This is a genomic window from Paraburkholderia sp. MM5477-R1 (assembly GCF_050436385.1).
Classification (GTDB): domain Bacteria; phylum Pseudomonadota; class Gammaproteobacteria; order Burkholderiales; family Burkholderiaceae; genus Paraburkholderia; species Paraburkholderia tuberum.
Genome location: NZ_JBNDMC010000001.1, coordinates 344569 through 459911, shown reverse-complemented (window position 1 = coordinate 459911; position 115343 = coordinate 344569). Strand labels below are relative to the sequence as shown.

Genomic DNA, 115343 nt, shown 5'->3' with positions numbered 1-115343 from the left:
TAAAACGGCCGCCACATGTCCATCACGACAAGCCGGATGCCGCGGGCCTTTTTCTCGCCCAGCCAGTCATAGAACTGATGCATGCTGGCCTCCTTTCGATCTTTGCCACCGAACCAGATCGCACGGCCCCGTATCAGGTCGCTCACAACAATGCGGTACGTCTGTCCCTTGCCAATCGAAATCTCGTGGATGCCGATGACCTTCGGCCCGGGCGTGCCGAACCGCTCCACTTGTGCCCGCATGTACTGCATCTCGAGGTCCTTGACCGTATGCCAGTGCAATTTCAGTTCGTCAGCCACGTCCTTGATCGTGCTGTCGCGACAGCGACGACCGACGTACCACGCGAAGCGCTTCGTGTAGTGAGGGTTGTCCGCCAGAAAGCTCAGTCGTTCGCCTTTCACGCTGCCATCGCATCGACAGCGGACCCGACGAGCCTCGAGTTCCAGGTAAATCCGTATATCGCCGTTCGGCAGATCTCGAACGCGACGCACCCTGCGATCGTGGATCGAGCACCGTCGACCACATCCCTTGCAGGCCGTTTTTTTGAGCGCCGAACCAGCGTGATGACGCGTGCCATGCGATCGCCGAAGACACCGCGCAGCGCTTCGCAAGGACGGAATCCGTCGAACCGGTATGCGTCGGAAAGACGCTTGAGTTTGCGTGAAGTAGCCATCGCAAAATCATGCCCGATTTCGCGAGGCCATCAAGACGCGCAAACCCTTGCCCAGATTGGCTCTCCGACGTTTTCATCGTGAAAAACCATCACACTTTTCCGCGAAGACCCGTATTAACGACGAGGCAACAGCGACCGTGCCGGTATGACGACGGCTGCGTACATATGCACCTTTCATAAAAGATGAGTTGGGTAAAAAATGTGCTTGTAATGTACGTGATCTGGTCTAGCCTAGCCTATATCTATCCATCTTGCCCAAGGTAATGCGGCGCGGCATGCAGGCTGCTTGCGTAGCAAATAAAACCCTATTTCTGCACGCTTCGAGTGATGCAACTGATGGCCAGCCAATTTCAGCGTGCTTGCCAAAGGTTTCATTCACTCTCGACCGTTAATCGGCCAGGAAAAATAAACCTGAACCGTAGTTAGGCATCCTGTACAGCTGCCGATAAAACTCGACCCGGCAAGATGAACGTAACTCGGACTTCCTCTCCGGACGAGCGTCACCAGAGTCAGTCCGAGCAGTATCTGTTAACGAAAGCAAGCGGACGATGACTCGTGGTGTGCATGGGGAGTAGCCAAATGACAACAGCCTCTGAGCAGTATCGTGGGTTGCCCGAAGCGTCTGGAGAAGGCGCGGGGCGAATCCTGATCGTGAGCCCCGTTCGCCTGTTGCGCGACGAGTTATCGTCCATTCTTGAGCGGCGGCTGAGCGTTCGCAGCGTCCTGGCCGTCGCGAATGCGGAGGCCGCCCTGCTGGCGCTGAGCCATTTCGAGCCGACCCTGATTTTGCTCGACGTAGCTACCGAAGATGGGTTGCTGGCCGCACGCCGCCTCGCCGACGCGGCGCATGGCTTGCAAATTCTTGGCTTCGCTGCGCGTGTGCAGGATCATGACGTGCTGGCCTACGCGCGGGCCGGCGTCACGAGCTTTGTCCCGTGCGAGGCCTCGACCCAGGATCTGTTCGATGCGATCGAGCACACGGGGCGGGGTGAACTTCTGTGCTCGCCACGCGTCGCGGCGGCTTTATTCCGACATCTCGCGGCGCTGACTCGGGTACCGAAAGCAGAACCAGATTCCGAAAAGCTCACTGTTCGAGAGCGCGAAATCGTTGGCTTCATCGACGAGGGCAAGTCCAACAAGGAAATCGCTCGCCACCTCAGTATCGAGGTTTCCACGGTGAAGAATCACGTGCACAACATCCTTGAAAAGCTGCAGGTCGCGCGGCGCGACCAAGCCGCCGCTCGTGCGCGCCAAGTCCGCCCGAAGCATGATGGATCTGCCCTCCCCGGTATGTGAAGAACTAGATCGCTTTCTAGATCCTGCTTCCGGACCAGGCGGTTTCCGTTGCCATCTGTAAGGACGGCTGCACAGGTCAAACCGCTTGGCCGCCTGTACTTCACGAAGCCGATAGTCGGCAGGAGGTAGCAGAAATGACCTGCTGTGGCCGGAAACATTCGACTTTGCATGCCGCTCCACCGCAGCGCGCGCGTCAAATCGCCACAACCGTTCCGAAGGAACGGTCACCAGCATCGCCGGTGCAATCAGGTGGGACGGTGGCCGTTCGATCCGTCGTGAACAGCGCGATCGTGGTACGCGGTTCTGCCACGGGAAGACACTATGCATTCACCACGGCGGCGCCGGTTCAGCTCGTGGAAGCGCGGGACGCCGCAACTCTTTTGCGCACGCGCTGGTTCCACCGCGCGTGAACTTACCGCAATGGCTTGTGCAAGATGACGACCGCTTCTCAAGGAAGCGAATCCCCATCCAGGATCCATCACTTGCCCTGAACCTTCGTTAGATCCTCTCCGCGCGATTCGCGCCTGCAGATCCCTGCGATACTGAATGTATTGCGGAATTGGAACGACAAAAACTCACTGGCTGAGCGTTGCCAATTAAAGTCTGGCTGTTTTCGATTCCTTGATATTCTGGACGAGAGCGCTGAATGTTTACTCACATCCGTGCGGCCAGCCTGACACTGCAATCGGTGTTACAGCGACGCTTTCGCGCCGATCCGGGTCTCGCACAGATGTTCGATCCGATGATGGGCGGCACGGCGATCATATCGTTGGCGACGCCCGACGGCATGGAGACGGCAGGCGACACAGGTCTTTCCATGTGGCTCTATCGTCTGATCCGCGACGAACAGTTACTCAACGAGCCGCCGCGCCGCATCCCGACGAACCTTGTCCGACGCCAGCCGCTTCCTGTGCGCGCGCATTATCTGATGACGCCCATCATTACCGGCAACGCGAAGATGCCCGCGCCGGAAGCCGAACAATTGATTATCGGCAGCGTGCTCCAGACCTTCCACGACGAGCCGCTCATCTCCGGCTCGGACCTCGCTGGCTCGTACGAGGGCACGGCCATCGAACTCGCGGTTCGTCTGGAAACGCTGGGACTCGACGAGACGAGCCGCATCTGGGAGGGACTGGAGCGCTCGTACCAGCTTTCGATCTCATATGAAGTTGCTGTTGTGGTAATCGGGTCGGCGCTTCAGCCAATCTCTGCGCCTACCGTCAAGGTCGTGATGCCGCAAGTCGCGATTGGCGCACCGGGAGCGCAGCCATGACCCTCCCGGTGCTGGATACCGTGTCTGGCTGGCGGCTCGCTGCTGAACCTGCACCGCCAGCCGCCAGTTGGCTTCAAGCGATGTTATGGCTGTCGATAAGCGATGAAATCACCGGACAGCCGCCGCGAGTCACTCCGATGGCCAGCACCCCCACTCCCGGTTTGCAAGCTCGAGCGAGCGGCGATCTCGCTGGACTCGTCGGTCAGCCAGTGCATGCGTTTCTGCCTGGATTCATCACCGGCGCGCCGTTGCAACTTACGCTGTCTGGCGCGGGGTTCCTGCCTGTGACTTTCAACGCGACGATGGGGGCCGAAGCGGGCTATCCCGACACTTTCACGCCGATCGACCTCGGAACGTTCGCCTTGCATCGCGAGCCGGTCACAATCAGCGGCCGCACCGTGTCGCGCACGGGCGTCGTTCGTGCGGGCGCAGCCGTCAGCGTCGTGGGCATCTGGCTGACATTGGCGGATTTGGTCAATCCAGCCACGGCGCCGAATCTGATCACACTCGCGTCGCCCCTCTATGCCGATCGCGGCACGGCCGCTACGTTCGCGGCGCAGCCGCTGACGCCAGCGCCACCATCCCAGACCAAGCAGCTTTTGCAGCCCGCGAATATCGGTGATACGACGGTACGCCTCTCCAATCAGGTCGGTCTCACGATCGGCAGCATCATCGCAATCGATCCGGAAGATGCCGCCCGTGCGGAATATCTCGAAGTGACGGCGATTGCCGCTCTGGGCGCGGGTCCCACTTTCCCTTCGGTGATCACGCTGGCCTTCGCGCTGACACGCCAACACGCGGCAGGCGCGACCGTGCAACCGATGCTTCCCGGCGCGACGGGCGCAGCCAATGTTTTATCGATAGCGGCCAAGGTCGGTGACACGACGCTGCTGCCCTCGACGATGATCGGTATGTCGGCCGCCAGCATGCCCATCGTGATCACGGGTTCCGGTTCGGCCGCCGAATATCACGTCGCAAGCCTGATGAACAGTGACAGCGATGCCAACGGCTACATGACGCTACCGCCCGTGCATCGGGTTGCACAACTCGAGCTAAACGTGCACCACGCTGCCGAACCCGTCGATCTCGTGTGCAACGTCATGCTGCCGCTGGGCGTCGGCAACCTGACGGTCGATTTTGTCTTCCCATGATGCGCACCTCTTCTCGTCAGCCGGAGCGCTACGATGTCTGACACAAACTACCTGTCGCCTGGCGTGTACATCCAGGAACTCGAAGGGCCGGCGCCGATCGTGGGCGTCAGCACGTCGATCGCTGCGTTCATCGGCATGGCCGAGCGCGGCCCGGTCAATGTGCCGATTCTTTGCTCGAGTCAGGGCGACTACACGCGCGCTTTCGGCGGCCTGATGGTGCCCGACGAGTTTGCGGATCCCGTCGATCTCAAGCGTTTTCATTGCTATCTGCCTTATTCGGTGGCGGGTTTCTTCAACAACCAGGGACAGCTGGCCTACGTGATTCGCGTACTGCCCGACGAGGCCACCGCCGCATTTGAATCGCTCTACGACCGCAGCGGCATTTCTCCGAACGACAGCATCCTGGTTCGCAACGCAGCCGTGGGCGACGGCACCGGCAATAGCGCTGCGACGGGCGCGCTAATCATGCTCGACCCTACCCCGCCGAAGAGCGTCGCCGGGACGCCTTCCTTCATCCGCGTAGGTAGCGGAAGCGACAGCGAATATCTGCAAGTAACGGGCGTCAGTGCTCTCGGGGATGCCTACCCGCTCGATTTGCCGCTTCAGCTAAGCCACTCCGCGGGCGCGAATTTCCTGATCTACCCGCGCGCGGTCGAAGCGAGCGGCGCTTCTTATTCGCTGGCAGGCGATGCCGCTGCGGGAGACACCGTCATTTTGCTGAGCAGCACCGCAACGGTTGCCATCCTCTCGGCGAGTTTGCTGGAGTTCGCTGCGAACGGCGTTGCCGTTGTGGTCGTTCCGGCCCCGACCGGCGTCACGCAGACGGGACCCACGACTTTCACGATCACGCTGACACAGCCGCTGACACTATCGTTTTCCTCCGCTACGGGCGCCACGTCTGTGACGGCCCTGACACCTAACACAACCCCCGCGCCCGCCAATCAACTCGACGTCGCGGCCTCTGGCGGCGACCTGATTGTCTACGCCACGGGCGCGGGACTGACATACGGCGACTTCATCGACGTCGAGCCAACCACCCCCGCCAACCGCGAGGTGCGCACCATCGGCCTGCTGACGAAGCTCGAATTCGTGCAGCCGTCCACGATCGACCTGCCGCCCATGACCCAGCTTGCGCAGGTCCAGGCCGTCGCCAACTCACTGAGCGCCACGCCCGCGACCAATCCAGGCACGCTTACGTTAGCGCTGACCAGCCGTGTCGGCATCTACGCCGGCAGCACCCTGTCGATCGGTCCGAGCGGATCGCAGGAGACCGTCACGGTCCAGAATGTGGTCCTGCCGCATGTACCCGGTCTCGATGGGGGCAACGTCACGTTGACGAGCGCAACCAAGACGCCGCATAACTCCGGCGATCCCGTCACGATCGTCTCGACGCTGAGCGGCGCCGCGCTGTCCGCCTCAACGTTGCTGTCGCTGACCGGCAGGGTCGGCATTGACTCGGGCAGTGTGCTGTTGATAGGCACCGCGCCAGCACAGGAATATGCGGTGGTGGCAGCGGTGCAAGGCACCCGCGCGGTGGGCGCCGACCCCGGTCCCGTCGCGTTGGAGGCGCCGCTGGTGAATGGCTACATCAAGAACGCATCCGTGGCACTCGTTTCGTTTACCGTACAACCGGCAGCGTTGCCGCCTGGCCCGGGCACCAATCGCGCGACCCAACTCCTGCTTGACACCCCGGCAGGCAGCAGTGTCGCCTATACCACGTGGTCGGCTGGCTGGAACGGGGGGGATACGGTCCAGATCACGCTGTCCGACGGCACCATCGTCTACAACACGGTCGGTTCTACGACGGCCCCACAGAAACTCAGCGCAATCACCGTCGCCCCGCCCTTGCAGCGCACGCATCAGGCAGGTTCGCCTGTCGTGTCGCGCAGCCCATTGATCGAGGTACAGGCGCTGGACAGGGGCGCGTGGGGCCGCCGTGTTGCGTTGGCCGTGCAGGACGAATCACCCGGTCTGGTGTCGAGCACACAGGTGGCGGCACTGATCGGGCCAACGCAACTGAAGCTCTCATCGCTCACCGGCATTCAGCCGGGTTCCTATCTGGAACTGCTCAATCCCGACGGCACGCTGGTCGATGCGTCCGCGCCGCTGAAAGTGGCGTCCGTCAATCTCGCGACGACGACGATCACGCTCGATACTGCGCTGAGCGGCCTGCAACAGACGGCGATCAACGCGCCTGGCTCGCAGATCACGATACGGTCGCGCGAATTCCGCTTGACGGTCTACCTGTATCGTCATCCCGATCCGGCCGTGCCGTCGAGAAATAGCCAGGTGATCCTGACTGAGACGTTTCGCAATCTGTCGATGGACTCTCGCAGCGCCCTGTATTTCCAGTCGGTGATCGGCGCTATCGATGGCCCATTGCGGCTGTCTGATCGCCGGCCGGAAGGCTCGTCCTCCCTGATCCGCGTCCAGGATACCGCGACCACCCAGGCGCAGCTGTGGTCGCCACGTCTGGGACCGGAGCCGCTGGTCGATGTGCTGCCGAACGGATTGATCAAGCCCGCGCAACACAAGCTGGACATTGGCGGCGACGACTCGCTCGCGACCGTGGACGACAGCATGTACATCGGCGCCGACGCCGTCGAGCCTGCGGATCGCACCGGCATCTATGCGATCAGGAACGCGCCACAGGTCAGCCTCGTTGCCATTCCCGGCCAGGGCTCTCCCGCGATCCAGGCGAAGCTGATCGATTTCTGCGAGACGTTGGCATCGATCTTCGCCGTGCTCGATCCGCAATATCCGGATGCGGCAATCGCCGACATTCAGGCGCAGCGCCAGGCGTTCGATACCAAATACGCGGCGATCTATTATCCGTGGCTGACGATCCCGTCCCCGATGCCGAGCAATCTGTCCGTGGTGCCGGATTTCCCGTTGCCGCCGTCCGGATACGTAGTCGGCATCTATGCACGGGTCGATGTCGCGCGCGGAGTCTTCAAGGCGCCAGCCAACGAGGTCGTGCAAGGCATTACCGGACTCACGCGCACCGTGACCGCGGGAGATCAGGATGTGCTCAATCCTGCGCCTTTCAATATCAACGCGATTCGCGACTTCCGCCCGCAGGGACGTGGCATCCGTGTGTGGGGCGCGCGCGTCATCACGTCGGACGACAACTACAAATACGTGCCCGTGCGGCGCCTGCTGATCTTCATCGAACAATCGCTGATCGTCGGACTGCAGGACGTGGTGTTCGAGCCGAATACGCCGCAACTGTGGGCGACGATGGAGCGGCTGATCGACAACTTCCTGTACACCGTATTTACATCGGGCGCCTTTGCCGGCGCGACGCCGGAGACCTCGTATTTCGTGCGTTGCGATCAGACGACCATGACGCCGGACGATATAGATGCCGGACGACTGATCGCTCTGGTCGGCGTGGCGCCCGCCAAGCCCGCGGAATTCGTGATCATCCAGATCGCATTGACGGTTGCCACCAGCAGCCAGTAACAGGAGCGCGACATGGCACAGACAGCGGTGAGAACCGATCCCTTTCGCAGCTTCAACTTCCGCATCGAGATCGACAATACGAACGTCGCTTCGTTTTAGCGAAGTGAGTGGACTGACGGCCGACGGCGACTCAGTCGACTACCGCGAAGGCAAAGATACGGCGAACAGCGTGCGCAAGCTGGTCGGGCTGCGCAAATATAGCGTCATCACGCTCAAGCGCGGATACACGAAGGACACCACGCTGTGGGACTGGTACTCGGCTGTGGCGACGGGCGCAGCCAATGCACGCCGCAGCGGCAGCATCGTCCTGCGCGACGAAACCCAGAAGGACGTGATCTATTTTCTTTTCACGGGCGGCATCCTCAACAAGATCCATGGTACGGACTTCAAGGCGGCAGGCAACGAGGTCGCCATAGAAACCGCCGAACTCGTGGTGGAAAGCCTCACGATCAAGCTGGCGAAATGACCCTGTCGATCCAACATCCAGCCGCGCCGGGCGCTTATTTGCAACGCAACGACCGGCCGCCCACCGAGGTCGCGCTGCGCACGGATATCGCCGGCTTCGTCGGGATCGCCGAGCGCGGTCCGCTCGGCGTGGCGGTCGCGATCGAGAACATGCGGCAGTTCCAGGCGGTGTTCGGCGGATATATCGGCGGGGGCTTTCTCGCCTATAGCGTGCGGGCCTTTTTCGAGAACGGCGGCCGGCGCGCGCGCGTCGTACGCGTCGCTTCCGACGATCCCGGGCAAGGAACGGCGGCAGCCTCATCAGAGGTACCCGTGCTGGGGGGAGGCGAGCCGTGGATCGTCGCCGCTTCGAGCGCCGGCGCTTGGGGCAATGGGGTCAGCGTCGCTCTGGTCGAACGCACCCCCGGACAGGTACTCGTGGATCAGAGCCGCTCGCTGCCGAGCTATGCCGCCGTCGCGTCTACGTCGGGCTTCGCTGCCCAGTCACTGGTGCGGCTGACTCAAGCCGGCGCGCCGGCGCAGATTCGCGTGCTGGCGGGCGTCGATGCGGCGCTCAAGCGTCTGTATTGGCTCGATCCCGATCCGGCCCAACGCGGCCTGCGCCAATATCCGGTGACGGGGTTCGATCCCGCGCGTGCCGCTGCTCGCGGAAAGTCTCACTTATGACCTCGTGGTGTATAGCCTCGGCAGCGTCGCGACGCTGAATCAGGGACTGTCGCTGGTGCCGGAGGCACAGACCTACGCTGGCGTCCTGCTCGCGCCGATAGACTATTCGAAATTCGACACGCCGCCAGGCGCGTTGTCACTGGTGACGATGATTCCCCCCGCAATCGGGGCAAGCGATGTGCCGTCGCCGGTCTCGGTCGTCTCCGGTGCAGTCATCCCACTCGACGGGGGACGTGACGGCGTCGCCGTGCTGACGCAAGACGACTTCATCGGCGGGTCGCCTGGTGGTCCGGTGGACGTGACGGGCGAACCGGCGCCGCGCGGCCTGGCCGCGCTCGCCTGTGCCTGCGACGTGGCGATGCTGGCCGCGCCCGATATTCTGATCCGTCCAGTGGAACCCCCGGTGTTCATCCGGCAGCCGGTGTCCGTCGACCCTTGCCCGCTATGCCCCCGGGCGCCGGTGCGCGCCATCCCCGTCGTGCCCATCGTTCCCGAAGAGCTGCCGCCGCTGTTTCCCGATTCGGCGATTCTCGCCGTGCAGGCCGCGATGCTCGCTCAATGCGAAGCGCTAGGCGATCGCGTCGCGTTGCTCGATCCGCCATGGGATGCCGCCTCGGACGCGAGCGTCGGCGTCGCGCCGATACAGGCCTGGCGCGACAACTTCGACAGCGAATACGGCGGCCTGTACTTCCCGTGGCTCGCCGCGCCCGACCCGTTGCGGCTGGCACCGACGCGTGCGTTGCCGCCTTCCGGGCACGTCGCCGGTCTTTTCGCGTCCACGGATATCGCGATCGGCGTGCACAAAGCGCCCGCCAACGCCGCTCTCGCGTGGGCGCAGGACGTCACCGTTCCCGTCGATTTATCGACCCACGGCGTGCTGAATACGCTCGGCGTCAATGTCATTCGCAGCGACATGGGAAGGCCCATGCGCGTGATGGGTGCGCGAACCGTCTCATCGGATCCGACTTTCCGGTTCATCAACGTTCGCCGCCTGATCTGCATGATCCGCGCCGCGCTGCAACGGTCGATGCGCTGGGTGGTGTTCGAGCCGAATACTCCGCAAACACGTTCGACGGTCTCCTCAGGGATCGGCCACTTCCTCCAACAGCTGTATACGCAGGGGGCGCTCGTCGGGCCCACGGCGGCCGCTGCTTTCGCGGTCATTTGCGATGACACCAACAACACACCGATGACGCAGTCGGCTGGGCAGCTGATCGCGCATATCGCGCTCGCGCCGTCGACGCCGTTCGAGTTCGTCCTACTGCGCCTGGGCCTGAGCGACGATTCCCTCGACATTCAGGAACGCGGCGTAGTCATCGCTGGGAGCGGCTGATGCCAGACCTTTCGCAACTGTTCGGATTCGATCCGGAACGCACCGACCCGTTGCTCGGATTCAATTTCCAGGTATCGATCTCCGACAGCCAGCCGGCCGCCAGCAGCGCGCTCGCCGGAATCTCGGTCAGTCTCACGGGTGCGCAGGCAACCGCCGGATTCTCGGAGATATCCGGTCTGGAAGCGAGCATGGATGTTGAAAACTACGACGCCGGTGGCGTCAACGGCGGCACGCTCCGATTTCCCGGCCGCGTCAAATGGTCGAACCTCGTGTTCAAGCGAGGCATGGTCGCGCAACGGCCGATCTCCGATACCTCGGACGTGTGGACCTGGCTGCAACAGTTTCTCGATGGCCAGTGTGTCCGCAAGGACGGGGTCATCACGCTGATGGACGAGTCGGGCGCGCCAGCCCTCGCGTGGAGCTGGCGGCGCGGCCTGCCGATCAAATGGACGGGCGCGTCGCTGAACGCGCAGCAAAGTCAGGTCGCCATCGAGCAGCTCGAAATCGCGCATGAGGGGCTGACGATGGTGACGGGCGGCTCGCTCGGCATTGCAATCGTGGGCGCGGCGGCGGCGCTCGGCTCACTTCTTTAGGAGGCCGGTCATGCCCGTCACAGACGTCATCGTCGAAGAAATCGTCGCGACGGTCCGCACCGTGGACAGCGCTTCGTTGCTCGACCCGAAACTCGTGCGTCACCTCGTGCAGGCGGTGCTGGCGGGGACCGACGAACGACGCGATCGCGAACGCCGCAGGCGCGACGACGCTCGGATCGGCGACGCGCCCGCAGACAACGGACAGGCGGGGTGGTGACATGCCCGGTGCTGGCCAAGCCTCTCTGAAGATCGACTGGGGACCGGGCAGACGGGACACCGTGGCGCTCCAGTACAACCCGACTGAGATCGTTCTCGAGAAGAACGTCCATCTTGCCGAGATCGCCATTCCGGGACTGACCGCGCCCCTGCAGCAGTTCGTGCGCGGCGAGGCGGAAACGCTGAAGCTCGAACTCTTCTTCGATACCTCCGATCAGGGCATGGGCGCGACGGCCGTCAGCGTTGCGACACTGACGGACACGATCTACGCGCTGTCGCGCATCGTGCCCGATCAGCACGCGCCGCCTATCGTCACCTTCGTCTGGGGCAGCGATTTCCCTGGCAACGAATTGCCGCCCGCGCTGGGCAACCAGCGCCGGACCAGCTTCAAGGGCGTCGTGACCAACATCCGGCAGACCTTCACGCTGTGGAGCAGCGGCGGTGTGCCCGTGCGGGCGAAGATCTCGCTCTCGCTGCGGGAATATGCGTCGTTGCAGGACCAGCTCAAGGCGCTGAATCTCGCGTCACCGAACAAGACCCACAGCTACGTTCTCGCTCGCGGCGACACGCTCGCCCTAGTCGCGTCGAACTTCTACTTCGATCCGACCAACTGGCGGCCGATTGCTCTCGCCAACGGCATCGACGATCCGCGCCGCCTCAAACCCGGTACGGAATTGACCATCCCTTCATTGCCCGCGAGTTGAGCCGATGCCTGCCTTCATGAGCCTCTACGACGAGAGCGTCATTTCGACGAACGGGAATTTCTATGCGCCCGGTTTCGAGCTCAGGATCGATGGTGTCGGCTTGCCCAAGGGCGTACTGCGCGACGTCATGGAGGTCACCTATCACGACGACATCAACGAGATCGATGGATTCGAGCTGACCGTCAACAACTGGGACGACTCGGCGCGTTGTTGCAAATACATCGGCTCGGAGACGGCGGCGCAACTGAGCGGCGGCTCGAATTCGACGCAGCTTTTCACGCTGTTCGATCCTGGCGGCAAAAGCGCGGAACTCGCACTCGGCTACTCGGGCCATTTTCAAAGCATGGTGCGCGCGGGCTTCACGACCATGGAGCCGAACTTTCCCGAGAGCGGACCTCCCGTGCTGACCGTGCGCGGCTTCAACATTCTGAAGGGGCTGCGCTCGAAGCAGTTCACAACTTCGTGGACCAACCACACACCCAGCGCCATCGCGCTCAATTTCAACACGTTGCGCAACGGCGGCCAGCCAAGACTGCCGCCCCCATGGAAAGTCGTCACGAACGATCAGGCTGCGAAAGCGGAATCGCCGATCGACTATGTTGCACAGGACAATCAGTACGACGTCGATTTCCTGCTTCAGCTTGCGCATGGCCAGGGCTATACGCTCGAGGCCGACGAAGATGCGCAGGAGCTCTCCTTTGGCCCGAGCCAGAGTTCGACGCCCACCAATTACCTGCTCGAATGGGGCAAGGGGCTGATGTCGTTCAAGCCGTCGCTTGCGACCGCCAACCAATGGAAATCCGTGACCGTGCGCGGCTGGGACCGGCAGACCCAGAAGCCGATCGTCGTGACAGTCAACCAGAACGATCCGCAGGTGAAGAAGCTGAACAGCGGCCTGCTAAGTCTCGTGCCGGACCGGCAGGAGCAGAAGGTCGACTTGCCCGTCTTCACCGCGGCCGAGGCCAAACAGCGCGCGCTCGCGATCATGCTCGAACGGTCGAAAGAAATCGTGACGGCGCACGGCAAAACAGTCGGCCTGCCGAAGCTCAGGGCGGGGACGCTCGTCAACATCCAGGGAATCGGCGCGCGGCTGTCCGGCACTTACTTCGTGACGAAGACGACACATACGTTGGGCGAGAGCGGCTATGTCACCGAATTCGACTGCCGCCGCGAAGATCTCGGTGCCGCAGGAGGCTCACCATGACGCAAAACCGTATGCAGGGCATCGTGATCGGCAAGGTGGTCAACGTGAAGGATGGGCAGAATCAGGGCCGCGTCCAGGTGTCTTTTCCCTGGCTCGACGACACGCTGCAAAGCACCTGGGCCTCGATGGTCGCGCCTTACGCGGGGAACGGCCGGGGCCTGTACTTCATGCCGGAAATCGGCGACGAGGTCGTGGTCGCTTTCGAGCACGGACATTTCGAACATGCGTATGTGCTGGGCGCGATGTGGAACGGCGTCGCCGCGCCGCCGTCGCCGGACCCGCGCCAGCGCATGATCTGCTCGACGAACGGGCACAAGATCCGCTTCGTCGATTCGACTCCGAATGGCGGCAACCTGGGCGCGGTCATCATCGAGGATGCGCATGGCAATCGCATCGTCATGACCAACGGTGTGATGCGCGTGACCGCGCAGTCGACGCTGATGATCGAAGCCGACAACATTGTCCTCACCGGCCGTCCGGTCGACGGTGTGCCGCCGTGGATCCGTCCCGTCACCCCGTCGAACAATCCGATCTGAGGCACGGCACATGGCTACGATCGACATCGTTCTTCCCGATGAGCTGACCCAGGCGCTCACGCCGCCGGAGTGCATCGACCTGTCGTTGCCGACCCTCAGCGCGATGCCGAACGTGACTTTGCCGATGGGCGAAACCATCCAGGGTATGGCCGACTTCACGCGCGGCATCCCCACCGACTGCTCGATGAATTTCAGCCTGATGCTGCAACTCGCGCCGCTGATGGGAAGCATGGAATGCCTGCTGCGCGTTCTCAAGTTCATCGGGGTCGTGGTCAATATACTCAAGAACCTCACATCCCCGACCCAGCTCCTGACGGCTGTCTCCCAGATCACGAAAGCGGCGGAAGACCTGCTGCAGTGTCTGAACATCGCGATCCCCGGCCTTCCGATCTGCACCTTCGTCAAAGATCTCCTGCTGCTGATCTCGACCATGCTGCTGTGCGTTGTCCAGGAACTGGAAAGCCTCCTGAAAATTTTGGGCGGCCTGCAACTGCAGATTTCCATCGCCGAAGCATCCGGCAACCGCGACCTGCTCGCAGCGTTGCAATGCGCACAGCAGAATGCCACGACCTCGGCCGAAGGCGCGATGCAGTCCCTTCAGCCCGTCATGGTGCTGCTCTCGCTCGCTTCGCCATTCATGGAGATCGGCAACATCAACCTCGACGTCACGATCCCTTCAGCCGTCCCCGCCAGCGATCTGCAGGCAATGCAGACGCTCCTCGATGATCTCGGGACCGCGGCAACGGTGATCAAGCAAGTTGCGCAGGCGCTGCCATGCTGATCCAGCTGCCGAGCGCGCCCGACCCGCGTGCGTTTCGCGGAATAGGCCTCGCCTTTCCGCTTGCCGTGACCCCGCAGGGGGCGCTCGCCATCGCATCCGACAACGCGAAAATCGAGCAATCGGTCTGGCTCATCGTGTCGACCGCGAACAAGGAGCGCGTGATGCGGCCGCAATACGGCTGCGGCATCCACGACCTCGTGTTCTCGCCCGCTTCGCCGCAAAGCATCGGCCAAATCGTCGACGAGCTTCGCCGCGCGCTCGTTGCGCAAGAACCGCGGATCGACGTGCTGGGCGTGTCCGGCGAAATCCCGGCCGGCGAGAGCAACCTGCTGCTGTTGCGCATCGACTACCAGATTCGCGCCAATAATGCGTTGGCGAACGTGGTTTATCCGTTCTTCATCACGGAAGGAAGCTGAACCATGCCGCTCTCTGCGCAACTGCCGGTGATCGACAACCGCACGTTCGACGACATCGTCGCCGAGGCGCAAACACGCATTCCGCGCTACACGCAGGAATGGACCGATTTCAACGCCGGCGATGCCGGCTTCGCGCTGGTCGAACTGTTCGCATGGATGACCGAGCTGATGATCTACCGGCTCGGCCAAATGCCGCAGCTCAACTACATCAAGTTTCTTCAATTGATCGGTATCGAGCTGACCCCCGCCAAGCCTGCACAGACCGTGCTGGTGTTTCCGATGCAAAGCGGCTTCGCACAAACGAGCGTGCCCGTGTCGATGGGAACGCAGGTGAGCGCGGCGGCGCCCAGCGGCGGGGCGCCGATCGTCTTCGAGACGCAGGCCGCCATCACAGCGCTGAAGGCGCCGCTCGATGCCGTGCTCGCGTTCGACGGCACTTACTACACGGACGTGACGGCCGACAACGTCACATCCGCCGACGGCTTCCAGCCGTTCGGTCCGTTCGCCGCTGCGGGCTCGGCCTTGCTGCTCGGCTTCAATCCGAAGCAGCCCTTGCCCGCAGGGGTCGCGGTGTCCTTCGCCATCTGGCCGTCCACGAGTCGCGGTGTACCGTCGCCGTCGCCCTGCGGCGGCGACGCTTCGCCCGTCTATGCGCCCGCGCGGATCGGATGGGAATTCTGGGCGGGCACCGCCTGGCAATCGCTGAAGGTACTGTCGGACACTACCGTCGCTTTCACGCTCCCGGGCTTCGTGCAGGTGATGCTGCCCGCGGCAGGGCAAATCGTGCTTTCGACGATGCCAGGCAAGGTCGACGCACCCCGCGCGTGGCTGCGGGCACGCCTCGTCGAGGCCTTTTACGAATCGGCACCGGCCTTGTCTCTCGTGAGCGCGAATGCCGTTGGCGCGATCGCGGCGCAAACCGTGCAGAACGAAGTCGTCGGCGGGAGCGACGGGACGCCCAATCAGACCTTCACGCTGTCGAGCACGCCAGTACTCGATGGAACGCTCGATCTGCAGATCGACGAAGGCAGCGGTCCCGAACCGTGGACACAGGTCGACGACTTCTCCGCCAGCGGCTCGAACGACAACGTCTATCTGCTGGACCCGACCACGGGCACGATCACCCTCGGGGACGGCGTGCAGGGCCACATTCCCGTCGCCAATCTCAATGATCCGTCCGGCAGCATCGTCGCCGTCAGCTACCAGTTCGGCGGCGGCGCTAACACCAATCTGCAGGCAGGCGCCACGTTGACGTTGATGACCAGCATTCCCGGCATCGACGCCGGCAACATCGGCATGCCTTTCGACGCATACGGCGGCAGCGACGAGGAGACCTTGCAGAGCGCGATGAATCGCGCGCCGGAGGCGTTGAAGAGCCAGGACCGTGCCGTGACGCTGGAAGACTACGAGATGCTGGCGCGGCAGGCCGGCCCCATCGCCCGCGCAAAGGCGTTGCCGCTCTTTCATCCCGACTTTCCGGGCATGCAGGTGCCCGGCGTTGTCAGCGTCGTCGTCGTGCCAGACGTCGTCTCGCCCGCGCCGATGCCAAGCCCAGGCCTGCTTCGCACCGTCTGCGCGTATCTCGATCAGCGCCGCCTGATTGCCACCGAGTTGTACGTCATCGCGCCGACCTATGTGCCCGTGTCGATCACGCTGCAGGTGCTGGCCCAGCCGGACGCCGACACGGCCGCCGTCGAGCAGGCCGTGGAGTCCGCGCTGAGCGCGTATCTCGATCCGCTTGCGGGTGGATCGGTGGACGCGGCGACGCCCGGCACTGGCTGGCCGTTCGGCGGACCGATCTACTTCGTCGATGTGCTTCGCGTCGCCGCGCAGGTTGCCGACGTGATCCGCATCGCGGACCTCGCGATCACGCTGAACGGCGCACTGGCGCCCGCCTGCACCGATGTGGCCGTACCGGCAGGCGCGCTGTTGTCGGTGCAATCCGTCGTTGCGACCGTCACCACGGATGCGACTGCAATGGGAGCGATCGCATGACCAACACCGCACCGTTTCACAATCCTCCGCCGGGTCTGCCAGACGACCCGACGTGGATGATCCTGCGCGGCCGGGATGGCTGGCCGCTGGCCACGCCCTGGAGCGACGTCGATGTCTCGCCGGTGGATTGCGCGCTCGTGCTACGCAACGTGCCGGGCGGTCCCGCGGCGCTCACGGACCCGTCCGGCCGCTTTGGCGGTCTGACGCCACCGCCCAATGTCGCACTGGCGTCGGATGGCACTGTATGGCTGCTGGATGTCGCACGCGGAACGCTGCGCCGCTTCGACGATTGCACCTGCTCGTTCGTCGACATCCGCTGCTGCACGGCCGGCCTGGGACACGGCGCCCGGCAACTGCTCGCGCCCGTCGCGATTGCGCTACGCGGAAGCGACATCCTGCTGCTGGACTCCGGCGCCGGCTCGGCCCCCGGACGCGTGCTCGTGTTCACGAGCCATGGCTTTGCCTTGCGCAGCGTGTGGCTGCCGCCGCTGGGCGCGCTCGCTCAGCCGTGGCGTCCGTCGGCGGTGGCCGTCGCGCCGGACGGACGGACCTTCGTCGCCGATGTCGCGAACGGCGCAATCCATGTGTTCGACCGCGGTGGAACATGGCGCGCGGCATGGCCAGGATTTGGGGCCGTCACGGCGATGGCGGTGGACCGCTTCGGCCGCATTTATACCTACGTCAACGGCGACACCGCCGTGCGCATCTCCAACGACAAAGGTGAAGAGATCGCGCAAGCCCGTGAGGTCGACGAGGTGCGCGACTGCTTCGCGCCCATTCCGGGTTTCATCAGCAACGCAGCAGGCGATATCAATCTCAGCGGCCGCTGCCCGGCAGCGGGATGGTTCGACGCCACCGGCAAGCCGGCCGCGGCCGCGGCCATGCCTGCGGCATCGCCCGCGTTTGCGGCCTCCGGCGTCTGGCTGTCGACGGCGCTCGACAGCCGCATCGGGCGCTGCCAATGGCATCGCGTCGTGCCGGAAATCCGGTTGCCGCGAGGGACCTCGCTCACACTGCAAACCTATTCCTCGGAAGTCGAGCAACCCATCGACCTGATCGCGGCGCTGCCGCAGACGTCGTGGAGCACGGTTCCGTCAGGCACGGGTCATCCACGGGAGGCATTGATCCTGAGCGGGCCGGGCCGTTTCCTCTGGCTCCGTGCGACGCTCGCGGGCAACCAGCAGGCAACGCCGCGCGTCGAAGAACTCAGGATCGAATATCCGCGCATCAGCCTGCGCCGCTATCTGCCCGCCGCCTTCGCCCCCGATGCTGTTTCCGCCGACTTCACCGACCGGCTTCTCGCGATATTCGATCGCGGTTTCCGCTCGATCGAGTCACAGATCGATCGACAGGCCGACCTGTTCGATCCGCGCTCGGCCCCCGCCGAGCCCAAAGCGGCCGGCGCGCCGGACATGCTGAGCTGGCTTGCCGGCTGGATCGGCGTCACATTCGACCGTACCTGGCCGACGCCCAGGCGCCGGCAATATCTGATGCAGGCAGCGAAACTCTATCCCTGCGGCGGCACTTTGCCGGGCATACGAAGCGCGCTGCTTCTTTACCTTGGACTCGATTCGCTGAAGCTTGCGCGCCGCCCGGCGCCATGCGCGCCGCGCTGCGCCCCGCCGCCGCCCCTGTGGCGCCCGCCGCCGCTGATCCTCGAACACTGGAAGATTCGCCGTTGGTTATTCCTCAGCGCTGGACGTCTCGGCGACGCCGCCGTGCTGTGGGGCGAGACGATCATGGGCCGCAGCCAGCTCGGCAACACGGCGCAACTCGGTGCGACACGGCTGGACACGTCGCGCGCCGCCGTCACGGACCCGTTCAACGCCGAAGCCTATGCGTTCACCGTATTCGTGCCGGGGACGCTTGCCCGTAGCACGGCAGCCAAGGCATCGGTGCAGCGGTTCATCGATCAGCAAAAGCCCGCATGGTCGCAGGCGCAACTGCGGTTTGTACTGCCAAGGATGCGCATCGGCATTCAGGCCAGCATCGGTTTCGACAGCGTGGTCGGCTGCTGGCCGGAGGCCACGCTGCTCGACAGCGCCCGTCTCGGGCGCGCCACCGTTCTGGGCCGTGCCGCCAACTCCGACCCTGGGCCGCGCGTCGGCGAGAGCCGGCTTCGCAACGCAACGCGTGCCGCATGAGGGGAGAACACAATGAGCACGAATCACCAGACGTACGCTTCCTGCGGTTGCGAGGAATGCAAGCCCCGTGCGCTCGCCCGTAACCACTACTTCACCGGGAAGCTGTTGGTCGAACGCGATTTCTCGGATGAGCAGTGGTTCTTTCGCGAGAAGATCCGGTTGCATCACCAGCGCCTGCATGGCACCGGCATCGTCTGCGGGTTGTCGATCAGCGAGCATCCGAACGCGAATTGCCAGGACCATCTTGTCATCGTCGAGCCGGGCTCGGCGATCGATTGCTGCGGTCACGACATACTCGTCGCCGAAAAAGAGACCTGGGATTTCACGTCCGCGCCCGAGGTGAAGGCACTGATTCAGGCGAAGGATACGGACGAGCACGTGCTGGAGTTCTGCATTGCGTGGCGTGAATGCCCGACCGAGGAAATCCCCGTCCTCTACGATGAATGCGGCTGCAACGACCTGCAATGCGCGCCGAACCGTATCCTCGAATCGTATGCGCTCGAGGTGCGTGTCCATCCTCCCGGCTACGCGCCGCCCATCCATTCATACGGTGCGAGGTTCGAGTGGGGTGCGCGAAGCATCGACATTGCGCACGCCACCGCGGTGGCGCTCGACGAGAACGGGCAAAGAGTTTTCGTCGCTGCGGGAACGCCAGCGGAAACGCTCTATCAGGTGGGCACACAGCATCTGCTGACCGAGGCGAGCGTGCCGACCGGTCGAGCGGTGCTCGATCTCGCGCTCTCGCCCGACGGCCACACGCTCTATGCGGCTGTCGCACCGGATCCCGCCACGTCCACCGACCCGCCCGAGCTATGGATCTTCACGCCCGATGCCGGAACGGGCATCGTTGCTGGTCCTGCGCGTTACGCGCCGCTCGGCGCGGCGGCGGAGCCAGGCATCGCCCTCACCGTCGCGGGCGATGGCCGCCTGCTGGTGGTAGCGACCGCCAGCGGTCATATCTGGCTTTTTCCGGCCGGCGTTGCCGACCCTTCGACCCCGTCGGCAACCGGAACGCTCGGCGGCGCGCGAAGTCCCGCCGTCTTTTCATCGGATGGCAACACGGCATGGCTTGGCCAATCCACAGCCGCTTTCGTCGACACGGTCGACCTCACGCAGGCGACGCTGAACGCAACACCCGTTGCCATCGCCGGCATTTCGGCCGACGGCGTGGCGCTCGTTTCGACCGGCTCCGGTGCCGACCGGCTGGCGATCATCGACCGCACGAACAATTCGCTCCATCTGGTCGACCCGGCCAATCCGGCGCAAGTTCAAAGCGCGCCGCTCACGAGTTCGCCGCTGTTTGCGGTCATCGACTCAGGCCGAGGCACGGCGATCGTCGCCAGTGCGAAAGCTTTGCAGGCGGTGAACCTTGTTGTGCTGGCAAGCGGAACATCGAACGCCGTGAGCGCCGAATATCCGATCGAAGCAAACATTGGACGCGCCGCGCTGACGAATTCCGGGCGTCGGCTCTTCGTGCCATTCAGTGGCGATCCCTCCGTCGCCGAGTCAGGCGGCGTTGCGGTGGTGGACATCGGCAGCGCCGACTGCCGTGACGCATTGCGCGGACAGGCGTGCCCGGCTTGCGGTGTGCCCGATTGCCTGACGCTGGCGCTGGTGCGCGGCTGGTCCTTGGGCCGCAAGCTCGAGGACGTGCAGGATCCGCCGACGGATCCCACCAAGGACGCCGCGAACGGCATCGCACGCATCGACAACAGCGCGCGCACCGTGCTCGCTTCGACACAGGCGATCACGCAGGCGCTCACGTGCATCATGGATCACGCCGGTGTTGGAGGCACGGGGCCACAGGTCCCCGCGGTGCCATCGGGCATACGCACCGACCTGACAGGCATTAGCGCACTGAACTGGACACATGGCGGCTCGCTGTCGACGCAGGATCTGATGCGCTCCGGCCTCGTCATCTCGTTCAGCGCTCCCGTGCAGACGTCGGATCTGCACGATCAGTCAATCATGCTTCTGGTGCCCCAAGTGAGCAAGCGAGTCGCCGACCTTCCGGTAACTTGCTGGTGCCAACTTGCAGTGCCGATCACCGCGTTGAACCTTGTGACGCCGCCGACAACGCCGCCAACGTGCAATGCCGTGGGCATGAAGTTGAACGACAGCCAGGTGAACGCGCTCATGGAGAAGTCGAAAAGCCTTGCGCTGCGCGTGCAGGTCCACGGCGATCTCATCCGTGACAAAAACAACCTTGGACTGGACGCTAATCACCTGCCACCCTGGCTGCCGCCCCCACCAAAAACAGGAAAAACAGGTGATGGCATCCCGGGCGGCCTGTTCGAAAGCTGGTTCACACTCACACTTTCACCCTGAAGCGACAGAGGAGACCGCGATGCCACAGGACTCGGTCAACGCGCCCTACACTGCCTACACACGAGGCCGGGCATGGTCAAGCGCGTCAAGCGCCTCTTCCGCAGCACAGGCTAGCAGCCTTTACCCGGCTGGACCGGGCTGCCAGCCCTGTCCCGATTGCGGTGGCCTCGAATGCCTGTGCAGACCACGCTTCTTCGCCGGACAGTTGCTGACGGAACAGGACCTGAACCGGCTGGACGAGTACATCGTCGCGAAGAACCGCTTGCACAATCGCTATCTGGTCGGCCATGGCGTCGTATGCGGGCTGGAGGTCGTGTGCAGCCCGTGTCAGAACACCGTCACCGTCTCGCCGGGCTATGCGATCGACCCTTGCGGCAGCGACATCATCGTGTGCGCACAGAACACGGTCGATATCTGCAAGCTGATCAATGCCTGCATGCCCTCGACGTCGCCCGATTGCTCGCCCTATCGGGATACGTCGTTCTGCAAGGATCTGGAGCAGGAGTGGATACTCGCGATCCGCTATCAGGAAGCGCCATCGCGCGGCACTACACCGCTGACGGGTTCCTCGCAATGCGCTTGCGGCAGTGGGGCAAGCGCGTGCATCTGTGGCGGCGCGGCCGGATCCTGCGGCTGCGGCGGCAAGCAGTCGGCCGCAAGCTGCTGCGGGCAGACCGTCGCCAATACGCCGCCGGTCAGCGCCAACGGACCGCGACGGGGAGCGCCGCCCGAATGCGAGCCGACCGTGACCTGTGAGGCGTACCGTTATGAGGTGTTCCTAGCCCCGCAGACCACACCGCCGCCCGAAGGCACCGTACGCGGCATTGCGGGACTTGCGGGCACGCTCGGCGGCGATCTGTTCGCGCGGATGCGTTGCTGTTTTCAGACGCTCGCGAAGATGCTCCCTACCGCCCCGGCGAACCCGCCCGGCCAGGACCAGGCCGGCTGGTCTGCATACTGCTGCAACTTGCGGCTCGCGCTCATCACCTATCTGACCATGCAGGGCGGCACGGACTGTGAGGCCATTGCGAAGCTGCAGGCCGTGAACTGTCCCAAACCCGACAGCGATACCTTTACAGCTGATCTCAAAGTCGCGTACGAGACTGAACTGCTCGTGATGATCGAAATCCTGCTCGGATGCTTTTGCCTGGCAGCGCTGCCCGCGTGTCTGCCGCCAGGGGATCCCCGTGTGCCGCTCGCCCGTGTCCGCGTGAGGAGCAGCGATTGCACGATCGTGTCGGTGTGCGACTGGACGCCGCTGCGCAAGCACGTCGTCACGACGAAGACGCTGGGATACTGGCTCGGCTGGCTGCCCTTCGTGCCGATGATCCGGCAACTGATGCAGGAGATCTGCTGCGCCGTGTTCGGGCTTCCCAGGCAACTCGGATTTCGCACGAACCTGTCTGCCGCCGGCGGCACCGCGGAGGATGTCCAACGCGCCGACATTCAGCGCGGCGATCAGACGTTCGATGAGCCGATCAGCTTTGCCGGGCGCAGCTATCAGGCGAGCAACCCGATCTCGGAAGCCATCGTGGCCAATCTGGCGCGCGGCGCGACCCCGCTCACATTCGCCGACCTGGCACAAGCGCTGCTCGATCCCGTCGATCCAGGCACCTCCGGCCAGCAGGGCAGCGCCGAGCGTCTGGCGCAGACGCCGCACGCCAAGTTACTAGCGGAAATCGCGCGCCCCCTGGTGGACAGCTTCGGCCCGCTGCTGAGCGCCGCCAGAGGTCTGAAGGATTCCGAAACAGTAGCTTCGATGCAAGCCGAACTCGATTCGCTGCGCGCCACGGTGGCAGCGCATCAAAGCGCGCTCGATGCGCTACGCAAGCCCGAGGATCGCTAAAACGGTCGGGAGACACCAACCATGTCCGATACGCTGCCGCAGCGCCCTACTTTCTCGAACGGCCAATATATTGGCGCCGACGACCTCAACGCCGCCGTAACCTACGATCGCGACAAGACTGCACGCCAGGCGCTGTCCGGGCGCACCTGGGGCATCGCGAGCGGACTCGCGCTGGTCGAGATCACCGACGCCACGGGCGCGACTCAGATGTATATCGAACCCGGCATCGCTTGGGACGGGTATGGCCGTCCCATCGTCGTGATTTCCCCTGCGCCCGTCACCCTCGATCTGTTCGCGGGCCTGCCTCCCGGAAATCAGCCCGTCTGGCTCAAATACAGCGCGCTCGACACCCAGAGGATTTCGCCCGGCTTCCAGACCTGTGGCACAGGCGATCCGGTGACCCGCATCGCCGATAGTTACGCGATCGTCACGGGAGCGCAAAACGTCACGCAGCAAACCGGTGGCGTCGTGCTGAACGGCGTGACGGTGGCCGATCCACGCGACATGCTGATCGCCTTCGACGCGGCGGCCGCCGTTGTGCTCGACGGATCGGCACCGCATCAGCTTTTTCCCGACGACAGCGCCGCCTGGCTGGTACCCGTCGGCATCGTCAGCTATGTCGCGGGGTCGCCCGGCAGCTTCAACCCGCGAACGGAAGCGCAGCTCGCGTTGAGCCGGGTGGCGCGACGCTATGCCAACTGCGTGGCGGAAAGCGTGCTCGCCGCAGACGGCGTGCTCAGGCTGCGCGACCGGCAGACCGATCAGCAGAGCGGCCTCACGGATGACGATCTTGCTGCGAAAAACAGCATCCAGGCCTCCGATGTCCAGAGCGATCCCAACAATGCGACCCGCCTCGTCGGCAACGAGCTGGTGTGGGTCGAGGGCAATATGCGCGTCCTCGGCGATGCGCGCCTGTGGGGCGGCATGCTCAGTCTGCGCGTGGCCGACGGCACCGAGCCGGCGGGTTCGCTATTCCTGCGCCGCAATGCCGACACGACCACACCGACGGTTCAGAACCTCGAAGTGTCGATTGGACAAGCGCCCGCGGGCGGACTGGTGAACCGGCTGCTGGTCGCGGCGTCGCAACCGGCAACGGCAAACACCCCGGCGACGCTGCTTGCTCCGCCGGCGCTGTCGGTCGGGACCGACTCACGGGTCGGCATCGGCGTCGCCGTGCCGGGAGCGGGGCTCACGCTCGATGTGAATGGCGACTTCGGTCACGACGGCGACCCGACGACCCTTCATCTGAACGGCTGCACGATCGGCGGGGAAAATGACGGCAGTCTGCTGCTGACGGCACGCGACGGCACGATCGAGCTCGGCCCCGACATCGAGCTCAACCCCGGCAGTGGCCTCACGCACGTCGGGATCGGCACCGCGTCGCCGCAGCCCGACACCGCGCTCGACGTGCGCGGCGGCGGGATTGCCGTCAATACGGGGAATGCATTCCTGCGGCTGCTTGGCTCAGCATTGATCGATCAGGGCGACGGCACCCTGCGCATTCGCAGCGGCGGCAATATCGTGACTTTCGATGGCAACGACAACGTCGGCATCGGCACGACGAATCCCGTGCGGCTGCTCGACGTCAACGGCGATGCGAACGTGGCGGGCAGCCTGAACCTCGGCGGTGGCATCACCATCACGAACACGGGCGCCGCCTTCGTTCAGATGCTCGGCTCGAAAGTATTCGACGACAACAACGGTAAGCTGCACCTCCAGAGCGGCGGAAGCATCGTGGCGTTTGACGGTCCGAATAACGACAACGTGGGGATTGGCACGGCAACGCCGGCCGCGCGGCTCGACGTCAACGGCAACACGGTCGTCCGTGGCGATGCGACCGTCACGGGCAGCATGACTGTCGGTGGCGTGTTCTATCCTAGCGATGCTCGGCTTAAGCGCGACATCGCGCCTCTCGGGGACGCACTAGGGAAGCTGCTCGCGTTGCGCGGCGTTGAATTCGAATGGGCCCGCGAGGATCTGGCCCAGCTTCGGCCAGGGCGTCAAACGGGGCTGATCGCCGACGAAGTCGAAGCGGTGTTTCCCGGCTGGGTTCGCCAAGATCCTAGCAGCGACACGAAGCTGCTCACGCTGCAAGGCTTCGAGGCGGTGGTGATCGAAGCGCTGCGTCAGCTCACCGAACGCGTCGAGGCGCTGGAAGACGAGAACGCGCGCCTCAGCCGGATGCTGGAGGCTTGCGGCGGCGGTACGGCGGCTCCAAGCCCTCCGTCCGGCGGCGCCTGAATCCATGTCGACTAGCATCATCATCAGGCGCCTGCGGATCCGTGGCTTCGCGCCGCGCGACTATCCCGGGCCGACCGAACTGGAGCAGCGGCTCATCGACGCGGCCCGCAGCTATTTGCCGCAAGCGCTGGAGCACGCGATGAGCGCATGGTCCAGCGATGCCGTGCTGCGGATACGCCGCTTGGATCTGGATATCACACTCGACACTGCGTTCGATCCGCAGGCTTTCGGGGCGTCGCTCGCGCGTGCGATAACGCGTGAGTTGCATCGGGCCGAGGCAAGCGGAGGTTCTGGCGGCAGTAGCAGCGGCATCGTTTGCTACGCGAGCCGTCAGATCTATCTGGCTGCGCTGCTGGAGGCGCTGGCGGCGAAATCCGCGGCGGATCATTGGTGGCTGGGCGACGCAGACGGCTTGCGCTTTCTTTCGCAGCCCCAAGCGATCCGGACGACGCTTCTTGCCGAAGCAAGGCTCGGGCTGGAAGCGCTCGCCAGCCTATCGCCGCTCAGACGAGCGGTCGTATTGCGCACCCTCACGCCGCTCGAGGCCGACCGGGTTCTGGACGGCTTCGCTCGCGCAGGTGCGCCCGCAGCCAGCCTCGCGGACTGCGTTAGCACGATTGCCACCGCCGTCGCGGTACTGCCTGAAGGTGCATCCGCGCCAGAGCTATTCGTCGGCGGGTTCGCACAGCGCCCCGGTTTGGCGGGCCCCGCGCTGGCCGCTGCGGCACGCCTGTGGGCCAGGCTGGATGAAGCGAGGCACGATGCAGTGAAGCGCGGCAAGCTGGACGAACTTCCCGACGAGCTGGTCCGCAGCCTGTTGACATTGGTCGCCGAGACGGCGACCCGCTCGATTTCACTTGCCGACGCGCGCCGCGCTCTGGCGCCTGTACTCTCGGCAAGCCGCCCGACCGAGGCCGCCAACGCGTATTACTTCAGTCGGTTCGGCGGTCTGCTATTGCTGCTGCCGGACCTCGGAATGACCGACATCGGAAACATCACAGCCGGTTGGCCGGACGCGCAGCAAGATGCTGCAGAGCTGATCGGTTATGCGGCGCTTGGCTTATGCGCTGGGCGCGAACGTTTCGCTGACTGGCTCGACGATTTGCTCTGGCGTCAGTTGTTTGGCCTCGACCTGGGCGCTCCTGCGGCCGCATTGACGGCGCGCCTTGGCGCTATCTCGGAGGATGCGTGGGCGAGCCTGGCACCGCTTCTCGCGCCGTTGGACCATCCGTGCAATATCCGCTTCCTGTTGGCGCAGCGTACCCTGACGGGTTCCCGGGCAGCCGCGCGGACCCTGGCCGGCCTTGCCCGCGCAGCGTTGAAACGATTCGCACGGCGCTTGCCGGGGTTCGGCGATCCCTCGGCACCCTTCCTTTGGGACCAGCTGCTCGGCATCACGGCCGCGTTCGAGCGTGGCCCTCGCGGGTGGAGCGCGCAACTCAGCCGACCGCCGCTCGACGTGCTGCTGTCTCTCGCGCGGGTCGCTGAAGGCAGCGTGCCAACCCCGTCCGGCGCGCGCATCGCGATCAGCAGGATATCGCCGTGACCTCCATTCGCAAGCACCTTCCGCTGCGCAGGCTCGACGTGGCGCTCGCCCGCGAGATCGTGCGGCTGCGGGCGCGCTATCAGTTGTCGCTCGATGAGTTCCGCGGCCTGTTCATCAGCGACGAGCAGGTGGATGCGCTGCTCGCTCGACACGGCACGGCGTCATCCGACTGGGCGAGCTTGCCGGTCCGTGAACCACACTCGGCCATCGACGCCATCGCCGCGCGTTTCCGTCTCGACGCGATCGCTATCGATGTGCTGCTGTTCGCGCTTGCGCCTGACGTCGATCCGTCTTACGCGCGGATCTATGCGTACCTGAATGACGACGTACGCAGGCGGTGGCCCACCATCGATCTCGCGCACCGTGTGTTCGGCGACACGGCGCACGCCGCGCTCGCCGCGAACGGACCCTTGTTCCGGCCAGCGCTGCTGCTGCCGCTGGCCACTGAAGAGTCGCGCGCGCCGCTGCCGCTCCGGGAGTTCGCCGCCAACCCTGCACTTTGTGCGCATCTGTTCGGAGCGATGGTCGTGAGCAGGCGGGGCCTCGCACTTGAACCGCCAGCGACAGCAGATGACTGCGGACCGCTTGCGTCGCTGGGCGCGTTGATCTCATCAGGCGAAGCTCCCGTTGTGGCGATGACAGGGACGCAACCGGACACCGGCTTCGCCGCCGTCGGTGCGCTTGCACGTCGGCTCGATCGTGCCGTCGTGCGGCTGACCATAACGGCCGATGACGACCCATCGGCGCTGCTCCGGGATGGCGCGCTCACGGCGCGGCTTGCCGACGCGCTGCTGTTGATCGAAGCCGATTCCATCGCATTGCAGATGCTCGCCCCGGCGCTGCGCGACATCCCGGTTCCCGTGTTTTTGCCGGTGCCGGTTGACGCGGCATGGCGTCACCACCTGGCCCGTATGCCGCTGATTGAAGTCGGGTTCGCGGCGCCTGATGGTCCGGCGAGACAAGGCTTGTGGGCTTCCACTTTGCAAAAAGCCGGACTACTGACGGACTCCGCCGCGCTGACCGATGTGGCGCAGCGTTTCCGTCTATCTGCCCGGCAAATCGAGGTGGCAGCCCAGAGCCTGCGCTTGAGCCTCGGCTTGCGGCCCGACGAACGCGGGAGCGCCAGCGCCAGCGCACTGCTCGAATCGGCGCGATGTCAGGCCTCGGTCGAATTTGGCGGCCTCGCGCAACGCGTGAAGCAGACGCGCGGCTGGGAGAATCTGGTGTTGCCGCCCACGACCTTGAATCAGCTGCGTCGGCTGAGCGGTGCGATCCGTTATCGCGAGCGAGTTTTCTGCGAGTGGGGTTTCGACGGCGGCCCAGGCATTACGGCGTTGTTCAGCGGAAGTCCCGGCACGGGCAAATCGATGAGCGCAGAGGCTCTGGCGCGCGAAGCGGGGCTCGACCTTTGGCGGATCGATCTCTCGTCGATGGTCAGCAAATACATCGGCGAGACGGAGAAACATCTCGACCGGGTCTTCGCCCTCGCCCGCGATGGTAATGCGATCCTGTTCTTCGACGAAGCCGACGCGTTGTTCGGCAAGCGCAGCGAAGTCAAAGACGCTCACGACCGCTACGCCAACATCGAAGTCGCCTATCTTCTTCAGCGCCTCGAAGCATTCGAGGGCGTCGTGATCCTCGCATCGAACCTGGCAAGCAACGTCGACCCTGCATTCAGCCGGCGGATGCACTTCGTGATCGAGTTCCCGCTGCCGGACGCGTCCTTGCGCGAACGACTGTGGCGCGCGGCGATTCCATGCGGCGCGCGTGTGGCGGGCGACGTGGATTTCGCGTTTCTTGCGCGGCAGTTTGCGCTCGCCGGCGGCGACATTCGCGTGGCGGTGCTGGATGCGACGTTCGCGGCGGTGGCCGATGAGGCGCCGATCGACATGGCAAGGCTCTGCCAGGCGGTCTCACGCCAATTGCTGAAGCAAGGCAAGGTGCCCCTCGAAGGCGACTTCCGGCAGTACCAGGGGCTGCTAGCTGCAACTCAGCCCAGGATGGCGGCGCAATGAAAGCGCAACTCAAAGCTGCGTCGAAACGCGTTGCGGCAGAGCTCCCGAAAAGGACGGATTCCGTTTTGCCACGCGGGGCGCATGCGTCCAGCGGGCGCGCGTCCGAATTACAGCCTGAACTCGGCAACCAGGCGATTCAGGCGCTCATGAGGTCGACCGGTCTCCATGCAAAGCTTGCCGTCGGCAGGCCGGACGACCCGCTCGAAGAGGAAGCCGATAGAGTCGCCGACCGGGTTATGCGCATGCCAGGGCCGGGCTTGCAGGGAAAGTGTGCATGCGCCGCCGCGGGTGGCGCGAGTGGCGAATGCGACGAATGCCGGAACAAGCGGATCGAGGAAGCGGGTGAACAGTCCGTCGTCAGGCGACGCCTTGCCAGGTCTTCCGGCGGCTTCGAGGCACCTTCGATCGTCCATCAGGCACTAGGTAGCGCAGGCCGGCCGCTCGACTCTGCGACCCGCTCCGACATGGAAGGACGCTTCGATTACGACTTCAGCGCGGTCCGCATTCATACCGACGGGCAGGCCGCAAATTCTGCCAGATCCATTGGTGCGCTGGCTTATACCGTTGGTAACGATATTGCCTTCGGCGAAGGGCAATACACGCCCCATTCAGACGCGGGCCGGCGACTTCTTGCGCACGAACTGGCGCATGTGACGAAGAGCGGCAGTTTGCGAGGCATCCGCGAGCCGCTCGAATTGCGCCGACAGTCAGACCCGTCGCCGACGCCTCCCCCGTCTGCCGAACAACCGCTGCCCGACGCAGGCCTTGGGCCGGCAGCACCGACGACGGCGCCTGCCGACACCCCGGGAGCCACGCCAACGGCAACTCAAGGGGATCTGCCTTTCGTCCCGGCCTACAGGGGCAAGACGCTTTCCGCTGATCCGATACAAATGCGAAGTGTGCTTGAAGGCGTGGCTGCACAAGGCGGGCTCGGGGCCGCAATGCAGTTTGTCAATGAACTCTCCAATCCTCCCGCGGACAGCCATGAGCCGTTCGTCGCCTTCATGCTCGCTGGCGGCGGCTTCAGCAATATGGCTCAGACCATCATCGAAACAGCGGAGACGCAATATCTGGCGTTGGCCGGTGATTGGCACCAATTCGTCCGGACGTTCGACGAGGCGGCGGTCGGACAAACCGGTGACATCTTGCTGCAGAGCGAAGCCCGCATTCGAGCCGAACAGCTTCGCTACGGCATCGTCAGCAAGCGCGACGCAGTCCAGGGTTTTGCGCCCTTCGCCGATCCTGCTGCCCAGAAGGGGCTTGCTAATGCCGCCGGAGCGCTTGCTGCAAAGCGACGAATGCTCGACGACCTGATTGTCCAGCAGCAAGGCTTGATGCGAGAGGTAGTGGTCGACCTTGAGTTCGGCACAACCATTACCGAGGTACCACAAGAAAACCAGGCGCAATATGACTCGATCGGCGAACAGATTAAAGCCGCTCGCGTCGAAGTCGACCATGTGCGAGCCGAAAACGAAGGCAATTTTCCGATCCTTGCAGCCTACGCGGCGGAGGGTAAGGCGAATACGGCAGCGCTCGCTGCAATCGCTGCCAACCCTATAGGGGGAGAAGGAGCCGCCTCGCTCACGCGAGCCGTAGACGACCGGCTCGACAATATCGCCGCAGTTCGAAACGGGCTCGATAATGACCGCGTCGATGTATGGAGAAGTCCCGTCATCGTCGGTGGTACGAAGAGAAAGTTGGGTGTCGAACCAGGCAGTTGGCAAGATCGCGCAGTCGAGGACCGGCGCAACGAAGGAAAGCCGTTCGGGCTTGAGGATGCACTGTTCACCGCAGTTGCAATCGGTCTCGGGCTGATCGCCGCCATCCCGACGGCAGGGGCAAGTTTCGGCGTCGCAGTCGCGGTGGCGACCGCAGAGGCGGCTACCGTCGGAATCAGCGCCTATGGCGTCGCTAGCGCTCTGCAGGAGTACCAGCTCGAAAAGGCGCAAACCGGCACGGACTTCGATAAGGCGCAGGCGATATCGCAGCAGGATCCATCCCTGCTGTGGCTAGGAGTTTCAATTGTGGGTCTGGCGCTCGACGTCAAGGATTCCGCTCGCATTTTCAGCGAAGTTGCGCCGATTATCCGGCGCACACTGGCGGCCGAAACCGAACAGGCGTTCAAGCAAGGACTCGAGCAACTGGCCAGCGACCCTGCGGCAAAGCAGATTCCCGACGTCATCGAACGGGTGAAGACCCGTTACGGCTCTGCGGAGGAAGTGGCTGAGCGCGAAAAAGGTGCAGCCGCGCGCGTTGCCCAGAAAGAGGCGCTGACCGAAGTGGAAAGCCACGTTCTGGCCGAAGCGCTCGGAGAGTCTGGACATACCATCAAGGTCACCGCGGGCGGCTGGCTTGTGCGGTGCTCAGAATGCGCGATGTTGCGACTTTATTACGCCGAGGAACTGGTGGGCTCCCCGGAATTCCGAGGCAGGTTGCAGGCAGCCGAAGATCTGGCCGCCCGCGCCTCGGCTGCCGCAAAGCAGACTGGCGGAGAAGCCGAAGCAAAAAGTCTTGCAGAGCAGTCTCGACAAATGGCTGACGCTCTCGCCGCCGACATCGACAAGTCGCGGCGTGCACGTATCGTTGAACAACCGCGGCTGCGTACGAGACGCGACAAGGTCAAATTGACCCTGGACAGCACGGAGTTGTCCAGTGCCCTGAAAAAAGTCGAATCAACATTGGGCAAGACAGGTCTGGAGCCTGACGCCATTACGAGAATTCTCCAGAAGTCGCCCAACGTCAACCAGATGCGTGGTCAGCTGGTAGAGGAGTTACACGCCGGCGCGGTTAAGAAGGCACTTGCCACGCCGGCTGGCCGGAAGACGTTGCTAGGAAAAACGGTATCGGGGGATCTCCAATTCATTGATGGATATCGGATTCACGCTGCCGACAGTCACAAGCGGCTGATCACCGACGGCGTAGTGGGCATTCTGGACCGTGAGAACGGAACCCTGCACATCGTGGCGATATCAGAAGCCAAAGCAGGCCGAATGTCCGCAGAGGGGCTGACCACAAGGCTTTCCCGCATCAGTAAAGCTGAAAGGGAAGAGTTGCGCCGAATCGCCATCGAGGACGTGGCCGACGGCACAGCGCCTGCAGGCATGAGCGTGGACGATTACTTCGCGGAACTCCAAAAGGACTATGTTCAAGCTGAAAGCGGCGGCCAGCCGCGATCGGTGCTTGAGCGATTGACCGGAGTTGAGGTCAACGGGACCAATGAGTTGAGTCCTGAAGAGTTGGCTCCTGAACTGATCGTCGACGGCCAGCGTGTTCGGGTGCAAATGGAGAAGCCCCGGTTCCTGATTGCGACGCCATCCAATGTCGATGTGGCGTCCGTACCCGATGTGCTCAAGGCCCAAGGCATCACGGCAAAGCTTAGGCCCGTTGATATGACGGAGGAGGATGTGACCACCATATTCGAGCCTGTTGACACGCTCGTCGATGAGGCGCTGAATGCCGCGAAAGCCACGCCGTAGCGCTAACCTGAGGGTCGGCCGGGATTCGTGAATATCTGAAGCTTTCCATGAACCTCCCGCGTCGATGGTTTTATGCCGTTGCGCGATCAACGGTCGTTAGCGTTAGCGGAACGAGTTTGCGTCCCAGTTCCTTTGCAAGCCACTTCAGAGCGCGTTCCTTGCTCTTGCGAACCTGTTCTTCATTGCGCGCGAGTCCTTTTTAAACATAGTCATCGCCCTTGACCATTACGCGCCAGAACCAGCCAGCCAGCTTGCGGGCGAGCGCCTTGGTGGCGACCAGACCGCCGCGGTGCGCCGCGAGTCGACGGTAAAAACCGCCCAGCGCGATATCCTTGCTGCGGATCAGGCCCTGGGCCATCATGCAAAAGAGTTGCCCGGTCCGATTGCGGCCGCGACTAACCCGTCTTTTGCGTTTGCCACTATCGCTGCTGCCCGGTGCGAGTCCCGCCCATGAGGTGAAGTGCTTTTTCCGTGGGCCAGACGCTCAGGTCGGTACCGACTTCGCCGATCAGTTGCAGCACGCCATAGTCGGACAGTGCAGGCAGCGTCGTGAGATCGCGTCCGCCACACATCTGTGTGAGTATCTCGCGCAACCTGGCAATTTCGGGGGCGTTGACGCTGCTTCGTCGGGTGGACCTGGGCAGCGGGGGCTGTGTGGCATCGTGCGGTGGGAGCACCGCAGTGAGACGCTGGTCGCAATCGGCGATGAGTTTCTGGTAGTGGTCCCAGGATTGCAGTGCCTGGCCCAGCGCAAAAATGTGGTGGTCCGCCCAGGTGCCACGCAGGGATTCGATCACCGCCTGTTCTTTTTTTCGCCGGATCTGCACGGCGCACAGTGCTACCAGGGCCTCGGGCGAGCGCTCGCCAGCGATGATCGCACGGACCACCGCGATGCCGCTGACGCCGGCCAGTGAGGATATGACGTCCTGCAGCTTGATATTCATGCGCTCGAGCGCCTTCTGCATCAGTTGCACACAGCTGGCTGCGGCCGCGACATGATCGACGCGCAGACGCAGGTAGTCCTGCAACCGGCGGATGTCAGCGGGCGGTACGAAGCCGGCGTGCAGCAGGCCATGCATGTGCAGCGTGGCGCCCCACCGGCTGTCGGCCATATCGGTTTTCCTGCCCGGCAGGTTGCGTGTCTGCCGGCCATTGGCCATGCGCACTTCGAGACCGGCGTTTTCGAGTACACCGTACAACGGCAACCAGTAAACGGTCGCTTCCATCGCAACCGAACGCACACCCTGCGCGATCAGCCAGTCGCGCAACGCGTGCAGCTGGGACGTCACGGTACCGAACACTTCCGGCCTGTTGCCGCCCACTGAAACATGCATGTGTTCGCTGCCCACGTCGACGAACGCGGCGAGCGGATCCAGCGTCGGGAGTTCCTGTGACATGCTGACCTCCGCATGGGGATATCACAATGCGCGCGGTGGCCCCGGCCCGGTCACGCCATATGAAAAACAAATCTTTCCAGCGGGAAGCAACGCTCACCAGAATGTGCGACTGATCATGACCGGAGCCATGCTTTAGGCAATCCGGCAGTTGCCGGATGCACCAGATGTCGTTCAGCTACGCTGCCAGAAACCACGACGCGTGATCTGACAATAGCTGATACCCGGTTCATGGTCCGTGTGCGGTTTTTGCTAAAAACTGGCCGCTTTAGTTGTGTGAACGGCCGCAGGTTCACGTTTCTCCGGAAAATTTGAGACGTAACACTGCTATTGAGATAAGTTTTCTTATGTGCGACGTGAGGTCGCTTCGTTCGTTGTTTTACCGTCGATGTCTGGCGGGAGGAAACCGGGCGTTCCGTCGCCCGTAGTCTATTGGTGCATGCGGGGCTGGTAACGGCGCCGTGTGAAGCCACCGAGACAATGTAGCCCGGCGCAAGCTAAGCCGTGGTCGTGAGACGACGGTGCCCCTGCGAGTGTCAATGCGGAGGGGGCGCTAGACTGGATGGCATGGTTAAAGTATTTGAACTGCTGATAAACATCGTTAACTTAGACGGGCCAAAGACACTGATAGGCCCCACCCAAAACGGGAACGTAGCAGGTCTGCCCTTTATAAGATGGGGCAGCGCGGACATGGTGCTACCGGTGGAGAAGCAGAGCCTAAACCATTCCTGCGAACGATGCGGAACACGGAAACCCCGTATCTCTGCCCAGTCGGGCAAGCCGACCGTGAGGAAAGCTGTTGGAGGTGCGGGAACAGGAGTGCGGAGAAAGCGAACGCCGTCCTGTAATCAGACGGATAGGGATTGCGCCGCAAGGCAACATCATCCTACGCGAAAGCGGGCAGACTTCCGCATGGTCTTTCGTCACGAAAGAGTCTGACGAACCTTCAAAGGAGGAGAAGCAAATGACAGTGCAGCAAGCCGGCACCGGTGCGTCCTCCGATCGCGCAATGCATTGGAACGATGTCGATTGGGCCCGATGCTATCGTGAGATTCGAAGGCTGCAGGCTCGCATCGTGAAGGCGACACAGGACGGCAAGTACGGCAAGGTGAAGGCTTTGCAGTGGTTGCTGACCCACTCGTTCAGCGGCAAGGCACTCGCCGTCAGACGGGTGACTGAGAATCAGGGTAGACGGACTCCCGGCGTAGACGGCCTCACATGGTCTACGCCGAGGTCCCGACTCCAGGCAGTGAAGTCTCTAAAGCGGCGGGGCTACCGCCCTCTGCCGCTGAGACGAATATATATCCCGAAAGCCGACGGGAAACGGCTGAGACCTCTTGGAATTCCCTGCATGGTCGACAGAGCGCAACAGGCGCTTCATCTGCTTGCACTCGAACCTGTTGCAGAAACCATGGCGGATCCGAACTCTTATGGGTTCAGAGCCGCCCGCTCCACGGCCGACGCGATAGAACAGTGCTTTATCTCACTGGCCAGCAGCAATCGCGCGCAGTGGATTCTGGAGGCCGACATCCGGAGCTGCTTTGATGAAATTTCGCATGATTGGTTGGTCGCCCACATCCCAACGGACAAAGCGATACTGCGAAAGTGGTTGAAGGCTGGCTACCTTCACAACAGTGTCTTTCACTCGACGGAAGCGGGTACGCCTCAGGGCGGTATTATCTCGCCCACGTTGATGAACATGACTCTCGATGGGTTAGAACGAACACTTCTTGCGAAGTTCTGCAGAGGCGGCCGGAATCCGTCGAAGGTTAACGTCGTTCGATATGCAGATGACTTTGTTATCACTGGCGCGACGCGAGAAGTGCTGGAGGATGAAGTCATGCCGCTGGTCGTGCAGTTTCTTGCACAGCGGGGATTATCGCTGTCACGGGAGAAGACCCGGATCACGCATATCAACGATGGGTTCGATTTCCTGGGCATGAACGTTCGCAAGTACGACGGCAAGTTGTTGATCAAGCCGGCCAAAACGAGCGTTCAGCGCTTCATGCGGAAGCTTCGGGACGTCGTGAAAGGCAATGCAACGCTAAGACACGATCGTCTGATCCGCCTGCTCAACCCAAAGATTCGCGGTTGGGCGGATTATTATCGGCATGTCGTGGCGAAGCGCACCTTTAACAAGGTTGCTCATGCGATTTGGCAATGTCTATGGCGTTGGGCGAAGCGCCGACACCCGCAGAAGAACTCGCACTGGGTACGTCGGAAGTACTTTCGAACCGTTGGCGCCCGCCAATGGGTCTTTGGTACGGCGACGGACAAAGTGCTCAGCAATGGAAAGCGTGAACTTCTGACGCTGTACGACATTGTCGGCACGCCGATCCGGCGGCACCGCAAGATCAAGGGTGCCGCAAACCCGTTCGACCCGCAGTGGGAAAGTTATTTCGAAGAGCGGTTGGGCTTCGCGATGATGGACTCGCTCAAGGGCCGGATGCGGCTGATCCGGTTGTGGCTCGATCAGCAGAGGTCCTGTCCGGTCTGTCGTCAAATGATCACGAAATCCAGTGGCTGGCGGCTGTACCACCTGGAGCGAAAGATCGATGGCGGTAAGGACACGATCAGCAACCTGACGATGCTTCACCCGGATTGCCATCGGGCCGCGCGTGCCCTCGGACTCTCAGTAGTGAAACCGGCCTCGGCAATGGGGCTTTGAAAGGCTTGAGCCGTGTGCTGGGAAACTCGCATGCACGGTTCTTAGGGGGCAGCGGTGCAGTAATGCACCGCTGCTACCCGACCTAAAGGCACCTGTTTTCAGGCTAAACTCCGGGGTATGAAAAGGCGCCTCACCCTGCCCTCCGCGCCCGCTGCTGACGCTGAATCTTCCGGATCCGGTTTTCCCGATGCCGACGAGCTTGCCGTGCTGCGCGCGTGGTACGCCGGCGTGTCCGTGCGGCAGGCCGTGGCGCGTTACCTGCCCTCCGCACTCGGTGACGGGAAATCGGCGCGCGGCGTCCTCGGGCGCATCCGGCGCAGGCTGGTGGACATCGCGCGCGCGGCCCATCGCGACGACCTTGTCGCACTCCTCACTCATCCGGCGGCAGGACGTCAACAGCATGCGAAAGGTGCCGCGCTGGCGATCGACGCTTTGCGCACCGCACGCCCGCGGGAACCGCAGATCGCCGACGACATCGCGCAGTGGTTTTCCCCGCGCGCGGTGCGCGTACTGCACGCGTACGGCATCACGACGCTCGCCGATCTCACCGTGCGCATTCCGCGCCGGCGCCAGTGGTGGAAGGCCGTGCCGGGGCTCGGCACGGCGAGCGCCCGTTCGATCGAGGCGTTCTTCGCCGCCTGGCCCGCGCTCACGGACAGGGCGCGTGGGCTGGTGGTCGCGAGCCAGCGCGGCGACATCGTGCCGTGGGAAACCCTCAAACTGCCGCACGAGGTCGATGGCTCCGCCGGCACGTTCCGCGCACCGCCCGCCACCCTGCACGCTCGACGCGTCCAACGACTACGAGGCCGTGCAAACGTGGCTGTCCCTGCACGAGTCGCCCGCCACGCAGCGGACCTACCGCAAGGAAGCCGAGCGGCTGATCCTCTGGGCCATCGTCGAACGCGACCGCGCGCTGTCGTCGCTCACGACCGACGATGCGATCGCGTACCGGACGTTCCTGCGCCATCCGGCGCCGCGGAGACGCTGGATCGGCCCGGTGCGCCCCCGCACGTCACCGGACTGGCGGCCGTTTAACGGCACCCTCTCGGCGCGCTCGGTCGCGCACGCGCTGTCGATTCTCGGCGCCCTGTTCCGCTGGCTGGTCGAACAGCGCTACGTGCTGGCCAATCCGTTTGCCGGCATCAAGGTGCGCGGCGGCAAGACGGCATCGACGCTCGACGCGTCGCGCGCCTTTACCGACGGGGAATGGGCGCTGGTGCGTACGATGGCCGAGGGGCTGGAATGGTCTCACGGCTGGACGGTTCCGGCCGCGCAGCGCTTACGGTTCCTGCTCGATTTCGGCTTTGCGACGGGTTTGCGCGCGAGTGAGCTGGTCGGCGCGACGCTCGGCCACGTCGAGACGGACGCACGCGGCGAGCACTGGCTGCGCGTCACCGGCAAAGGCGGCAAGATCGCACGGGTGGCGCTGCCGCCGCTCGCGTGGGACGCCCTCGCCCGCTATCTGGCCGGGCGCCAGTTGCCGACTACTACGGCGCGCTGGCGGCCGGACACACCGATCATCGGCAGCCTGGAAGCAGACAGTGACACGGCCATCAGCAGTGTGCGGCTGTGGAGCGTGCTTGAGCGCTTTCTCGTCCTTGCCGCCAGTGCCATCGAAACCGATCACCCACCGCTCGCGGAGAAGCTGCGCCGCGCGAGCCCCCACTGGTTGCGGCACACCCACGCTACCCACGCGCTCGGCCACGGCGCCGAACTCACCACGGTGCGCGACAACCTGCGGCACGCTTCCGTCTCCACGACCTCGATTTACCTGCACAGCGACGAAGTGAAGCGCGCGCGGCAGATCGGCGAGGCTTTTACAACCCGGAACTGAGAGTACCACCTCGCTTCGCGAACGCGCCTGCCAGGAGCCGCCCGTTATGCCCGCCTGCGCGCGTCACGATGCCCCGCAGCCTGTACCCTGATGCCGGCGGCAATCGCCAACCTCATCAGACCGATACGCATACCGCTTTACCCGCATAAACGACAACGCCCTGAAACCCGTCATGGAAAAACCTGAATTCGAGCCGCAGATTCTGGCAAGCCGCCAAGGCGTGTCATTCCGCCTCGTCAGAGGGCAAACCCTCGTCGAATGCGTCATCACGACCGCAGCGCTCGAGGCTCATTTCTGGCTTGAAGACCGGGCCGACGACCTGCGGATCCTCAGGACCTTCCGCGACGGATATAGCCGCATCCGCGCGATCGCTGAACGCAAGCTGCTCGCGCACCCGGGCGCACGCGTCGAACTGACACCTGACGATTTCGGGCGCCACTGATCAAAGCGAGCACGGCAGGTGACGCCACATCGTTGTCCGCCAGGAAATCACGGGTTGCTCAACCCGCATGCCCTTTTCGGACGGACCAGGGTCGTGGCCCGCTATCCCATCCTGCTGCCAGACGGGGTGGCGGCGAAGCCAGGCCGGAGGGCGCCAGCGCTTGACAGTTAGTTGCGTCACGAGCATCGGACGTGAGTACGCACGGGCTGCTGCGCTGTCTCTGGCGCGTAGCCGAAACGGAAAAGCCGACGGACGTTGCGACTGGGCCTTGTACTGAGCCATTCGCCTGCGACGATAGGCTGCCGGGAAAAAGGTCCCTTGCGGGGCCTATGAGCCTGGGAGCGACGCGCGGCGATGCGTCGCGTTCGCATGGCGTCGACTGGAGATCTGCGTCTGCCCGTCAGTGCCTTCCTGCCGTTCGAATCTGCACTACCGCGGATGCCGTGTTCTCTATCGGCGGATGCGCACTACCGACCCATCTCGGCCTCTCGCGTTCTCGCGCATCGAAATGTCAGTTCCGGAGTACAGCGGTCATCGACATCGCAAGAATGTCCGGCGGGCTATCGGCCATTCGCGCTGGTGGAATTACGGCGACGGCCGTCCCGGCAACGAGCGGATGGATGTAGGTGCGGAACCGCAAGCTGGAAGTTGGATTCCTGTTCATGCAAAGCTCGTTGGCGTTTGTATGGCATAAATGCCCTGCCGATGGCTCTTGCCGCCTCTTGAATGTGATGGCCCCACTGCGAGCGGACCCCCGTTTGGCTGATTCATACCTGCAATCACACGCGGAGAGCTGGGGAGACCTCATACATGCATTGCGGCCAGCACCGCTGCTCCTGCCAGCAGCGCCACGCCAAGCGGTGCGCTGAGTTGCCGTCCCCAATTTACGTTTTTCTCGATAGCCATGACCGCGGCGAGCAACAGCATCCAGCCGAGGCTGCCGGCACCCACGACGAACATCAGCAGCATCAGTGCTCAACAGCAGCCCACGCAGAACAGCCCATGGCGCAGGCCCAGCATGAAGGCGTGCCGCTCGGGTGCACGGCCGCGCCAACGGCTGATCACGAAGCTCAGCGGCGTGCGGCACTTGTCGAGGCAGCGATACTTGAGTTCGCTGAACTGAAACGCACCGGCACCGGCGAGCGTGGCCACCCCGATCAGCCAGCCATGCCATGCCAGCGCCGGCACCCGCGCGATGCCCGCGAGGAGCAGCGCGTGCAGTGCGTGCGCCAGCAGTCCAAATGCGCTCCACGTTGCAACGTAGCCGAGGCCGAGAAGGAACAGCAGGCGTGCGCGGTCCGGCCGGACCGCGACGACACGGTCGAATGTATTAAACAGCGACACCGTGGTGGGGAGCATCATTGCCAGGATCATCAGCGTCCACGACAGCGCGTAGAGTACGGCCGGCACGATCAGCGAGCCGCCGGGGACAGCACGGCACAGCGGTGCTGCAGGCCCGGATGTCGTCCAGTCGCCGTGGTCAAGGTAGCGTCCGTAAGGGCTGCGTGTCCAAAGCCACAGGGTGAGCCAGGCGAACGTCACCAGGCAGGCAAGTACCACCCGGAAGACGCGTTGATGACGCGATAAGGGGGGCATGATCGGCTCGGGCGCTGGGCGATGCGAGGGCGCGGAGCGGCGCAGCCGGCGGCGCGATCAGACGTCGAACACGAAGGTGCTCTGCAGGGCGTTATGGTCCTTGAGGTTGAGATCGATGCCTAGCGCAGCATTCTTCGAGTGGTAGACCGGTGCCTTGCTGACGAACACCGGCGCGCCAGGAACCGTCGAGAAAACGGTGTCCGACAATGTAGTCTTGGCGCCGCTGGGACCAAGGTAAGGCTCGAGTTCTGCGTGGTAGTCCGCGCCGATCTGGAGCGTTCCCTTGCCACCGATGACATCAAAGGTGATGGGCGCGCGCTCGACTGAAACGACGGTGCCGAACAACTGCGCCAGGTCGGCGACGGGACCGCCGGCCTGGCCGGTGTAGACCTTGATCAGCGCTTCCTCCTGCGCCTTCGAGGCGTGGTCGCTGATGTAGATGGCCACTTTCCAGTTGCCCTTCAGCACATTGCCTGGGATGTTGCACACCGTTGCAACCGTATTGCCGGCTACATCGACGCCTTCGACCGTGCCCTGGTCGATGTGCCAGGCATTGATCGATTGGCAGGTTTCGAAATCCGGATCTTCGCCGATCCAGCAAGGGCACAGGACACGGCAGTTGCAGACCTCGAGCAGACGACCTTCAAGGTGGTAGTTCATCGTTTCCTCCCCTGGACACAGTCGACGAAAACTGCGCGCCACCTCGTCGGAATCGGTCGACACCGGGTACTTCGCCCCAACAGGGCTACGGAAAGAGCAGATTGCCGGCCGATGGCAAGCAGAACAAGCAACTCCGGACAGCGGCGCGCCATTCTTCAAAGTGTAGTGGCCCGATAACCTAAATGACAGGAACCCATTAACGCGAACAGGATCAACGTGTCCGAATGATCGAACGCCTTGAGAGGCAACAGCCACTCGTGGCCACGCGCCGTCAGGCAGTACACGGGCTCATGGTTTGCGACGTTGGTCGCATACCGTCACAGCGCTAAGCCCGCTCGGTGAGCGCATCTCGCGAATCGCGTGACGATTCGTTGAGCTACGGAGTTTGAGCGACGCAAGACTTCGGGGGAGCGCGCAGACTGCTGTGGGGCGAACCCCCGTTTCGGACCGGAAATCCGTCGCATTGGACTGCTTTGCGGCACAGACCTGACGATCGGATGTCAGCGCTGGAACACGAGCGAACGGCGCTTGTTGGCCGATAACACCAGTTCGATGAACGTTATACAGAGCGGCCGCTCGAAGCTCCGACGACCGCACTCCGGCGGTTATCGTGAATGCGTACTGTCGGCCAACTACGGCCGTTCGGCCACGCCCGCAGGCGGACATTCGAACGCCGGCTCCGCCCCAAACAGCGGACCTTCACCGCCTACGCTGGCTCGTAGCGTTGTCGGCCATCAAGGTCATTCGGATCTCGGCGAGTACGACCTACCGCGAATGGCCGGTCTAGAACACATGCAAAGCGACGCACGAAGGCATCACTGACCTACCGACGTAGAAAGAGTCTGCGAGCCGTTCAATTGCTGCTTGGCCAAACCCGCGTCGAACGCACCGTTGGACATCTGGGTAAATCGACCATGCACTGGAAACGTTCGAACAGGCCAATGTATGACGTACAAAGTAGCGATCGGCTGGGGAGGTCCCTGGCCTAGGGCCAGCTTCGGACGCGGGCCTGCACGTCAAGACGGGCATTAGAACCTCGGCTTCGCGCCGATCGTGTGAGGAGCCCCGCATCGATACTCGCAAGGTCGCCACGTGGCGCATGTTCGATGCTCTTACTTAAGTGATACCGCCGCACGCGCCTAACGTTCCCGTCGCCTAATCAGGCAATCGTTGGAATGCGCGCGAAGTGCATGGACAAGTAGCGTTACCTCGCCGATCATAGTCTTGGACGGTATGCCAGAGATCCAGCGATGACCGACGACATGACAACGTGGCTGGTGCAGATTGGCCTCGGTGGACACGCTGCGAAGTTCGCCTCGGAAGGGATCGATTGGGATGTGCTCGGCGACCTTTCCGATGACGAGTTGAAGGAGCTTGGCCTGACGCTCGGTGACCGAAAGCGGCTGGCGAAAGGGCTCACTGCACTAACCGACGCCCACGCGCGATCGCTCGGATACGCGAAGGAACGAGGAGAGCGGCCTTCGGTGTCTACGTCCGCAGCCGTCGAGGCCGAGAGACGGCAGCTCACCGTGATGTTCGTCGACCTGATTGATTCGACGGGGCTCGCGGAGCGATTCGATCCCGAGGACATGCGGCGCCTGCTAGGTTTCTATCATCAAGCCTGCGCAAGCGCGATCGAAGCTCATGAAGGTCACATCGCGCTTTACCTCGGTGACGGGCTGCTCGTTTATTTCGGCTATCCAAACGCGCACGAAGACGATGCCGTGCGCGCAGTACTTTCCGCTCTCGCCGTCGTCGCGGCGCTTCGCGAGGCCAACGATCGCATCGAAATTGAGCACGGCGTACGCCTGCAGTTGCGTATCGGTATCGAGACGGGACTTGTCGTCGTCGGGGCAATTGGCGCTGGAGCCACGCTCGATCACCAGGCGATCGTCGGAGAGGCCCCAATCGTCGCCGCAAGGCTGCAGTCGCTCGCCCCGCCCGACGCAATCGTCGTGGGCCCGGCCATTCAACGCCTGATCGAAGGTTCGTTCCTGCTCGAAAATCTCGGGTGGCAAGAACTGAAAGGGATTTCGGGTCCGGTTCAGGTCCAGCGCGTGCTGGCACAAACGGATGCGATCGACCGCTTTGGAGTCAGGGCGGGCCATCGCATGACGCCGCTGATCGGACGGGCCGCGGAACTCGAAATGATCCGGCAGCGCTGGAAGCAGAGCGTTGACGGCGAGATGCGCTGCGTGCTGTTGATCGGCGAGCCGGGAATCGGAAAATCCCGCGTGTTGCGAGCATTCGACGATAGCATCAGTGGAGACACCCATGCGGTCATTTCGCTCCAATGTTCCGCGTACCATCGCAACAGCCCTTTTTGGCCGGTATTACGCTGGATACGGCGCGTCTTTGGCCTGGCACCCGACGCGCACGGCGCTTCGGATCCCGAACGGCTTGAGGCTGGAATCGCAAGCCTTGGAGTCGATGTCGACGAAGCGGTTCTCGTACTCACAACGTTGCTGGAAATTCCAGCTACTGTGCGCCATCCTGCGATCGACACCTCATCGCCTTCATTTAAACGACGGACGCTGGACGTGCTCGTCGCCATCATCGAAAGCTCGACGCGCATTCAGCCGGTGCTCGTCGTTGTAGAGGACGCGCACTGGATCGATCCGTCTTCGCAGGAGTTCGTTCGGCTGCTGCTCGAGCGACTGGCGGCCGCCCCGCTGTTTGTACTGCTCACGGCGCGGCCCGATTTCGAACCAGGATGGACTTACCCTCATCAGGTAAAGGTCAATCTCGATCGGCTTTCTCGCCGTGATTGCATCGCGATGATCGAACGGCTGACCGATGGAAAGCGGCTTCCGGATCTCGTACTCGATCAGATCGTCTCCAAAACGGACGGCGTGCCGCTTTTCGTCGAAGAGCTTACGAAGACCGTCCTGCAGGGCGATTTGTTGCAGGATGCTGGCATCAGCTACGAGTTGAAAGGAAGGCTGCAGACAATTGCGATTCCGGACACGCTGCAGGGCTCGTTGCTATCGCAGCTCGACCGGCTGGAGCCAACCGTCAAGGAAACAGCCCAGATCGCGGCCACAGTGGGGCGGGAGTTCGGCAGAAAGCTGCTTGGCCTGATTGCCTCGAAGCCAGAGGACGAACTGCAGGAAACGCTTGACCGCCTGGTCGCAGCCGAAATTATCGTTCCCTCTTCCGGTACGCCAGCGGAGAGAGACGTGTATCTGTTCCGGCACGCGCTGATCCAGGAGATCGCGTACCAATCCCTGTTGCTTGCGCGTCGCCGCCAATACCATGGGCTGATCGCCGCCGCCCTGGAGGACAATTATCCGGAAGTCGCGGAGCGGCAACCCGAACTGATTGCTCAGAATTTCACTGGAGCCGACCTGCCGGATCGTGCAATCGCCTACTGGCAGCGTGCGGGAGAACGGGCGCTTTCGGGCGCGGCCTATGAGGAGGCTATCGCTCACGCGCGGCATGGGCTTGAACTGATAAACCGCTGTTCCTACCGTGATCAGGACCGGGCAGCCCACATGGTGCGTCTGCTGCTGACAAGAGGCGGAGCGGAGCTCAGATTGGCCCGCCGCGAGGCGATAGAGTCCTTCCGGCAGGCGGCACAAATTGCACGCGAGCAGAACCTCCCGTCGTTTCTTGTGCAGGCGGCGTTGGGGTTCGACACCGCCGAGACGTTCCTCGAAGGCTCCGGCAAAGCCTCGCTCTCCTTGCTCGAAGAGGCGCTCGCCTTGATCGGCACCGAAGAGTCGGTCGAACGCTGTCGGCTGTTGAGTCGACTGGTCCGCACCGTTCACATGACCGGTGCACGTGAACAAGCTGACGAACTGGTTTTGGAGGCTGTTGCTCTAGCCAGACGCCTGAACGACCTGCCGAGCTTATTCGACGCATTGGTGTGCGACATGATGCATATCGGGGCCCGCCCTTTGCCTGCGGACAAGTTCGCGGAGCGTGAAGGCGTGTTGCAGGAGTTGAGACAGATTGCAGAAGCTCTCGGTGACGCACACACCATAGGTCACGCATGCGCTCGATGTCTCGCCGGCTACCTGGAGATCGGCGAGGTGGAGCGCTTCGAGAGCGCGCTCGAAAGGTATCGGCAGATTGCCACCAGTGGGCAGCATTTCGTCGACAAGTGGTGTGTGACGGGTGCGCAGGCGATGCGGGCCATACTCGTCGGGGACTTCGCCGTGGCGGAGCACAAGGCGCGAGAGTCGTTGCAGATGGCGCAGACCGTCGACGCGACACTGGCAACGGGCGTCTACGGCATGCAGATGTTCACGATACGCCGCGAGCAAGGCCGGCTTGCCGAGGTAGCGCCGCTCTTCAAGCGGTTCGTCGACGAGCATTCCGAAAACGCTGCGTGGCGGCCCGGGCTCATGTTGATCTGCAGCGATCTCGGCTTCGAATCACAGGCCCGCGACAATCTCGATCGGCTCGCGGAATCGGAATCCAGCATCCCCATCGACAGTAAGCGGCTCGTTACGTTGACGTATCTGGCGGAAGTTGCTGCGCGACTCCGGGACATTGAGCATGCCGAACAGGTTTATGAACTTCTCCTGCCGTTCAGGGATCAGGTCGTCACCGTTCCTGTTTTTACGCTGTGCTGCGGATCTGCGGCACGGTATCTCGGCATGCTCGCCGGCGCTCTGGGCGAATGGTCCGCCGCCGAAGAGCATTTCGAATACGCGCTGCGCATGGATGAGCGCTTGCGAGCGTCGCCCTGGCTGGCGCATAGCCGGCACGAATTCGCGCTCATGCTGGCAGCACGCAATCGCATCGAAGATAGAGCACGAGCGCAAGACCTGCTCGCCACGGCGGCCACCGCAGCCAACGAACTGAAGATGTTCGCTCTCGTAGAGCGCATCGGTGGCGCTCGGACAAGCACAGGGCACAGAAACTAGCACACGGCTGCATGTTTCGAAGCGCAGCGATGCAGCCACTACTCAAGGAGGACCCCATGCCACGTTTTATGATTGAACGAAACTTTGCGGAACAGCTGGAGGTCACCGGCGAAAGTGCGGGTGCCGTGAAACGGATCAACGACGAGGAGGGCGTCGAGTGGCTCTTTTCGTTTCTCAGCGCGGACAAGAAGAAGACTTATTGCCTATATGAGGCGCCCAACGCCGAAGCCATCCGCGCTGCGGCACGTCGGGCGAACCTGCCGGCCGATGTGATCATTGAGGTGAGCGACTTGCGGCCAGAAATGTTCAGTTAGAGGGCTAGGCGCGAATAGCACCGGTGTGTCGCGAGGACGATGCAACGACAGGAGCGCCGCCCGCGTCATCGGGCAACAGCAACAACGCTGGACCGAGTGACCCGATCCATAACAAGACAGCCCTGACAATTTGCCTTAATGCCCGAAACCGCCGAGTTGAGCCCTCGCGGACCAGGCACCGAAGGGCGGAAAAGGCCTGGGACACGGCCGCGGTTAAGGAGGCGCGGATGGCCGTTGTACGTTTGGAAGCCGCCACTGATAAGGAGCTTCGTCCGGTGGCCGATCTGGGTCGAGCTGAGACAGTTGACCGGGTGCCACCGACCCGCTGGCCTAGCCGAGTTCGCCGCCTTGCTCGAACTCCACGATGCGCCGGCCAATCTCCCGGTAGGTCGCCGTCATCAACGCGTTGACGCGGCGGGCGGCGGCCGCGCGCGCGGACTCCACCACGTCGGCGATTTCACGCTGCAGGCCCGCGTAGATGGCCGGTGCGATGCCGGTCTTCGTCACCGTGCGTTCACCGCGTCTTTGAACGCCTTCCCGGCAGTGAACTTCACCGTCTTTGCCGCGGCAACCTGGATTTCAGCGCCCGTCGACAGATTGCGGCCGGTGCGTGCCGCACGCTGTCCCGTCGGGAACGAGCCGAAACCGACCAGTTGCACGGTGTCGCCAGCGGTCACCGCGCGCGTGATGGCGCCTGGCACTGCATCGATGACTTCGCCGGTGGCGGCCCTGGTGTCGCCGGTGCGGGCTGCGACCGCGTCAATCAGTTCCTGTTTATTCATGTTCGATCGGTTGTTGTTGGCCAGACCCGCAACGTACGGCAACGGGCGGTCCGAACGCAAACGCGCACGCACGTGCCCAAGGTAGCGCCCGCCCCCTCCGTTTTCCCGGCCAGCGCGGGCTGCCGGAGCGTGACAGACGGAAAATCGTCCAGCGGCCAGCAGCGCTGTCGCGGCACTGCGGTAAAAGTCGGTGTGTGCGGCTCCGTCATTGCGAAACGGTCTCGACGTTGGAGGGGCGGCCCAGGCGAACATGATGGTTAGTTGCGTCATCCGGTATTAAATGAACCGGTAAGGCGAGCTTTTGCAGGAGCGCGGACACTGGAACGTTGAGGCTTTCCTCCTGCAGCCCGTCGTGACATCGCTAACCGCATCGGGCGCCTTGGCGATGCGGTGGCACGTAATGGCGCCGGGCAAATCGTTTGCGCCTTTGCGCCGGAGGTCCTATGAGGTCACACGCGGATCTGCCATCGGGACGGCAGGAATTCGCCCTTATGAGAGCGTCGAACGCACATGTCAGGGTCGAATCGATACTCGAACCTCCAGATTTCAGTCTGCGTAACGAGCGAAGCCGAATGTGGTCGGTCGAGGAGGATGCCATGTGGAACCGATCGGCGATGATGACAAGATCACCGTTCGGCAGACCAGGCTGCCCCTGGTAGCGCCCCCGTTTGCCGAGTAGGACAAGCAGCGCTAAACCCGGGTCATCAACGCGCCCATGCTCGTGGCAGCCTCTTCGCATCCTTCCCGGTTTGGGCTGCGCAAGGCGGCAGGAGGCGGCAGCAGGAAGGAACAGTTAGAGTACCCCACGCGCCGGCGCATCACCTAAACTGTAGGCATGTTTGCGACTCGACAGGAGGTCGCCATGGCCGAATCAATTTCGGGAATCATGCTGGGAGTGATCGTTCTGATCATGGCTGCCATCCTCGTGACGGAGCACTACCGACGTGAACATCACAGGAGCCGGCAACTCCGCTGGCTGGACACCCATCCGATGCGGGACTGGTTGCACCGCAGGCCTTGAAGCACAGCAGACACCTGCCTTGTTGACTGTCCACCCATTGCGGGCAATTCCGGCAGCGCAAGCGACAGGGGCCAGCCGTTTGCGCTCCACTCCGGACGAGCTGTGCTCCGGGATTTTGCCAGCGTCGGCATGACCCGGCCCGTCCCGGGTAACGCTCGCTTCCCGGGCCCGAGCATGGTGCGGCGGCACCACCGCACAGGCACGCGTAGTACCGACACAGGTCACCATCAAGTGGCTCGTCCGTCTCCAGTCGGTAATCGATAAAGAGTTCGCCGCCAGCCGTAATGTCCCGGATCGCGTGGTTGAACACGCGCCCCGCCTCCTCAACTGCCTCGCAGTTCGCCGAGCAGCAGTGATCAGCCAGCGCGCGCTGTTGCCCCCGCGGCTGCCGTCGATCACCCGGCCGTCCTCCAGCCCGAAAAAGAACCTGTGTCCCTCGATGCCGTCTCGCCGGTGCTGCGCGGGCGGCCCGTCGCCAGGAAATCACCTCACCCCTGTATTCCAACACGCGCTCCCCCGCTTTCAGCGTCCGCAGCGCGAACACTCCTTTCCCATGCACCGGCGATCGCTGTCATCGGCGATCTGAAAGTCGTCAAAAACTGACAGTGTGAAACTCACTGCGTGGAACCAACTTTTCTTGGTTCATTTTCTTCGGGGCCCGGTTTATCTAGAGCCTCATTCTTCTTTATTTTTCCTCGCTCCATTCTCCTGCTTCCCGTGTGGTTGCCGCATTCTCAGCGGATTAGCCACTGAGGTCAGCCGCGGTCGCAGAGCCAGCTTGACTATTTATCCCGCCCCTACCGCATCGCACAGCTCTCGGGCGAACGCAATGTAGGCTTGGGGCGTGACGGCGGATGTCATCTGCCATGCCGTGCGTTGAAATAGCAGCAGGCCCCCACGTTCACCCAGCCTCCTGAAACATCCCGTCCGCAAGTTCCGAAAGGCTGCCCGATTTGACTACGCTGCGCAACATCGCACACGGGGTTTCCTCTCATGCTTCGGCCTGATCCGGCAGCACTTCGCGCCGCCTCGACATCTGATGAATGCAGATCGACACCGGGCAGAATTGAAGGATCGCCTGGCGGCCCGGCGTCAATGGACAATGGCAGAATCTGGCGTCCGCATTTTTTGATTTGCAATCCTACTCTTTGTCAAAAATTTCACCTTTCCTCGACCAACTTGAGAAGGCCGTCCTCTCATATCAGCTTGCCACATCCGCCGTACCACGTAACGGATCTGCGCTCACGAGAACGTCGAAGGTTGTTGTAGGGAAAGAAAACTATAATGGCCCGGCCCATTCACTTCCGGATCGGCCGCATGATGTGTCCCTCTCATGCAGCGCAAGAGCATTGGGTGTCGTGGCCATCTGGCGCCGGCCCCCTTCTCCGCTCGAGCCGGTCCAACCTGTTCAGCCATGCATACCCCGTTCCGCTTTTCCTCCGCGGCTTTCGTGCTTGCGCTTGCGAGCGCACTGTCTGCGTGCTCGACACCGAAGCCGCTTTACCAGCAAGAACAGTTCGACGCAGGCGATAGCCCTTATATGCACAATTTCGCCGGGAAGGCAGAGCTCGCCTGCGAAGCCGCCCGCCGTGCGTTGCTCAGCCAGGGATATATCGCCAGTTCGACGAGGCCCGATTCGGTCGACGGCTCGAAAAATTTCCAGCCCACCGGCGATACGCATGCGGTGATTGAAATCCATGTGGTCTGTACAACCGACGACCCCAAAAGCAACAGCAGTATCGCGTACGTGAACGCAGTTCAGGATCGCTATGCGCTGAAGAAGAGCAACACGTCGGCGAGCGTCGGACTGAGCGTGTTCGGATCGCTGTCGCTGCCGATCGGCTCAAGCGATGACTCGATGGTGAAAGTTGCGAGCGAGACGATTCCTGCCGGCGTTTTCTATCAGCGTTTCTTTGCGCTAGTCGACCACTACCTGAAGGCCGACTCCGCCCAGCCGGACGCCGTCGCCGCCGCGGCAGCGCCGAAGGAGACGCTGCCGTCAATGAACGACGCCGTGCCGCCGATCGGGACAGCCCGGACAGGTAATGGTTCGGAGAAAGCGACGAGCGCCAGGTAAGGCGTCGACGGTATGGCGCGCCCGGACGTGTGCTCGAGCCGCGTTTGGTCCGCCCGCTTTCCCGGCCAGCATGCAGCGACGAAGAGGCGAACAGCCTGACGTGCCATGTTGCCGTGTACGGACCCGCCTGGCAGCACACGCGAGCCGCCGCGGTCGTCAGCCCGGTCGTAAACTTCGGCGCATAAACGGCGTCATGCTCGCGCTGTCCTAGCGCAGATCGGGCGGCCCTCGAAGTTGGGCCGCGGCAAGTGTCCGGAACAACGCTCAAGCCTGCATCATATTGGCTTGCGGGCTCATAGGGTGCGACATCTCAGTGACGGCGTGCGAAGGCCCGAAGAAGGGAATCTCCGTCCTGCGTAATTCGAGGCCGCACCGTACCGCCGGCAAGCTGCTCCATGGCGACGAGCTGGCGTTCGAGCAACGTGTCAAGTTCCTGCCGCTCGGCAATATGGTCGGCCGAGTCCCTGACGAGCATCAATGTCGCAAATTCATGGGCGCTGAGCATTCCTGTCTCCTGGTCGTTCGAGTAGGTGCCGTAGGGGATTGCGCCGGCTACTGGCCTGTGGGCCGTGCCTGCCCGGCTAAGGTCGCTGTCGGCGACGCATTACCGATGGCGCGTCTGGCTGCGATGGGCAGCGGGGAGTTGATGATAGAAGCAGGCTCGGGAGCGGAGCAATCCGGGTCGTCCCGCATATTGGACATATTGGAGGTCTTCCGCGCATGAAATAGCGTCACCCAGCTTCAACGCCGGCTGCCCCGTGCACAGTCGCGAGAGCACCCAACCGGCCTCACCTGATCAACCCGCCGCTCCACCGGTCACGGTCGCTCCAGAACGGACACCGCGGACAGGTTTCGCCGTCCGGATAGTCGATGCCTTCCTCATGCGGGCACCCGATGATGCGATCGACGGCGACGACCGAACGCGCACCATGCTGTTCAATGAACCGGACGACTGCTTCGGTGATTTCCGGATCGGTTCTCGCATCGGACGTTTCACAGAACCACCGCTCAACAGGATCAGCATTGGCGCCTTCGTACGCGACGATGCCGACGGCAACCTTCGTCGCCCGCCTGTCATCGGGCCCATAGCAGGCCACCGTTGCGACCGGGTAGCCGCAGAAGCCCTTGCGGCTTTTTTTCGCGAGCCTGTCCCGGTACCACTGCGCTTTCAATGTCATGTCGCCTCCGTACCTCCGCGCGACTTGCCGATGCGACTACGGCATCAGCGGTGATCGTGGCCGCCGATCGCCATACTCACCGGTGCTGCACTTTCCGTGTGGCCATGTACACGTCGAACAGGCCGGCATGCAGGCGACTGAGCGCCTGACGCAGACTGACGAGTTCGTGCTGGTCGCCGTCATGCTCCCGGCGCAGGATCTCGCCCAGCAGGACCGTGGCCCGCGATGCCGCAACCTCACGTTGCACCCGGGCGTCACCCAGCCGGCCTGCGAGCGCCGGCTTGACCACCAGCAGCCAGGCCGGGAACCACGCGTAATCGTCGATCTCGCCCGTGCCGGGGAACTCCGCATCAAAGCGCTGGCGCAGCGCGTCGAGCGACGCGTCGCCCAGTCCGGGCAGCAACGCCGCGAACCGTGCGGGCGCGAGCCACGCCAGTCCAGCGAGCAGTGGCCACGCGGCATCCAGACCATCAGCCCGGTAGCGCGCCTCCGTCATCCACGCGAAGGGTGCCGGGATGCGCCACCAGGACTCAATGCCCTCGACCGCTGCACGTGCAGCCGCCCAGTCGCCGGCCAGCAGCCAGAGCGGTGCGGCGTGGCTGTCGGCATGGTTCCCGGCACCGGCGCCGCGAAAGGCCAGCGGCGCGGCCCGCTGGGCGAGCGCTCGCCAGCATGGTGCGAGCCACGGCTGGACGCTCTGCGCGGGCAGCACGCGCCGGGCGGCGGGCACCACCCCGTCCTCCAGGTGACGGTGGGCGATGTCCAGCGCCGCATGGTCAGCAAAGGGCGCGGTCGATCCATTCCCGAGTTCGCGGACCAGCACGGTCATCGCGGGCAGCGCACCGTCGTCCGGGTATTCGCCGGCGAGCTGCGCCAGTGCCGTCCGCGCGGCCGCCACATCGCGCCTCTGCAACGGCGCCAGCACGTCGTTGCGCAACATCACGTCACGGCTGTCGGCGAAGATGTCGAGCTGCTGCATGGTCTGGGTCATCCCGTTCAGAAGAGCTGATCGTGAAGAGCGGTCAGACTAGCCCATTTCACCGCGCTGCGGAAGGTGCGGCCGTCCTCGTCCACCGATTCGATGATCACGCGCTGGCCGCTGGCTTCGGCGACCACCCGCACGATCCGCTCGCCGTAGCGCATCAGTGCGCTGATCGGCGGGCAAGCCGGGGCGTTGCGCCTTTTTCCCTGGCGGCTGTTTTTCTCCACCTCGCCTACCCCCGCCTGCGGCGCACCGTGGTCTTGCTGGCCGTCGCCGGTTCCGCCGGTGCGGCCGTTGCCTGACGCGACGTGCGTGTCACCGCCGCGCGGCCCGCAGTCGGGCGTGCAGGCGCGGCCTTCGGGCGGGCCGGGCGCGTATCCGCCTGACGAAGTGCCGCCAGCTGTTGCTGCAGCGTGACGTTCGTAGCCAGCACGGCATCGAGCCGTCCCTGCAACACGCCCGCCTGGTGACGCGCGTCCCCGAGCTGCGCCTGCAGCGCCTCGACCGCCCGATGATGGTCCGCCTCGCATCGGTCGGCCCGCTTCACCGCGGCATCGAGGTCCTTCTGCCGCTTCGCGGCCGTACCCCGCTCGCGGTCGATCTCCAGCAGCGCGCGCTTTTCCGACGCTCGCAGGCGCTCTTCGGCGCGCTCCGCGCTCTCGCGCAGTTTTTCCAGTTCCCGCGAGAAGCCTTCCCGCACCTTTGTGAGTTCGCGGTCGCGCGCGACCACCTCTTCCTTGAGCCGTCCGATCTCGGCCTCGAACGCCTGCCGTGCCGCGTGCCCCTCGGCCTGTGTCTTTTCCAGCCCGCGGACCTCGACCTGGGCGGCGAGCAGCGCGGCCGTACGCTGCTCAAGCGCCGTTTCGGTGCGTTCAAGTTCGCCGCGCGCCGCCGCGACGCGCTGCTCCGCGTCCGCGCGCTGCCCCTCCACTTCCGCGCGCAGCGCTTCGAGCTCCGCCTGCGCGGACGCGCTCGCCCGCGTCCAGAGCGTCGCGACCAGTTCGCCGACGGCCGCACCGAGATCGGCGGGCAGGTCCGGGTGGTCGATGCGCACGCGGCTTTTCTCGCGCAGTTCGGCCCAGAACTCGCCGAGCACCTGGGTCGGCGTGCTCATGCTGCCCCGCTTCACCAGCTGGTACAGCCGGTTCGCGGTCGGCGTGATGCCGAAGCGGAAGAATAGCAGCGCGCAGACCTCGCGGTACAGCTCGCGGGTCTTCGGGAATTCGGCCTTCAGGCGGTCAATTTCGGCGGCCAGGCGGGTTTCATCGGGCAGGGCGTCGGACATGGAAACGGTTTGCTTCTCGGGGCGCGAGGTGATGGCGGAATTCCGCCGGTCTCGCGTGGGCAGCCGCCCTGAAACCCAGCCGCAACGCGCCTCGCAGACAAATTCGACGATCTCAAAAAACCCGCAACCAGTTGAAGCACATCGTCGATCTGCCTGAGCCATTGGATGTCGCTGCTGTCGAGCAGGTTGTGAGGCCAGAAGCGCAGCGCAAGAATCAGGAACGACACGAACATCACGACGCCGACGAACGGATGCAGGATACGCGTCCACTGGCTACCCCCCGAAGAGCGCGGTGAGCCAGAACATCGACGGATGAAACAGCGCGAGCCCGGACAACGCGAGCAGCACGAAACTGATCGTGGTGATTCAGTGGTTCGTGCGCTCGTTAGCGGAATAACGCAGGATCCGGTTCGCGTCTGCCGTATTCTGGTCAGCTTTCATCGGAACTCTCCTTCGAGCGGTGCGCTTCGTCACGGGCGGCCGTTTCATCTTCTTCCGTGACTTCGTTTGGGCCGACGCGCGTGTAATGGAAGAACCCGGCAAGCGCCGCCAGCGCCATCGCACCCAATGCAAACGGCTTCGCCGCGCCCTTCCAGATGCCGACCAACGGACTGATGTGCGGATCGTCCGGCAGGCCGTGATACAGCGACGGCTGGTCGGCGTGATGCAGCACGTACATCACATGCGTGCCGCCGACGCCGGGCGGATCGTACAATCCGGCATGCTCGAAGCCGCGTTCCTTCAGGTCCTCGATGCGTTCCGCCGCGTGCTGCTTCATGTCTTCCTTGGTGCCGAACACGATCGCACCGGTCGGGCATGTCTTCACGCACGCCGGCTCCTGGCCCACCGCGACACGATCGGAACACAGCGTGCATTTATACACACGATGATCCCGCTTCGAAATGCGCGGAATGTTGAACGGACAGCCGGTGATGCAATAGCCACAGCCAATACAGTTTTCCTGATGGAAATCGACGATGCCGTTCGTGTACTGGACGATCGCACCCGGCGAAGGACACGCCTTCAGGCAGCCGGGATCGTCGCAATGCATGCAGCCGTCCTTGCGGATCAGCCATTCGAGGTTGCCATCCGGGGTTTCATATTCGGCGAAGCGCATCACCGTCCACGAGTGCTCCGTCAGGTCGGGCGGGTTGTCATAGACGCCGACGTTCGTGCCGATTTCGTCGCGCAGGTCGTTCCACTCCATGCATGCCGTCTGACATGCCTTGCAGCCGATGCACTTCGTGACGTCGATCAGCTTCGCAACGCTGCCCGTAGCCGGCTCGCGCACTGTCGGCGGCTGCACCGTGGTGGCCGACACGCGCCTGATATCGAGCGATTGCAGTGCCACCGTGTTCTCCTTTCGCGTATTCAGGCTTTCTCGACTTTCACGAGGAAAGACTTGAATTCCGGCGTCTGCGTATTGCCGTCGCCAACCACTGGCGTGAGCGTATTGATCAGATAGCCCGGCTTCGCGAGTCCCTTGAAGCCCCAATGCAACGGAATGCCGACGGTCTGCACCTTCTTCCCGTCAATCATCAGAGGTTTGATGCGTTTGGTGACCACGGCAACCGCAACGATGTGTCCGCGATTAGACGACACCTTCACGCGGTCGCCCGCCACCACACCGACCTCCTTCGCGAGATCCTCGCCGATCTCGACGAACTGCTCCGGCTGGATGATCGCGTTCAGCCGCACGTGCTTGGTCCAGTAGTGAAAATGCTCGGTGAGCCGATAGCTCGTCGCCGTGTGCGGGAAGTCCGCCGCCTTGCCGAACGCCGCGCGATCGTTCGGGAACACACGGGCGGCCGGGTTGCTCGTTGCCTGGGCATTTTGGGGATGCAGCGGGTTGTAGCCGAGCGGCGTCTCGAACGGCTCGTAGTGCTCAGGGAACGGACCTTCGGCCATGGCGTCACGCGCAAAAAAGCGCGCGACGCCTTCCGGGTTCATGATGAACGGCCCCATGCCGGTTTCGGGCGGCTCGTCCGCCTTGTAGTCCGGCACGTCGGCGCCGCTCCACGTCTTGCCGTTCCAGCCGATCAGCTTGCGCGTCGGATCGAACGGCTTGCCGTTGACGTCGCACGATGCGCGGTTGTACAGGATGCGCCGGTTCGCCGGCCACGCCCACGCCCAGCCACGCGTCTGGCCGATGCCCGTCGGGTCTGCATTGTCCCGTCGCGCCATCAGGTTGCCAGCCTGCGTCCATGCTCCGCAGAAGATCCAGCAGCCGCTCGCCGTGCTGCCGTCGTCCTTCAGTTGCGCGAAGCCCGCGAGCTGCTCGCCCCTCTTCACGAGCACCTTGGTCGCGTCCTTCGGGTCCGTCAGGTCTGCCAAAGCCTTGCCGCTGAATTCCATCGCCATTTCTTCCGGCGTCGGTGCCGACGGAGCCGCATAGGGCCAGCTGAGATTGACCACCGGGTCCGGGAATTTGCCGCCCTGATCCTGGTACAGCCTGCGGATCCGCACAAACAGGCTCCCCATGATCTCCAGATCCGTCTTCGCCTCGCCCGGCGGCTCGGCACCCCGCCAGTGCCATTGCAGCACGCGCCCGGAGTTGACGAGCGAGCCGTTCTCTTCGGCAAAGCAGCTTGTCGGCAGCCGGAACACTTCGGTCTGGATCTTCAACGCATCAACGTCGTTGAACTCGCCATGGTTCTTCCAGAACTCCGACGTCTCGGTCGCGAGCGGGTCCATGATGACGAGCCACTTCAGCTTCGAAAACGCGACGGTCATCTTCGCCTTGTTCGGCGCAGCGGCAAGCGGGTTGAAGCCCTGAGCGATGTAGCCGTTCATCTTGCCCTGAGACATCAGTTCGAACACCTGCAACATGTCGTACGGCTTGTCGAGCTTGGGCAGATAGTCGAAACCCCAGTTGTTCTCGGCGGTCGCCGCTTCGCCCCACCACGCTTTCATCAGACTAACGAAGAAGCCCCGATAGTTTTTCCAGTAGCTCAACTGGTTCGGCCGCAACGGCTGCGCTGCGCGCTTTGCGACGTAGGCGTCGTAATCCTGCTCGGCTTGCAACGGCAGCGTCATGTAGCCCGGCAGCAGGTTCGACAGCAGGCCGAGATCGGTCAGCCCCTGGATGTTCGAGTGGCCGCGCAACGCGTTCATGCCGCCGCCCGCAATGCCGATATTACCCAGCAGCAGCTGTACCATCGCGCCCGTGCGGATCATCTGCGAACCGACCGAGTGCTGGGTCCAGCCAAGCGCATACATGATGGTAGCGGCGCGCGTCGGCGACGCGGTCGAGGCGAGCATTCCGCACACCTTCAGGAACTTGTCCTTAGGTGTACCGCAGGTCTTCTCGACCATCTCCGGCGTGTAGCGCGAGTAGTGCTGCTTCAGCAGGTTGTAGACGCAACGAGGGTGTTGCAGCGTCGTGTCGACCTTCACGAAGCCGTCGTCGCCCAACTCGTAGTCCCACGTCGATTTGTCCGGATAGCCGTGCTTCCCGGCGTCGTAGCCGGAAAAGATGCCGTCGTTGAACGCGAAATCCTCGCGCACGATGAACGGCAGGTCCGTGTAGTTCTTCACATACTCGTGCTGGATCTTGTCGTTCGTCAGCAGGTAATTGATGATCCCGCCGAGGAACACGATGTCGGTGCCGGTGCGAATCGGCGCGTAGTAGTCAGCGACAGATGCTGTACGCGTAAAGCGCGGATCGACCACGATCAGGCGCGCCTTGCGGTGTGCCTTCGCTTCGGTGACCCATTTGAAACCGCATGGGTGCGCCTCGGCAGAATTGCCGCCCATCGCCAGAATGACGTCCGCGTTCTTGATGTCGACCCAGTGGTTCGTCATCGCTCCACGGCCAAACGTCGGGGCAAGACCTGCCACCGTCGGGCCGTGTCAGACACGCGCCTGGTTGTCGAATGCAAGCATCCCCAGACTGCGGACCACCTTGTGCGTCAGGTATCCAGATTCGTTGCTGCTTGCCGATGCGGCCAGCATGCCCGTCGTGAGCCACCGGTTGACCTTGTTGCCATCGTTCGTCGTTTCGACGAAGTTGGCATCGCGGTCTTCCTTCATCAGCCTGGCGATGCGGTTGAACGCGTCATCCCACGAGATGCGCTGCCACCGGTCGGAACCAGGCGCACGGTATTCCGGGTGCTGGAGACGGCTTGGACTGTGAATGAAATCGATCAGGCTCGCGCCCTTCGGACACAGCGTGCCACGATTGACCGGGTGGTCGGGGTCGCCTTCGATATGGATGATGCTGGCTTTGGCGTTCTTCGCGCCATCGCCAAGGCTGTACATCAGGACCCCGCAACCGACTGAACAATACGGACACGTATTGCGGGTTTCAGTGGTACGCGCCAGCTTGTACTGCCGCACCTCCGCGAGCGCTGGTTCCGGCGAGAAGCCCATCAGGGCGATACTCGATCCGGCCAGCGATGTGGCGGTGAGTTTCAGGAACTGGCGCCTCGTCAAGTTGGCCATGGTAGCGGCCCTCGAACGTGGACGTTGCACCAATTACCAGTATAGATAGCGACTTTAGAAATTTCCGTCGGGGCGGCAGCGGATAAACCCTCACGTGGCATGGCAGACGCGACGGCGACGGAGGAGTGTTCGCTCGCTGAGGATGCCGAAGCGGTTCGCCAGTGCGTGGACAACAGCACGGCCGCGTGACTCGATCCGGTCTGTACGGCAATGCCCGTGGCGGTCATTCGTCGGCTGTCGTGCAGCGCCGGATCGGCGCCGCACGCAAGCCATCTGGCAGTTCGCGTGAGGCTGAGCAAGCGCGAATGTCACCTTCGTCGCGATCGGCGAGGCGATGCACGCACGCTCATTGCCGATAAGGTCCCATTGGGTCGGCGGGCCGACCACGAGGCCACGCTACTCCGGCGCCCATTCGCCGGCCGAGTGCTATCTGAAACAGCATTCTCATGGGCCAGCAGAGATCAGATCCCGTTCAACGGGTGGTAATCGCCACCTACGAAGCTAAAATTGTTAGTAGGACCATTGAAATGGGCAGACTGCAGGCGCGTCGCATCAGGCGCGCGGAGATCGGCCTCAAATCGCAATGAGCACGAAGGCACGTTTTCCGGTCCAACTGCGGCGCGCGCGTCGCAGTTGGCGCAAGTTTGCGCTTGAAGTGACGGCACGCGCCATGGGAGCGGCATCGACGCTCTCCCGCGCGATCGTCTGGAACGGCACGCCCGCCAGTACAAGAGCTGACGTGCCTGAGCTACCGCGCCGGCCGGTCCCACCGCCTCGCGAGCGCGGCACCTGTCGTGCATTTGCACTCGCCGTAGCGATGCACGTAGTGCTGGCAGCGTTCCTGTTCTCCGGCGCACACTGGCAGAAAAACACACCGGCCGGCACGACGGTAGCCGTGGCTGACCGGTCAACGTTGGCTCCATCGTGGTTGCCTGTGCCTTCCGTGACGGAGGAGCCCATGCGACCCGCGGCCCGCGACGAAAATGCTCATATCAATGTCGCGTCGCAGTCGGAAATGCACCGGTATCGGCAAACGGTGCGTCAGGCCCAACCGGCCAAACGGCCACGACAAGCGCCTGCTGTCCGAACCCTGGTGGGGAAGGCGGGAGAAAAAGCCGCGCAGAAGGCAGACAGTTCGGCCGATAGACAACACGAGGAACGCCTCGCCGCATTGCTGGCATTGGCAGCGGACGTATCGTCGGGTAACGACCTGAAGCCTGACACCGTCGCAACGGCGTCGCCGGGTTACGCAGACCGGGTCAGACGGCGGGTGCGCCCGAACGTCGTGGCGCCGACTGACATCAATGGAAACCTGTCGTCGGTCATTGCCGTGAGATGCGCCCCCGATGGGTCGCTTTTGAGCGCCACAATGCAGCGCTCGAGCGGCAACCTCGAATGGGACATCGCCGCGTTGAGCGCGGTGGAGAAATCCAACCCGATGCCGCGGGATGTTAACGGCAGCACACCGTCGAGCTTTCTGATCACATTTCGGCCGAAAGGCTGATTCCGATTCGCCAGATCACGGTTGAACGGCTTGTGGGCGTCGTCCAGGGCGATACACCGGCCGCAGCTATGGGCGACCCTGTTTCTGAGCTTTTTCTTAAACGGGTCGTGTTCCGTGATTTCTGTAGGGAATACGGTGGTAGGAAGCACCCGAGGTATGACCGGGATTCATTGTTACCTGCAGATGCAGGTAATCACGAATCCCGGGCAAGCCTCAAGGTCACGCAACGGTGCGAGCGACTGGCGAGGCGGCTGGCCGACGGCAAGGTCGTGAGCATCATCATCGACAGCACGGGGATGAGTTTCGGCCCGGCCAGTGAATGGTACGAGCAGAAGTACGGCAAAAAGGCGGCGAAAACGCCGTAGCGCAAGATGCACTTGTCGATCGACGCTGACATTAACGTTCATGCGATCGTCATTACTGGCACGGACGTTTCGGATAGCGAAGGGATGGACCGGGTGCTACCGGCCGATATCCCGGCTGACCGCGTGATTGCCGACGGTGCTTACTACAGCATCGAGCGAGGCGAAGCGCTGTCGCGCTCAGGCGTGCTCCCCGTTATTCCCCCGCCTTCTCACGCGGTGGAGCATGGTGAAGAAAAGACTCAGTGGCACGACGAGGTCGTGGGCTACATCAGGGAAAAAGGCATTTATGCGTTCCACAAGAAATATGACTATGGGCAGCGCTCGCTGGTCGAAGCGCAGATCTCCCGGATCAAGCGATGCATCGGCCCGACCTTGCTGACACGAAAAATCGGGTCGCAGGAACGCGAGGGCGTGATCATCGCGAACATCCTTAACCGGTGGAACTCGTTTGGCAGGCCCGTTTCCTTCAAAAATGGATAGTTGCGTCCGTAGTATGGAAACTCGGACCCTTCCGAACAAAGCCAAGCTGCTAGAGGCTCTAACCAAAACGGTAAGTAGCCGGTTGTTCCCTTCCGCAGTGGGAACACGTCGTCGTGAGCGCTACCGGGGGAGAGGCAAACGCTAAACGGACAGGCACAACGCAGTCAGATCTGGCGCGCCTAGTGGCGATAAGCGGGTTACTCAGCGACGCCGGCAAGGTGCTCGATGTTGTCCTCAATCCGTCCTCGCGCCTCTGCCTCGGCATCAGCGCCCGTTCTTGCGATCAGCGGGAAAACGAGTCCGTTGCCTTTGAACTCGTGATTGAAATGCACCCACGACTCGTAAGCAAACACACCGGATTCCGAGTGGGCGACGTTAAGCACCACGTCGTAGGTACGCCGCAGACCCTGTTGACGTGTGTATTGAAATTTGTACACCTCCGAATGAAGCATGGCAACCTCCGTGTTACTTTCGAGGAATCCGAGCATGACGGCCTACGACAACGCGGTCGACCCGAACTGCGCGCAAGACCCTAGGCACAGCCCGACGAAAAGGCGGTGCACGGCGATACCGCTACATCGCGTCGATCCGGCGTTCCGCGTCGAAACGAGCCTCTTCGATCGCCTGCTCCTGACTTCTCGCAGGCGTCTCGTGGTTTCTCCAGTACACGGGGGGCTTGCTCATCGTATATGCCCAGTCCCACGTCCCGTCCTTCTGTTCGGTCACGTACACGCTGTAGTTGACTGCCTTGAACGTGAAATTGTGGCTAGCCATGAAGGCCTCATTCTGGGGTTTCGAGAAATCGTAGGACGCTTACAAAGCGGAGTTCGCGTCGCACCATTCGACCGCCCATCGTTTGGCAGCTTCAATTGCACGCGCGTCGGAAGGATAGTCGCCAAGGTCGCCCGAATACTTCACCTCAAGCTTTTCATGACCCACCGAGGCGCGTCGATAGATCTTCGCGCGGGCGTAGTAGTGGCCACCTTCATCCAGCGGCGACGCGTCGATGTGAAACTGCTTATAGTCGAATTGCATCTCCGCCTCCGAAAGGGTTCCTTACTCGTCGTCTCGCTGGACAATCTGCGGACGGCCTTCCGCCTCATCGCCGACGTTCACCAACTTGTTCCGGTAGTCGCAGCCTGGACAAATGAAAAAAAGCCCGTCCTCATCGATTTTGGGCTCGACCTCGCCGGGGGCAAACTGCGCATTGCAGTTTCGACAGGTCCACACGTCTGCCTCCGTCTGATATTGGTGAAATCCTAGCATGAGCGCCATCATCAGCGAATGCGGCGGCTACCGCTATATCCTGACGCGCGCGGCAGATTCGATGTGTCCGATGAAGACCGCCGCAGTTTTCGTGATGCTCAACCCGAGCACTGCGGATGAAGAGCAGGACGATCCCACAATTCGCCGGTGCCGCGGTTTCGCGCGCCTATGGGATTGCAACGGCATCTCGGTAGCTAACCTTTACGCTCTTCGCTCGACGGACCCGGCAGGACTCTGGGTGCATCCGGATCCAGTCGGTCCAGACAACGACGCGCACCTTTGCCAGATCGCTTCAATCGAAACTCGCAACCAGTTGTCGGCATTGGGCGAATCTCATGCGAGGTCCAATAGTCGTTCGGCGCTTTGAGTGTTATAGCAGATCTCTTCTGTTAGACCGGTGGGTCTTTCTTGACGTCGGAAGTTGCGCAGAGCTCGCAGCGACGATGTCTGACACGTGGCAAGCGCTACACCCCGGCACTCACGGGTGTCGAGGTTTTTCGTTGTGAAGCGATGCGCTCGCGCATTCCGGAATCAAGGCCATTGCATCGTTAATGCGACGGTTAATGCGACGCGCGCTGGTAGCCACTTCCATGCGGTGAAGTGGCCCGAGCCGGGCATCCTCATTCAGACGTCAGTCAGCTGTATCAGCGCATGCCGCCGCGATTGGGCGACGAGCTCGGGGGCTGCGCCTGACACGCGGCGGGCCGGGCGCGCCCTGTCCGACCGCGCGTGCGCGGGCGTAGAATTGCAGCACGTCAGGCAACAGGGGCGGCACGGTGAAACCAGTCATGCTGCGCTGGCTGCGCACCCTGATTCCAGCAATTGCTCTGGTGTGGATGCCTTGCGGCATTCACGCGGCCGACGATTTTGCGCCCCTTCGTGCGAAAATGATCAACGACATCGCGGATCTCACGGCCGAAACCTTCTCCGCAACCGGCAGACCCGCCATCGATCCGCGCGTGCTCGACGCGATGGACCAGGTGCCCCGCCACCAGTTCGTCCGGCCTGGCGAGGAGCGCGACGCCTACGAGAACCGGCCGCTTCCCATCGGCTATGGCCAGACCATTTCGCAGCCGTACATTGTCGCGCTGATGACCGACCTGATGATGATCAAGCCCACTGATGTCGTGCTGGAGGTCGGCACCGGCTCCGGGTACCAGGCGGCGATCCTCTCGACACTCGCGCGAGCGGTATATACGATCGAAATCATCGAGCCTTTGGGGAAGGGGGCACAGGAGCGCCTGCAGCGGCTCGCGTACAAGCGGGTGAACACCACGGTGGGAGACGGCTATTACGGGTGGGAAGCCCACGCACCCTACGACGCCATCATCGTCACCGCCGCGGCGAGCCATGTCCCTCCGCCTCTCGTGCGGCAGTTGAAGCCGGGCGGCAGGATCGTCATTCCAGTAGGCGCGCAGTTTCTGACGCAGTATCTGCTGCTTATCACGAAGGCGAACGACGGGACCGTTTCCACACGCCAGGTTCTGCCCGTCAGCTTCGTGCCGCTCGTCGGGCACTGATCCTGCGCGGGAATCAGGCGACGCAAAGGGACCACGCGCCCCATCAGCATGGACTAAGCGTCCCCCTCCCCCACCCCTTCAGGTAGACGCAATCATGCCCGCCGCGCCGTTGTTCGCACTCTCCCTGCTCTCGGCCGCGGTGCTTGGTTACGAGCTCCTGTTGATGCGACTCTTTTCGATCATTCAATGGCATCACTTCGCGTACATGATGATCAGCGTCGCCCTGCTGGGTTACGGAGCAGCCGGCGCGATGGTTGCGCTGGCGCAACGCTGGCTCGCGCCCCGGTTCGCAGCCGTGTTCGTCGGCAGCGCATTTCTGTTCGGCGTTCTTTCGGTTGCCTCGTGTCGCTTTCACTCAGCGTGTCGCGTTCAACCCGCTGGAGATTCTGTGGGATCCGCGCGAACCTTTGCGCCTGCTCCTGATCTATCTGCTCCTCTTCGTTCCTTTCTTTTGCGCCGCGACCAGCGTCTGTCTCACGTTCACGCGGTTCAACGATCAGATTCCCCGCATTTACAGTTTCGACATCGGCGGGGCGGGCTTGGGCAGCATCGCAATCATTGGCGTGCTATTCGCGCTCCGGCCACTGGATGCGCTACGGTTACTGGGTGCTGCGGGCATTGCGGCAGCGGCGCTGGCATGTGTCGAATGCCGCTGGCACCGGCCGTGGTTGCCGGCCCTCTTGCTCGGCGCCGCGACCGTGTTGGCCGTCGGCCTGCCGCGCGACTGGCTCGCATTGCGGCCGTCGGAGTACAAGGAACTGAGCCAGGCCCTGCGCATCAAGGACGCGCACGTGGTCGCCGAAAGCCCGAGCCCGCTGGGTCTCGTCACGGTGGTGGAGAGCCCCTTGATTCCTTTCCGGCATGCGCCCGGGCTGAGCCTCAACGCGACGATGGAGCCGCCGCTGCAACTCGGCGTGTTTACCTCAACGGCGCTCGCCTGGTGACAGGGACGGCCGTACATGAAGCGGAAGAGATTGCGCGGCTGGCGCGGGCGGCCGGCGGCAATCTCCCGAAAGCCAAAACCGCCCCTTGAAGTTCAGTTGGCGAAATTACGCCGGAAACAGCGACCATGCGCCTGCGGGAAAGTCAGTCAACAGCGAGTTCAGCCGCTCGTCGTTGCACACGAAAAACAGCGCAAATTGCGCCCGGTCATGAAGGACGCGACGAGTATGACAAAACTGTCGAAGGCGGTTTTGAGGGCGCGGAGCAAGTTGGATCCCGATCGTTCGCCGCTGCGACCGAATGAGACTAGGATGAAGTGTGGCGCTCGACCTTGTGCACGCTTCCGGGGCGATGACAACTCACGCGGGATTACTTTCCTGAAGGTAGCGCCGCACACCGGACGGCCATCAGAACGCGCGCCCACGTGTGCTTTGCTCTGGGTCCTAGGGTGACCGGTAGTCACCACCTCCTAGACGGATCCACGATGTCTCTGTTGAACAGACGAGGGGCCGACGATGAGACTGATCGAACCCGATGAACGCCATGACTTCGTGGCGGCCTTGCAGCGCCGCGGTCTGGCAGAAAGTGATTTCGAATTCCTGGAAACGGATACGACTGACCCAAAAGGCGACGAGAACTTCGGTCTGCAGGGCTATGTCACCGTAACCCGGCTATCGATACGGATTACTCGGGAATACCCCATCGGATACGAAGCCGACTGGGTTCAGCATTTCAGCCATGATCTCGACGCAGGCGTCTTTGCCACGCCGGCATAATACTCCGCATGCCATTGGGCTGCGCCAGCCGCTGCTCGCGTTTAGGCTACCGTCGTTGCTGGCAATTTCTCTGTTGGGTCGATCGACCCAACACGTGTCACTCGAAATGCACTGCACGAATGTGTGGATAAGAATGGCCGGCCAGTCGCGGATTTCCGCTTCTGATCGATGCGGGCGATGGCGGACTTCTGCGGTCGCCACACGGCGCTCCGTGATTCCGCGAATGTATTCTCCCTAAAGGACGGCACCCGCCAAACCGATCTCCGCTGAACGACCACTGCCAGGCGCAAATTCCTCGAAGTATTGAACGAATTCTCCGGCGGCCAGCCCTACCCTATCTCCTGTCAAGCGCCTGTCAAGCGCTTGTGAATCACAATCGAGAGTCCTATGACTTCTGTTCTGCTGCTCGAAAACATTCACGATACAGCGGTCGGCCGTTTCGCAGAAGCGAAGCTGGAGATTGAGCGGCGTAGCGGCGCGCCCGTCGGCGACGATCTGTGCGCTGCACTGCAGGCTCATGAACTCGTCGGCATTCGCTCGGCCACCCATCTGCATCGTCACGAAATCAACGCCGCGCAACATCTACTTGCAATCGGCTGCTTTTGCATCGGGACTTCGCAGGTCGATCTGAACGCGGCGGCGCAGGCCGGCATTCCGGTGTTCAATGCGCCTTTCTCGAACACGCGATCGGTCGCCGAACTCGTGATTGCCGAGGCGATTCTGTTACTGCGGCGCGTTCCGGAAAAGAGCGCGCTCGCGCACACAGGGAAGTGGGCCAAAGGCTCGAGCGGTTCGTTCGAAGCGCGTGGCAAGACCATTGCGATTGTCGGCTACGGCAACATCGGATCGCAAGTTGGTGTGCTTGCGGAGGCGATGGGCATGCGAGTGGTCTACTACGACGCGCATGCCAAACTGTCTATCGGGTCCGCGCGCGCGGCGCAATCGCTGGTCGATGCCGTTTCGCAGGCCGACGTCGTCACGCTGCATGTGCCGGCGACGGCGCGGACCAATCGGATGATCGATGCCGAAGCACTCGCTCATTTCAAAATGGGTGCGGCCTTGATTAATGCATCGCGTGGTTCGGTTGTTGACATCGATGCGCTCGCTCACGCGCTGAAGGAGAGGCGCCTCGGCGGCGCGGCGATCGATGTCTTCCCGGAAGAGCCGAAAGCCAACGCGGATGTTTTTGATAGCGTGCTGCAACAACTGCCAAACGTGATTCTGACGCCGCACATCGGTGGGAGCACGGAGGAAGCTCAGGAGAATATCGGGACGGAGGTCGCCACCAAACTGATCTCGTTCCTGACCACTGGAGCTACGGAAGGCGCGGTGAATTTCCCACATGTCAGTCCGGGACCGCTATCGGCGCCGGCACGCTTGCTGAACGTGCACGTCAATGTGCCGGGGGCGCTCGCGACGCTCAACACGCGCCTGGCTGGCGAGGGCTCAAACATAGTCGCGCAACATCTTCAGACGAAGGGCGAGACGGGCTATGTTGTGACGGATCTGGACCGCGTGCCGTCGAAGGGACTGATCGAGTCGCTCTCAATCGCGCCCGGGTTTGTTCGGTCCCGGTTGTTGATGAAGTCCGGCAAGTAAGTGCAGGCGTTTGCTTCGAAGATGTGCTCCAGCCCTGGGCCCGCGCGTGCATATGGTCCACGTAGACGACGTCCACTACTTCGGATCGGACACAAAATACACGCGCGTTGTCAGTGACGACATTGAAGGCCTGGTCCGGCCGTCGCTCAAGGAACTGCTCCTGCAACTCGACGAGCGCCAGTATCTGCAAAGGTTGTGTCGCGCTAAGGATGATCAGGAAAGGCCAGATGAAGAACAGCGGCGTCCCCCGAACCGCCGCCGATCAGTTCTATTCTTTGGTGGCGTAAGGACTCCTTGTCATTGCGGAACTTTCTTGCCTTGCCAATCTATCGCGACACAACCATCGCGACAGCCCCAACCCACAGTCCAATCATTGACACAGCCATGGCAGCCTCCCTACCGGATCACGACACCATATTTCTATTCTAGGCGATGCACTCCCGGCTCGATGCTGCGTTGCGTGAGGTCAAATCGACCGTGCGTCTACGACCTCGATTCGCGGTACGCATTTCTCGAAGCGTCGCTAGTGAGGCCGGTCCCGAAGCCAAATGTCAAACCGTCAATGCCCGTGCGTCACCGCGTTCGTGATTGGAGATCAGAGCAGAAAACATGTAGCCTGCTCCATCTCCTTCCTCCATGAGACGCCTCGAAAAAGAAACGATAGGCTTCCAGGTTGCCGCGTGTTGGAAATGCCGGAGGCAAGTTGCGCATTCTGACAAGCGAAGGACTTGTGCCGTTGACTGGCGGCCTGAAGCAGGCTGCTGCGCAGATTCGGTGTGAGAGCGCGGTCTGGTTTAAATGAGGAAGTCGAGCCGGACTGCGGCGCCGCTGAGCGGGGCGTTTTCCCTTGAACGCATCGAGATCTGGGCCTGACGCAGCCTTGCTGTCGATCGTCGACTGTGAGTCATCGGATATGCCGAGCTTGCGATCACGATAAAGGCGCAAAACTTTAGGCATGCCATTCTTATCCATGACGAACGGCTGGGCGCTCTTCTCAAAGCCATGTCTTCATGGTGGCACGTCGGTTCGGCTTGCAACCGACCAGATCGGTCAGTTCTTGGGCAGTTAGGTGGTCGCTCATGCCGGATTGCCTTTCCGCTAGGGAAACGCTGATTAATGGAACTCGGCGGTCATCGCTCACATAGCCGAAGACGTTATAGAAGGCAGCTCACAGAACGGACTCACGAGGATGAAGAGGCAGATCGGCTTCGCGGAAGCGGAAATTGCAGGCAAGAAGCGCGTGACGAGGCGCCAACGCTTCCTGGCGGAGATGGAGCAGATTGTGCCGTGGCAGCGTTTGCTGTCTGCAATCGAACCGCATTACCCGAAGGGCACGCGAGGCCGTCCGCCGATTGGCTTGGAGCGAATGCTGCGGATCTATTTCCTGCAACAGTGGTACGGGCTGTCGGACGAAGGGCTGGAAGACGCGCTGTATGACAGCATTGCGCTGCGCGCCTTCGCCGGCATCGATCTGGCAGTCGAGAACGTTCCGGATGCGACCACGCTGCTGAAATTCCGGCGCCTGTTGATCGAGCACGAACTGACACGGAAGCTGTTCGACGAGATCGGTATCTCGCTGTGTGAGCGTGGACTGATGATGAAGGAAGGCACGCTGGTTGATGCGACGATCATCGAAGCGCCACCGTCGACCAAGAACGCCGGGAAGAGCCGTGACCCGGAGATGCATCAAACGAAGAAGGGAAACGAATGGCACTTTGGGATGAAAGCCCACGTTGGCGTGGACGCCGATTCGGGCTTGGTCCACAGTGTGGTTGGCACGGCGGCCAACATGTCGGATGTGTCGCAAGCCCATTTGCTGCTGCACGGCCATGAAGAGGAAGCGTTCGCCGACGCAGGCTACATTGGTGTAGACAAGCGTGATGAAATGAAAGGCAAGGCAGTAAATTGGCACGTCGCTGCCAAGCGCGGAAAGATCAGGGCGATGCAGGACGGGCCGCTGAAGGACCTGGTGACTGCGCTTGAGCGAACCAAGGCGCAAATCCGTTCGCGCGTTGAGCATCCGTTCCATATCGTCAAGAACCTGTTTCACCATCGCAAAACCCGATACAAGGGCTTGGCCAAGAACACGGCGCAACTGTTCAGCTTGTTCGCTCTGGCGAATCTGGTGACTGCGCGAAATCTGTTGCGATCGGTTCATGGGAGCAATCCGTCATGCGTATGAAAAATGAGAGAAGAGGGGCTCGTTTGCGAGCCAAATTCACCGAAATGAGCGTCGATTCGATTCGTTATCCAGAAAATTTGACGCGTCTTGATCTGCAAGCCGATCCGACAGTTCATTAATCAGCGTTTCCCTAGGCATCGATTGGCACATCGAACTGCGTTTTGCAGCTCGGGCATTTAACTGGTTCGAATTTGTCTTGAGCCGGCAACGCCGCGAGCGGCTGCTCCTTGCCGGCCAAGTAGCAGACTGGGCACGGAAAGGCCTCGTGCGACTTCAGTCTGTGCCACCGATCAACGAAGCGGTCGACATCATGCGCGGACGCGCCGATCGCCTCGAGATGATCAAGCAGCACGTGAAATAGAGCGGGATTCTGCATTATGGCCTCCGAAGCTATTCCGGATCAATGTCGAATGTCGTGTGGATTCAGGCGTCCGCATCGCGCGCGGCTTCCCGCGTTTCAACCTCCCGCGCAAGTTCCTCTTCGGTCTGATGCTGCTCGGCCGACTCCGGATCATCCCCTATGCGAGATCAACATGTTCGGAAACGGCGACAGATCGGCTTCGAGTTCTTCGTCGTCTCACTCTACCAGCACATCCGGTTACCGTGACAATGCCGTCGCTCGCCGTACCGGCCTTCAGCTGGAGCAGCGCGTGGTGCCTTGTCACGGATATTGGGCTGCGTGCCAAACCCTCGTCATGGTGACTATACTGAAGGAGGTCGCTTGATCCACGCGCGCCTCGTTCAGGCGATCGGCGCAGGATGTCAACGCGAATATGTCTGGCCGCGGGGAGAAACGTATGTTCAAGCATCTGCTGGTGCCGACCGATGGTTCGGCCCTCTCCGAAGCCGCCATTCAAATGACGGTGACGCTCGCCATGGAAAGTGGCGCCAAAGTTACGGGCCTCCATGTCATCCCGGAATTTCATGTCCTCGCGTATGGCACCGAGATGATCGCGGACACCGAGGAGCGAGTCGTCCAGGCCACCCGACAGCATGCGGATGACTACCTCGCGGTCATCGCAAAAGCGGCTGCGCAAGCAGGTGTCGAGTGCGATACGGTTGCTACGAACCGCGCCCACCCGTACGAGGCGATTATCAGCGTTGCAGCACAACGAAATTGTGATCTCATCGTCATGGCGTCTCACGGACGAAGCGGTATGCGCGCGTTGTTACTCGGCAGCGAGACCCAGAAGGTCCTGACGCACAGTCAGATCCCGGTCCTCGTCGTCCGGCAGTCGACGCAAACCGGCCCATCCGGCACCCCAGCAACCGCATCAAGGCCTTCTCCTCCCTAGCGTTTGCGGTCGGCGCCGGGTTGTCGCGCACCGGTATCGGCACAAGCCTGAACGCCGCGAACGCGCAAGCGACGTTGAACGGTCTCTATTTCGTCGGGGGCCGGCAGCACGTCGATCACCACACGCGCATCGATCACACAGAGCCGCATGGCACGAGTCGCGAACATTACCGCGGGGTGCTCGACGGCGCTGCGCGCGGCGTGTTCAACGGCCGCGTCATCGTGCATCGCGATGCGCAGCAAACGGACACGCATCAGGCGAATCACAGCCTGCTGCTGTCACGCGATGCGGAAATCGACACGAAGCCGCAACTCGAGATCTACGCCGACGACGTGAAATGCACACACGGCGCGACGGTCGGTCAACTGGACGACAACCAGTTGTTCTATTTACGTGCACGAGGTGTCGAAGAGCGCATGGCGCGGGCGCTACTGACATACGCATTTGCGCGCGACATTGTCGAACGTGTGCGCATCGATTCGCTGCGTGAGCGGCTCGAAAACCTGCTGTTCGCGCGCACCCCGGAAGGCGAGCGCATCAGGGAGCTGCTATGAAGCCGATCGAACAGATGCAGACGCCCGATCCGCGCAATGTCGAGCACTGGCGAGCCGACTTTCCGATTCTGGGCGAGCGCGTGCATGGCCGGCCATTGGTCTATCTCGACAATGGCGCCACTACGCAAAAGCCTGCCTCGGACATCTACGCGGAGAACGCTTACTACCGGCATAGCAACGCCAATGTGCACCGCGGCGTGCATCTGCTGTCGCAGCGCGCGACCGATTCATTCGAGGCCGCACGCGCGAAGATTGCACGCTTCATCAATGCGCAGCGTCCGGAGGAGATCGTGTTCGTGCGTGGCACGACCGAAGCGATCAATCTCGTCGCTCAGAGCTATGCTCGCCCGCAGATCAAGCCCGGCGACGAAATCCTGATTAGCGCGATGGAGCACCATTCGAACATTGTGCCGTGGCAGCTCGTCTGCGAGCAGACAGGCGCGGCGCTGAAAGTCGTGCCGATCGACGATACGGGCGCGCTCGATGCCGACGCGTACGAGCGTTTGTTGAGTGAACGTACGCGGCTGGTCGCGATGACTCATCTGGCCAACGCGCTCGGCAGCATCAATCCGGTGGAGCGCATCGTTGCAGCGGCACACGCGCGGGGCGTGCCGGTGCTGCTGGATGGTGCACAGGCAATCACGCATCTGCCGGTCGACGTCCGCGCGATAGATTGCGATTTCTATGCGTTGTCCGGGCATAAGGTGTACGGACCGACTGGCATTGGCGTGCTATACGCCAAGGCCGCACTGCTTGAAGCGATGCCGCCATGGCAGGGCGGCGGCGACATGATCCGATCGGTAACATTCGAGAAAACGGAATACAACGCGATTCCGTGGAAGTTCGAGGGGCTCTGGTGCAAATAGGCGGTCTGGACGAGATTTTTGTTATAGAAAGGATACCTCATCAAGCAGACAGGACGGCCTCCCAAACTGCGGGCGCAGCGGTATCTTTGAGGCCGAGCTTCGCGAGGCTGAATTGGCCCTTGCGAATACGATGGACCAACTCAATACCTGAGAGAGTAATCGCTGCGTTCCTGAAACGTTTGAAGCCGAGCATGACTTTCGTCCGGGACTTGATGTTGCGGTGGTCCTGCTCGACCAGATTATTGAGATATTTCGAGGATCGAACGTTTGTGTCCTCAGGCAGCAAGCCATCGGCCTTCATCTCGCGCATGGCGCGGTGCGAGGCTGCATAACCATCAAGCGTGATGGTCTTCGGTGGCTGGCCTTGATGTTCGATTGCCTTCCTGAAAAAGGCTTTTGCCGCCTTCACGTCGCGCCTGGCGCTGAGCATGAAGTCTACTGTCTGGCCCACCCGATCCACCGCTCGATAAAGATAGACCCACTCGCCGCGCAGCTTGAGGTAAGTCTCGTCGACACGCCACGACTGCCCGGTGGGCCTGCCAAAGCGGTTCCACCGTTTCACGAACTCCGGCGCAAAGCGCCGCACCCAGCGCAGGATCGTCGTGTGCGCCAGCGACAGACCCCGTTCCGCCATCATCATCTCGACCAGATCGCGCAGGCTAAGCTTGTAGCGCAGGTACCAGCGAACACACAGAATGATCACATCGCGGTCAAAGTGACGGCCTGCGAACAGTTCGTCAAGGCTCTTCAGCTTGCTCATCGTCGGTTCTCAATTCGTTCAGCCTGACACCTTAACCGATTCGCCCCCGCGCTATTTGCACCAGAGCCCCTTGAGTTTCCATGCTCGCCAACCATTCGGCTGCTCGGTGTTGTTCGGCGAGTGCGTTACTACAACCGCATAACCAGCGTCATGCAGTTTCGTACTGATCGCTTCTCCAAGGCCGCCCATACCACCCGTCACTACAGCGATTCGTTTCGTCATCCTTTCCATCCGTGATCGTAATATCTGCGAGTATCATGAATACCCAATGGCGTCTCGCACAACCCGCCATTGCTTTGCCACAATGCCTTGCCGCCTCCCGGGTCGCGGGAGGTAATGGTTCCGGCGCGCTCAGCGAGCGCTTGCCGGATGCGCTCCGGGCACGGCCGGCCGATCAGAACACGTGGCGGATACCGACGTCCGCGGCAACTGTCGATCCCTGCACGCCGAAGAGTGCACCGTGCAACGAAAGGCCGGTATTCATCTTTCCGTGATTATTGACGTACCCGACCTGCCCGTACAGCAGCGTCGCTTTCGACAGGTTGTACGTCAAGCCTGCCGCGGCCAGAATCGAATGGTTCGACGTATCGTTGCCGTCGCTCGTATACCACACGCCCGCGTTGATGTTCGCCGCGGGCGTGACGAAATAGCTTCCTCCTGCGCCGTACACCCGGTTGTCGAACGAACCCGCGACCTTGTAATTGACGTAGTTCAGCTTCACCGTCAACTCGCCTGCCTGGTAGCTCGCGCCGATCGTGCGCCCGGAAAACTCCACCGTGCTCGGGATTGGCGTCGTTATTGCCGTGCCGCCCGCGTTGCCGCTGTACATTGCGGCGCTCACCACAAAAGGACCCGCGTGATAGTCAAGACTTGCCGAATACTGGCGGCCAGCCTGGAAACTGCCTGGCATGCCTCCAAAGGCAAACAGCGCGCTGCCCTGAAAACCCGCGATTGTCGGCGACGTGTATGAAACCGCATTCGCATTGAATACGCCTGTGACAAACACGTTTCCGATATAGAGCGGCCCACCGCTACCGAAAGACGAAGTGTTACGCGGATCCATCGCAATGATCGAGAGCGCGAAAGGCGAGTACTGGAGACCGGCTTTCACGGTGCCGAAACCTCCAGTGACGCCCACCCAGGCCTGACGGCCAAACAGATTGCCGTTCGAATCATTGAAGCCGCCGTTCGCCATGTCGATTCCGCTCTCGAGCGCAAAGATTGCTTGAGTGCCGCCGCCGAGATCTTCCGTTCCTCGCAGTCCGAACAGCGACGGCCCTACTCCGCCCGAGATGAACGAGAATTGATGGCCGGCGTTGTGTCCCGTGGACGGATCGAGCGTTCTGCTGGTATAGAGCAGGCCCGTGTCGACTATCCCATAGAGTGTCACGCTGCTTTGCGCGTATGCCGTGCTTATGCTGCCTCCCAGCAACAGAGCCACCCATGCGGCGATACGGGTCGGTGAATGCGTCGATACCATAACTCGTCTCCTGATTGCTTCGTTCTACTAAGGTAAGGGGACAGATCCGCGCCGGTCCCCGTAGCGTTCCGCGTGTTACTCAACGTCCACTGGAGCGCTCTGAAACCTCTCCCTGAGCCGCTTCTTGTCGATCTTGCCGACGCTCGTCTTGTCGATTTGGCCGACGAAAACGACGCGGTCTGGTACCGCATATCGGGAGATCACGCCGCGCGCGGCAAATCCCTTCAAGTGCTCGAGGATCTGTTCCTCGTCGGCCTGCTTGTCCGGTTTGAGCACCACCAGTGGCATGGGCCGCTCGCCCCACTTGACGTCGGTGACAGAGATCACAGCCACCTCGCTAACGGCAGGGTGGCGCGAGACCAGATCCTCCAGTTCGAGCGACGAGACCCACTCCCCGCCCGTCTTGATGACATCCTTGATGCGGTCCGTGACCTGCAGGTAGCCCTCGCTGTCAAGCACGCCGATATCGCTCAGGCGCCGATGACAAGCGCCTCGCGCCAGGTCTCAAGCAGGCGGTTCAGCTCGGCGGCATTGCGGGCGCCGCCGTGCACATAGAAGTCCGGCCGTGCGAGAACCGCGACGCAACCCAATTGGTCCAGCCACGCCGCATAGCTTCCATTGACGTCGCCCATGCCGCCCGGGCCAATGTGCACGACTGCGGCGTCCATCGCATCGAGCGCAGCACGATTGCTCGCAGAGATCTGGGCAAGCGTTGCGGCATCGCGCGCGATCACGGCGAAACGAACGCCCAGTACATCGTCGAAGCGTCCGCGACGGCCATCGACGGCGACCTCGCCCTGAACGCCGAGCAGCCCCCCTCCCGGTGCATCGGACTGCCAGAGCCCCGGCCCCAGTCGCGGGCGAGGCGAAGGTGGCGCGTAGTCCGGCTGCGCCCGCGCCGCCAGCATGGCGCGATCCCGCTGCTCCGCGGCGGCCGGGTCGGTGATGCAGATGATGTTGCCCAGTTCGATCGAGAAGTCGATCAGCGCCCGCACATGCTCCGAGCGTTCCGGACCGTAGCTGTCCAGTACACGCTCGGGCAGGCGTCCCTTCAACACACCGTCGAGGCGCCAGGCCAGGGCAATGCTGTCGCGCATGCCGCTGCACATGCCCTGGCCTGCGAACGGCGGCATCAGGTGCGCCGCGTCTCCGGCCAGCATCACGCAGCCCTGTTTCCACTGCTTGGCCCACTGGGCCCGGAAGGTATACACCGCGTGACGCTCCAGCGTGGCGGTCTCGCGAGTCATCTGCCAAGGCGCGAGCAATTCCCAGGCGACGTCTGCGTGGTTCATGTCGCTGGCGCTTTCCCCTGGCAGCAACATGAATTCCCAACGGCGCTTGCCGGGGCCAGCAGGCGCAACGGTGGTGGGGCGTGCGGGGTCGCAGAGTTGCAAGGCTTTGCCCGTCCACTCCGCCCGCTGCACTTTCGGGATGACGTCGATGACCAGCCAGTCGAACGCAAAACCAAGATCGTTCACCTCGATGCCCGCGGCCCTTCTCACGAAGGAGTTGGCGCCGTCTGCGCCCACCACCCAGCGCGCTTCGACGACGCTGCGCTCACCGGTGCCGACCAATTGCCCATCGCGCAGTTCGCCATGCTCGAGGTCGAGGCGTGCGCCATCCGGCCGCTGTGTCAGCCCGGTGACGGACCAGCCCTGGAGCACGGTGACCGTCGACTGCGTCTTGACGTGTTTGTCGATCACCCGCTCGAGGTCTGGCTGGGCAAACAAGTTCGAGGCCGGCCATCCGCTTGGACCCATTCCCTGCCAGAGCAACTCTACAAGCAGTTCACTTTTGGCGTTTCGCCACTCATAGATGTCGGCCGTTTCAGCTACTTCACTGATGTCGTTCATCACGCCGGCCGCCTGAAGAATTCGGGCGGCCTCATGGTCGAAGTGGGCGGCGCGTGGCAGCGGGTACAAGTCGGGCCATCGATCGATTACCGTGACGCGGTGACCCAGGCGGCCCAGAAGCAGGGCAAGCAGTTGACCCGTGGGGCCGTATCCAACAATGGCTACATCGGTCGAAATCGTTTTCATCCTGATCTTTCTCCTGTTTGTTGACGCCGGGACCTGGCCTGGCGCGCACTGTTTTATGGATCTGACTTCAGATAGGCTTTACTTTCAAAGGCGAGAAACAAACAAGAACGTGTCATCCGGGCGGGAGGCCGGTCGCCGCTATGCGGGCTCATGCTGGAGACCGCCGCTCCACTGCGCCGCCTCTAGCTTCATGGTGTTCCAAAGCTTCTTTTGCCGGCCATGGCTGACGCTTGCCCAGCAAGCCTTGCATCAAAAGGTGCCCGCCCGTGTTGGGCACGGACTGATTGACCGGTGTCCCAGCCACGCTCTGAATGAACATGGGATCGGAACGGGCCAGCGGCATGACGCGCAGCCATCCAGTAGCCAGCGTCAGGCTGCCGACCGATTGAGCCCATGCACCATCGGATAACAGGCCAGTGGCGATGCAAGTAGTCACGCCAAGAGCGCTGATCGCTCGCTTGAATTTCATGGTGTCTCCTCCTAAAAGTTGCTGCGTGCAAAAAAATTGTTTTATTAGGACTCCAACGTTTATTGTTTCTTATTGAGCCGTCGTAATGTGCTGTTGCATGTCCGCGGGTCGATGCCAGCGTCGCGCGCCCTCTTGATCAATCCAACGGGATGTCGTTAGTCGATGTCGCTCGTCAGCCGATCGGTGTCCTGCTTACCGCCTGTTGATGCCGGCAACGCTCCTGGCCAGGACTGCGCAAACGGGGAAATGCAAAAAGAGAAGGGAAAACGCCCGAGTACGGCACGCGCGATGTCCTCCTGTGCCGCCTCGGGAAGTTCCACCCGAATCGAGACGCCGCGCGCGTTGCTTTCGTCGACGCTGAGAGAGGCGCCCTCGATTCCGGCCTCGACGAGTGCCGAGCGCAGCGCGTCAGCGGTTTCGCGCCGCTTCAATTCGGGCTTGAAGATCTTGCCGACGCCCGTCAGTGGCATCGCATTCACGATGCGAACTTGCTTCGGCACCGCTGCACGTTCCGCTATCGCGTGGCGCGCGAAGTCCGCGAGCTCCTCCTCGGTCGCGCTTGCGCCCGGCTTCAACTGGACATACGCGACCGGTAGCTCCCCGGCATGTGCGTCCGGGCGACCCACGGCCGCCGCGATTTGTACCGCGGGATGGCAATGAAGCGGTTCCTCGATCGCCGCCGGGTCGATATTGTGGCCGCCCCGAATGATGAGGTCCTTCTTGCGGCCCGTGAGCCGGAAATAGCCGTCGGCATCGCTACAACCGATGTCGCCCGTATTGAGCCAGTGCTTGCCGTCCTCGAGGTCGACCCAAAGGCCGGCATTCTGCTCGCGCTGAACATAGCCGCAAAAGATGTTCGGCCCCGATACAACCAAAAGCCCCGGTTCGCCGGTTTCGCAATCGCGCACATAGCGGCCGGCGTCATCGACGATGATGGCTTTCATGTGTTGCCCAGGCACTCGAAGCCCGATAGACCCGAGCCGGCGTTCTCCGCGGGGCGGGTTAATGCTGCTTACACACGTTCCCTCGGTGAGGCCATAGCCTTCGAGAATCTTGATGCCTGTGCGCTCCTGAAAGGCGCGGAAAACTTCCGTGGGCATGGGCGCGGCGCCGCACAGGCCATACTCGAGCGAGCTCACATCATGGTCGCCCACGGGCACGTCGAGCAGCGACGCATAGAGCGTCGGCACGCCGCTGAAAAAGTTGATGCGGTGATGCTCGACGATTTCCCAGAAGCGTTTGACGACGCCATCGCCGCGATAGCCGAGGGGCGTGCCGAGCACCACATGAGCGCCTTTGGAAAAAGGCAGAAGACCGGTCGCAAGAACGGCGTTGACGTGAAAAAGCGGGAGTCCGCAAAAGACGGTCTTGCCGGGCGCCATGCTGTCGCCGAACACCTTGCCTGCGCTCCACGCGTTGGCTACTTCGTTGCGGTGGCGGCGCATGGCGATCTTCGGCAGACCGGTTGTGCCGCCCGTGCAGAAGTACGACGACAGGTTGTCACCACTCAAGCCACGGGGGCAACTGAGTTGCGCTCCCGACTCGCGCGCGATCGCTGCCCCGAAGTCGTGCGCTTCGATATGAGAAGGAATCGTGCTACCGAGACCGCCGCCGCCGTATAACCATGAAGTCTCGTTGCGCTGAAGCAGCGTCGCCTCAAGCCGAACTTTGCTCGGCGCCCGGTCGGCCATGTCCACGAGCACGAGATGCTGCAAAGCGTCGAGCCTTGGAAGAATGGCGCTGACCTTTTGCCAAATGTCCACACCAGGGAACGGCGCCAGCGTAACGAGCACAGTGGCCCCTGCCGCGTTGAGCAACTCGGCCAGCGCTTCACCTTCGAGCAGCGGGTTGATCGCACAGACGATGCCGGCGGCCTGCCCGCCCCAGATGACGAGATGGGTTTCCGGCAGATTGGGCAGCACATAGGCGATTACCGGAGCCTCGCTCCCGTTCAGGCGCGCGAAAAAATTCGCCGTTCGCGTGATGTCAGCCACTAGCTCGCAATACGTCCATCGCTCCACATCGCGATGCGCGCTGGCCGTCAGGAAAAACGAGAGCGCGGGCGCCGAGGGATCGATGGCCGCGCCGCGGCAAATCATCTCGAAGGTGCTGGCGGGAAGGTCCGCCGGCAAACCTTGGGCTTCGATGGCAAGAATGTCTTGCTGACTCGCGACGCCGTTCATGCTGCACCGTTCACGACATGATTGCGCTGCACGCCCAAATCGATGGACCCATCCGAGCTGGCGATACGCGCCTCCACGATGTCGCCGGCGCGCAGATACTGCTGCCGCTTCGCCTGCACCTTCATGAAGAACTTCCATTTGGCGGCCTCGGGCAACAGCGCCGCAATGCGCTTTTTGGCAGGCGACGGAATGCTCAACGCGCAACCCGCTGGCGTTCCGGTTGCGAGCAGGTCACCGGCGTAAAGATCATGTACCCCGGAGAGTTCGGCCAACGTTGCGGCCGGGCCATGGACAAGATTCGCCGTCGAGTCCTTCTGGCGGACGGCGCCATTGACGGTGAGCGTCAGCTCGAGCGTCTTCAGTTTCGGAATGTCATGCGGCTCCAACAGGCAGAGGTAAGGACCGACCGGTCCGAACGTGCGGTAGCTCTTGCCTTTATAGAACTGCATTTGCGGGATCTGGATATCGCGCGCGGAGTAGTCGTTCACGATCACCGCGCCGGCGACGTACTCATGGAGGTTTGCATCGGTGATCGCCAGAGGGGACCTGATGTCGCGCTTCATCACAAGGCCCAACTCGATTTCGTAATCGAGAAACCTCACGTGCTTCGGCTTGGTCAATGGCGAGTTGGCGGAAACGATGCAACTCGTCGCCTTCGTAAAGATCATGTTGAAGTTTTTCGCGTCCGGATTCATGCCGGATTCGATCATGTGCTGACGGTAGTTCGCGCCTTGGCAAACGAACTGCTGATTCGCCGTGACGGGCGACAACCAGTCCACCGCCGTTTCGGGAATGGTCGGCCCGTTGAGCGTGGCGAGGCTTGCGACCGGATTTGCCTCGATGAAGTCGGCAGTCGTCCTGAACTCGCCGGGAATGGGCGTGATGGCACCATTGCGGATGATTCCCCAGCGGGCGAGCCCTTCGTACTTGTAGTGCAGAACGTGCAATGACATGAATGCGTCTCCGATGTCGTAGGAAGTCGTTGGCCTCAGGCGAAAAGCTTGGCGAGCGTTACCAGCTTTTTCACCGTCAGGTCAGGGCTGCGACGAAGATTGCGAACGAGCGCCAACAACTTGGCCGCCGTAAATTTGGGCTTCGTGAAGCTGCGCGGCATCTTCGGCCCCCACTGCGCCATCGCCTCGCGGCTGACGGTATGCAGGCCCGTTGGTTTATCCGCCGTAAACAAGTCGCCGTCGCAGTAGTGCTCGTGCTTGTCACCCCAAGGGTCCTGCCAGTAATCAAAGATCTGGCTGCCGAGAATGTGTCGGCCGATTCCCCAGGAGTGGGTCCACCCTTCTTCGCGCAACAGCCGCTGGCCCATACCGATCGCATCGGTGTCGACCACTTCATACGCGCTATGGCTATACGTGGGAACGAAGCCTTGCGCGAGAGCAAGGGTATGGTGGTCCGCGGGCGTCGTGCCCAGATCGAGCCGCATGAAGGCGACAGCGGGTGACCCATCGGGAAGCGTCTGGACGTCGCTCGGGATGAATCCGAAGTGCTGCGTGTACCAGGCGCAAGTTTGCTGATAGTCGGCAAGCTCGAGCACGATGTGTCCCAACTTCACGACTTCCGGCGCGCATGCCGGAGGCCGCTGCGTGTCGTTGACCCGGACGGTGGCGTCCACCGAGTTGAACGGCAAGGGTGACCGGTGAGGCAAAGAGGCGACAGTGGCTCGCCCTGTGATGGCGTCGGCACGAAAGCCGGAGGGATCGGTCAGCCGCACGCGATAGCCGCCACCGGGCCAATCGGAAAGCTCGATGTCCGACGCGCCGGGCACCTTTGCAAGCGCTTCAAGATCGCTCCGGCCATTGACTTGCAGACCGAAGCCGACGAAGCGCGCGGTAGCCGCCTTGCACACCACGTAGCAAAAAGGCGAGCCGGCGGTGCCTCGCAGGAACAACCGTTCCGCGTCTCGTGAGACTGTCAGGAGCCCGAAGTCATTGAGGAAATGTTCGGCCTTTTCGAGGTCGGGCCGCTCGAATATGAGGTACGCCAACGCCGACGCCTTCGTCGTGGGATGGGGATGGCGGGCCGGTTGTGCAGTGGTCAGTTTCATGGTCTGGCGACTCGGATGGCATTGGCGGCCCGCGGCTCGGCGGCGCCGATCGGCTCGCCGAACAAAGCCAGGGTTTCTCGCACGAGGCGGTTCACCTCGGTAGCGGGGCCGTCATGAAGAATGGGGGTTCGCTGCCGGCACCGCACATGCCCAGCTGGTTCGCGGTACGCGAGACGCCGCGCATGCCGCAATTGGCCAGGAAGGCTTCGGGTGCCGACAGGTCGGGCTTCCCGCGCATCAGGAAGGCCAGCGATGGCGCCTTGACGAGGGCGGCTGGCCCTTCAAGTTTGCGGGCAGACGGCGGCAGAGCGCTTTCCGGACAGGCAGGCGCAGTTCGCAACGCTGATTTGGTTGCATGCATGAGGTCTCCTTTAAACTTGACGGCGGTCAAGGATAAGTATCATTGTTCTTATACTTTACTCTATGTCAACTTGACGTTCGTGTCAAAAAATTTTTTTGACTGGAAATTGGTCATGGAGCCCACTAGTACACAGAGTCGAGGCGTGCCCGGATGGGTCGTAAAAGACATGGCGACAGATTTGTTAAAAGACCATCGCACTCGCGTCGGGACGGAGCGGCGGGGGAAGACGCGCGCGAGGCTGCTCAAGAGTGCGTTGCTGGTATTTGCAGAAAAGGGGCCGGCAGAGCCCATCATCGACGATGTGATCGCGCTGGCCGGGATGTCGCGCGGTTCCTTCTACAACTATTTTCGGACCAACGAGGAATTGCTGGAAGCCGTTGCCGCCGAAGTCACCAATGAATGGCTGCGGGTGGCCGATCCTATCGTGCGATTGTATGAAGATCCGGCCATACGCGTCACCTGCGGTACCATGCTGCTGTTGCATGCCATGCGGAGCTATCCGCTTCTGAGCGCGTTCCTGTCGCGGATGCAGATCCCCGCCGCTGGCCGAGAGCTGCTCGGCATTCGGAATCTGACGCGCGACGTTCTCGCCGGTATTGAGCGGCACAGGTTCGCACAACGGCAGCCGCGGGCCGTGATCGATATCGTGGTTGGCGCCATATTCTGTGCGGCGCGCTCCCTGTCGCAGGAGATGCTGCCGAACGATTATCTGGACGACATGGTGGTGGCTTTGCTGCTAAGCCTTGGCATGACGGAGGACGAAGCTGTCCGGCTCGTCGCGCTTCCGTTTCCAGATCTCGAATTGGATGACCAGTCGCTCCTGAAAAGGACGCTCGAAGGGGCGGGGAACCGCAGAGCGGGCGCCTGATCGCCATCAGTCGTGCAACATCGAGGGCGGCCCGGGGATTCGGCAGCATTCCTCACGCTGAACTGATGCTGTCGCTTGCGAGGCATCGTCGATCGGCGTGCGCTGCATCTGATCAAGATGTGGCTGGCATGCCCCGCTGAAGAAACCGATTTACCGAAGTGGCGCGGGATTGCAAGCTAAGCTGTTTTCTCCAAAGCTCCGATCCGGTCGGAGCTTTTTTCATCGAGCAGGATCACCGCGCCATCAAGCCGATGATGGGCTTCAAGAATTTCCGGTGTGCGCGCATCATTCTGTCCGGCATCGAGGTGATGCACATGATTCGCAAAGGGCAGATGCAGCACGATGGCGACACCGGAACCGCCGCCGAGCAATTCTATTCGCTGGTCATGTAAGCAGTCCTCTTCATATCAAATCCGCTCGCACTGACTTCCCTTATCGCGACAAAACCATTCCCAGGGAGCAAGGTCTGGGTCCGTGGTGAACAATGAGCACGAACGGGCTGGGCCCGACACAGTCGGCTCCGGGACACGTGTAATCAGGTCGCCCAGGTCCTGCCGAATAGCCACGCTCTTGGCGATGAGGTTGCGATTCAAGCTTCTATTTCCTTTTGCGTGCCGGAGCGGTCCGCGTTCGCCAGCAGCGCGGTTTACCGCGCTTCACCCTTCGATTTATCCCGGCGCTTTAGGCCGCGACCGAGCCAGTCAAATCGTTGCCTGCGTCGCGCGTCCGCTCGAGAATGTGGGCTCCGGCGCTGGCGAGTGCCTTTGCCTTCGCGTGGTCTCCCATTGACAGCCCCTCCGCTCGCACGAAGCGCACGTCGGTTACGCCCATGAAACCGAAAACCGTCTTCAGATAGCTCTCCTGATGATCGGCCACTTCCATCGGGAGACCGGCATACATGCCGCCGCGTGTCGAGACCACGATGGCCGTCTTGCCTTGGGCCAACCCTTCGGGCCCCTCAGCCGTGTACCGGAACGTGCGGCCGGCTTGCGCGATGCGATCGATCCACGACTTCAGCTGGCTAGGAATAGAGAAGTTGTACATCGGCGCGCCGACCACAACGACATCAGCGGCCAGGAACTGGCTCACCAGTCTCTCGGAGATGGCGTTCTCGTGCTTTTGGACCGGCGTGAGCTGCGGCGCGTCGACGGGTAGCCGGAAGCCGAGCGAATTCATATCCAGGTGCGAAGGCGCGTCAACCGCCAGGTCGAGATAGTCGACCGTCGCGTCAGGATGGCTGACCATCCATTGCGCAACGACTTTCCTCGTCAGGTCGCGGGAGACGGAGGCAGCGCCCAGCGGGCTGGAATCGATATGCAATAGCTTCATGGTTAATTCCTTTGAGGGATTAGCTGTTGGCAGTGACGATGCAGAATCTGAACGACATGCGCTTGTTTACGGTGGTGGCACGTAGGCTCGCGACGGCCTGCCAGCCGATACCCCGGCTGATGTTGCGTGAAAGCGCACCTGGGCGCCTGCCCTATTTCCCGCCACCTTCAAAAAATTCCACGGGTTACCTGATAGTATCCTCAGTTCAGCTCTATGCGTCAACAATGATCTAACAATGGCTTGCGCTTCAGTGTGTCCAGGCAGACCTTTGCTCAAGACGAGAATTGGGAGTGCATCGATCGTCGCGATGTGACTGGCGTCTGCAATCAGCGCTCACGCCGAAAGCAGCGTCACGCTACACGGGATCGTGGATGGAGGATTGCTCTATCTGAGCACGTAGAGCGAAGGGCTTTGTCGCGTTAAGGCTTTGAGGTAAAGTCAGCTGACGTAAATGGATGACGATCACGATGGCCAAGACGCCGCGCACGACATTGCCCCCTGGCATCGCCAAGGTGCTGAAACGATTGCACTACCCGCTGGATGTGATCCTGCTGTGCGTGCGGTGGTATGTAGCGTACTCGCTGAGCCTGCGAAACCTCGAGGAAATGATGGCGGAACGAGGGTTCGAGGTTGATCATTCGAGCGTGCATCGGTGGGTGATCAAGCTCGTGCCGTTGTTTGAAAAGGCGTTTCGCAAGCACAAACGTCCGGTAGGCAAAAGCTGGCGAATGGATGAGAGCTACATCAAGGTGCGCGGCCAGTGGAAGTACCTGTATCGCGCGGTCGACAAGGCCGGAAAAACCGTGGATTTCCTGCTGCGAGCCCATCGTGACAAGGCTGCCGCGCGTTGCTACTTCGAGAAGGCCATCGACCAGAATGGCGAGCCGCAGACCATCACCGTGGATAAGAGCGGCGCGAATCTGGCCGCCCTGCACGCCATCAACGCCGAACGGGAAACGCCCATCAAGATCCGGCAGGTCAAGTATCTGAACAACATAGTGGAACAGGATCATCGTGCCATCAAACGCATCATCAAGCCGATGATGGGATTCAAGGATTTTCGTTGCGCCAGCATCATCCTGTCGGGCATCGAAGTGATGCATATGATACGGAAAGGGCAGATGAAAGACGCCGGAATTCAGCGGACCGGCGCCGAGCAATTTTACTCGCTGATTATATGAGTAGTCCGTATCATATCTGAACGTGCACGTCCTGCCATTCTTATCGCGACAGAACCCCCCCGTTCATCCTCGATCGCCTCACAGTTCGGCCGGCACGAATGGTTCAGCCAGCGGGCACTGTTGCCACCCACGCTGCCGTCAATTACGCGTCCGTCAGCAAGGCCGAAGAGAAACGTGTGACCGGGCGTTCCAGAACGCTTGTGCCTGGCAGCGGCCCGCCGCCAGGAGGTGACTTCACCGCGATATTCAAGGATCCGCGCGCCAGCGGTGATAGCCTGCAGCGCGAACACGCCCCGCCCATGAACTGAAGATTTTCTGACCGCCACACGCCGCACTTCCGGACTCCTGGTTCGTTGATGGCAGCGAGCATATCGGGCGCTGCGTGGCACCGCAACTGCCCCGTGGCATTCAGAACAGGGTGGTCTGACGGGGATCCCGCGCCGGCGGGCGGGAAACGGCAGTACGGCCAGGTCGACGGTTGCGGCCACGACTATTCCGCACCCGCTGCAGGTGGGCCAGCATCAGACAGCCCGACGTCCCATCACTGAAACGCAACGCAAACACCCCGGTTTCGCCGTGCGCACACGGCCTGGTCGCGCAAAACGACAGGCGCAGATCCCGCGACTTCGCGCGCGCAATCATCTGCGTGCGGCTCATGCCGTGCCAGCAGTCAGCGATGAACGCCTTCACCGCCCCGGGCAACGACTCATGCGCGATGCCCGCGGGGAGCGTCAGCCCGGTGAGCAGATAGATATCAGCCATGCAGTGACTTTCCGGAATGCAGCGATCTCTGTTTATACCGCTTTTTTTCGACGTATTCCCGGTTTGGCCTGTGTGCCCGCGACCGCCGCGCGCGGCGGCCGGGTCGCACGCCGCGCGTTCCCGCCCCTGGAAGGAACAGCGGACCGGTGCGCGTCTCTCGCATCCGCTTGAGCATCCCGTGTCGCGATGAGCTCCGTCTGCAGCCGCGTGTTCTCCGCCTGAGCCGCATCAAGCCGCCCCTGCAGCACGCCCGTCTGATGACGCGCGTCGCCCAGTTGCGCCTGCAGGGTGTCAACTGCCCGGCGATGGTCCGCATCCTTGCGGTCCGAGCGGCGCGCGGCTTCGTCGACCTCTTTCTGCAGCTTCGCCGCATGCCCCCGCTCGCGGTCAATCTCCAGCAGGGCGCGTTTCTCGGACGCCCTGAGCCGATCCTCGGCCCGTTCGGCCGCTTCGCGCTGCTTTTCCAGATCCCGCGAAAACCCTTCCCTCACTTCCGCGAGTTCGCGATCGCGCCCGATCAACGCTTCCCTGAGTCGCCCGAGCTCCGCCTCCAGCGCCTGCCGCTGTGCATGACCTTCGGCCTGCGCCTTTTCCAGCTCCCGTACCTCGACCTGCGCGGCCAGCAGCGCGGCGGTGCGCTGCTCGAGTGCGCTCTCGGTGCGACCCAGCTCATCGCGGGCGGCAACGACAGACTGCTGCGCCTCGGCCCGCTGCGCCCCGAGTTCGTCACGCAGCGCGTCCAGTGAGGCCGCAGCCGACGCGCTCGCGCGCGTCCAGAGGGTGGCGACCAGTTCGCCGGCGGCCGCGCCGAGATCGGCCGGCAGATCGGGATGGTCGATGCGCACCCGGCTTTTCTCGCGCAGTTCCGACCAGAACTCGCCCAGGACCTGGGTCGGCGTGCCCATGCTGCCCCGCTTCACCAGCTGGTACAGGCGGCTCGCCGTCGGCGTGATACCGAAGCGGAAAAACAGCAGCGCACAGACCTCGCGGTACAGCTCGCGGGTCTTCGGGAACCGGGCCTTGAGGTGCTCGATCTCGGCGGCCAGCGCCACGTCGGGGGAGAGGACGTCACTCATGACAATTTTACGGATTTGACTTCCGTTCATATTACTACGTAAACCGCATTATATCTAATGCTCTCCTTCCGTTATTTTGACATTATCCCTATAATGTTGAAACGTAACCTTACCGATGTGGCAATCATCGCGTGACATGGCGAAACTCCACTCCACCTCGCCCGCGACCACGAAAACGATTGTCCCGCCCATCGGGGAGTTCCTTCCCCGTCAGTCCGGCAGGACATTCGACTGTCGAAGACGAACGCACGACCCTGAGCCGCCGCTCGAACTCGCGCCACCACAGCAACGGCTGCTTCCGAGGTGCAACTGCCAGTCGCCTCATCGAATTTGCCGAGTGGCCGGTCAGCCGACATCAATCCGATGACGGCAAAACGCAACGCAGTGACCGATTGTTCAGGCGAACGGCCGATTTGCATTCGCCCTGGCCTGATCCATCAATCCCTTCGATCGCCCGCGACACCCTCACCACGGGATCGTCTCATTCTCCCAGCGCGTGAACGTCCCTGTTGGGCTGTCCGGGCCCAGCAGCGCGACGCGCACCGCTTCGCGAGCGCCTTCCTCGACGGTCTCGGTGCCCGAATAGCCATTGAGGTTCGTTTTGGTAAAGCCCGGGGAGACAGCGTTGACCTTGATCCCGTCCGGTTCCAGCTCGATCGCCATGGCGACCGTCAAGGCGTTGAGAGCCGTTTTGGACGCAGGATAGACGGGGCCGAAGATCGCACGGTAGGCGAAGGCCGGATCCGAGTTCGTCGTTAACGACCCAACGCCGCTCGACACGTTGACGATGCGGGCGCCCGGCGTCGCGCGCAGAAGCGGCAGCATCGCCTGATAAACGGCGAGCACGCCGAACACGTTGGTGTCCCACACCGCGCGCATCTCATCAAGGGACACGTTGCCCGGGCGGGTCGTCTTCGCGTACTCCTCGACGGACTGACCGGACCGCTTTTTCGTGTTCGAAATGGCGGCGTTCTGGATGAGCACGTCGAGGCGGCCGAACTCGTTGCTTACGCGCTCCGCCGCGGCTGTGACCGAAGCCTGATCCGTCACGTCGAGCTGGAGCGCGTGGCCGTCCGGCCCCAACTCCTTGGCCGCAGCCTCGCCGCGCTCGAGATTGCGCGACCCGACCAGCACGGTGAAACCGTGTGCCGCGAGATCCTTGGCGATCTGAAGGCCGATGCCTTGATTGGCCCCGGTGACCAGGGCGACGGGTTTGTCCTGCATGGCAATCTCCTTGTGTTGCGCTGTAGCGCGCAAAAGCCAGTTCCGTTTTTCAGTTCAGCTCAGGGCGATGCCGCTGGCTGGTTAGTGAGCCTCGGCCGCCCAGGCTTCGGCGTCGGCGCCGGCCGGAATGCGCATCGGCGCTGACGGATCGGTCGCCGCGCGCCACACCGCTTTGGCGACGTCGTGCGCCCGGGTGATCGGGGCAGACGTATCGAGGACCCGCGCGAAAACCTCCTTGACCAGATCGGTATAGGCTTCGTGGTCGAGGCCGCTCATGTGCGCGCGCGCGTTGTCTCCGAAGCGGGTGTCGGGCGCACGTCCCGGCAGCACCAGGCGCGCCCGTATGCCGAACTGCTCGAGCTCCAGCGCCATCGACTCGGTGAATGCGTTCACCGCCGCCTTGCTCGCACGGTATGCGGCAATCAGGGGCAGGGCCTTCAGCGTCACGCTCGATGTGACATTCACGATCACACCGGCCCTGCGCTGGCGGAATTGGGGTAGCACCGCTTGCGTCAATGCGATCGTGCCGAAGGTGTTGGTTTCAAAAATTTCGCGCACCGTCGTGATCGGGATGAGCTCGACCGGGGCGGCCGCGCCAAACCCCGCGTTGTTGACGAGGACGTCGATCGGCCCTGCGGCCTCGACAGTCGCGCGAATGCTGTCCGGGTTCGTGACGTCGAGCGCGAGCACGCGCAGACTGTCGGCTGGCGGCAGCACATCCGCACGCGGCGTGCGCATCGTGGCGATGACCTGCCAGTCGCGCGCGAGGAAGTAGCGGGCGATCTCAAGGCCGAATCCGGAAGAGCAGCCGGTGATCAGTACGGTTTTCATGGGGACTCCTGTGGGCAAGGTGTCCGTACGATAGATCGCCAAGGTCGTACCCGCTACAATCGATCATCCGAATTTCATTCGCAAGAGTCCGGCGATGATCGACCCGTTGGCCGAAGTCGTGACGCTGCTGCAGCCCGGCGCCCGATTCTCCAAGCTCGTCCACGGCGCGAGTCCGTGGCGCGTCAGCCGCTCGGACGCGGGCCAGCCGTTCTATTGCGTGATCCTGGAGGGCGGCTGCCGCATCGCGATCGACGGACATGAGCCCATCGAGCTCCTGTCGGGCGACTTTGTCCTGATTCCCGCGGCCTACGGTGTGGCGATGTCGAGTTTGGAGCCGCCACCGCCGGGCGTCGAGACGCGGCCGCCCGTCGCGCTGGGCAACGGCGAATTCAGAATCGGCGACCCCGATCGCCCCATCGACGCGCGCATGGTGGCGGGCCACTGCAGCTTCGGCTCACCGGATGCATCGCTGCTGGTCTCGCTGCTCCCGCAACTCGTGCATGTGCGCGGTGAACAGCGGCTGGCCACGTTTGTGCAACTGGTCCGAGAGGAAACACGCGAGCAGCGGCCCGCGCGCGAGGTCGTGCTCGCACGACTGCTGGAAGTGCTGCTCATCGAAGCGCTGAGGTCCGCGGCACAGACCAATGCATCGCCGGGCCTGGTGCGCGGGCTTTCCGACGGCCGCCTCGCGGCCGCGATCCGCGGGATGCACGAACATCCGACACGCGCCTGGACAGTTGCTGAACTCGCGAAGGAGGCCGCACTCTCGCGCTCGGCCTTTTTCGAGCGCTTCAGTCGCACGGTCGGCATCGCGCCGATGGAATACCTGCTCACTTGGCGCATGGCACTCGCGAAGGACCTGCTGCGTCGCAATGAAGGCCGCATCGCCGAGATTGCGCAGCGCATCGGCTACAGTTCAGCCAGCACGTTCAGCGTCGCCTTCACGCGGCACGTCGGTCGGCCGCCCACGCAGTATGCGCGCGAGGTGCAGGCGGTCGCGAACGGCGCATGAGGCGGCTCAAATAGGCTGTTCTCAGATCTGGACGCGCGTCCCTATGCGGAGCTGGACTGGAATCAAGGTGGCCACCCCATATCATGTTCGAGGGGATATGCCGGAAATCGTACGTTCACTGCATGTCGAGTTGGGCGACCTTTGTCTCAACCGTAGAGGTGTTGAAATATCTTTGCTTTGCAAAAATACTTGAGGGAGAGATCTTTGTCACCGCGAAAGCGCCTTTCCTCGCGGAGGCAAGGGTGGGGCAGGGCACGGGTATCTTCACAACATTCGCTGGTCGTCGCTCCAGGATGCCTTTCTGCCAGGACGTCGGCGTCTTGACATGGCGCATTACTGAACGTGCTCCGTGGATCAGCAGCGTGCGCACGTGGGGGTCACCTCGCTTTGAAATCGATCCCAATCTGATCTTGCCACCCGTACCGCTTTGTCGTGGCACCAGCCCGAGAAACGGGGCGACTTCACGACCCGATTTGAACGTTTTTGCATCCCCCATCGTGGCGACTAGCGCAGTCGCCGTGAGTTTGCCGATGCCAGGTATTTCGGCGATCGCCCGGCAAGCCGCTTCCTGTTTGAGCCAACCGCTTATCTGCTTCTCAAGCTGATCGATGTCGCGCTCGATCGCATCGATACGTCTCAACTGGTCCTGCAGGCTGAAGATCATGATTCCGGGCAGAGCGTCTTCGAGTTCTGCCATGCGTGCACAAATCTCATTCAGTCCAGCGACGCGCCCAGTGCGGAACGACACGCCGAATTCATAGAGTAAGCCTCGTAACTGGTCCACCTGCATTGTTCGGAATTTAATGAGCAGCGATCGGATTCGGTGAACGCCGAGCATCGCCTGCTGGTCTTCCGTCTTTGCGCACAAGTCTGTACATACGTGCGGGATACATGAAGAACAACGGCACTGCGACCGTCCAGACGAACAAGACCAACGCGGCGGATGCGCGGGCTATCCACCGCCCTCCTTCGGGGAGGTAGGGTTCAGCGGGAACGCGGAGGCCCTCCAGAACCGAACGGCATCAATGTGCCAGAGTGGAGTTTCGACACGTCCACTTGAGGAACGGAGGGCCCAAATGAATGCTACGACATACGGTCTGGATGTTGCAAAGCGGATTTTCCAGATGTACTGGGTTGACGCGCAAACCGGAGAGATAGCCAAACGGGGCTATGGCGATTCGAGCAAGCCCGACGGCGGCCCGAATCACGTCAACTATTCGAAGCGCCTGATGGGACTGGATCAGGTCGAAGTCATGCGGGCGCTGGGATTCAAAAGGTTCCAGGCAGTTGGGCATGACCGCGGCGCCCGCGTTCTGCACGGCATGTTGATTCACTACCCGCAAGCCGTGCAACGCGCAGTGATGCTCGATATCGCTCCCGCCGACCAGATGTATGCGCACACCGACGAGTCTTTCGCGACGCGTTATTTCTGGTGGTTCTTCCACATTCAGCCGGCGTCCGCTGCCGGAGCAGATGATCGGGGCCGTGCCTGAGCAATACCTGCGCGCGCATCTCGACGTTCAGAGCAAAACGCCGGGTGCCGTGACGCCCGAGGCATTTGCGGAGTACCTGCGCTGCTATCGCAACCCTGCGTGCATCCACGCAGTCTGCGAAGACTACCGGGCGACAGTCACCGTTGACCGCGAGGACATCCACGCCCATCCGCAGCGCGTTGCCACACCGGTCCATGTTCTGTGGGGCGCCAAGGGCACGGTGGGCCAGACCTTCGACGTGCTCGCCCTCTGGCGCAAGGAAGCGCAGAACGTCACCGGACACACATTGCCTTGCGGTCACCTGATACCCGAAGAAGTCCCCGGCCAGTTGATCGATGCGTTGAACAGCTACCTGCAAGTGTAGTAGTGCCCTACGTCCGTGCAGCACAAGGCATACCGAGGGACAGCCTCATCACGATGAGGCCCCCTCCATTGATACATGCCCCCTAGAGGCCGCGGTACGGCATCGGTCGATTGCACTCATGACACAACGCTGCTCGCGACCGGACGAGTTACGTGCAGTTGCCGACATGACTCATACAGGCGGGAACAATGTGCTCACCCAGTCGACAAATACCCTCACCTTGGTGCTATCTCTCCGACTGGGAGGATAGGCAATATAGGGTTCTGTCGCGCTAATGCGCTGGGGTAAAATTCAGCGAACGGAAATTGCGGACGCTGAAGATTGAGGTCGGTCGGAATCCGTGGACGCCAACGGGTTAAGCAGCGATTTTACTCAAATGGAATCGCTGCGTGAAAGCGGCCGGCGACAGATAGTCCAGACGCTCCTGAGTGCGCTGCCGGTTATAAAAGATCTCGATGTATTCCGTGATTTCTTTCTGGGCCTGGTCGCGGGTCGCGAACTTGCGATGATAGACGAGTTCATTTTTCAGTGAACCCCAGAATGATTCGATGGGTGCATTGTCGAAGCAATTTCCACGTCTGCTCATTGATGCCTGCATGCCGAACTGTTTGATGAGCTTTTGATAGGCGTGGGCGCAGTACTGGGCGGATTCAACCGGTCGTCGCAACACTAGATTGTTGAACAGATTTTAGATACTCGTCCAGAGCTTCGGCAGGTGTTTTCCAGCCAAGCGTTTTCCGGGGCCTGGTATTCAGTGCATTGGCAACGGCCTGGATCTCTCGAGCGCTCCATCTGGATAGGTCTGTGCCCTTTGGAAAGCATTGTCGCAGAAGGCCGTTCGTGTTCTCGTTCGTGCCGCGCTGCCATGGACTGTGCGGGTCGGCGAAGAATACCTTTACCTCGGACTCGACGGTGAAGCGGGCGTGATCGGATAGTTCCTTGCCACGATCCCAGGTCAATGACCGCCACAACTGGACAGGCATTTCAGTTACGGTCTTCTTGAGCGCATTGGCCATCGTGACAGCTCCGTAGCCAGCCAGCGCGGGGCCGTTCTTCGTGCGGGGAGTCAACCCATAGCCTTTTTCCCGAGGCAGGTGCACGAGCATGGTGAAACGGCTTGATCTCTCCACCAGCGTCCCAATGGCAGATCGGTTCAGGCCGATGATCAGGTCACCCTCCCAATGCCCTGGCACGGCACGATCCTGCACTTCTGCAGGCCGGCTGGAGATCATCACATCCTCGCTAACGTGCGCCCAGGCCTTAGCTTGTGCCCTGGCCCTCGGTACGCGCAACGCCCGCCCTGTGCGAAGAAAGCTGACGAGCTCACGCTTGAGGGCACCTCGGCTCTGGATATAGAGAGCCTGCCGACGCTTCGCCGACATCCTCGCGGATGCCTGCGCACGGCTCGGGGCCGATGTGGTTCGCTATTCCTTCATCGCAGTGGACTTGCACCACCTACTCCTTGCCGGTCTCCCGGCGCACCCGTGTGAAAACGCGTGCCGAATGTTGTGTTCTAAAAAACAGCGATCGTGGCATTCCACGGCCCCATGGGTAGAAACGCACGGATGCGTATACTGAAATGCGCATGGACAGTGGCCGCTATGATTTTGGAGGCGATGACCCCGTCAAAAAACCCTGGCCCAAGGGGAAGCTGCGGACCCGCTTGTGGTGGCGCCCAGTGCGACCCCGTTTAGGAAAGTGACCCCGTCCGAGTCCCCCGTCCGGCGCGCCCAACCTGCCGGAGGTTCGATCATGCCTAAACCCGATCGCAAGTTGTCAGGTCTGCCCGTCATCAATGACAGGGCTGCAGCCATCGACATTGGATCCCGGCTTCCATGTCGTTGCGGTGCCGCCAGACCTGTGCGACCAGTCTGTACAGACTTTCCAGGCCTTCACCGGCGACCTTCAACGTATGGCCGACTGGCTCGTGTCGCTTGGGATCAAAACCGTGGCGATGGAATCGACCGGCGTTTACTGGATCCCGGCCTACGAGATCCTCGAGGGCCGTGGTCTCGAAGTAATTGTGGCCAACGCACGCGAATCTCGCGCCGTGCCAGGTCGAAAGAGCGACGTCAACGACGCGCAGTGGCTGCAGCGGCTCCATGCCTGCGGCCTGTTGCGCCCAAGCTTCAAGCCCAGCGGCGACATCGCCGCGCTTCGCGCCTATCTGCGGCTTCGGGAACGACATCTGGACTACGCGGCCGCCCACATCCAGCATATGCAGAAGGCGCTGACCTTCATGAACCTTCAACTGCACCATGTCGTCACCGACGTAACAGGAGCCACAGGGATGCGCATCATCCGTGCTATCGTGGCCGGCGAGCGTGACCCCGGCGCGCTGGCTGCGATGCGTGATCGCAACTGCAGGTCCAGCGTCGAGACGATCCGGGCCGCTCTGGTGGGCAACTACCTGACCGAACACGTCTTCGCGCTGCAACAGGCCCTGGCGCTCTATGACTTCTACCAGGCGCGCGTTGACGAATGCGATGCCCAGATCGAGCGCACACTGGCCGTGCTTGCCGCCGATAAGCCGGTACCGCAACAGCCATTGGGAAAGATGCGCAGCCGGACCCAACAGCCCAACGCGCTAAGCTTCGACGTGCGTACTCTCATGTACCAACTTGCTGGCGTCGACCTCACCCAGATCCATGGAATCGGCTCCTACCTGGCTGTGCGTCTCGTCGCCGAATGCGGCACCGATCTCAGCCGATGGCCGACTGCCAGGCACTTCACCTCGTGGCTGACCCTGTCGCCGGGGTGCAAGGTGAGCGGCGGAAAAGTCCTCTCCTCACATACGCGCAAGACAACCAATCGGGTGGCTGCCCTGCTGCGGCTGGCTGCTGTCACGGTGGGAAAAACGAGCACGGCGCTGGGTGCGTTCTACCGCCGGCTGGCGGCTCGTATTGGCAAGGCCAAAGCCGTAACCGCCACGGCGCGCAAGATCGCCGTGCTGTTCTACAACGCCATGCGCTTCGGCATGCAATACGTCGACCCGGGAGCCGACCACTACGAACAGCGCTACAAGGAGCGTGTCCTCAAGCAGTTGCACAGGCGGGCAGCCGAGTTCGGCTTCTGCCTCCAACCCACGGAGGGCGTTTCTTAGGAATCAACCCTTCAGATCGCGCTGTATTGGCTTGGTAGCAACTGGGAAAGGGTAAAGCGACACCCAAAAACTGAGTACTTTTTGGTTTTCACACGGCCTCGGCCACTCTGAGACGTTCGGCATGCTAGTCAGGCTCGTCGGAACACAGCTACTCTCGTTCAAGCTGTTCGACGTAAGCAATGAGGGCTTCGGTAAGGCTCCTTAGCGCGTGACAGGAACCGTTTGCGAGGCAATGGGATTTTAATCGCAACGGAGCTGCCGAAGGCGCCAAATTCTTTGCTTGGATGCGGGCTCGCCGTCTGAATCAGTGTTCGGCCGGAATGATCGGACGTGCATTTCCAAATGCCGGACGATCGCTAAAGGATCGGATAGATCAGGCCGCGGCCCTGCGCCACGATCCGGCGGGTCAACGTCGCTTCCTGGGACACAAAGCGATTGGAACATCACTCATTGTGAAAATGCCCGCAGTCGCGATGGTCACCCGCCTACGGGCGGCTCTCTCGTCATCAGCGAAACGGTCTACGCCCCACGACAAGGTCGTAACCAGTTCGAACAGTTCTTCTGCGGTCACAGCTTTCACCGCCATGCCCGCGGATTTTGCAGAGTCGAGAAGTACACGGGTTTCCTCGATGAGGCGCGAGCTCGCCGGTTTCATCGACGATTCCGGATCGCTCCGTGCAGAGGCGACACAATACGGCAAGTCATGCCAGATGCGCAGTTGCCACGTCAAGCGCAGCAGCCACTCGGCAAGCGCATCGCGCGGACTAAGCGAGCGCGAGAGCTCGCCGGCCTCGGCCAGCAAAGCCGCAATGTTGACCTCCATGACCGCCGCGAGCAAGTCGTCGCGGGTCGGGAAATTTCGATAAAGCGTAGCGTTGCCAACGCCAGCACGGACGGCGATGCCGTCAAGCGACGCCAGCACACCCTCTTCCTCGAATGTCTCACGGGCCGCGACGAGGATCGCGTCACGATTGCGTTGGGCATCGGCACGCATCACGCGCGGTGCTTTCTGGGGCGAATTACGCGCAGCACACATCACATCTCTCTTTGACAAAGCGGGGAGTATCCCCGTATATTAGTCGTTCCGAGGATCATCCCCGTTTGGACAGGAGAATACATGAAGCAGTCACTCGAGGGTAGGACGGTGCTCGTCACGGGTGCAAACGGTGGGTTGGGAGAGCAGTTCGTGAAGCAGGCGCTCGAGCGCGGCGCCAGGAAAGTATATGCCGCAGCGCGAAGCCCGAGGAGGTGGGTCGATGCGAAAGTCCAGGTCATCACGCTTGATATCACGAATTCGGGGGACATAGCCCGTGCAGTAAATGCAGCGTCCGACGTCGACCTGTTAATCAACAACGCGGGCATCGCGCCGGCGGGAGACTCCATAACTGGGTCTGAGGACGAGCTCCGCCGGATCTTCGAGACGAATTTCTTCGGAACACTCGCCCTCGCGAATGCCTATGCACCTGTGCTCGCCAGCAACGGCGGAGGTACGCTTTTAAATATCCTGTCCGCGGCTGCCTGGATCAGCGTGCCAACTGGCTACGCGGCGTCGAAGGCGGCGATGTGGTCGGCGACTAATGCGCTGCGAGCGGCCTTAAAGAGCCAACGAACGCAAGTGATTGGCCTTCTCGTCGGCATGATCGATACGCCGATGACCGCGCGGTGGGATGTCCCGAAAGTCAGTGCCGCGAGCGTCGTCGAAAAAGCCTACGACGGTATCGCGGATGGCTCAATGGAGATATTGGCCGACGAGGCGACACAGGGACTCAAGGCCCGGCTGAGCGTGAAGGGCGAAGAGCTGTATCCGTGGATGGAAGAGCAGCTCCAGGGATTCGTGCCGTAATCTCGTCGAGGCGCCTCACGGCGAAAATGGATGCATACCGCAGTTTTCAGCGAGGCTGCGCGCGGCGCACTATGAAAACGACTGGTACCGGACATTTCTCGCCCGCGTTTGCTAATCGCGCGAGCGGACTATCGAGGTAAGCGCGTCTGAGCGTCCGCTAATGAGAAGACTGAAGGTCCCTTGTGGGTCGCTATGTAAAGCTTTGCATAGCGACCCCTATGTATAGATCTCAACTATGTATAGTTTGCTGGCTTCGAATTCGCGTAATGTAGGCGCAGCGCGGCTGGTGGCAGGCCGGTCAGCGATCTTCTAGACATAGTTTTGGTATCGGAGTCCAGTGGTGGTTCCACTTCAGGAGACCGTCATGGGAAACGTCCGACTGCCTCAACGCAGCTTCAGCAACTGGCTCGACGTGGGGCCCTTGGCGCCTCATGTCGATGCGTTCGTGCAATATCTGGCGGACCGTGGTTACGCCAAGAACAGTTTTGCCACTTACGTGCGCAGCATCGATCATTTTGCGCAATGGATTCATCGCCGTCGTGTGGATGTTTGTCGCATCGACGAATCAGTGCTCGCCGAGTTTCTGAACGAGCACCTTCCGTCCTGCCGTTGCGACGGTGTCGTTCAACGCCATCGACCCAGTCTGAGCGCTGCACTAGGGCATCTGCTGGTAGTGCTACGCGCTCGAGGAGTGATCACCCCACCGGTCGTGAGCAAAGCGCCGGTAAGCGAAGAACTACGCCAGTACGACGAGTACATGGATCATGTTCGTGGCCTCGCTCCGAAGACCCGGGAGTCGGCACTACGCATCGTAGGTCGGTTCCTGACCTCGCGGTTCGGCGACTACGTCATCGACATCCCGATGGTCAGGCCTGAGCACGTGCGCCGCTTCTTCGCCCAAGAGGCAAAGCTCTACAGCAAGCCGGCGAGTGCCGGCGCAGTGGTGGCCGCGCTGCGCGGCTACTTCCGCTACCGCGCGTCACTCGGCGATCTTGTACATGGGCTCATCGGCGCGCTCTCGTATCCTGCCAACTGGCAATTGGCTTCGCTGCCCAAGACCCTGACGACCGAAGAAGTCGAGCGGCTGATCGGGTCTCTCGGCCAAGCCGGCCGCTGCCCGATGCGGCGTACCGCCATCGTACGATGTGCCCTTGATCTTGGGCTTCGCAGCGGTGAAGTTGCGCGGCTCGGCCTTGATGACATCGACTGGCGCGCCGGTACGATCACACTCCGGCACACCAAGGGGCGTCGGGAAGACGTACTGCCGCTGCCATCGACCACCGGCGCAGCGATTGCCGCGTACCTGAAGGATGAACGTCCCAAGACCCGCAATCGCGCTGTCTTCGTACGTCACGTCGCCCCACGCGGCGAGCCCGCAGGCCCCGATCTCGTGCGCAAGACGATTCGCCAGGCCTACGCTCGCGCTGGGCTGCCATACACAGGCTCACACCTGCTTCGCCACACCATGGCAAACCGACTGCTGGCAAGCGGCTCCTCCCTCAAGGAGGTGGCCGACGTGCTGCGCCATCGGTCCCTGAACACGACACTAATCTACGCCAAGCTCGACAGCCGTAAATTGGTCGAGGTGGCGCTGCCGTGGCCGGGGAGCCCATCATGAGCGCCGTCCTCTCTCTGCACGCGTACGTTGAGCGCTACCTTACTGAGCGCCGCGGCCTCGGGTTTGGTCTACGCAGCCCGGCTTATGCCTTACGCAGCTTCGCACGGCACGTTCAGTCCATCGGTCACCGCGGACCGTTGACTGTGGAGGTCATGGCCGATTGGGCGCGACGCGACAGCCACGGCAGCAGCGACCCGCACACGTGGGCGAGACGACTCAAACAGTTGCGCTCGTTCATGCGCTGGCTGCAACAGTTCGAGCCGCGTACCGAGGTTCCCGACGATGCGATCTTCGGTCGCCTGCCGGAGCGACAGGCACCGCATATCTATAGCGAGAGCGAGATCGTTGATCTGCTGGCTGCCGCTCGACAGCTTGGGCCGGCCCCGGGCTTGCGCGGAATCATCTTCGAGACACTGTTCGGACTGGTCGCCAGCACGGGGCTGCGAATCTCAGAAGCGCTGGCGCTGCGCATCGAGGATGTCGACCTCACGCGCGGCATGCTCACCATCCACCAGACCAAGTTCGGCAAGTCGCGTCAGGTACCTATGCACCCCATGTGAACGGCTGTGAGAAACCGACACTAGACGGCGGCATCGATCAGAGATACCGAATGGTCCAGGTCTGCTGAGCGGTTTGGTAATGGTTTGTGTGAAGTGCAGGAGGCGGCACCGGCTGCGTCGGAAGGAGCCCGTAGGGCGCGTGCAGACGCAGCCGGTTCGGCTTGCTTCAGGAAGAGGTGACGCTGAAGTCGGGATGCGGTAGAAGAAGGCTTACCGCCGAAGAAACAGGCTCGACACCGGCTCAAACCGCCAAGTTCACTCCGATGTCGAGCCCCACACGCGCACGGGGCACGGGTGCCGGGCCAGTATGGCACGACCCATTATTCCCGTCGATACCGTTTCGGCATTGACGGGGATTGCCGATGCCGGACACAGGCCGTCTGTTCGTGTGCGCCCGTTGCCGGGCGCAGGTCGTCGTTTGCCGCCGTTGCGACCGCGGCCAGATCTACTGCGACGGTGACTGTTCTGAGGTCGCACGCCAGGCCAGCATGCGCGTGGCCGGCCAGCGCTATCAGCGCAGTCGTCACGGCCGCTTCGCGCATGCCGAACGGATGCGCCGCTATCGCAACCGCCAGAATAAAGTGACGCATCAGGGTTCCGCTGTACCTGCCGCCGATGCTCTACTGGCACCGACTTCGACGACGTCGGCGGCAACAGCAGCGGTGTCCGCCACCGCCCCAGCTGTGCCTGAGCGTTGCCATTTCTGCCACTGCGTCTGTCCGGACTCCGTGCGCCTCGGGCCACTACGCCGTCGGGTCTTCCGTGATGTTCGTACTACTACCTACTACACAGGAAGTGACCCATGACCATTGGAGTTGAACTCGAGGCGCAGATCCTGCGCTACTACCACGTCGAGAAGTGGCGCTGCGGCACCATCGCACGGCAGTTGCACGTGCACCGTGGCACGGTCCAGCGCGTGCTGGCGCAGGCCGGTCTGCCCCGCGTCGGCGGGATGCTCAGACCTTCGCAGATCGATGCCTACCTGCCGTTTATTCATGACACGCTCAAGAGGTTTCCGTCGCTCACGGCCAGCCGGCTGTATGCGATGGTCACCGAGCGCGGCTACCGTGGCAACCCTCATCATTTCCGGCACCTGATCGCGGTACACCGTCCGCGTCCTACACCAGAGGCTTATCTGCGGCTGCGCACCTTGCCTGGAGAGCAGGGCCAGGTTGACTGGGCCCATTTCGATCATCTGCAGATCGGGCGCGCGCGCCGGCCGCTCATGGCCTTCGTCATGGTGCTGTCGTGGTCGCGGCAGATCTATCTGCGCTTCTTCCTCGATGCCCGCATGGACAGCTTCCTGGCGGGCCACGCCGGCGCGTTCGCGGCGTGGTCCGGATTGCCAAGGATCCTCCTCTACGACAATCTCAGGAGCGCTGTGCTCGAGCGTCAGGGTGATGCGATCCGCTTCAACCCGACGCTTCTTGCGTTCGCCGCTCATCATCGCTTCGAGCCCCGTCCAGTGGCAGTGGCCAGAGGCAACGAGAAGGGACGCGTCGAAAGAGCTATCAGGTATGTACGTGAGAATTTCTTTGCCGCGCGCAAGTTCGTTGACCTCGACGACCTGAATGCCCAGGCCGCGCTCTGGTGCGCCGGTCCCGCCGCCGATCGTCCCTGCCGGGAAGAGCCCACGATCACGGTGCGCGAAGCCTTCGCCCGCGAACAGCCCAGCCTGCTTGCGTTGCCGGCGAATCCGTACCCGTGCGAGCTGCAACTGGCCGTGAAGGTCGGCAAGCAGCCGTATGTGCGCTTCGATCTGAACGATTACACGATCCCGCATACCCACGTGCGGCGCGTACTCACGGTCCGGGCCGATCCCCGGCAGGTGCGCATTCTCGACGGCGCCGATCTGCTTGCAACTCATGTGCGCAGTTACGATCGCGGCGCGCAGATCGAGATTGTCGCGCACATCGACGCCCTCGTTGCACGCAAACGCGAAGCCCGTCACCATCGCGGCCTCGACCATCTCGCCCGCGCGGCGCCGGCCAGTCACACGCTCATGCTGCGCGCGGCGGAACGCGGCGCCAATCTGGGCAATATCACCGCCCACCTGCTGCGGCTGCTCGACCGTTATGGTGCAGCCGAACTGCAGGCAGCGATCGAGGAAACGCTCGCCAGCGATGCCGCGCCTCACCAGAATCCGGTGCGTCTGGCGCTGGAGCGTCGGCGCGAGTCGCGGCAGATACCGCCGCCGGTGACGGTGAACCTGCCCGAGCACGTGCGTAGCAAGGACACGCTGGTGACCCCTCACCGGCTCGACATCTACGACCAGATAACGGGAGGTGCTGATGAGCTCGCCTGAGAACCTGCAGGAGCGCGCGAACGCCCTGCGCCTGTACGGGCTGCTGGCACACTGGCCGGATCTCACGGACGCCGGCTGGGTTGCGCCGCTGCTGCAGTGGGAAGAAGACGAGCGTGCCCGCCGTTCGCTCGAGCGACGCATCCGGGATGCCCATCTGGGTAGCTTCAAACCGCTGTGCGACTTCGACTGGGCCTGGCCCACGCGCTGCGACCGGGCCACCGTTGAAGAACTGATGTCGCTCGAGTTCGTCAGGGACACCGCCAACGTCGTACTGATCGGCCCGAACGGCGTGGGCAAGTCGACCCTGGCGCTGAACCTCGCCTACCAGGCGCTCGTCAACGGGCACACCGCGCTGTTCACAACCGCTGGCCAGATGCTCGGCGAGCTCGCCGCGCTTGACAGTGACTCGGCGTTACGCCGGCGGCTGCACCGGTACGCCACGCCCGACGTGCTTGTAATTGACGAGGTCGGATACCTGTCCTACTCGAACCGCCACGCCGACCTGCTGTTCGAACTGATCAGCCGCAGGTATGGCGCAGCGAGCACCGTGGTCACCACAAACCGGCCGTTCGCAGAATGGTCGGAGGTGTTTCCGAACGCTGCCTGCGTCGTCTCGCTGGTTGACCGGCTGGTGCATCGCGCCGAAGTCGTCGCAATCGAAGGCGAGTCCTACCGGGTGAAGGAGGCACGTGAACGGGCCGAGCAGCGCACAAAGAAACGCAGCGCGGCACGCATGGAGAAGAAGAAGTCATGAAGCGCCTTCACCTGCCTTCGGGCATCACTCACGGGCTCGACTTCCTGATCCCGGACAACTGGTCCGCCGATCAGGCGCTGGCCGTCGTCGAACTCATCGACGATCTGCGCGAGCGTATCGCCGCGCACTACCAGATTCCGCTCAATGAACTGCTGCACGAACAGCGCGCGCCTCCCGACAATCCTCATCCTCGCGACATCGATGATCCATTCTGACGACCATCACCCAACAACAGCGGGCCGTAACCGCCCCCTGTTGTTGGCGCATTTATTCAACCTTGCGCCGCCATCTGGTGGCGCTTTTACACCGCCGCTAACACCCCACCACGATCGAAACCCTGCGTCGCTATCGGTTGACGCGTGACCTGTCTGGCGAGTCCGTGCAGGAGGACGCACCGTTCTTCGTCGGCACGCGCGGTCAACGCCGGGGACTGCCGCTGGGCGAGCGCCAGGTACATCGCGTCTTCAAAGGGCTACGCGAGAACCTGAACTGGCGCAACCGCGGGACCCATCACGCCCCGCGTATCCACGATCTGCGGCACACCTTCGTCGTGCACCGCATCATGCGATGGCACACGCAGGGTGTTGATATCGATCAGGCGATGCTATCGCTGTCGACCTACGTCGGGCACGCCATGGTGACCAACACGTATTGGTACCTCTCGGCGGTTCCGGAGTTGATGGGTTTGGCTGCAGAGCGATTCGAGTCGTTCATGCCCCAGGTGGAGGTGCCCGATGCGTAATGCCGTCGCACCCAAGCCGCCTTCATTCGCTTCGCTCGTGCAGCAGTTCTTTACCGAATACCTGGTCACACAGCGCGCGCTCAGCTCGCGCACGGTAGCGTGTTACCGCGACGCCCTGGTGCTGTTTCTGGACTTCGCCGGGCGCAAGCTGGGCAAGGAGCCGACCGCGATGCAACTCGTGGACATCCAGCCCGATCTGATCCTGGCATTCCTGGATCATCTGGAGCGCGAGCGGAACAACTCGGTTCGCAGCCGCAATCTGCGGCTGACCGGGCTGCGCGCATTCCTGAAGTTTGCCGGCCGACGCGATGTCGCCTCGCTACATGTTGTAGAGCGAGCCTTGGCGGTGCCGATGAAGCGCTTCGAACGCCCGATGCTGGGTTTCCTCACTCGCGAAGAGATGGTGGCAGTCCTGGGGCAACCCGGACCGACCTGGTCCTCGCAGCGCGACCATCTACTCATGGCGATGCTCTACAACACCGGCGCTCGTGTGTCCGAGATTATCGGCGTGCGCGTGAGCGATGTCGTACTCGACGGAGCGGCTTGCGTGCACCTGCAGGGCAAGGGTCGCAAACAACGATCGGTACCGCTGTGGAAGACGACTGTGCAGGAAATCCGCGCATGGCTGCGCCTCAACCCACAACTGCGAACTGAAGCAGCCTTGCTTCCTAATCGCGACGGGCGCGCGATGACTCGCTGTAATGTTGGGCAACGCTTGGATCTTGCCGTCGCCCGCGCCGCGACCAGCCTGCTGAGCCTTGCCAACAAGCAGGTTTCACCGCATACGTTGCGTCACACCACGGCGATGCACCTGCTGCAATCGGGCGTGCCCTTCAACGTGATCGCACTCTGGCTCGGACATGAGAGCACCAATACCACTCACCGCTACGTTGAGGCAGACCTCGCCATCAAGGAGAAGGCACTCGCTCGGCTGGAAGCTCCCGCGACCAAGATGCGGCGATTTCGTGCGCCGGATTCGCTCATCCGCTTCTTACAGACGCTATAACTATGTAAAGATCCGTCGGCCCCTCAAGCCCTGCGGAACAGGGGCCGATACCCGCCTTCGAGCCAACCTATACATAGTTGAGATCTATACATAGGGGTCGGTAGTCCGCACTGACGACTGGCCGTTTTTTCAGACAGCGAAATTCCTCTGGCCGCTTTCGGGCGCTGCATTTGAACGAGCCGACTGACGCAGCCGACCCGCAACGGTCGGTCAACTTGCCGCTTTGCGAATGACCGCTACCACGAGTACAGCGGCCGGCCGGGTCGTATATCGCAGACTTTGCCGATCAGCTTCGTGGGAGTTAGTCTATAGGCGGAACCGCCCCGTCGGTCAAGGTCTTAAGCAGACGCGCTCGACGGCGTTTGAGGTCGGCTATCTGGATGGAGGTTGCCGGCTCAACCAATGTACACGCGAGGAAAAATGGATAAGTTCGATGCGATGCGCGTCTTTATACGCGTGGTGGAATCGGGGACGTTCACCAAGGCTTCCGAGACCCTCAACATCCAAAAGCCTACGGTTACCCGACTGGTTCAGACGCTGGAAAACGATTTGGCGACGAAGCTGCTCAATCGCACAACCAGACGGGTCACTGTCACGCCCGATGGCGCGGCCTATTACGATCGCGCTGTGCAATTGCTAGCCGAACTGGAAGAGCTGGAAAATTCCATGAGCGGTGCCAAATCCAATCCGAAAGGCAGATTGCGCATCGATCTTCCGCGCCCGCTAGCTCATTCAGTTGTTATTCCTGCACTTCCAGACTTTCTTGCGAAATATCCGGATATCGATCTTGAGATTGGCGTCAGTGACAGTCCGGTCGACCTGATCGCTGAAAACGTGGATTGTGTCGTACGCATCGGCACATTGACCGATCAATCACTGGTGGCCCGGCGAGTTGGCATCAGCTACTTCGAACTATGTGCATCGCCAGGATACTGGAAGAAATTTGGTAAGCCGAAGCATCCGAGCGAAATCGGCCGTCACCATACAATGATTCACATGGTCTCGGCGAGGACGGCAAAGCCATTTCCAATCACCGCTCGTCACGGCAAAGAGGTCATTGATATTCGGGGCAAAAAAGTCGTCCGTTGCAACGACGTGTCGACTTGCACCGATCTTGCCACAGCGGGGCTCGGAATTATCAATGGGGGAACCTTTATGACCGCGCCACTGATTGCATCAGGCGAGCTGGAGCGTTGTCTCGAGAAATGGCAGCTTCCCCCTATGCCCGTGTCGATCGCATACCCTCCCAATCGGCATCTCGGTAACAAATTACGTGTCTTCGTAGACTGGATCGTCGAGCTGTTTGCCACGCATCCCTCGCAGCAATCGCCACGTGGCTAATCCATATTGACGATGCTACGCGGCCCTCGGGTACGACACGCAACTACCCGAGGTCAATCAAACTCGCTGGACGGCGAGCGCCATCTTGCCGAGCCCAACAGCAACCACACTGCCCTCTGATCACACATCGAGGCGCTAGTCCTGACGACTCTGGTTGTCGCCCGCTCGTCGCAATCCTGTCGACCGCACCCGCTCTCAAGAACGCTTTCCCCGTGTCATTGACCGTGCGATTAGGGGGTATTTCGACAACAATCTTTTAATAGACCAAGAGTTTCTCCCCACGATCGGAATCCCTAGACTGCTTTCAAACGGCGGAAACACGTTCCGACGAGTCCAATTCACCACGCGATTGTGAGGAAGCAGATCATGAAGACGACAGATACAACGTTCGACCAGGTCATGACACGGCCGACGAGTCCGCGGACCGGGTTGTCTCACGCCTTGACCCTCGGGATGACGGCTGGCATTGCCGCCGGCTTCATCGTTCTTGTTCCGGTTTTAATCCTGCAGTTGGCTCGAGGCGTCGGCATTGTTCCAGAGATGCAGCTAGCTGCCAGCAGCCTGATGGGCATGGTTGCCTACGCAGGCGCTGCCGGCCTGATCGTGGGAACCTTGCTTCACTTCTTCGTATCGATCGTCCCGGCGATCGCCTACGGGCTGGTCGCGTGGCGCTTTCCAGTGGTGAACCGCCTGTCGTGGATCGCCGGTCCAGTGCTCGGCCTCATCGTGTTCTTCTTCATGGGCTTCATCGTATTGCCACGCAGCGCATTTACCACGCCCGCGTCGGTTTCGCCCATGCCGTTTCTGCCCGCGCTGCTAATCCATATGCTCGCGCTCGGCCTGCCGATCGCGCTGATCGTCCGGCGCGGATGGGACGTCGCGTGACAACATCAATCGATGTCCGAGTCTAATTCAAAACGACGCGTACTTTCAAGCAAAGAGGAAACATAAAATGATTGGCATTACTGGAGCAAATGGCAACCTTGGCCAATTGGTGATCAGGGATCTGCTGAAAATTATCCCCGCAACTCAGATCGTTGCGGCAGTTCGAAATCCGGAGAAAGCCGACAACCTGCACGACGTGGGCGTCCATGTGCGCGAGGCGGATTATGATCGTCTGGAAACCCTGATCGAGGCTTTCAAAGGTGTGGAGAAGCTGCTGCTCATATCGGCCGTACAACCGGGCGAAAGATTCAGGCAACATCGGGCCGTGATCGATGCAGCCAAGCGAGCCGGCGTCAAGCTGATTGCATATACGAGCCTGCTGCGAGCAGACACTTCGAAGCTGATTCTTGCTGGCGAACACCTGCAGACCGAAGAATATCTAAAGTCCTCTGGCATGGACTTCGTATTGTTGCGCAACGGCTGGTATCTGGAAAACCATACGGAAACACTTGCGTCAGCGTTGAGCCAATCCGCGATTAAAGGTAGCGCAGGACAAGGCCGATTTGCCTCTGCCTCGCGGGCCGATTACGCAGGCGCGGCAGTTACGGTCCTGACGCAACCAGGTCACGCCGGCAAGACCTACGAACTTGCGGGAGACCATGCCTATTCGATGTCGGAATTGGCCGAGGAGGTGTCGAAGGAGGCCGGTCGTCAGATCGTCTATGACGATCTGCCACCTTCCGACTATGAGGCCATGCTATTGAGCTTTGGTCTGCCAAAAATGATCGTCGATGTCGTTATCGATGCGGACGTGAATTCGTCGAAAGGCGAGTTGAATAGCGCCTCTGGTGATCTGTCCAGACTTCTCGGCAGAAACACGACGCGCCTCTCCGAGGCCGTCAAGGCTGCGCTGCAAATCTGACCCGATGGTTTCAGAACAAGAAAGCCGGTCAGAACCGATCGATCAGGGCCTAAGAGTCTCCCTGGGGTTCCGTCGCAATAGCGGCGGCTGGTATGCTGGGGGACCTTACAGAACGATGTGAACGACAATGAAAGCGCTCAGTCCGGCGGTAGCCAAGGTGCTGAAACGGTTGCACTATCCGCTTGAGATCATGTTGGTGTGCGTGCGTTGGTACGTGGCCTACCCGCTGAGCTTGCGCAATCTCGAGGAGATGATGGCCGAACGCGGGATCGCGGTCGATCATTCGACCGTGCACCGGTGGGCCATCAAGCTGCTGCCGGTGCTTGAAAAGGCGTTCCGCCGCTGCAAGCCGCCCGGTCGGCAAGAGCTGGCGTGTCGACGAGACCTACATCAAAGTCAAGGGGCAATGGACCTATCTGTATCGCGCCGTCGACAAGGCCGGCAACACGGTTGACTTCCTGCTGCGAGCCAGGCGGGACAAGGAAGCGGCCCGACGGTACTTCGAGAAGGCTATCGATCAGAATGGCGTGCCCGAAACCGTAACCATCGACAAGAGTGGTGCCAATCTGGCCGGGCTGCACGCCGTGAACGCCGAGCGTGAGACGCCTATCAAGATCCGCCAGGTCAAGTATCTCAACAACATCGTGGAACAAGACCATCGGGCGATAAAGCGCCGTACCCGACCCATGTTGGGATTCAAGATATTTCGTTGTGCGCGCATCTTGTTAAGCGGCATTGAACTTATGCATATGATCGCCAAAGGGCAGATGAAAGACTGTGGTTTCGGACAGACTCCCGCGGAGCAGTTCTACTCGTTGGCGGTATAAGTAGTCCTCAGCATGCTGGCCATTGTTCAACGCACTTTTCTTAGTGCGACAGAACCCTTCCTGAGTACGTTGCCGGCTGACACGCCAATGCCCCACGCGTGCGCGAATCGGGGACGGGCCTGCCGAGCCGCTTACGGCAAGCTCACCGCCACCGGCAGTTCTCTAGCGGGCTTCCGTGGGAGAGGGAGATCAAGTGAAATAAATCACGACTTCCAGCCTACTTATTGGGAGGGCCGCGAAAGAGGTCAGCATCTCCCGTTGGGTGAATCCTTGCGATGAGAGTGCTTTACAGCAAGGTCTCGACGCTGAGCCAAGCTAAGCGTCGCCGGCTACGGCGTAAATGGCAAGCTTCAGCGCTGGATTATGGTGCCCCCACCTCGTGAGAACTCCACCATTCACTGAATTCCGGACAGCGCGTGCGCAGTTGTTCGACCAAGGTACCGAACGCTGCATCTCCCGCCCACAAATCGTGCGCGACCCGAAAGAGCGATATCATGCGGCGCGCTTCGTCTCCCCAAGTCTCACCGAACAGCCGCCTCGCCGCCGGGTCACCCAACATGTAGAGAAGTATGTTGCGTTCTTCACACGGGAGAAGCGCGAAGTCGGTAAATAGGTCCGCCGCCGCGTCATTCCACGCAAGGATGTCCCAGCGCTGCCCGAGCACGTAGGCGGGCTGTTGGAAACTCGCAACCAGATTGCTGATCGTCTCAGGGACAACTTCGATTACGAAGGCTTTGCGTTTCGGTGTTTCAGCAAGGGCGCGCAGATGAGACAACTCGGCCTTACCGAGCCGAAGTGCTTGGCCCAACGCCGAAATCGTCGATGCAGAGGGTGACACTGCCCGCCCCTGCTCGAGCTTTATATACCATTCAACGCTAATCCCGGCGAGTTGCGCCACCTCTTCACGACGAAGCCCTGGTGCTCGCCTGCGACGAAGAGTGGGAAGCTCAACGTCGCCAGGGAGAAGCTTCGTCCGGCGCGACCGTAGAAACTCGCCTAATTGCTTACTGCTGCGCATAGCATCCCTTTTTGGTGGCACTCAGTAATACCAGTATCATACTGGCTCTTGTTGAGCGCGCCTTTCTTGTCAAAAATGCGCCTGAACAAAGGATAAGCGGAGAAAGCGCTCTCATGAAAACCGATGTCGATGGAACAAGCTGGAACTGGGTCAGGCAGGGCACGCTCGGGTCGCCCGTTGTCGTTCTGATCCACGCTGTTGGGCTGGATCTCTCCTATTGGGAGAAGCAGATCCAGCTCTTGGCGCCGAACTATGATGTGATCGCCGTCGATCTTCCCGGGCACGGTCAATCGGCCGCTCCACCGGCAGACTGGAGCTTCGAGAAGGCGGCGGCCGGTATCGTGGCTGTCCTCGACGACGCAGCCGTAAGAGCCGCACATCTTATTGGCCTGTCGATCGGCGGGATGATCGCGCAGGAAGTTGCCATTTCATACCCGGCCCGTGTTCGATCATTAATGCTCCTCGCGACCGCAGCCGCCTTCTCCGATGAGGCACGCGCTGCAATGCTGCAGCACGCAGCACTTGCGGAAGCGCGGGGCATGGAAGCCGTTCTGCCTTTTGTTCATTATTGGGTTACCAGCGAGACAGCACGAGATCGGCCGGACATTATTGATCGCATCTCTCTGAGCTTGCTGCGTCTCGATGCATCGGACTATGCGCTGATTTGGCGAATGATCGCTGGCTTCGACGCTTCGGCGCGCTTGGGCACAGTTCGGTGCCCGACCGTTGTGCTCGTCGGCGACCGCGACCTTAACACGCCTGAGGCTTACGCCGTCTTACTTGCCGCTGCCGTTCAGCAGGGTAATACCATCGTCCTACCAGGGGCATCGCACTTGATCCCCCTCGACCTCCCCGTAGAGACAGCCTCGGCCATCGAAAAGTGGCTGGCGCACACGGAGTCACATTAGGAAAAAGGTGTGCTGTAAAAGTACTTGCGGCGTCTCGTCGTTTAACTGTGTATTTCCTCAAGACCAAAAACTTGACGACTGAGGTCGGGCCGCGCGACGATCGAGATCGTGCCGCGCGCCAGTTCGTCCGCGCTCGCATCGGCCCATGCCAGGATGGTTTCTGCCGGCATGGCCGCGCGGAGTTCCGCAAGGTAGCCCGCTTCCTGTTCGTCGGGCAGACCACTGATTAGTGTGATGACGTCGGTCATGGCGCGTGCGTCTGCGTCGGGTAAAAGCTCTCGCCGCGCGCGCGAACGCGCGCCGGGAGAGCAAGGGTAAGTGGATGAACGAAGGGCGCCGCAACGCTCACGTGCCTGCTGTCTCGCCTTCCATCTCGGCCATGTCGATGAAGCGGTCGCCGATCCTCGGATGTGCACGGCCACCGTCGGCCGCTCCGATCGCGATCAGCACTTCATTGGGGGCCGGGCGCGTCGGCGATCTGGAAAGTCGCCGTAGGAAGTGCGACCGCTGGCCGGTCGCAGACTTGTGGATCATCGGCAGCGAAAGCATCGCGCCGGGACCGACGCGGGTATTCGTAAAGCTGAGGAACGACGTACCGTTTACCGCCGCGCGGAATATATTGCCGAAACGCAGCGTGTGGATCAGCGCGGACGCATGCTCGATTTCGCCGTTCACGCCGACCACCGCAGCTTTACCATATGCCTCCGCCATGGGCGACTGGTGGACTCCTCTCTCACCGCAAGGAAGCTGTCCGAGACAGACTTCGTGCTCGCGGCGAGCCCAGGCTATCTGGCGGCTCACGGTGTTCCGAGGCGGCTTGCGGACCTCGATGAGCACACCTGCATCGTCTTTGCGAACGGCCGCGAGCGCTACCCCTGGTCGCTGAAGGTCGGGAGGGAGCTGGTCTCCTATGTGCCGCACGGCTCGCTGCTGACTGGCGATGCGGAGCATATTCGCGCGGCGGTGCTGTGCGGGCTTGGCATTACTCAGGCGCCGTTCTGGCTCATGGCGGAAGAAATCCGATCCGGCGAAATCGAGGTGTTGCTGCCAGATCTGCAACCCGAGCGCGTCCCGATTCACCTTGTCTATCCGGCAGGTCGTCGAGTGCCGATGAGGGTTAGAGTGTTCATCGAGTATCTTGTTTTTGCATTTGCGCGTTCAGAGCTTTGAAACGCAGTTCAGTCACGCGTGGCTGTAAATCGGCCGACGCCGAGACGCTGAATTGTTGGCAATCTACGTGTTGACGACTGTCTCTTCATGGGCCGACCCGTGCCTCACGTCCCGCATGCGTCAACCCACAGGCCGCGCATCGCACGTCAGACCGTGACCGACCTGCATGCACCCGCTCGGTCGCGTAACTGACGAACGGATCGATCACACAAGCTCGCGGCGCACGCGGGCCGTAACGAGGCGCCTGAACGCCATCCCTGATGTACTTGCGTACCGTCTTGCGATCCATACCAAGCCGGGCGGCGATGGCCGAGACGCTCAGTCCCTGCCGATGCAGTTCCAAGATCGTCATCACATCTCCCAGATCAATCATCGACGTCCCCGTTCGCGTGAGTGGAACGAAGCGATCGTCGGTGATCAGCCGATGAGGCGCGCGGCTACGCCGCGCACCTCATCCTTGAACCAACTGGGGATTTTTACTTCGATGAATAGGGGATTATTTATCGGACGGCGATAATTGCCATTCTCCACTAGTTCCGCGATCAGCCGGCCTCCGAGAAGACCTGTACCTCCGGCGACCAAAATTCTCATGATGATCAGCCTTTCGACCCGGTGATCCCGCTGTGGGCGCTTGCGCGTTACCGGCAACTGAAGCGCTCCGCACGACGCGCGCCACGGTCGGGATATGACGGTGCCAGTGATGACAACTGCAACTGGCGATGCCCCGCCGGTGATCGCGGTGACCGGCCACATATCAAAGACCAGGACACGCTGAAAGACGGGATGTCAAATGAATTTTCACACCAGAAAGTGGGTCAAGCCTGAAGATCTGAATCCAAACGGAACGCTGTTCGGCGGCAGCTTGCTGCGCTGGATCGACGAAGAAGCCGCCATTTACGCGATCTGTCAGATGGACAACCAGCGCGTTGTCACCAAATTCATGTCTGAGATCAACTTCGCCAGTTCGGCCCGGCAGGGCGACATCATCGAACTCGGCATGACGGCGACGCATTTTGGCCGCACGTCGATCACGCTGCGCTGCGAGGTGCGCAACAAGATCACGCGCAAGAGCATCCTGACGGTCGAGAAGATGGTGTTCGTGAATCTCGATGAAAACGGCGAGCCGGCGCCACACGGGCGTACACAGATCCGCTATGCGAACGAGGCGTTTGCCCGCGATCGCGAGAATTCGCGGCCGGTCGCGCAACCGCCCGTCGCAGCCTGAGAGGACGCCACGGAGCGCATCGAAGCCGATACGATGCACTGACGAACGCCCTAGGGATGCGGGAGAGATCGGTGGTCAGGCTCTCGCTAACGCCATCGGTGAAATATTCCTGCCCCGGATCGCCGCCAACATTGGCGAAAGGCAGGACAACAATCGAAAGTCGTGGCGTCCCCGCAGCGTGCCGATCCCCTAGAGACCGCTGACTGTCGGCGATCCGAGGCGTTGCGCCGGATCGTGGGGTGCGCTGTATTTCGCTGACGGCTTCGATACGGCACCCTTTCCCAGCACAGGTAGCAACTTGATGGCCCAGTGGTGGACCGTCGAATGGTCGACAGACACAGCCCGCTCGGACATCACCTCTTCCAGATGGCGCGAAGGCTCAACGGGTAGGCGACGTACCAACGTACGGACGTCAGCATTACGCCCAGTGGGTAATGCAGCCGTTTGAGCGCCTTGCTCACAACGGCGTTGGGTGTCTTGACCATTCGTTACATCGTTCGTCTTGGGACCTCTCACCATAGCAGACGCGCTTACCGCGACAGAACCCTAATTCTGGTCCCAGGTTCAGGTTAGAGTTACAACCAAAACGAGCACGGCGACAATCCGCAAGTGGTCTACAGCAAGACGGTAAACCGCGTCCCCTCTCCCAGACTACTCACCGTCAACCGCCATTCGTGCGCCAGAGCGATTTCCTTGCAAATGGCGAGCCCGAGGCCGGCGCCGTCGTGCCGCACATCCGGGGCACGCCAGAACCGCCTGAAAAGAAAGGGAAGGTATTCCTGCCTGATACCAGGCCCCTCGTCCCTCACCTGAATCGAGACGTCATCGATGATCAGCGTGATGACGCTATTGGGCGGCGAAACATTGATCGCGTTCTCGACGATGTTCTTCAGCAGGATAAAGAGCGCACTCCGGTCCGCCCAGATCGACGATGGCGCATTCAGTGTTTCCAACTGAAGCTTCACGTGTTTCCGGTCCGCCCGTCGCTCCAGATAGCCGACGACGTCCTGCGCGACGTCCACACTGCTTACCTCGCCAAAGGTAAGGTTCTGCGATTCGCTGACTTCGGCCAGATGCAGTAATTGCCGGACCTGGCGCGCCATCAGATCGATCTCGCGAAACAGCAGTTCCTTGTCCTCGATCTCCGGCTGCAGTTCGATCTGGCCACGGATCAGAGTCAGCGGCGTTTGCAGTTCATGCGCGGCTGACGCCAGAAACTGTTGCTGCACCGTGAAACCATTTTCGAGTCTGCCGAGCGTCTCGTTGAAGGCGCTGATCAGCGGCCTGATCTCGCTCGGAATCCCCTTGGAGGACAGGCGTGTCGTCAGATTGCGCGGCGTGATCAGCGCAGCGGCGCGCGACGCCTGCCTGAGCGGTTTGAGTACCCGATGCACGGTAAAGGTCAGCGTCAGCCCAAAAATGATCGTCGCAATGAAAAACGTGATCCGGACGATGTCCGGTATCGGAGCGATCTTCACGCCGATCAGCGCCTGGTTCAGGCGCTGACTCGTTGCGGTCTGAATGTAATAGACCGCCTGCCCGTGCGGAACCTGCTGCGTCATTATGTCGAACGGTTTGCTGTCGATGCTCGCCTGCATGATCCTGCCGTTCGCGGTGGCAGGATCGCCCTCAAGCCATGGACGGCTGTCTCGCGTGTCGCCCGACGCGAACAGCACGCTGCCCCGCTCATCAAGCACGCGATATTGGAGTTCAGTGGGCGCCACGTTGAACAGCCACGCCTCGCGTTCGGGAAGCCGTACCGAGACCAGATGGCCGGCATCGTCGAAGACGAGCCCGTCTACGACATGCATGACCTTCTCCCGCTGTTCGCTGCGACCGAGCGTCTCTTCCGGGAAGTGACTGAACACGTAGATGACGATGGTCGCCAGCACGGTCAGGCACACCGCCAGCGCGACAATGCTGGTCAGCCACAGGCGCGCGGACAGACTTCGAATCCAGTGATTGAGCATGTCGAATGGGTAGCGGTTGGTTGCCGGTGCTCGATGAGCGCCGGCGGGTTAGCAATTTACCTGAGGCTGGTTCGAACCGGCTCTGCCACGGACGGCGAAATGGACGCATGGTACTTTCGCGACACGCCAAAGCTCCAGTCGTCCGATCCTGGACGAAAAACATACCCCTTTGCGCGCACCGTCTGAATCAGTCTCGGCAGGCGGCGTCCTGCTCGATCCGTCTGCGCAGACGGTGCACCCACACGCCCACGGCGGCCAGTCGGGGCGGCGTATCGGGCCAGATGCGCTGCGCGATAACCTCTTTCGATAAAACCCGCCCGGGCGCACTGATGAACAGATTGAGCACCGCGTACTCGGTTTGCTGGAGCGGAACCGGTTCGGCCTGAAACGTGAGGGTGCGCGATGTGTAATCCAGTTCGAAGCCGTTGAAACTGAACGGCCGCTTGAGCACCGGGTCTTGCAGGGGAGTCTGTACAGTGCGTTCTAGCACGCAGCGGATTCTGGCCAGCACTTCATGGACGTTGAACGGCTTGCAGATGAAATCGTCAGCGCCGCATTCAAGGGCCACAATGCGCTCCGTGACATCATCCCGTTCGCCGAGCATGATGACCGGCAGGTCGTCGCCGCCGCGTCGCAGCGCCTGCAGCGCGGCAAGGCCGCTGCCCCAGGTCGCGCCGCTCGTCATCACGATCAGTGCCGGCCGTTCCACTTCCACGCGCTGTGTGACCTTGCCAGGTTCGTACAGAACCGCGACATCGAAACCGCTCGACTGCAGGTAGGTGCGCAATGCGTCACGACACGCGGGATCGCTGTGGACTATCAGAATCAGCTGTTTCATACGCCCCTCTTTGCTGACACAGGTTGGTCGGGCAAATCGCCCTGTCCGTTTTCGTTGTCGGCCTGCAGCGCGAAACCTGCGCCACGGATGTTTGCGAGCCGCGTCGTGGAGCCTAGCGTCGCCAGCTTCTTGCGCAACCGGTGCAAGGTCACTTCCAGCGCGTTGGGCGTCACCGCCTCGCCCAAGCCCCAGGCTGCATGTTCGAGTGCCGCGTGCCGTACGGTCCGGCCGCCCGCCTTCACAAGGCACAGCATTATCTGCAATTCGGCCGGCGCGAGCAGGACCGCCTCGGCACCGCAACACATCGCGCGCTGCTGCGGATCCACGATGATGTCGGCGAACGACAGAACCAGTTCCGCCAGCGTCGGCGGTCGGCGCATCAGCGTGCGTACCCGGGCGACCAGTTCGCCCATCGCGAACGGCTTGGTCACGTAGTCGTCGGCGCCGCTCTCGAGGCCGTCCACGCGGTCATGCAGCGCATCGCGTGCGGTCAGCATCAGGCAGGGCGTCATCTGGCCTGCTGCACGCAACGCGCGCAGGAAAGTGAGCCCATCCCCGTCAGGCAAGCCGCGGTCGATGATCAGCACCGCGTAGTCGCCCCGGTTCACACCGTAGCTGGCCTCGGAGACAGTAGAGAACAGATCGGTTTCGATTCCCGCAGATGCCAGGGCCTGGCGCACCATCGCGGCCAGGCGCTTATGGTCTTCGATCAGTGCGACTCGCGACATGACGCTGCGCTCATTTGAATTGATAAAGGTAGCCGAGCTTGACCTGGGGAATGTATCTCTTTCCGACGATCGGGCTGTCGGTGATGCCGCTGCCGAGATGGGTCACCCCTAAATCGAAACTCACCATCTGATGGCGGGTGAACCTGTAGTCCACTCGCGTACCGATCGACATGTCGTAGGACGCCTTGCCCGTGTACTCGGGGCGTCCCGCCTGCACCTCCGACGGCCGTACGCCATAGTAATAGTTGACATATTTGCTGCTTAACCATTCAATGCCGGCGTGCGGCTCGACTGACCAGTTGCCCAGATCGAAGGACTTGCTGAAGTCGAGGTTAGCCGTCTCACCCTTATTCCCTCCCAACAGGTAGTCGCCCGACAGCGTGCCGAACGCGGTTTTCCATGCGAGCGCCGGACCATACCAGAACGCGCCGCTGCGGTTTTCCATGCCGCTCAGGATCGACGCGTCGGACCCCTTGTAGCCGCCGAAGACGTCGAACTTGCCGCGCAGCGTGACGGTCACGTCGCTCCACTTGCCGACCTTCAGATCGACCGTGGTGCCGAAGGCGTGCACCCATTTGTTGTCGAAGGAAATCAGCGGAATCGCCGCGACCCGGCTGCCGTCGCCGCGGTAGGGCGACGACTCGATTCCGACTGCCGCGCCGAGGCCCCAGTGCGTCACATTCGTCGCATTGCTCAGCACGGTAAAGCCGCTGTCTTCCGCCTCGGGCGGGTCCGCACTGACACCGTCTGCCCAGGCCGCGCCCGAATACAGAAAGGCCGATGTGACGGCCAACAGCAGCGGGTGCTTACGGCGGAGAGTTTTTTTC

At 62.0% G+C, this 115343-nt stretch carries 98 protein-coding genes and 18 pseudogenes (2 of these 116 only partly in view); 65 read left to right on the top strand and 51 right to left on the bottom strand.

Features of this window, described 5'->3' with window-relative positions; genetic code table 11:
- Nucleotides 1-491 carry the 5' end (the start) of an ISL3 family transposase gene (locus OKW35_RS02240; RefSeq protein ID WP_429551135.1) on the bottom strand. Its footprint begins 553 nt before the window's first position, so the window shows 491 of its 1044 coding nt (coding positions 1-491); its start codon is at nt 489-491; the stop codon falls past the left edge of the window.
- Nucleotides 398-673: a hypothetical protein gene (locus OKW35_RS02235; protein ID WP_429551237.1), complete on the bottom strand. Its 276-nt coding sequence runs from the start codon at nt 671-673 to the stop codon at nt 398-400. Before OKW35_RS02235 ends, OKW35_RS02240 begins: the two co-directional genes overlap by 94 nt.
- A gap of 579 nt (nt 674-1252) precedes the next feature.
- Here OKW35_RS02235 and OKW35_RS02230 point away from each other — a divergent pair.
- The 22 genes from OKW35_RS02230 to OKW35_RS02125 all read left to right on the top strand — a co-directional run bounded on the left by OKW35_RS02230 (nt 1253) and on the right by OKW35_RS02125 (nt 32363).
- Entirely contained in the window at nt 1253-1969 is a 717-nt protein-coding gene (locus OKW35_RS02230; protein ID WP_429551134.1) for a LuxR C-terminal-related transcriptional regulator, read from the top strand.
- A 646-nt stretch (nt 1970-2615) separates the two neighbouring features.
- Nucleotides 2616-3242, top strand: a complete 627-nt coding sequence (locus OKW35_RS02225) for a DUF4255 domain-containing protein (RefSeq protein WP_429551133.1) — start codon at nt 2616-2618, stop codon at nt 3240-3242.
- Between the two features lie 137 nt (nt 3243-3379).
- Nucleotides 3380-4393: a hypothetical protein gene (locus tag OKW35_RS02220; RefSeq protein WP_429551132.1), complete on the top strand. Its 1014-nt coding sequence runs from the start codon at nt 3380-3382 to the stop codon at nt 4391-4393.
- Nucleotides 4394-4426: 33 nt separating this feature from the next.
- Entirely contained in the window at nt 4427-7858 is a 3432-nt protein-coding gene (locus tag OKW35_RS02215) for a phage tail sheath subtilisin-like domain-containing protein (RefSeq protein WP_429551131.1), read from the top strand.
- 103 nt (nt 7859-7961) lie between these two features.
- Complete coding sequence (locus tag OKW35_RS02210; RefSeq protein WP_429551130.1) at nt 7962-8324, top strand: phage tail protein; 363 nt, start codon at nt 7962-7964, stop codon at nt 8322-8324.
- On the top strand, nt 8321-8989 hold the full coding sequence (locus OKW35_RS02205) for a hypothetical protein (protein ID WP_429551129.1): 669 nt from the start codon (nt 8321-8323) through the stop codon (nt 8987-8989). Before OKW35_RS02210 ends, OKW35_RS02205 begins: the two co-directional genes overlap by 4 nt.
- On the top strand, nt 8958-10322 hold the full coding sequence (locus tag OKW35_RS02200; RefSeq protein ID WP_429551128.1) for a phage tail sheath family protein: 1365 nt from the start codon (nt 8958-8960) through the stop codon (nt 10320-10322). The genes OKW35_RS02205 and OKW35_RS02200 overlap by 32 nt, the downstream gene beginning before the upstream one ends.
- A complete protein-coding gene (locus tag OKW35_RS02195) occupies nt 10322-10915 on the top strand; it encodes a phage tail protein (protein ID WP_429551127.1) in 594 nt (197 codons plus the stop codon). Before OKW35_RS02200 ends, OKW35_RS02195 begins: the two co-directional genes overlap by 1 nt.
- 10 nt (nt 10916-10925) lie before the next feature.
- Nucleotides 10926-11132, top strand: coding sequence for a hypothetical protein (locus OKW35_RS02190; RefSeq protein ID WP_429355084.1), 207 nt, complete (start codon nt 10926-10928; stop codon nt 11130-11132).
- Between the two features lies 1 nt (nt 11133).
- On the top strand, nt 11134-11835 hold the full coding sequence (locus OKW35_RS02185; RefSeq protein WP_429551126.1) for a LysM peptidoglycan-binding domain-containing protein: 702 nt from the start codon (nt 11134-11136) through the stop codon (nt 11833-11835).
- A gap of 4 nt (nt 11836-11839) precedes the next feature.
- Entirely contained in the window at nt 11840-13039 is a 1200-nt protein-coding gene (locus OKW35_RS02180; protein ID WP_429551125.1) for a phage late control D family protein, read from the top strand.
- Nucleotides 13036-13575 carry a phage baseplate assembly protein V gene (locus OKW35_RS02175; protein WP_429355087.1) on the top strand — a complete coding sequence of 180 codons (540 nt, stop codon included), beginning with the start codon at nt 13036-13038 and terminating at the stop codon, nt 13573-13575. The genes OKW35_RS02180 and OKW35_RS02175 overlap by 4 nt, the downstream gene beginning before the upstream one ends.
- A 10-nt stretch (nt 13576-13585) precedes the next feature.
- Nucleotides 13586-14356, top strand: coding sequence for a hypothetical protein (locus OKW35_RS02170; RefSeq protein ID WP_429551124.1), 771 nt, complete (start codon nt 13586-13588; stop codon nt 14354-14356).
- On the top strand, nt 14350-14772 hold the full coding sequence (locus OKW35_RS02165) for a GPW/gp25 family protein (protein WP_429551123.1): 423 nt from the start codon (nt 14350-14352) through the stop codon (nt 14770-14772). Before OKW35_RS02170 ends, OKW35_RS02165 begins: the two co-directional genes overlap by 7 nt.
- Before the next feature lie 3 nt (nt 14773-14775).
- Complete coding sequence (locus OKW35_RS02160; protein WP_429551122.1) at nt 14776-16767, top strand: putative baseplate assembly protein; 1992 nt, start codon at nt 14776-14778, stop codon at nt 16765-16767.
- Nucleotides 16764-18911 carry a hypothetical protein gene (locus OKW35_RS02155; protein ID WP_429551121.1) on the top strand — a complete coding sequence of 716 codons (2148 nt, stop codon included), beginning with the start codon at nt 16764-16766 and terminating at the stop codon, nt 18909-18911. The genes OKW35_RS02160 and OKW35_RS02155 overlap by 4 nt, the downstream gene beginning before the upstream one ends.
- 12 nt (nt 18912-18923) lie before the next feature.
- Complete coding sequence (locus tag OKW35_RS02150) at nt 18924-21239, top strand: YncE family protein (protein WP_429551120.1); 2316 nt, start codon at nt 18924-18926, stop codon at nt 21237-21239.
- A 19-nt stretch (nt 21240-21258) separates the two neighbouring features.
- Nucleotides 21259-23085 carry a hypothetical protein gene (locus OKW35_RS02145; RefSeq protein WP_429551119.1) on the top strand — a complete coding sequence of 609 codons (1827 nt, stop codon included), beginning with the start codon at nt 21259-21261 and terminating at the stop codon, nt 23083-23085.
- A 21-nt stretch (nt 23086-23106) separates the two neighbouring features.
- Nucleotides 23107-25326 carry a tail fiber domain-containing protein gene (locus OKW35_RS02140; protein WP_429551118.1) on the top strand — a complete coding sequence of 740 codons (2220 nt, stop codon included), beginning with the start codon at nt 23107-23109 and terminating at the stop codon, nt 25324-25326.
- A gap of 4 nt (nt 25327-25330) precedes the next feature.
- The gene (locus OKW35_RS02135) at nt 25331-26872 is read left to right on the top strand and encodes a hypothetical protein (protein WP_429551117.1); all 1542 of its coding nucleotides are present in this window, start codon (nt 25331-25333) and stop codon (nt 26870-26872) included.
- On the top strand, nt 26869-28887 hold the full coding sequence (locus OKW35_RS02130; RefSeq protein WP_429551116.1) for an ATP-binding protein: 2019 nt from the start codon (nt 26869-26871) through the stop codon (nt 28885-28887). The genes OKW35_RS02135 and OKW35_RS02130 overlap by 4 nt, the downstream gene beginning before the upstream one ends.
- Complete coding sequence (locus OKW35_RS02125; protein ID WP_429551115.1) at nt 28884-32363, top strand: DUF4157 domain-containing protein; 3480 nt, start codon at nt 28884-28886, stop codon at nt 32361-32363. Before OKW35_RS02130 ends, OKW35_RS02125 begins: the two co-directional genes overlap by 4 nt.
- A 199-nt stretch (nt 32364-32562) precedes the next feature.
- On the opposite strand, the gene OKW35_RS02120 is transcribed toward OKW35_RS02125, so the two are convergent.
- Nucleotides 32563-32724: a hypothetical protein gene (locus OKW35_RS02120; RefSeq protein WP_429551114.1), complete on the bottom strand. Its 162-nt coding sequence runs from the start codon at nt 32722-32724 to the stop codon at nt 32563-32565.
- Between the two features lie 58 nt (nt 32725-32782).
- A complete protein-coding gene (locus tag OKW35_RS02115) occupies nt 32783-33760 on the bottom strand; it encodes an IS110 family transposase (RefSeq protein WP_429551113.1) in 978 nt (325 codons plus the stop codon).
- Nucleotides 33761-34721: 961 nt separating this feature from the next.
- On the opposite strand from OKW35_RS02115, the gene ltrA reads away from it, so the two are divergent.
- The 3 genes and pseudogenes from ltrA to OKW35_RS02100 all read left to right on the top strand — a co-directional run bounded on the left by ltrA (nt 34722) and on the right by OKW35_RS02100 (nt 38701).
- Nucleotides 34722-36425, top strand: coding sequence for a group II intron reverse transcriptase/maturase (gene ltrA / locus OKW35_RS02110; RefSeq protein WP_429551044.1), 1704 nt, complete (start codon nt 34722-34724; stop codon nt 36423-36425).
- Between the two features lie 117 nt (nt 36426-36542).
- Nucleotides 36543-38259 (top strand): annotated as a pseudogene (locus OKW35_RS02105) (phage integrase family protein).
- Between the two features lie 172 nt (nt 38260-38431).
- On the top strand, nt 38432-38701 hold the full coding sequence (locus OKW35_RS02100) for a DUF1488 family protein (RefSeq protein WP_090812210.1): 270 nt from the start codon (nt 38432-38434) through the stop codon (nt 38699-38701).
- An 804-nt stretch (nt 38702-39505) separates the two neighbouring features.
- On the opposite strand, the pseudogene OKW35_RS02095 reads toward OKW35_RS02100, so the two are convergent.
- A pseudogene (locus tag OKW35_RS02095) lies at nt 39506-40297 on the bottom strand (DUF2182 domain-containing protein).
- Nucleotides 40298-40354: 57 nt separating this feature from the next.
- The gene (locus tag OKW35_RS02090; protein ID WP_429551112.1) at nt 40355-40957 is read right to left on the bottom strand and encodes a DUF1326 domain-containing protein; all 603 of its coding nucleotides are present in this window, start codon (nt 40955-40957) and stop codon (nt 40355-40357) included.
- Between the two features lie 788 nt (nt 40958-41745).
- Here OKW35_RS02090 and OKW35_RS02085 point away from each other — a divergent pair.
- The 3 genes and pseudogenes from OKW35_RS02085 to OKW35_RS02075 form a co-directional block, all read left to right on the top strand.
- Nucleotides 41746-41946 (top strand): annotated as a pseudogene (locus OKW35_RS02085) (hypothetical protein); the annotation flags it as partial.
- Between the two features lie 261 nt (nt 41947-42207).
- A complete protein-coding gene (locus OKW35_RS02080) occupies nt 42208-45831 on the top strand; it encodes an AAA family ATPase (protein ID WP_090812207.1) in 3624 nt (1207 codons plus the stop codon).
- Nucleotides 45832-45887: 56 nt separating this feature from the next.
- Entirely contained in the window at nt 45888-46145 is a 258-nt protein-coding gene (locus OKW35_RS02075) for a DUF4242 domain-containing protein (RefSeq protein ID WP_026226125.1), read from the top strand.
- Between the two features lie 330 nt (nt 46146-46475).
- Here OKW35_RS02075 and OKW35_RS02070 read toward each other — a convergent pair whose 3' ends face one another.
- On the bottom strand, nt 46476-46652 hold the full coding sequence (locus OKW35_RS02070; protein ID WP_429332863.1) for a DUF1016 N-terminal domain-containing protein: 177 nt from the start codon (nt 46650-46652) through the stop codon (nt 46476-46478).
- Nucleotides 46649-46927 (bottom strand): HU family DNA-binding protein, encoded by a 279-nt coding sequence (locus OKW35_RS02065; RefSeq protein ID WP_090812434.1) that lies wholly within the window; start codon nt 46925-46927, stop codon nt 46649-46651. Before OKW35_RS02065 ends, OKW35_RS02070 begins: the two co-directional genes overlap by 4 nt.
- An 862-nt stretch (nt 46928-47789) precedes the next feature.
- Between OKW35_RS02065 and OKW35_RS02060 the strand changes: the two genes are divergently transcribed.
- On the top strand, nt 47790-47948 hold the full coding sequence (locus OKW35_RS02060; RefSeq protein ID WP_167368858.1) for a hypothetical protein: 159 nt from the start codon (nt 47790-47792) through the stop codon (nt 47946-47948).
- A gap of 313 nt (nt 47949-48261) precedes the next feature.
- On the opposite strand, the pseudogene OKW35_RS02055 reads toward OKW35_RS02060, so the two are convergent.
- Nucleotides 48262-48456, bottom strand: a pseudogene (locus OKW35_RS02055) (SET domain-containing protein-lysine N-methyltransferase); the annotation flags it as partial.
- Between the two features lie 906 nt (nt 48457-49362).
- Here OKW35_RS02055 and OKW35_RS02050 point away from each other — a divergent pair.
- Nucleotides 49363-49968, top strand: a pseudogene (locus OKW35_RS02050) (DUF2242 domain-containing protein); the annotation flags it as partial.
- A 367-nt stretch (nt 49969-50335) separates the two neighbouring features.
- Here OKW35_RS02050 and OKW35_RS02045 read toward each other — a convergent pair.
- The 8 genes and pseudogenes from OKW35_RS02045 to fdnG form a co-directional block, all read right to left on the bottom strand.
- The gene (locus OKW35_RS02045) at nt 50336-50530 is read right to left on the bottom strand and encodes a hypothetical protein (protein ID WP_187639394.1); all 195 of its coding nucleotides are present in this window, start codon (nt 50528-50530) and stop codon (nt 50336-50338) included.
- Between the two features lie 283 nt (nt 50531-50813).
- Nucleotides 50814-51203: a hypothetical protein gene (locus OKW35_RS02040; protein WP_429401570.1), complete on the bottom strand. Its 390-nt coding sequence runs from the start codon at nt 51201-51203 to the stop codon at nt 50814-50816.
- 76 nt (nt 51204-51279) lie between these two features.
- Complete coding sequence (locus tag OKW35_RS02035; protein ID WP_429551111.1) at nt 51280-52182, bottom strand: hypothetical protein; 903 nt, start codon at nt 52180-52182, stop codon at nt 51280-51282.
- 17 nt (nt 52183-52199) lie between these two features.
- On the bottom strand, nt 52200-52412 hold the full coding sequence (locus OKW35_RS02030; RefSeq protein ID WP_429551110.1) for a hypothetical protein: 213 nt from the start codon (nt 52410-52412) through the stop codon (nt 52200-52202).
- 5 nt (nt 52413-52417) lie between these two features.
- Nucleotides 52418-53470 carry a DNA-binding protein gene (locus OKW35_RS02025; RefSeq protein WP_429551109.1) on the bottom strand — a complete coding sequence of 351 codons (1053 nt, stop codon included), beginning with the start codon at nt 53468-53470 and terminating at the stop codon, nt 52418-52420.
- Nucleotides 53471-53604: 134 nt separating this feature from the next.
- Nucleotides 53605-53836 (bottom strand): annotated as a pseudogene (locus OKW35_RS02020) (formate dehydrogenase cytochrome b556 subunit); the annotation flags it as partial.
- 64 nt (nt 53837-53900) lie between these two features.
- Entirely contained in the window at nt 53901-54821 is a 921-nt protein-coding gene (fdxH, locus tag OKW35_RS02015; protein ID WP_429401578.1) for a formate dehydrogenase subunit beta, read from the bottom strand.
- A 20-nt stretch (nt 54822-54841) separates the two neighbouring features.
- Nucleotides 54842-57913, bottom strand: a complete 3072-nt coding sequence (gene fdnG, locus OKW35_RS02010) for a formate dehydrogenase-N subunit alpha (RefSeq protein ID WP_429551108.1) — start codon at nt 57911-57913, stop codon at nt 54842-54844.
- Nucleotides 57914-58730: 817 nt separating this feature from the next.
- Here fdnG and tolA point away from each other — a divergent pair.
- From tolA to OKW35_RS01995, 3 genes are all read left to right on the top strand, one after another.
- Nucleotides 58731-59417 (top strand): cell envelope integrity protein TolA, encoded by a 687-nt coding sequence (gene tolA, locus OKW35_RS02005; protein ID WP_429551107.1) that lies wholly within the window; start codon nt 58731-58733, stop codon nt 59415-59417.
- A 68-nt stretch (nt 59418-59485) separates the two neighbouring features.
- Nucleotides 59486-59782 carry a hypothetical protein gene (locus OKW35_RS02000; RefSeq protein ID WP_429401583.1) on the top strand — a complete coding sequence of 99 codons (297 nt, stop codon included), beginning with the start codon at nt 59486-59488 and terminating at the stop codon, nt 59780-59782.
- A 6-nt stretch (nt 59783-59788) separates the two neighbouring features.
- A complete protein-coding gene (locus tag OKW35_RS01995) occupies nt 59789-60262 on the top strand; it encodes a transposase (protein WP_429551106.1) in 474 nt (157 codons plus the stop codon).
- Nucleotides 60263-60459: 197 nt separating this feature from the next.
- Here the strand turns inward: OKW35_RS01995 and OKW35_RS01990 are convergent, their stop codons facing one another.
- The 3 genes from OKW35_RS01990 to OKW35_RS01980 form a co-directional block, all read right to left on the bottom strand.
- Nucleotides 60460-60714 (bottom strand): hypothetical protein, encoded by a 255-nt coding sequence (locus tag OKW35_RS01990; RefSeq protein WP_121315165.1) that lies wholly within the window; start codon nt 60712-60714, stop codon nt 60460-60462.
- Nucleotides 60715-60835: 121 nt separating this feature from the next.
- Entirely contained in the window at nt 60836-61036 is a 201-nt protein-coding gene (locus OKW35_RS01985) for a hypothetical protein (RefSeq protein ID WP_429401587.1), read from the bottom strand.
- Between the two features lie 39 nt (nt 61037-61075).
- Nucleotides 61076-61297, bottom strand: a complete 222-nt coding sequence (locus OKW35_RS01980) for a hypothetical protein (protein WP_429401589.1) — start codon at nt 61295-61297, stop codon at nt 61076-61078.
- A gap of 229 nt (nt 61298-61526) precedes the next feature.
- Between OKW35_RS01980 and OKW35_RS01975 the strand changes: the two genes are divergently transcribed.
- From OKW35_RS01975 to OKW35_RS01930, 10 genes and pseudogenes are all read left to right on the top strand, one after another.
- The gene (locus OKW35_RS01975) at nt 61527-61895 is read left to right on the top strand and encodes a DUF1643 domain-containing protein (protein WP_429551105.1); all 369 of its coding nucleotides are present in this window, start codon (nt 61527-61529) and stop codon (nt 61893-61895) included.
- A gap of 421 nt (nt 61896-62316) precedes the next feature.
- Nucleotides 62317-63048 (top strand): protein-L-isoaspartate(D-aspartate) O-methyltransferase, encoded by a 732-nt coding sequence (locus OKW35_RS01970; protein ID WP_429551104.1) that lies wholly within the window; start codon nt 62317-62319, stop codon nt 63046-63048.
- Nucleotides 63049-63455: 407 nt separating this feature from the next.
- The gene (locus OKW35_RS01965; protein WP_429509748.1) at nt 63456-63992 is read left to right on the top strand and encodes a hypothetical protein; all 537 of its coding nucleotides are present in this window, start codon (nt 63456-63458) and stop codon (nt 63990-63992) included.
- A gap of 513 nt (nt 63993-64505) precedes the next feature.
- A complete protein-coding gene (locus OKW35_RS01960) occupies nt 64506-64766 on the top strand; it encodes a transcriptional regulator (protein WP_429551103.1) in 261 nt (86 codons plus the stop codon).
- Nucleotides 64767-65153: 387 nt separating this feature from the next.
- A complete protein-coding gene (gene serA, locus OKW35_RS01955; protein WP_429551102.1) occupies nt 65154-66365 on the top strand; it encodes a phosphoglycerate dehydrogenase in 1212 nt (403 codons plus the stop codon).
- A 206-nt stretch (nt 66366-66571) separates the two neighbouring features.
- Nucleotides 66572-66652, top strand: a pseudogene (locus tag OKW35_RS01950) (IS6 family transposase); the annotation flags it as partial.
- Between the two features lie 902 nt (nt 66653-67554).
- A complete protein-coding gene (locus OKW35_RS01945) occupies nt 67555-68547 on the top strand; it encodes an IS5 family transposase (RefSeq protein WP_429551101.1) in 993 nt (330 codons plus the stop codon).
- A gap of 797 nt (nt 68548-69344) precedes the next feature.
- Nucleotides 69345-69842 (top strand): universal stress protein, encoded by a 498-nt coding sequence (locus OKW35_RS01940; protein WP_121318972.1) that lies wholly within the window; start codon nt 69345-69347, stop codon nt 69840-69842.
- Nucleotides 69830-70396, top strand: a pseudogene (locus OKW35_RS01935) (SufB/SufD family protein); the annotation flags it as partial. The gene OKW35_RS01940 and the pseudogene OKW35_RS01935, both read left to right, overlap by 13 nt.
- Nucleotides 70393-71244 (top strand): annotated as a pseudogene (locus tag OKW35_RS01930) (aminotransferase class V-fold PLP-dependent enzyme); the annotation flags it as partial. The pseudogenes OKW35_RS01935 and OKW35_RS01930, both read left to right, overlap by 4 nt.
- Before the next feature lie 58 nt (nt 71245-71302).
- On the opposite strand, the gene OKW35_RS01925 reads toward OKW35_RS01930, so the two are convergent.
- The 10 genes and pseudogenes from OKW35_RS01925 to OKW35_RS01880 all read right to left on the bottom strand — a co-directional run bounded on the left by OKW35_RS01925 (nt 71303) and on the right by OKW35_RS01880 (nt 80613).
- Nucleotides 71303-72013: an IS6 family transposase gene (locus OKW35_RS01925; protein WP_429551230.1), complete on the bottom strand. Its 711-nt coding sequence runs from the start codon at nt 72011-72013 to the stop codon at nt 71303-71305.
- A 76-nt stretch (nt 72014-72089) separates the two neighbouring features.
- A pseudogene (locus OKW35_RS01920) lies at nt 72090-72244 on the bottom strand (SDR family NAD(P)-dependent oxidoreductase); the annotation flags it as partial.
- Nucleotides 72245-72416: 172 nt separating this feature from the next.
- Nucleotides 72417-73502, bottom strand: a complete 1086-nt coding sequence (locus OKW35_RS01915; protein ID WP_429551100.1) for a porin — start codon at nt 73500-73502, stop codon at nt 72417-72419.
- 75 nt (nt 73503-73577) lie between these two features.
- A pseudogene (locus OKW35_RS01910) lies at nt 73578-73973 on the bottom strand (AMP-binding enzyme); the annotation flags it as partial.
- Nucleotides 73973-75541 (bottom strand): bifunctional 3-(3-hydroxy-phenyl)propionate/3-hydroxycinnamic acid hydroxylase, encoded by a 1569-nt coding sequence (locus OKW35_RS01905; RefSeq protein WP_429551099.1) that lies wholly within the window; start codon nt 75539-75541, stop codon nt 73973-73975. The gene OKW35_RS01905 and the pseudogene OKW35_RS01910, both read right to left, overlap by 1 nt.
- A gap of 148 nt (nt 75542-75689) precedes the next feature.
- Complete coding sequence (locus tag OKW35_RS01900) at nt 75690-76010, bottom strand: hypothetical protein (protein WP_429551098.1); 321 nt, start codon at nt 76008-76010, stop codon at nt 75690-75692.
- Between the two features lie 155 nt (nt 76011-76165).
- Nucleotides 76166-78193 carry an acyl-CoA synthetase gene (locus tag OKW35_RS01895; protein ID WP_429551097.1) on the bottom strand — a complete coding sequence of 676 codons (2028 nt, stop codon included), beginning with the start codon at nt 78191-78193 and terminating at the stop codon, nt 76166-76168.
- The gene (locus OKW35_RS01890; RefSeq protein ID WP_429551096.1) at nt 78190-79146 is read right to left on the bottom strand and encodes a fumarylacetoacetate hydrolase family protein; all 957 of its coding nucleotides are present in this window, start codon (nt 79144-79146) and stop codon (nt 78190-78192) included. The genes OKW35_RS01895 and OKW35_RS01890 overlap by 4 nt, the downstream gene beginning before the upstream one ends.
- Before the next feature lie 35 nt (nt 79147-79181).
- On the bottom strand, nt 79182-80252 hold the full coding sequence (locus tag OKW35_RS01885) for a VOC family protein (protein WP_429551095.1): 1071 nt from the start codon (nt 80250-80252) through the stop codon (nt 79182-79184).
- Nucleotides 80253-80343: 91 nt separating this feature from the next.
- Complete coding sequence (locus OKW35_RS01880; RefSeq protein WP_429551094.1) at nt 80344-80613, bottom strand: hypothetical protein; 270 nt, start codon at nt 80611-80613, stop codon at nt 80344-80346.
- 166 nt (nt 80614-80779) lie between these two features.
- Between OKW35_RS01880 and OKW35_RS01875 the strand changes: the two genes are divergently transcribed.
- Together OKW35_RS01875 and OKW35_RS01870 are read left to right on the top strand one after the other, a co-directional pair.
- Nucleotides 80780-81481 carry a TetR/AcrR family transcriptional regulator gene (locus OKW35_RS01875; protein WP_429551093.1) on the top strand — a complete coding sequence of 234 codons (702 nt, stop codon included), beginning with the start codon at nt 80780-80782 and terminating at the stop codon, nt 81479-81481.
- Between the two features lie 221 nt (nt 81482-81702).
- A pseudogene (locus OKW35_RS01870) lies at nt 81703-81873 on the top strand (IS6 family transposase); the annotation flags it as partial.
- Between the two features lie 289 nt (nt 81874-82162).
- On the opposite strand, the gene OKW35_RS01865 reads toward OKW35_RS01870, so the two are convergent.
- Nucleotides 82163-82810 (bottom strand): FMN-dependent NADH-azoreductase, encoded by a 648-nt coding sequence (locus tag OKW35_RS01865; RefSeq protein WP_429551092.1) that lies wholly within the window; start codon nt 82808-82810, stop codon nt 82163-82165.
- A gap of 467 nt (nt 82811-83277) precedes the next feature.
- Here OKW35_RS01865 and OKW35_RS01860 point away from each other — a divergent pair, with 467 nt between their 5' ends.
- Nucleotides 83278-83991 carry an IS6 family transposase gene (locus tag OKW35_RS01860; protein WP_429551229.1) on the top strand — a complete coding sequence of 238 codons (714 nt, stop codon included), beginning with the start codon at nt 83278-83280 and terminating at the stop codon, nt 83989-83991.
- A gap of 65 nt (nt 83992-84056) precedes the next feature.
- On the opposite strand, the pseudogene OKW35_RS01855 reads toward OKW35_RS01860, so the two are convergent.
- The 5 genes and pseudogenes from OKW35_RS01855 to OKW35_RS01835 form a co-directional block, all read right to left on the bottom strand.
- Nucleotides 84057-84326 (bottom strand): annotated as a pseudogene (locus OKW35_RS01855) (SET domain-containing protein); the annotation flags it as partial.
- 73 nt (nt 84327-84399) lie between these two features.
- On the bottom strand, nt 84400-84753 hold the full coding sequence (locus tag OKW35_RS01850) for a hypothetical protein (RefSeq protein WP_429551091.1): 354 nt from the start codon (nt 84751-84753) through the stop codon (nt 84400-84402).
- A gap of 32 nt (nt 84754-84785) precedes the next feature.
- Nucleotides 84786-85829 (bottom strand): DNA-binding protein, encoded by a 1044-nt coding sequence (locus OKW35_RS01845; RefSeq protein ID WP_429551090.1) that lies wholly within the window; start codon nt 85827-85829, stop codon nt 84786-84788.
- Between the two features lie 465 nt (nt 85830-86294).
- Nucleotides 86295-87053, bottom strand: a complete 759-nt coding sequence (locus tag OKW35_RS01840) for an SDR family oxidoreductase (RefSeq protein WP_429551089.1) — start codon at nt 87051-87053, stop codon at nt 86295-86297.
- A gap of 81 nt (nt 87054-87134) precedes the next feature.
- The gene (locus OKW35_RS01835) at nt 87135-87884 is read right to left on the bottom strand and encodes an SDR family oxidoreductase (protein WP_429551088.1); all 750 of its coding nucleotides are present in this window, start codon (nt 87882-87884) and stop codon (nt 87135-87137) included.
- 94 nt (nt 87885-87978) lie between these two features.
- On the opposite strand from OKW35_RS01835, the gene OKW35_RS01830 reads away from it, so the two are divergent.
- Complete coding sequence (locus OKW35_RS01830) at nt 87979-88896, top strand: AraC family transcriptional regulator (RefSeq protein ID WP_429551087.1); 918 nt, start codon at nt 87979-87981, stop codon at nt 88894-88896.
- A gap of 259 nt (nt 88897-89155) precedes the next feature.
- On the opposite strand, the pseudogene OKW35_RS01825 reads toward OKW35_RS01830, so the two are convergent.
- A pseudogene (locus OKW35_RS01825) lies at nt 89156-89755 on the bottom strand (IS110 family transposase); the annotation flags it as partial.
- A 295-nt stretch (nt 89756-90050) separates the two neighbouring features.
- Here OKW35_RS01825 and OKW35_RS01820 point away from each other — a divergent pair.
- Nucleotides 90051-90389: an alpha/beta fold hydrolase gene (locus tag OKW35_RS01820; protein WP_429551228.1), complete on the top strand. Its 339-nt coding sequence runs from the start codon at nt 90051-90053 to the stop codon at nt 90387-90389.
- Nucleotides 90370-90753: an alpha/beta fold hydrolase gene (locus OKW35_RS01815; protein WP_429551086.1), complete on the top strand. Its 384-nt coding sequence runs from the start codon at nt 90370-90372 to the stop codon at nt 90751-90753. The genes OKW35_RS01820 and OKW35_RS01815 overlap by 20 nt, the downstream gene beginning before the upstream one ends.
- A gap of 355 nt (nt 90754-91108) precedes the next feature.
- Here the strand turns inward: OKW35_RS01815 and OKW35_RS01810 are convergent.
- Together OKW35_RS01810 and OKW35_RS01805 are read right to left on the bottom strand one after the other, a co-directional pair.
- Nucleotides 91109-91399, bottom strand: a pseudogene (locus OKW35_RS01810) (IS3 family transposase); the annotation flags it as partial.
- 4 nt (nt 91400-91403) lie between these two features.
- Nucleotides 91404-92117, bottom strand: a pseudogene (locus tag OKW35_RS01805) (IS30 family transposase); the annotation flags it as partial.
- Nucleotides 92118-92572: 455 nt separating this feature from the next.
- On the opposite strand from OKW35_RS01805, the gene OKW35_RS01800 reads away from it, so the two are divergent.
- A complete protein-coding gene (locus OKW35_RS01800; RefSeq protein WP_429551085.1) occupies nt 92573-93856 on the top strand; it encodes an IS110 family transposase in 1284 nt (427 codons plus the stop codon).
- A 406-nt stretch (nt 93857-94262) separates the two neighbouring features.
- Here OKW35_RS01800 and OKW35_RS01795 read toward each other — a convergent pair whose 3' ends face one another.
- Entirely contained in the window at nt 94263-94850 is a 588-nt protein-coding gene (locus OKW35_RS01795; RefSeq protein WP_093634056.1) for a TetR/AcrR family transcriptional regulator, read from the bottom strand.
- Nucleotides 94851-94973: 123 nt separating this feature from the next.
- On the opposite strand from OKW35_RS01795, the gene OKW35_RS01790 reads away from it, so the two are divergent.
- From OKW35_RS01790 to OKW35_RS01780, 3 genes are all read left to right on the top strand, one after another.
- A complete protein-coding gene (locus OKW35_RS01790) occupies nt 94974-95699 on the top strand; it encodes an SDR family oxidoreductase (protein WP_429551084.1) in 726 nt (241 codons plus the stop codon).
- A 364-nt stretch (nt 95700-96063) separates the two neighbouring features.
- Nucleotides 96064-97317 (top strand): site-specific integrase, encoded by a 1254-nt coding sequence (locus OKW35_RS01785; protein WP_429359805.1) that lies wholly within the window; start codon nt 96064-96066, stop codon nt 97315-97317.
- Nucleotides 97314-97877 (top strand): tyrosine-type recombinase/integrase, encoded by a 564-nt coding sequence (locus OKW35_RS01780; protein ID WP_429551083.1) that lies wholly within the window; start codon nt 97314-97316, stop codon nt 97875-97877. Before OKW35_RS01785 ends, OKW35_RS01780 begins: the two co-directional genes overlap by 4 nt.
- A 320-nt stretch (nt 97878-98197) precedes the next feature.
- On the opposite strand, the gene OKW35_RS01775 is transcribed toward OKW35_RS01780, so the two are convergent.
- A complete protein-coding gene (locus OKW35_RS01775; protein ID WP_065851693.1) occupies nt 98198-98467 on the bottom strand; it encodes a hypothetical protein in 270 nt (89 codons plus the stop codon).
- Between the two features lie 212 nt (nt 98468-98679).
- Between OKW35_RS01775 and istA the strand changes: the two genes are divergently transcribed.
- The 9 genes from istA (at nt 98680) to OKW35_RS01730 (ending at nt 106659) form a co-directional block, all read left to right on the top strand.
- On the top strand, nt 98680-100182 hold the full coding sequence (gene istA / locus OKW35_RS01770; protein ID WP_184069230.1) for an IS21 family transposase: 1503 nt from the start codon (nt 98680-98682) through the stop codon (nt 100180-100182).
- On the top strand, nt 100169-100936 hold the full coding sequence (istB, locus tag OKW35_RS01765) for an IS21-like element helper ATPase IstB (RefSeq protein WP_429551082.1): 768 nt from the start codon (nt 100169-100171) through the stop codon (nt 100934-100936). The genes istA and istB overlap by 14 nt, the downstream gene beginning before the upstream one ends.
- Entirely contained in the window at nt 100933-101151 is a 219-nt protein-coding gene (locus OKW35_RS01760; RefSeq protein ID WP_065851699.1) for a hypothetical protein, read from the top strand. Before istB ends, OKW35_RS01760 begins: the two co-directional genes overlap by 4 nt.
- Before the next feature lie 164 nt (nt 101152-101315).
- Complete coding sequence (locus tag OKW35_RS01755; protein WP_429551081.1) at nt 101316-101678, top strand: hypothetical protein; 363 nt, start codon at nt 101316-101318, stop codon at nt 101676-101678.
- Nucleotides 101671-102684, top strand: coding sequence for a tyrosine-type recombinase/integrase (locus OKW35_RS01750; RefSeq protein ID WP_429359809.1), 1014 nt, complete (start codon nt 101671-101673; stop codon nt 102682-102684). The genes OKW35_RS01755 and OKW35_RS01750 overlap by 8 nt, the downstream gene beginning before the upstream one ends.
- Nucleotides 102685-103104: 420 nt before the next feature.
- On the top strand, nt 103105-104025 hold the full coding sequence (locus OKW35_RS01745) for a LysR family transcriptional regulator (protein ID WP_093633822.1): 921 nt from the start codon (nt 103105-103107) through the stop codon (nt 104023-104025).
- A 366-nt stretch (nt 104026-104391) separates the two neighbouring features.
- Nucleotides 104392-104910, top strand: a complete 519-nt coding sequence (locus OKW35_RS01740) for a hypothetical protein (protein ID WP_429551080.1) — start codon at nt 104392-104394, stop codon at nt 104908-104910.
- Nucleotides 104911-104977: 67 nt separating this feature from the next.
- Nucleotides 104978-105832, top strand: a complete 855-nt coding sequence (locus OKW35_RS01735; protein WP_429551079.1) for an SDR family oxidoreductase — start codon at nt 104978-104980, stop codon at nt 105830-105832.
- Between the two features lie 127 nt (nt 105833-105959).
- A protein-coding gene (locus OKW35_RS01730; protein WP_429551078.1) for an IS6 family transposase occupies nt 105960-106659 on the top strand; the annotation gives its coding sequence in 2 pieces (ribosomal slippage) (nt 105960-106181 and nt 106183-106659; 699 coding nt in all).
- Nucleotides 106660-107020: 361 nt separating this feature from the next.
- Here the strand turns inward: OKW35_RS01730 and OKW35_RS01725 are convergent.
- On the bottom strand, nt 107021-107677 hold the full coding sequence (locus tag OKW35_RS01725) for a helix-turn-helix transcriptional regulator (RefSeq protein WP_429551077.1): 657 nt from the start codon (nt 107675-107677) through the stop codon (nt 107021-107023).
- Nucleotides 107678-107790: 113 nt separating this feature from the next.
- Between OKW35_RS01725 and OKW35_RS01720 the strand changes: the two genes are divergently transcribed.
- On the top strand, nt 107791-108585 hold the full coding sequence (locus tag OKW35_RS01720; RefSeq protein WP_429551076.1) for an alpha/beta fold hydrolase: 795 nt from the start codon (nt 107791-107793) through the stop codon (nt 108583-108585).
- 41 nt (nt 108586-108626) lie between these two features.
- Here OKW35_RS01720 and OKW35_RS01715 read toward each other — a convergent pair whose 3' ends face one another.
- Both OKW35_RS01715 and OKW35_RS01710 read right to left on the bottom strand, forming a co-directional pair.
- Nucleotides 108627-108833, bottom strand: coding sequence for a hypothetical protein (locus OKW35_RS01715; RefSeq protein WP_429551075.1), 207 nt, complete (start codon nt 108831-108833; stop codon nt 108627-108629).
- A gap of 97 nt (nt 108834-108930) precedes the next feature.
- Nucleotides 108931-109296, bottom strand: a complete 366-nt coding sequence (locus tag OKW35_RS01710; RefSeq protein WP_429551074.1) for an amino acid synthesis family protein — start codon at nt 109294-109296, stop codon at nt 108931-108933.
- Between the two features lie 9 nt (nt 109297-109305).
- Between OKW35_RS01710 and OKW35_RS01705 the strand changes: the two genes are divergently transcribed.
- On the top strand, nt 109306-109755 hold the full coding sequence (locus tag OKW35_RS01705) for a substrate binding domain-containing protein (protein ID WP_429551073.1): 450 nt from the start codon (nt 109306-109308) through the stop codon (nt 109753-109755).
- A 169-nt stretch (nt 109756-109924) separates the two neighbouring features.
- On the opposite strand, the pseudogene OKW35_RS01700 reads toward OKW35_RS01705, so the two are convergent.
- Together OKW35_RS01700 and OKW35_RS01695 are read right to left on the bottom strand one after the other, a co-directional pair.
- Nucleotides 109925-110128 (bottom strand): annotated as a pseudogene (locus OKW35_RS01700) (helix-turn-helix domain-containing protein); the annotation flags it as partial.
- A 44-nt stretch (nt 110129-110172) separates the two neighbouring features.
- Nucleotides 110173-110508, bottom strand: coding sequence for a hypothetical protein (locus OKW35_RS01695; protein WP_429551072.1), 336 nt, complete (start codon nt 110506-110508; stop codon nt 110173-110175).
- Between the two features lie 37 nt (nt 110509-110545).
- Between OKW35_RS01695 and OKW35_RS01690 the strand changes: the two genes are divergently transcribed.
- Entirely contained in the window at nt 110546-110980 is a 435-nt protein-coding gene (locus OKW35_RS01690; protein ID WP_429551071.1) for an acyl-CoA thioesterase, read from the top strand.
- A 276-nt stretch (nt 110981-111256) separates the two neighbouring features.
- Here the strand turns inward: OKW35_RS01690 and OKW35_RS01685 are convergent.
- From OKW35_RS01685 to OKW35_RS01665, 5 genes and pseudogenes are all read right to left on the bottom strand, one after another.
- A pseudogene (locus OKW35_RS01685) lies at nt 111257-111465 on the bottom strand (IS6 family transposase); the annotation flags it as partial.
- A gap of 129 nt (nt 111466-111594) precedes the next feature.
- Entirely contained in the window at nt 111595-112950 is a 1356-nt protein-coding gene (locus tag OKW35_RS01680; protein WP_429551070.1) for a sensor histidine kinase, read from the bottom strand.
- A gap of 187 nt (nt 112951-113137) precedes the next feature.
- Nucleotides 113138-113788: a response regulator transcription factor gene (locus OKW35_RS01675; protein WP_429551069.1), complete on the bottom strand. Its 651-nt coding sequence runs from the start codon at nt 113786-113788 to the stop codon at nt 113138-113140.
- On the bottom strand, nt 113785-114516 hold the full coding sequence (locus OKW35_RS01670; protein ID WP_429551068.1) for a response regulator transcription factor: 732 nt from the start codon (nt 114514-114516) through the stop codon (nt 113785-113787). Before OKW35_RS01670 ends, OKW35_RS01675 begins: the two co-directional genes overlap by 4 nt.
- 10 nt (nt 114517-114526) lie before the next feature.
- On the bottom strand, nt 114527-115343 hold the 3' portion of the coding sequence (locus tag OKW35_RS01665) for a MipA/OmpV family protein (protein ID WP_429551067.1). It continues 2 nt past the right edge of the window; only the last 817 of its 819 coding nucleotides appear in the window; only part of the start codon is in view: it crosses the right edge, with 1 base visible at nt 115343; its stop codon occupies nt 114527-114529.

Bases quoted from the DNA above. Each gene is read 5' to 3' on its own strand.
- OKW35_RS02235 (WP_429551237.1), bottom strand. From the start codon at position 673: ATGGCTACTTCACGCAAACTCAAGCGTCTTTCCGACGCATACCGGTTC.
- OKW35_RS02230 (WP_429551134.1), top strand. From the start codon at position 1,253: ATGACAACAGCCTCTGAGCAGTATCGTGGGTTGCCCGAAGCGTCTGGA.
- OKW35_RS02225 (WP_429551133.1), top strand. From the start codon at position 2,616: ATGTTTACTCACATCCGTGCGGCCAGCCTGACACTGCAATCGGTGTTA.
- OKW35_RS02220 (WP_429551132.1), top strand. From the start codon at position 3,380: ATGGCCAGCACCCCCACTCCCGGTTTGCAAGCTCGAGCGAGCGGCGAT.
- OKW35_RS02215 (WP_429551131.1), top strand. From the start codon at position 4,427: ATGTCTGACACAAACTACCTGTCGCCTGGCGTGTACATCCAGGAACTC.
- OKW35_RS02205 (WP_429551129.1), top strand. From the start codon at position 8,321: ATGACCCTGTCGATCCAACATCCAGCCGCGCCGGGCGCTTATTTGCAA.
- OKW35_RS02195 (WP_429551127.1), top strand. From the start codon at position 10,322: ATGCCAGACCTTTCGCAACTGTTCGGATTCGATCCGGAACGCACCGAC.
- OKW35_RS02190 (WP_429355084.1), top strand. From the start codon at position 10,926: ATGCCCGTCACAGACGTCATCGTCGAAGAAATCGTCGCGACGGTCCGC.
- OKW35_RS02185 (WP_429551126.1), top strand. From the start codon at position 11,134: ATGCCCGGTGCTGGCCAAGCCTCTCTGAAGATCGACTGGGGACCGGGC.
- OKW35_RS02180 (WP_429551125.1), top strand. From the start codon at position 11,840: ATGCCTGCCTTCATGAGCCTCTACGACGAGAGCGTCATTTCGACGAAC.
- OKW35_RS02175 (WP_429355087.1), top strand. From the start codon at position 13,036: ATGACGCAAAACCGTATGCAGGGCATCGTGATCGGCAAGGTGGTCAAC.
- OKW35_RS02170 (WP_429551124.1), top strand. From the start codon at position 13,586: ATGGCTACGATCGACATCGTTCTTCCCGATGAGCTGACCCAGGCGCTC.
- OKW35_RS02165 (WP_429551123.1), top strand. From the start codon at position 14,350: ATGCTGATCCAGCTGCCGAGCGCGCCCGACCCGCGTGCGTTTCGCGGA.
- OKW35_RS02160 (WP_429551122.1), top strand. From the start codon at position 14,776: ATGCCGCTCTCTGCGCAACTGCCGGTGATCGACAACCGCACGTTCGAC.
- OKW35_RS02155 (WP_429551121.1), top strand. From the start codon at position 16,764: ATGACCAACACCGCACCGTTTCACAATCCTCCGCCGGGTCTGCCAGAC.
- OKW35_RS02150 (WP_429551120.1), top strand. From the start codon at position 18,924: ATGAGCACGAATCACCAGACGTACGCTTCCTGCGGTTGCGAGGAATGC.
- OKW35_RS02145 (WP_429551119.1), top strand. From the start codon at position 21,259: ATGCCACAGGACTCGGTCAACGCGCCCTACACTGCCTACACACGAGGC.
- OKW35_RS02140 (WP_429551118.1), top strand. From the start codon at position 23,107: ATGTCCGATACGCTGCCGCAGCGCCCTACTTTCTCGAACGGCCAATAT.
- OKW35_RS02135 (WP_429551117.1), top strand. From the start codon at position 25,331: ATGTCGACTAGCATCATCATCAGGCGCCTGCGGATCCGTGGCTTCGCG.
- OKW35_RS02125 (WP_429551115.1), top strand. From the start codon at position 28,884: ATGAAAGCGCAACTCAAAGCTGCGTCGAAACGCGTTGCGGCAGAGCTC.
- OKW35_RS02120 (WP_429551114.1), bottom strand. From the start codon at position 32,724: ATGATGGCCCAGGGCCTGATCCGCAGCAAGGATATCGCGCTGGGCGGT.
- OKW35_RS02115 (WP_429551113.1), bottom strand. From the start codon at position 33,760: ATGTCACAGGAACTCCCGACGCTGGATCCGCTCGCCGCGTTCGTCGAC.
- ltrA (WP_429551044.1), top strand. From the start codon at position 34,722: ATGACAGTGCAGCAAGCCGGCACCGGTGCGTCCTCCGATCGCGCAATG.
- OKW35_RS02100 (WP_090812210.1), top strand. From the start codon at position 38,432: ATGGAAAAACCTGAATTCGAGCCGCAGATTCTGGCAAGCCGCCAAGGC.
- OKW35_RS02090 (WP_429551112.1), bottom strand. From the start codon at position 40,957: ATGAACTACCACCTTGAAGGTCGTCTGCTCGAGGTCTGCAACTGCCGT.
- OKW35_RS02080 (WP_090812207.1), top strand. From the start codon at position 42,208: ATGACCGACGACATGACAACGTGGCTGGTGCAGATTGGCCTCGGTGGA.
- OKW35_RS02075 (WP_026226125.1), top strand. From the start codon at position 45,888: ATGCCACGTTTTATGATTGAACGAAACTTTGCGGAACAGCTGGAGGTC.
- OKW35_RS02065 (WP_090812434.1), bottom strand. From the start codon at position 46,927: ATGAATAAACAGGAACTGATTGACGCGGTCGCAGCCCGCACCGGCGAC.
- OKW35_RS02060 (WP_167368858.1), top strand. From the start codon at position 47,790: ATGGCCGAATCAATTTCGGGAATCATGCTGGGAGTGATCGTTCTGATC.
- OKW35_RS02045 (WP_187639394.1), bottom strand. From the start codon at position 50,530: ATGCTCAGCGCCCATGAATTTGCGACATTGATGCTCGTCAGGGACTCG.
- OKW35_RS02040 (WP_429401570.1), bottom strand. From the start codon at position 51,203: ATGACATTGAAAGCGCAGTGGTACCGGGACAGGCTCGCGAAAAAAAGC.
- OKW35_RS02035 (WP_429551111.1), bottom strand. From the start codon at position 52,182: ATGCAGCAGCTCGACATCTTCGCCGACAGCCGTGACGTGATGTTGCGC.
- OKW35_RS02025 (WP_429551109.1), bottom strand. From the start codon at position 53,470: ATGTCCGACGCCCTGCCCGATGAAACCCGCCTGGCCGCCGAAATTGAC.
- tolA (WP_429551107.1), top strand. From the start codon at position 58,731: ATGCACGTAGTGCTGGCAGCGTTCCTGTTCTCCGGCGCACACTGGCAG.
- OKW35_RS02000 (WP_429401583.1), top strand. From the start codon at position 59,486: ATGGGCGACCCTGTTTCTGAGCTTTTTCTTAAACGGGTCGTGTTCCGT.
- OKW35_RS01995 (WP_429551106.1), top strand. From the start codon at position 59,789: ATGCACTTGTCGATCGACGCTGACATTAACGTTCATGCGATCGTCATT.
- OKW35_RS01990 (WP_121315165.1), bottom strand. From the start codon at position 60,714: ATGCTTCATTCGGAGGTGTACAAATTTCAATACACACGTCAACAGGGT.
- OKW35_RS01985 (WP_429401587.1), bottom strand. From the start codon at position 61,036: ATGGCTAGCCACAATTTCACGTTCAAGGCAGTCAACTACAGCGTGTAC.
- OKW35_RS01980 (WP_429401589.1), bottom strand. From the start codon at position 61,297: ATGCAATTCGACTATAAGCAGTTTCACATCGACGCGTCGCCGCTGGAT.
- OKW35_RS01975 (WP_429551105.1), top strand. From the start codon at position 61,527: ATGAGCGCCATCATCAGCGAATGCGGCGGCTACCGCTATATCCTGACG.
- OKW35_RS01970 (WP_429551104.1), top strand. From the start codon at position 62,317: ATGCTGCGCTGGCTGCGCACCCTGATTCCAGCAATTGCTCTGGTGTGG.
- OKW35_RS01960 (WP_429551103.1), top strand. From the start codon at position 64,506: ATGAGACTGATCGAACCCGATGAACGCCATGACTTCGTGGCGGCCTTG.
- serA (WP_429551102.1), top strand. From the start codon at position 65,154: ATGACTTCTGTTCTGCTGCTCGAAAACATTCACGATACAGCGGTCGGC.
- OKW35_RS01945 (WP_429551101.1), top strand. From the start codon at position 67,555: ATGAAGAGGCAGATCGGCTTCGCGGAAGCGGAAATTGCAGGCAAGAAG.
- OKW35_RS01940 (WP_121318972.1), top strand. From the start codon at position 69,345: ATGTTCAAGCATCTGCTGGTGCCGACCGATGGTTCGGCCCTCTCCGAA.
- OKW35_RS01915 (WP_429551100.1), bottom strand. From the start codon at position 73,502: ATGGTATCGACGCATTCACCGACCCGTATCGCCGCATGGGTGGCTCTG.
- OKW35_RS01905 (WP_429551099.1), bottom strand. From the start codon at position 75,541: ATGAAAACGATTTCGACCGATGTAGCCATTGTTGGATACGGCCCCACG.
- OKW35_RS01900 (WP_429551098.1), bottom strand. From the start codon at position 76,010: ATGAAATTCAAGCGAGCGATCAGCGCTCTTGGCGTGACTACTTGCATC.
- OKW35_RS01895 (WP_429551097.1), bottom strand. From the start codon at position 78,193: ATGAACGGCGTCGCGAGTCAGCAAGACATTCTTGCCATCGAAGCCCAA.
- OKW35_RS01890 (WP_429551096.1), bottom strand. From the start codon at position 79,146: ATGTCATTGCACGTTCTGCACTACAAGTACGAAGGGCTCGCCCGCTGG.
- OKW35_RS01885 (WP_429551095.1), bottom strand. From the start codon at position 80,252: ATGAAACTGACCACTGCACAACCGGCCCGCCATCCCCATCCCACGACG.
- OKW35_RS01880 (WP_429551094.1), bottom strand. From the start codon at position 80,613: ATGCATGCAACCAAATCAGCGTTGCGAACTGCGCCTGCCTGTCCGGAA.
- OKW35_RS01875 (WP_429551093.1), top strand. From the start codon at position 80,780: ATGGCGACAGATTTGTTAAAAGACCATCGCACTCGCGTCGGGACGGAG.
- OKW35_RS01865 (WP_429551092.1), bottom strand. From the start codon at position 82,810: ATGAAGCTATTGCATATCGATTCCAGCCCGCTGGGCGCTGCCTCCGTC.
- OKW35_RS01860 (WP_429551229.1), top strand. From the start codon at position 83,278: ATGGCCAAGACGCCGCGCACGACATTGCCCCCTGGCATCGCCAAGGTG.
- OKW35_RS01850 (WP_429551091.1), bottom strand. From the start codon at position 84,753: ATGGCTGATATCTATCTGCTCACCGGGCTGACGCTCCCCGCGGGCATC.
- OKW35_RS01845 (WP_429551090.1), bottom strand. From the start codon at position 85,829: ATGAGTGACGTCCTCTCCCCCGACGTGGCGCTGGCCGCCGAGATCGAG.
- OKW35_RS01840 (WP_429551089.1), bottom strand. From the start codon at position 87,053: ATGCAGGACAAACCCGTCGCCCTGGTCACCGGGGCCAATCAAGGCATC.
- OKW35_RS01835 (WP_429551088.1), bottom strand. From the start codon at position 87,884: ATGAAAACCGTACTGATCACCGGCTGCTCTTCCGGATTCGGCCTTGAG.
- OKW35_RS01830 (WP_429551087.1), top strand. From the start codon at position 87,979: ATGATCGACCCGTTGGCCGAAGTCGTGACGCTGCTGCAGCCCGGCGCC.
- OKW35_RS01815 (WP_429551086.1), top strand. From the start codon at position 90,370: ATGATCGGGGCCGTGCCTGAGCAATACCTGCGCGCGCATCTCGACGTT.
- OKW35_RS01795 (WP_093634056.1), bottom strand. From the start codon at position 94,850: ATGCGTGCCGATGCCCAACGCAATCGTGACGCGATCCTCGTCGCGGCC.
- OKW35_RS01790 (WP_429551084.1), top strand. From the start codon at position 94,974: ATGAAGCAGTCACTCGAGGGTAGGACGGTGCTCGTCACGGGTGCAAAC.
- OKW35_RS01785 (WP_429359805.1), top strand. From the start codon at position 96,064: ATGGGAAACGTCCGACTGCCTCAACGCAGCTTCAGCAACTGGCTCGAC.
- OKW35_RS01780 (WP_429551083.1), top strand. From the start codon at position 97,314: ATGAGCGCCGTCCTCTCTCTGCACGCGTACGTTGAGCGCTACCTTACT.
- OKW35_RS01775 (WP_065851693.1), bottom strand. From the start codon at position 98,467: ATGCGTCACTTTATTCTGGCGGTTGCGATAGCGGCGCATCCGTTCGGC.
- istA (WP_184069230.1), top strand. From the start codon at position 98,680: ATGACCATTGGAGTTGAACTCGAGGCGCAGATCCTGCGCTACTACCAC.
- istB (WP_429551082.1), top strand. From the start codon at position 100,169: ATGAGCTCGCCTGAGAACCTGCAGGAGCGCGCGAACGCCCTGCGCCTG.
- OKW35_RS01760 (WP_065851699.1), top strand. From the start codon at position 100,933: ATGAAGCGCCTTCACCTGCCTTCGGGCATCACTCACGGGCTCGACTTC.
- OKW35_RS01750 (WP_429359809.1), top strand. From the start codon at position 101,671: ATGCGTAATGCCGTCGCACCCAAGCCGCCTTCATTCGCTTCGCTCGTG.
- OKW35_RS01745 (WP_093633822.1), top strand. From the start codon at position 103,105: ATGGATAAGTTCGATGCGATGCGCGTCTTTATACGCGTGGTGGAATCG.
- OKW35_RS01740 (WP_429551080.1), top strand. From the start codon at position 104,392: ATGAAGACGACAGATACAACGTTCGACCAGGTCATGACACGGCCGACG.
- OKW35_RS01735 (WP_429551079.1), top strand. From the start codon at position 104,978: ATGATTGGCATTACTGGAGCAAATGGCAACCTTGGCCAATTGGTGATC.
- OKW35_RS01725 (WP_429551077.1), bottom strand. From the start codon at position 107,677: ATGCGCAGCAGTAAGCAATTAGGCGAGTTTCTACGGTCGCGCCGGACG.
- OKW35_RS01720 (WP_429551076.1), top strand. From the start codon at position 107,791: ATGAAAACCGATGTCGATGGAACAAGCTGGAACTGGGTCAGGCAGGGC.
- OKW35_RS01715 (WP_429551075.1), bottom strand. From the start codon at position 108,833: ATGACCGACGTCATCACACTAATCAGTGGTCTGCCCGACGAACAGGAA.
- OKW35_RS01710 (WP_429551074.1), bottom strand. From the start codon at position 109,296: ATGGCGGAGGCATATGGTAAAGCTGCGGTGGTCGGCGTGAACGGCGAA.
- OKW35_RS01695 (WP_429551072.1), bottom strand. From the start codon at position 110,508: ATGTGGCCGGTCACCGCGATCACCGGCGGGGCATCGCCAGTTGCAGTT.
- OKW35_RS01690 (WP_429551071.1), top strand. From the start codon at position 110,546: ATGAATTTTCACACCAGAAAGTGGGTCAAGCCTGAAGATCTGAATCCA.
- OKW35_RS01680 (WP_429551070.1), bottom strand. From the start codon at position 112,950: ATGCTCAATCACTGGATTCGAAGTCTGTCCGCGCGCCTGTGGCTGACC.
- OKW35_RS01675 (WP_429551069.1), bottom strand. From the start codon at position 113,788: ATGAAACAGCTGATTCTGATAGTCCACAGCGATCCCGCGTGTCGTGAC.
- OKW35_RS01670 (WP_429551068.1), bottom strand. From the start codon at position 114,516: ATGTCGCGAGTCGCACTGATCGAAGACCATAAGCGCCTGGCCGCGATG.